The sequence below is a fragment of the Flavobacterium xylosi genome (assembly GCF_042787345.1).
In the GTDB taxonomy this organism is placed as follows: Bacteria; Bacteroidota; Bacteroidia; order Flavobacteriales; family Flavobacteriaceae; genus Flavobacterium; species Flavobacterium xylosi.
Genome location: NZ_JBHZPZ010000008.1, coordinates 1 through 115,343, shown reverse-complemented (window position 1 = coordinate 115,343; position 115,343 = coordinate 1). Strand labels below are relative to the sequence as shown.

Annotated in this window: 100 protein-coding genes, 1 rRNA gene, 1 pseudogene and 2 riboswitches (1 of these 104 running past the window's edge); of the genes and pseudogenes, 63 read left to right on the top strand and 39 right to left on the bottom strand. The window is 34.6% G+C overall.

Annotation, left to right across the window (positions count from 1 at the left end):
• The 3 genes in view from ACFX5E_RS08550 to ACFX5E_RS08540 are tightly spaced (at most 43 nt apart) and all read left to right on the top strand, a layout consistent with a single transcriptional unit that may run on beyond the window.
• Positions 1-534, top strand: partial view of a peptide MFS transporter gene (locus tag ACFX5E_RS08550; protein ID WP_379854782.1) — the final stretch only. 1,011 nt of this gene lie to the left of the window's left edge; only the last 534 of its 1,545 coding nucleotides appear in the window; its start codon lies off the left edge, out of view; the stop codon is at positions 532-534.
• Between the two features lie 4 nt (positions 535-538).
• Entirely contained in the window at positions 539-2,344 is a 1,806-nt protein-coding gene (locus tag ACFX5E_RS08545; RefSeq protein WP_379854781.1) for a peptide MFS transporter, read from the top strand.
• Between the two features lie 43 nt (positions 2,345-2,387).
• Entirely contained in the window at positions 2,388-2,849 is a 462-nt protein-coding gene (locus tag ACFX5E_RS08540; RefSeq protein WP_379854780.1) for a thioredoxin family protein, read from the top strand.
• 3 nt (positions 2,850-2,852) lie between these two features.
• On the opposite strand, the gene ACFX5E_RS08535 is transcribed toward ACFX5E_RS08540, so the two are convergent.
• The 5 genes from ACFX5E_RS08535 to surE all read right to left on the bottom strand — a co-directional run bounded on the left by ACFX5E_RS08535 (position 2,853) and on the right by surE (position 7,785).
• A complete protein-coding gene (locus tag ACFX5E_RS08535) occupies positions 2,853-4,889 on the bottom strand; it encodes a ComEC/Rec2 family competence protein (RefSeq protein WP_379854778.1) in 2,037 nt (678 codons plus the stop codon).
• An 87-nt stretch (positions 4,890-4,976) separates the two neighbouring features.
• Positions 4,977-5,483 carry a C40 family peptidase gene (locus tag ACFX5E_RS08530; RefSeq protein WP_379854777.1) on the bottom strand — a complete coding sequence of 169 codons (507 nt, stop codon included), beginning with the start codon at positions 5,481-5,483 and terminating at the stop codon, positions 4,977-4,979.
• Between the two features lie 47 nt (positions 5,484-5,530).
• Positions 5,531-6,643 (bottom strand): lipid-A-disaccharide synthase, encoded by a 1,113-nt coding sequence (lpxB, locus tag ACFX5E_RS08525; protein ID WP_379854776.1) that lies wholly within the window; start codon positions 6,641-6,643, stop codon positions 5,531-5,533.
• 94 nt (positions 6,644-6,737) lie between these two features.
• Complete coding sequence (locus ACFX5E_RS08520) at positions 6,738-7,010, bottom strand: hypothetical protein (RefSeq protein ID WP_379854775.1); 273 nt, start codon at positions 7,008-7,010, stop codon at positions 6,738-6,740.
• Complete coding sequence (surE, locus tag ACFX5E_RS08515; RefSeq protein ID WP_379854774.1) at positions 7,003-7,785, bottom strand: 5'/3'-nucleotidase SurE; 783 nt, start codon at positions 7,783-7,785, stop codon at positions 7,003-7,005. Before surE ends, ACFX5E_RS08520 begins: the two co-directional genes overlap by 8 nt.
• Before the next feature lie 209 nt (positions 7,786-7,994).
• On the opposite strand from surE, the gene ACFX5E_RS08510 reads away from it, so the two are divergent.
• Positions 7,995-10,268 carry a carboxy terminal-processing peptidase gene (locus ACFX5E_RS08510; protein ID WP_379854773.1) on the top strand — a complete coding sequence of 758 codons (2,274 nt, stop codon included), beginning with the start codon at positions 7,995-7,997 and terminating at the stop codon, positions 10,266-10,268.
• Between the two features lie 393 nt (positions 10,269-10,661).
• On the opposite strand, the gene rodA is transcribed toward ACFX5E_RS08510, so the two are convergent.
• From rodA to purH, 6 genes are all read right to left on the bottom strand, one after another.
• Positions 10,662-11,897, bottom strand: coding sequence for a rod shape-determining protein RodA (gene rodA, locus ACFX5E_RS08505; protein ID WP_379854772.1), 1,236 nt, complete (start codon positions 11,895-11,897; stop codon positions 10,662-10,664).
• 15 nt (positions 11,898-11,912) lie between these two features.
• Positions 11,913-13,853 carry a penicillin-binding protein 2 gene (gene mrdA / locus ACFX5E_RS08500; RefSeq protein ID WP_379854771.1) on the bottom strand — a complete coding sequence of 647 codons (1,941 nt, stop codon included), beginning with the start codon at positions 13,851-13,853 and terminating at the stop codon, positions 11,913-11,915.
• Entirely contained in the window at positions 13,850-14,356 is a 507-nt protein-coding gene (locus tag ACFX5E_RS08495; RefSeq protein WP_379854770.1) for a rod shape-determining protein MreD, read from the bottom strand. The genes mrdA and ACFX5E_RS08495 overlap by 4 nt, the downstream gene beginning before the upstream one ends.
• A complete protein-coding gene (gene mreC, locus ACFX5E_RS08490) occupies positions 14,349-15,173 on the bottom strand; it encodes a rod shape-determining protein MreC (protein WP_379854769.1) in 825 nt (274 codons plus the stop codon). The genes ACFX5E_RS08495 and mreC overlap by 8 nt, the downstream gene beginning before the upstream one ends.
• An 85-nt stretch (positions 15,174-15,258) precedes the next feature.
• On the bottom strand, positions 15,259-16,287 hold the full coding sequence (locus ACFX5E_RS08485) for a rod shape-determining protein (protein WP_379854768.1): 1,029 nt from the start codon (positions 16,285-16,287) through the stop codon (positions 15,259-15,261).
• 54 nt (positions 16,288-16,341) lie between these two features.
• Positions 16,342-17,868, bottom strand: a complete 1,527-nt coding sequence (gene purH, locus ACFX5E_RS08480) for a bifunctional phosphoribosylaminoimidazolecarboxamide formyltransferase/IMP cyclohydrolase (protein ID WP_379854767.1) — start codon at positions 17,866-17,868, stop codon at positions 16,342-16,344.
• A gap of 164 nt (positions 17,869-18,032) precedes the next feature.
• Between purH and ACFX5E_RS08475 the strand changes: the two genes are divergently transcribed.
• Together ACFX5E_RS08475 and ACFX5E_RS08470 are read left to right on the top strand one after the other, a co-directional pair.
• Entirely contained in the window at positions 18,033-19,283 is a 1,251-nt protein-coding gene (locus tag ACFX5E_RS08475; protein WP_379854766.1) for an ABC transporter permease, read from the top strand.
• Positions 19,284-19,321: 38 nt separating this feature from the next.
• Positions 19,322-21,517 (top strand): TonB-dependent receptor plug domain-containing protein, encoded by a 2,196-nt coding sequence (locus tag ACFX5E_RS08470; RefSeq protein WP_379854765.1) that lies wholly within the window; start codon positions 19,322-19,324, stop codon positions 21,515-21,517.
• Positions 21,518-21,591: 74 nt separating this feature from the next.
• Here ACFX5E_RS08470 and accD read toward each other — a convergent pair whose 3' ends face one another.
• From accD to tamL, 3 genes are all read right to left on the bottom strand, one after another.
• Positions 21,592-22,446 carry an acetyl-CoA carboxylase, carboxyltransferase subunit beta gene (accD, locus tag ACFX5E_RS08465; RefSeq protein WP_379854764.1) on the bottom strand — a complete coding sequence of 285 codons (855 nt, stop codon included), beginning with the start codon at positions 22,444-22,446 and terminating at the stop codon, positions 21,592-21,594.
• A gap of 114 nt (positions 22,447-22,560) precedes the next feature.
• Entirely contained in the window at positions 22,561-23,628 is a 1,068-nt protein-coding gene (gene fbaA / locus ACFX5E_RS08460) for a class II fructose-bisphosphate aldolase (RefSeq protein WP_379854763.1), read from the bottom strand.
• A gap of 58 nt (positions 23,629-23,686) precedes the next feature.
• Positions 23,687-26,242 (bottom strand): translocation and assembly module lipoprotein TamL, encoded by a 2,556-nt coding sequence (tamL, locus tag ACFX5E_RS08455; protein ID WP_379854762.1) that lies wholly within the window; start codon positions 26,240-26,242, stop codon positions 23,687-23,689.
• Between the two features lie 36 nt (positions 26,243-26,278).
• Between tamL and ACFX5E_RS08450 the strand changes: the two genes are divergently transcribed.
• Entirely contained in the window at positions 26,279-27,004 is a 726-nt protein-coding gene (locus tag ACFX5E_RS08450; RefSeq protein ID WP_379854761.1) for a TrmH family RNA methyltransferase, read from the top strand.
• A gap of 67 nt (positions 27,005-27,071) precedes the next feature.
• Here the strand turns inward: ACFX5E_RS08450 and porT are convergent, their stop codons facing one another.
• Together porT and ubiE are read right to left on the bottom strand one after the other, a co-directional pair.
• Entirely contained in the window at positions 27,072-27,776 is a 705-nt protein-coding gene (porT, locus tag ACFX5E_RS08445; protein ID WP_379854760.1) for a type IX secretion/gliding motility protein PorT/SprT, read from the bottom strand.
• Positions 27,777-27,800: 24 nt separating this feature from the next.
• Positions 27,801-28,532, bottom strand: coding sequence for a bifunctional demethylmenaquinone methyltransferase/2-methoxy-6-polyprenyl-1,4-benzoquinol methylase UbiE (ubiE, locus tag ACFX5E_RS08440; protein ID WP_379854759.1), 732 nt, complete (start codon positions 28,530-28,532; stop codon positions 27,801-27,803).
• A 199-nt stretch (positions 28,533-28,731) separates the two neighbouring features.
• On the opposite strand from ubiE, the gene ACFX5E_RS08435 reads away from it, so the two are divergent.
• The gene (locus tag ACFX5E_RS08435; RefSeq protein ID WP_379854758.1) at positions 28,732-29,049 is read left to right on the top strand and encodes a hypothetical protein; all 318 of its coding nucleotides are present in this window, start codon (positions 28,732-28,734) and stop codon (positions 29,047-29,049) included.
• A gap of 49 nt (positions 29,050-29,098) precedes the next feature.
• On the opposite strand, the gene ACFX5E_RS08430 is transcribed toward ACFX5E_RS08435, so the two are convergent.
• Together ACFX5E_RS08430 and ACFX5E_RS08425 are read right to left on the bottom strand one after the other, a co-directional pair.
• A complete protein-coding gene (locus tag ACFX5E_RS08430; RefSeq protein WP_379854757.1) occupies positions 29,099-29,581 on the bottom strand; it encodes a dihydrofolate reductase in 483 nt (160 codons plus the stop codon).
• A 12-nt stretch (positions 29,582-29,593) separates the two neighbouring features.
• Entirely contained in the window at positions 29,594-29,926 is a 333-nt protein-coding gene (locus tag ACFX5E_RS08425; protein ID WP_379854756.1) for a 2TM domain-containing protein, read from the bottom strand.
• A gap of 236 nt (positions 29,927-30,162) precedes the next feature.
• Between ACFX5E_RS08425 and ACFX5E_RS08420 the strand changes: the two genes are divergently transcribed.
• Positions 30,163-30,459 (top strand): isoamylase early set domain-containing protein, encoded by a 297-nt coding sequence (locus ACFX5E_RS08420; RefSeq protein ID WP_379854755.1) that lies wholly within the window; start codon positions 30,163-30,165, stop codon positions 30,457-30,459.
• Between the two features lie 72 nt (positions 30,460-30,531).
• On the opposite strand, the gene ACFX5E_RS08415 is transcribed toward ACFX5E_RS08420, so the two are convergent.
• The 7 genes from ACFX5E_RS08415 to ACFX5E_RS08385 form a co-directional block, all read right to left on the bottom strand.
• Positions 30,532-31,356, bottom strand: coding sequence for a thymidylate synthase (locus ACFX5E_RS08415; protein ID WP_379854754.1), 825 nt, complete (start codon positions 31,354-31,356; stop codon positions 30,532-30,534).
• A gap of 63 nt (positions 31,357-31,419) precedes the next feature.
• On the bottom strand, positions 31,420-32,049 hold the full coding sequence (locus ACFX5E_RS08410; RefSeq protein ID WP_131480155.1) for a bifunctional nuclease domain-containing protein: 630 nt from the start codon (positions 32,047-32,049) through the stop codon (positions 31,420-31,422).
• Positions 32,050-32,178: 129 nt separating this feature from the next.
• Positions 32,179-33,144 (bottom strand): electron transfer flavoprotein subunit alpha/FixB family protein, encoded by a 966-nt coding sequence (locus tag ACFX5E_RS08405; protein ID WP_379854753.1) that lies wholly within the window; start codon positions 33,142-33,144, stop codon positions 32,179-32,181.
• A 100-nt stretch (positions 33,145-33,244) separates the two neighbouring features.
• Entirely contained in the window at positions 33,245-33,991 is a 747-nt protein-coding gene (locus ACFX5E_RS08400; RefSeq protein WP_379854752.1) for an electron transfer flavoprotein subunit beta/FixA family protein, read from the bottom strand.
• 111 nt (positions 33,992-34,102) lie between these two features.
• The gene (locus tag ACFX5E_RS08395) at positions 34,103-36,751 is read right to left on the bottom strand and encodes a carboxypeptidase-like regulatory domain-containing protein (RefSeq protein WP_379854751.1); all 2,649 of its coding nucleotides are present in this window, start codon (positions 36,749-36,751) and stop codon (positions 34,103-34,105) included.
• Positions 36,751-37,437 (bottom strand): GLPGLI family protein, encoded by a 687-nt coding sequence (locus tag ACFX5E_RS08390; RefSeq protein ID WP_379854750.1) that lies wholly within the window; start codon positions 37,435-37,437, stop codon positions 36,751-36,753. The genes ACFX5E_RS08395 and ACFX5E_RS08390 overlap by 1 nt, the downstream gene beginning before the upstream one ends.
• A 68-nt stretch (positions 37,438-37,505) precedes the next feature.
• Positions 37,506-37,766: a hypothetical protein gene (locus ACFX5E_RS08385; protein WP_379854749.1), complete on the bottom strand. Its 261-nt coding sequence runs from the start codon at positions 37,764-37,766 to the stop codon at positions 37,506-37,508.
• 362 nt (positions 37,767-38,128) lie between these two features.
• On the opposite strand from ACFX5E_RS08385, the gene ACFX5E_RS08380 reads away from it, so the two are divergent.
• The 5 genes from ACFX5E_RS08380 (at position 38,129) to ACFX5E_RS08360 (ending at position 45,599) form a co-directional block, all read left to right on the top strand.
• Positions 38,129-39,106, top strand: coding sequence for a pyruvate dehydrogenase complex E1 component subunit beta (locus ACFX5E_RS08380; RefSeq protein ID WP_379854748.1), 978 nt, complete (start codon positions 38,129-38,131; stop codon positions 39,104-39,106).
• 63 nt (positions 39,107-39,169) lie between these two features.
• Positions 39,170-41,656, top strand: coding sequence for a DUF5686 and carboxypeptidase-like regulatory domain-containing protein (locus ACFX5E_RS08375; RefSeq protein WP_379854747.1), 2,487 nt, complete (start codon positions 39,170-39,172; stop codon positions 41,654-41,656).
• Positions 41,657-41,789: 133 nt separating this feature from the next.
• Positions 41,790-42,398 carry a DNA-3-methyladenine glycosylase family protein gene (locus ACFX5E_RS08370; protein ID WP_379854746.1) on the top strand — a complete coding sequence of 203 codons (609 nt, stop codon included), beginning with the start codon at positions 41,790-41,792 and terminating at the stop codon, positions 42,396-42,398.
• Positions 42,399-42,499: 101 nt separating this feature from the next.
• Complete coding sequence (locus ACFX5E_RS08365; protein ID WP_379854745.1) at positions 42,500-43,030, top strand: inorganic diphosphatase; 531 nt, start codon at positions 42,500-42,502, stop codon at positions 43,028-43,030.
• A 112-nt stretch (positions 43,031-43,142) separates the two neighbouring features.
• Entirely contained in the window at positions 43,143-45,599 is a 2,457-nt protein-coding gene (locus ACFX5E_RS08360) for a sodium-translocating pyrophosphatase (protein WP_379854744.1), read from the top strand.
• Between the two features lie 65 nt (positions 45,600-45,664).
• On the opposite strand, the gene ACFX5E_RS08355 is transcribed toward ACFX5E_RS08360, so the two are convergent.
• The 4 genes from ACFX5E_RS08355 to ACFX5E_RS08340 all read right to left on the bottom strand — a co-directional run bounded on the left by ACFX5E_RS08355 (position 45,665) and on the right by ACFX5E_RS08340 (position 48,031).
• Positions 45,665-46,033, bottom strand: coding sequence for a helix-turn-helix domain-containing protein (locus ACFX5E_RS08355; protein ID WP_379854743.1), 369 nt, complete (start codon positions 46,031-46,033; stop codon positions 45,665-45,667).
• 2 nt (positions 46,034-46,035) lie between these two features.
• Positions 46,036-46,332, bottom strand: a complete 297-nt coding sequence (locus ACFX5E_RS08350; RefSeq protein ID WP_379854742.1) for a type II toxin-antitoxin system HigB family toxin — start codon at positions 46,330-46,332, stop codon at positions 46,036-46,038.
• A 293-nt stretch (positions 46,333-46,625) separates the two neighbouring features.
• On the bottom strand, positions 46,626-47,240 hold the full coding sequence (locus tag ACFX5E_RS08345) for a deoxynucleoside kinase (protein ID WP_379854741.1): 615 nt from the start codon (positions 47,238-47,240) through the stop codon (positions 46,626-46,628).
• On the bottom strand, positions 47,240-48,031 hold the full coding sequence (locus tag ACFX5E_RS08340; RefSeq protein WP_379854740.1) for a hypothetical protein: 792 nt from the start codon (positions 48,029-48,031) through the stop codon (positions 47,240-47,242). Before ACFX5E_RS08340 ends, ACFX5E_RS08345 begins: the two co-directional genes overlap by 1 nt.
• Before the next feature lie 116 nt (positions 48,032-48,147).
• Between ACFX5E_RS08340 and ACFX5E_RS08335 the strand changes: the two genes are divergently transcribed.
• Complete coding sequence (locus tag ACFX5E_RS08335; protein ID WP_379854739.1) at positions 48,148-49,038, top strand: GLPGLI family protein; 891 nt, start codon at positions 48,148-48,150, stop codon at positions 49,036-49,038.
• A gap of 388 nt (positions 49,039-49,426) precedes the next feature.
• Positions 49,427-52,129 (top strand): TonB-dependent receptor, encoded by a 2,703-nt coding sequence (locus ACFX5E_RS08330; protein ID WP_379854738.1) that lies wholly within the window; start codon positions 49,427-49,429, stop codon positions 52,127-52,129.
• Between the two features lie 223 nt (positions 52,130-52,352).
• Here ACFX5E_RS08330 and metK read toward each other — a convergent pair whose 3' ends face one another.
• The gene (gene metK, locus ACFX5E_RS08325; RefSeq protein ID WP_379854737.1) at positions 52,353-53,603 is read right to left on the bottom strand and encodes a methionine adenosyltransferase; all 1,251 of its coding nucleotides are present in this window, start codon (positions 53,601-53,603) and stop codon (positions 52,353-52,355) included.
• 751 nt (positions 53,604-54,354) lie between these two features.
• On the opposite strand from metK, the gene ACFX5E_RS08320 reads away from it, so the two are divergent.
• The 21 genes and pseudogenes from ACFX5E_RS08320 to metF all read left to right on the top strand — a co-directional run bounded on the left by ACFX5E_RS08320 (position 54,355) and on the right by metF (position 78,896).
• A complete protein-coding gene (locus ACFX5E_RS08320; RefSeq protein ID WP_379854736.1) occupies positions 54,355-55,647 on the top strand; it encodes an O-acetylhomoserine aminocarboxypropyltransferase/cysteine synthase family protein in 1,293 nt (430 codons plus the stop codon).
• 505 nt (positions 55,648-56,152) lie between these two features.
• Positions 56,153-56,455: a hypothetical protein gene (locus ACFX5E_RS08315; protein ID WP_379854735.1), complete on the top strand. Its 303-nt coding sequence runs from the start codon at positions 56,153-56,155 to the stop codon at positions 56,453-56,455.
• A 215-nt stretch (positions 56,456-56,670) separates the two neighbouring features.
• Positions 56,671-56,865 (top strand): hypothetical protein, encoded by a 195-nt coding sequence (locus ACFX5E_RS08310; RefSeq protein WP_379854734.1) that lies wholly within the window; start codon positions 56,671-56,673, stop codon positions 56,863-56,865.
• A 256-nt stretch (positions 56,866-57,121) separates the two neighbouring features.
• Positions 57,122-57,229: riboswitch (SAM riboswitch) on the top strand.
• A 79-nt stretch (positions 57,230-57,308) separates the two neighbouring features.
• Positions 57,309-58,277 carry an alpha/beta fold hydrolase gene (locus ACFX5E_RS08305; RefSeq protein ID WP_379854732.1) on the top strand — a complete coding sequence of 323 codons (969 nt, stop codon included), beginning with the start codon at positions 57,309-57,311 and terminating at the stop codon, positions 58,275-58,277.
• A 15-nt stretch (positions 58,278-58,292) separates the two neighbouring features.
• The gene (gene thrA / locus ACFX5E_RS08300; RefSeq protein ID WP_379854731.1) at positions 58,293-60,707 is read left to right on the top strand and encodes a bifunctional aspartate kinase/homoserine dehydrogenase I; all 2,415 of its coding nucleotides are present in this window, start codon (positions 58,293-58,295) and stop codon (positions 60,705-60,707) included.
• A gap of 174 nt (positions 60,708-60,881) precedes the next feature.
• Positions 60,882-61,307 carry an OsmC family protein gene (locus ACFX5E_RS08295; RefSeq protein WP_379854730.1) on the top strand — a complete coding sequence of 142 codons (426 nt, stop codon included), beginning with the start codon at positions 60,882-60,884 and terminating at the stop codon, positions 61,305-61,307.
• A 71-nt stretch (positions 61,308-61,378) separates the two neighbouring features.
• Complete coding sequence (locus ACFX5E_RS08290; RefSeq protein ID WP_379854729.1) at positions 61,379-62,551, top strand: trans-sulfuration enzyme family protein; 1,173 nt, start codon at positions 61,379-61,381, stop codon at positions 62,549-62,551.
• Between the two features lie 169 nt (positions 62,552-62,720).
• Positions 62,721-62,798 (top strand): annotated as a pseudogene (locus ACFX5E_RS08285) (PLP-dependent transferase); the annotation flags it as partial.
• A gap of 253 nt (positions 62,799-63,051) precedes the next feature.
• A complete protein-coding gene (locus tag ACFX5E_RS08280) occupies positions 63,052-63,177 on the top strand; it encodes a PLP-dependent transferase (protein ID WP_379854826.1) in 126 nt (41 codons plus the stop codon).
• 315 nt (positions 63,178-63,492) lie between these two features.
• Positions 63,493-63,903 carry an RrF2 family transcriptional regulator gene (locus tag ACFX5E_RS08275; RefSeq protein ID WP_379854728.1) on the top strand — a complete coding sequence of 137 codons (411 nt, stop codon included), beginning with the start codon at positions 63,493-63,495 and terminating at the stop codon, positions 63,901-63,903.
• Positions 63,904-64,012: 109 nt separating this feature from the next.
• Positions 64,013-64,915, top strand: a complete 903-nt coding sequence (locus tag ACFX5E_RS08270; protein ID WP_379854727.1) for a sulfite exporter TauE/SafE family protein — start codon at positions 64,013-64,015, stop codon at positions 64,913-64,915.
• Entirely contained in the window at positions 64,915-65,616 is a 702-nt protein-coding gene (locus ACFX5E_RS08265) for a phosphoadenylyl-sulfate reductase (protein WP_379854725.1), read from the top strand. Before ACFX5E_RS08270 ends, ACFX5E_RS08265 begins: the two co-directional genes overlap by 1 nt.
• Positions 65,617-65,678: 62 nt before the next feature.
• Positions 65,679-66,578, top strand: a complete 900-nt coding sequence (cysD, locus tag ACFX5E_RS08260) for a sulfate adenylyltransferase subunit CysD (RefSeq protein ID WP_269686738.1) — start codon at positions 65,679-65,681, stop codon at positions 66,576-66,578.
• Between the two features lie 172 nt (positions 66,579-66,750).
• Positions 66,751-67,995 carry a sulfate adenylyltransferase subunit 1 gene (locus ACFX5E_RS08255; protein WP_379854825.1) on the top strand — a complete coding sequence of 415 codons (1,245 nt, stop codon included), beginning with the start codon at positions 66,751-66,753 and terminating at the stop codon, positions 67,993-67,995.
• A gap of 133 nt (positions 67,996-68,128) precedes the next feature.
• A complete protein-coding gene (locus ACFX5E_RS08250; protein WP_379854724.1) occupies positions 68,129-70,222 on the top strand; it encodes a nitrite reductase in 2,094 nt (697 codons plus the stop codon).
• On the top strand, positions 70,212-71,006 hold the full coding sequence (gene cobA / locus ACFX5E_RS08245) for a uroporphyrinogen-III C-methyltransferase (protein ID WP_379854723.1): 795 nt from the start codon (positions 70,212-70,214) through the stop codon (positions 71,004-71,006). Before ACFX5E_RS08250 ends, cobA begins: the two co-directional genes overlap by 11 nt.
• A complete protein-coding gene (locus tag ACFX5E_RS08240; RefSeq protein ID WP_379854722.1) occupies positions 70,993-71,574 on the top strand; it encodes a precorrin-2 dehydrogenase/sirohydrochlorin ferrochelatase family protein in 582 nt (193 codons plus the stop codon). Before cobA ends, ACFX5E_RS08240 begins: the two co-directional genes overlap by 14 nt.
• Positions 71,575-71,738: 164 nt before the next feature.
• Positions 71,739-72,791, top strand: coding sequence for an NAD(P)/FAD-dependent oxidoreductase (locus tag ACFX5E_RS08235; protein ID WP_379854721.1), 1,053 nt, complete (start codon positions 71,739-71,741; stop codon positions 72,789-72,791).
• A 92-nt stretch (positions 72,792-72,883) separates the two neighbouring features.
• Positions 72,884-73,006: riboswitch (SAM riboswitch) on the top strand.
• 247 nt (positions 73,007-73,253) lie between these two features.
• A complete protein-coding gene (locus ACFX5E_RS08230; RefSeq protein ID WP_379854720.1) occupies positions 73,254-74,255 on the top strand; it encodes a homocysteine S-methyltransferase family protein in 1,002 nt (333 codons plus the stop codon).
• A 397-nt stretch (positions 74,256-74,652) separates the two neighbouring features.
• Complete coding sequence (locus tag ACFX5E_RS08225; RefSeq protein ID WP_379854719.1) at positions 74,653-77,739, top strand: vitamin B12 dependent-methionine synthase activation domain-containing protein; 3,087 nt, start codon at positions 74,653-74,655, stop codon at positions 77,737-77,739.
• Positions 77,740-77,939: 200 nt separating this feature from the next.
• Entirely contained in the window at positions 77,940-78,896 is a 957-nt protein-coding gene (gene metF, locus ACFX5E_RS08220) for a methylenetetrahydrofolate reductase [NAD(P)H] (protein WP_379854718.1), read from the top strand.
• Between the two features lie 164 nt (positions 78,897-79,060).
• Here the strand turns inward: metF and gldA are convergent, their stop codons facing one another.
• On the bottom strand, positions 79,061-79,960 hold the full coding sequence (gene gldA / locus ACFX5E_RS08215; protein WP_379854716.1) for a gliding motility-associated ABC transporter ATP-binding subunit GldA: 900 nt from the start codon (positions 79,958-79,960) through the stop codon (positions 79,061-79,063).
• Between the two features lie 178 nt (positions 79,961-80,138).
• Between gldA and ACFX5E_RS08210 the strand changes: the two genes are divergently transcribed.
• The 11 genes from ACFX5E_RS08210 (at position 80,139) to queA (ending at position 91,375) form a co-directional block, all read left to right on the top strand.
• Positions 80,139-80,738: an outer membrane beta-barrel protein gene (locus ACFX5E_RS08210; protein ID WP_379854715.1), complete on the top strand. Its 600-nt coding sequence runs from the start codon at positions 80,139-80,141 to the stop codon at positions 80,736-80,738.
• 103 nt (positions 80,739-80,841) lie between these two features.
• On the top strand, positions 80,842-82,095 hold the full coding sequence (locus ACFX5E_RS08205; RefSeq protein ID WP_379854714.1) for a dicarboxylate/amino acid:cation symporter: 1,254 nt from the start codon (positions 80,842-80,844) through the stop codon (positions 82,093-82,095).
• A 386-nt stretch (positions 82,096-82,481) separates the two neighbouring features.
• Complete coding sequence (locus ACFX5E_RS08200) at positions 82,482-83,309, top strand: prephenate dehydratase (RefSeq protein ID WP_379854713.1); 828 nt, start codon at positions 82,482-82,484, stop codon at positions 83,307-83,309.
• Positions 83,306-84,454, top strand: coding sequence for a pyridoxal phosphate-dependent aminotransferase (locus ACFX5E_RS08195; protein WP_379854712.1), 1,149 nt, complete (start codon positions 83,306-83,308; stop codon positions 84,452-84,454). Before ACFX5E_RS08200 ends, ACFX5E_RS08195 begins: the two co-directional genes overlap by 4 nt.
• A 164-nt stretch (positions 84,455-84,618) precedes the next feature.
• Complete coding sequence (locus ACFX5E_RS08190; RefSeq protein WP_379854711.1) at positions 84,619-85,473, top strand: prephenate dehydrogenase; 855 nt, start codon at positions 84,619-84,621, stop codon at positions 85,471-85,473.
• A gap of 109 nt (positions 85,474-85,582) precedes the next feature.
• A complete protein-coding gene (locus tag ACFX5E_RS08185; protein ID WP_379854710.1) occupies positions 85,583-86,665 on the top strand; it encodes a chorismate mutase in 1,083 nt (360 codons plus the stop codon).
• A 287-nt stretch (positions 86,666-86,952) separates the two neighbouring features.
• A complete protein-coding gene (gene rsgA, locus ACFX5E_RS08180; RefSeq protein WP_379854709.1) occupies positions 86,953-87,930 on the top strand; it encodes a ribosome small subunit-dependent GTPase A in 978 nt (325 codons plus the stop codon).
• A gap of 133 nt (positions 87,931-88,063) precedes the next feature.
• Positions 88,064-88,516 (top strand): D-aminoacyl-tRNA deacylase, encoded by a 453-nt coding sequence (gene dtd / locus ACFX5E_RS08175; RefSeq protein ID WP_379854708.1) that lies wholly within the window; start codon positions 88,064-88,066, stop codon positions 88,514-88,516.
• A gap of 1 nt (position 88,517) precedes the next feature.
• On the top strand, positions 88,518-88,844 hold the full coding sequence (locus ACFX5E_RS08170) for a nucleotide pyrophosphohydrolase (RefSeq protein WP_379854707.1): 327 nt from the start codon (positions 88,518-88,520) through the stop codon (positions 88,842-88,844).
• Positions 88,845-88,922: 78 nt separating this feature from the next.
• Positions 88,923-90,149 carry a 3-phosphoshikimate 1-carboxyvinyltransferase gene (aroA, locus tag ACFX5E_RS08165; protein ID WP_379854706.1) on the top strand — a complete coding sequence of 409 codons (1,227 nt, stop codon included), beginning with the start codon at positions 88,923-88,925 and terminating at the stop codon, positions 90,147-90,149.
• Between the two features lie 176 nt (positions 90,150-90,325).
• A complete protein-coding gene (queA, locus tag ACFX5E_RS08160) occupies positions 90,326-91,375 on the top strand; it encodes a tRNA preQ1(34) S-adenosylmethionine ribosyltransferase-isomerase QueA (protein ID WP_379854705.1) in 1,050 nt (349 codons plus the stop codon).
• 254 nt (positions 91,376-91,629) lie between these two features.
• On the opposite strand, the gene ACFX5E_RS08155 is transcribed toward queA, so the two are convergent.
• The gene (locus ACFX5E_RS08155) at positions 91,630-92,364 is read right to left on the bottom strand and encodes an SIMPL domain-containing protein (protein WP_379854704.1); all 735 of its coding nucleotides are present in this window, start codon (positions 92,362-92,364) and stop codon (positions 91,630-91,632) included.
• A gap of 182 nt (positions 92,365-92,546) precedes the next feature.
• Here ACFX5E_RS08155 and kynU point away from each other — a divergent pair, with 182 nt between their 5' ends.
• Together kynU and ACFX5E_RS08145 are read left to right on the top strand one after the other, a co-directional pair.
• Positions 92,547-93,821, top strand: coding sequence for a kynureninase (gene kynU / locus ACFX5E_RS08150; protein ID WP_379854703.1), 1,275 nt, complete (start codon positions 92,547-92,549; stop codon positions 93,819-93,821).
• 100 nt (positions 93,822-93,921) lie between these two features.
• On the top strand, positions 93,922-94,365 hold the full coding sequence (locus ACFX5E_RS08145; protein ID WP_379854702.1) for a glycine zipper family protein: 444 nt from the start codon (positions 93,922-93,924) through the stop codon (positions 94,363-94,365).
• Between the two features lie 76 nt (positions 94,366-94,441).
• On the opposite strand, the gene ACFX5E_RS08140 is transcribed toward ACFX5E_RS08145, so the two are convergent.
• Together ACFX5E_RS08140 and ACFX5E_RS08135 are read right to left on the bottom strand one after the other, a co-directional pair.
• Complete coding sequence (locus ACFX5E_RS08140; RefSeq protein ID WP_379854701.1) at positions 94,442-95,974, bottom strand: cryptochrome/photolyase family protein; 1,533 nt, start codon at positions 95,972-95,974, stop codon at positions 94,442-94,444.
• A gap of 2 nt (positions 95,975-95,976) precedes the next feature.
• Entirely contained in the window at positions 95,977-96,618 is a 642-nt protein-coding gene (locus ACFX5E_RS08135; protein WP_379854700.1) for a flavin reductase family protein, read from the bottom strand.
• A gap of 171 nt (positions 96,619-96,789) precedes the next feature.
• On the opposite strand from ACFX5E_RS08135, the gene ACFX5E_RS08130 reads away from it, so the two are divergent.
• On the top strand, positions 96,790-99,174 hold the full coding sequence (locus ACFX5E_RS08130; protein WP_379854699.1) for a penicillin acylase family protein: 2,385 nt from the start codon (positions 96,790-96,792) through the stop codon (positions 99,172-99,174).
• Between the two features lie 240 nt (positions 99,175-99,414).
• Positions 99,415-100,752, top strand: coding sequence for an FAD-dependent oxidoreductase (locus tag ACFX5E_RS08125; RefSeq protein WP_379854698.1), 1,338 nt, complete (start codon positions 99,415-99,417; stop codon positions 100,750-100,752).
• A 52-nt stretch (positions 100,753-100,804) separates the two neighbouring features.
• Here the strand turns inward: ACFX5E_RS08125 and ACFX5E_RS08120 are convergent, their stop codons facing one another.
• Both ACFX5E_RS08120 and ACFX5E_RS08115 read right to left on the bottom strand, forming a co-directional pair.
• A complete protein-coding gene (locus ACFX5E_RS08120) occupies positions 100,805-101,170 on the bottom strand; it encodes a cupin domain-containing protein (protein WP_379854697.1) in 366 nt (121 codons plus the stop codon).
• Positions 101,171-101,177: 7 nt separating this feature from the next.
• Positions 101,178-102,686, bottom strand: coding sequence for a helicase HerA-like domain-containing protein (locus ACFX5E_RS08115; RefSeq protein ID WP_379854696.1), 1,509 nt, complete (start codon positions 102,684-102,686; stop codon positions 101,178-101,180).
• Between the two features lie 374 nt (positions 102,687-103,060).
• Between ACFX5E_RS08115 and ACFX5E_RS08110 the strand changes: the two genes are divergently transcribed.
• From ACFX5E_RS08110 to ACFX5E_RS08075, 8 genes are all read left to right on the top strand, one after another.
• Entirely contained in the window at positions 103,061-103,882 is an 822-nt protein-coding gene (locus ACFX5E_RS08110; RefSeq protein WP_379854695.1) for a MotA/TolQ/ExbB proton channel family protein, read from the top strand.
• 87 nt (positions 103,883-103,969) lie between these two features.
• Complete coding sequence (locus ACFX5E_RS08105) at positions 103,970-104,569, top strand: ExbD/TolR family protein (RefSeq protein WP_379854694.1); 600 nt, start codon at positions 103,970-103,972, stop codon at positions 104,567-104,569.
• An 18-nt stretch (positions 104,570-104,587) separates the two neighbouring features.
• Positions 104,588-105,133, top strand: a complete 546-nt coding sequence (locus tag ACFX5E_RS08100) for an ExbD/TolR family protein (protein ID WP_379854693.1) — start codon at positions 104,588-104,590, stop codon at positions 105,131-105,133.
• A 38-nt stretch (positions 105,134-105,171) separates the two neighbouring features.
• Positions 105,172-105,963 carry an energy transducer TonB gene (locus ACFX5E_RS08095; protein WP_379854692.1) on the top strand — a complete coding sequence of 264 codons (792 nt, stop codon included), beginning with the start codon at positions 105,172-105,174 and terminating at the stop codon, positions 105,961-105,963.
• Positions 105,963-106,193 (top strand): hypothetical protein, encoded by a 231-nt coding sequence (locus tag ACFX5E_RS08090; RefSeq protein ID WP_379854691.1) that lies wholly within the window; start codon positions 105,963-105,965, stop codon positions 106,191-106,193. Before ACFX5E_RS08095 ends, ACFX5E_RS08090 begins: the two co-directional genes overlap by 1 nt.
• Positions 106,194-106,196: 3 nt before the next feature.
• Entirely contained in the window at positions 106,197-107,111 is a 915-nt protein-coding gene (locus ACFX5E_RS08085; protein ID WP_379854690.1) for a PstS family phosphate ABC transporter substrate-binding protein, read from the top strand.
• A 12-nt stretch (positions 107,112-107,123) separates the two neighbouring features.
• Positions 107,124-108,791 carry a tetratricopeptide repeat protein gene (locus ACFX5E_RS08080; protein ID WP_379854688.1) on the top strand — a complete coding sequence of 556 codons (1,668 nt, stop codon included), beginning with the start codon at positions 107,124-107,126 and terminating at the stop codon, positions 108,789-108,791.
• 261 nt (positions 108,792-109,052) lie between these two features.
• A complete protein-coding gene (locus ACFX5E_RS08075; protein ID WP_379854687.1) occupies positions 109,053-109,685 on the top strand; it encodes a 7-carboxy-7-deazaguanine synthase QueE in 633 nt (210 codons plus the stop codon).
• Between the two features lie 73 nt (positions 109,686-109,758).
• Here the strand turns inward: ACFX5E_RS08075 and ACFX5E_RS08070 are convergent, their stop codons facing one another.
• Complete coding sequence (locus ACFX5E_RS08070; protein ID WP_379854686.1) at positions 109,759-110,301, bottom strand: YfiT family bacillithiol transferase; 543 nt, start codon at positions 110,299-110,301, stop codon at positions 109,759-109,761.
• A gap of 39 nt (positions 110,302-110,340) precedes the next feature.
• Entirely contained in the window at positions 110,341-111,048 is a 708-nt protein-coding gene (locus tag ACFX5E_RS08065; RefSeq protein WP_379854685.1) for a class I SAM-dependent methyltransferase, read from the bottom strand.
• A 92-nt stretch (positions 111,049-111,140) separates the two neighbouring features.
• On the opposite strand from ACFX5E_RS08065, the gene ACFX5E_RS08060 reads away from it, so the two are divergent.
• Positions 111,141-111,635: a YkgJ family cysteine cluster protein gene (locus tag ACFX5E_RS08060; RefSeq protein ID WP_073205777.1), complete on the top strand. Its 495-nt coding sequence runs from the start codon at positions 111,141-111,143 to the stop codon at positions 111,633-111,635.
• Between the two features lie 87 nt (positions 111,636-111,722).
• Here ACFX5E_RS08060 and ACFX5E_RS08055 read toward each other — a convergent pair whose 3' ends face one another.
• A complete protein-coding gene (locus ACFX5E_RS08055; protein WP_379854684.1) occupies positions 111,723-112,940 on the bottom strand; it encodes an exo-beta-N-acetylmuramidase NamZ family protein in 1,218 nt (405 codons plus the stop codon).
• 113 nt (positions 112,941-113,053) lie between these two features.
• On the opposite strand from ACFX5E_RS08055, the gene ACFX5E_RS08050 reads away from it, so the two are divergent.
• Together ACFX5E_RS08050 and ACFX5E_RS08045 are read left to right on the top strand one after the other, a co-directional pair.
• The gene (locus tag ACFX5E_RS08050) at positions 113,054-114,289 is read left to right on the top strand and encodes an ABC transporter permease (protein WP_379854683.1); all 1,236 of its coding nucleotides are present in this window, start codon (positions 113,054-113,056) and stop codon (positions 114,287-114,289) included.
• 951 nt (positions 114,290-115,240) lie between these two features.
• Positions 115,241-115,343 (top strand): 16S ribosomal RNA (locus tag ACFX5E_RS08045); the annotation flags it as partial.

Below are 115,343 nucleotides of genomic sequence, written 5' to 3'. Positions count from 1 at the left end.
TTAAGTTTTAATGCCTTATTTATAATTTTGCTAGCTCCAGTTTTTGCTTGGATATGGCCAAAATTAGGAAAATACAACCCGAATACAGCGGTAAAATTTGCTTTAGCATTAGCTTTAGTTGGTTTAGGTTTTGGAGCTTTAGTTATGGGAATAAATCTTTCTGGCGCAGGAAAAGTAGCGGCAATATGGCTAATATTAGCTTATTTTTTGCATACCTGTGGAGAATTGAGTTTGTCACCAGTAGGACTTTCTGCAGTGACTAAATTATCCCCGGCAAAAATCGTTGGGTTCATGATGGGCGTTTGGTTTTTGGCAACAGCCAGTTCCGAATTTATTGCTTCCATTTTAGCTAATATTGCTTCTGTTGATACTTCAAATGGTACAGCACCAGATTTGAACTTAGCAAAACAGAGTTACTTAGTGCTTTTTGAATATTTATTTTATACAGGACTTGGTTTCGGATTACTACTATTAGTACTTTCTCCAATAATCAAAAAATTAATGCACGGAGTAGATAAAGAATTAAATAATTAATAATATGAGTGAAAATACTACAGATCAATTTTTTAAAAGTACCGTTTTAGGGCATCCAGCGGGATTATTCGTTTTATTCTTCACAGAGATGTGGGAGCGATTCTCATTCTACGGAATGCGTTCATTATTAATATTATTCTTAACGACGTCCCTTACGGACGGCGGTTGGGAATGGAGTCGAGAAAATGCTTCGGCTTTATTTGGTTCTTATGTTGGTCTGGTTTATTTATCAACGATGCTAGGGGGATATTTTGCTGATAAAGTGATTGGTTTTCGATGGGCAGTTGTTGTAGGTGCAATTTTAATGACGCTGGGACACGCTTCTATGGCAGTTGAAACGGAATTCTCCATTTATTTGGGATTGATTTTATTAGTTTTTGGAAATGGTTTTTTCAAACCAAACATGACTTCGATCGTATCTGAAATGTATAAAGACCGTCCGGAGAAAAAGGATGGAGCTTATACTTTATTTTATATGGGAGTAAATGCAGGAGCTTTCTTCGGAATATTACTTTGTGGCTACTTAGGAGAAAAAGTGGGATGGAGTTATGGTTTTGGTCTTGCTGGAATTTTTATGTTCTTTGGAATGTTACAGTTTTGGTTGTCTCAAAATATTTTTGGCGACATTGGTTTAAAACCAAACAAAGAAAGCAAAGCAAAAGCAGAGGCTTTAGATACGGATAAAAGAAATCCTTTTTCGCCAATACAGTTAGCAGCAATTGCATTTTCATCATTAATAGCTTTATTGTGGCTTATAAATGACCCAGCTTCCAAAATATCTGGAGGGAAAGTAAATATTTTTTCATTTCTTGGAGAAAAGGGTAATTCTATTGCTATAGTTTCAGCGCTGGTTGTATTTATTATATTGTTAATTTATAGATTCACCCAATATTCTAAAATTACTAAAGAAAAATTAATAGCAGTTACATTCTTCGCGTTTCTGACTATTTTCTTTTGGGCCATTTTCGAACAATCGCCAAACAGTTTAACCATTTTTGCGAATGATTATACGGATCGAGTTTTAACAGGTAATTGGAGTGTGGTGTTTTTAGTGATGAATTCATTGATTACTATTTTGCCATTAGTGATTATCACTTGGGTATTGATTTTATTATTCAAACAAACTTTTAAATTTTATGCTATTGCAAATATGATATTAAGTGTAAGTTTTATCATTATCTGGGCAATAGCAATATGGATGTTGGCCAAAGATTATTACACCGCGGGATATTTATCATTGTCAGATGATACATTGCAGGCTTTAAAAATTGATAAAGTAACCACTGCATTGACCGAAGTTCCGGCAACTTGGTTCTCTACCTTAAATTCATTGTTTATTATTTCATTAGCACCATTGTTTTCTAAATGGTGGGAAAGTAAATACAATCCTTCTGCCAATTTAAAATACGGAATTGGTATGGGATTATTGGCCCTTGGTATGGCTTGTGTTGCTTTTGGTGCAAGTGGTATTGAGGCTGGAGCAAAAACAGCTTCGGTTAGCATGATTTGGTTGATTCTAGTGTATCTTTTCCATACCATGGCCGAACTGTGTATCTCGCCGGTAGGTTTGTCTTATGTGAGTAAATTAGTTCCTGCAAGAATGATTGCATTTATGTTTGGAGTTTGGTATCTTGCAGTGGCAATTGGGATGAAAGGAGCAGGTATGTTTGGGGAAAATATTGATAAAATCGCCAACGAGCATGGATTGAGTTATTTCTTCTGGATGTTAGCAATAATATCAATTGTAGTTGCGTTGTTCTCTATTTTGATGGGGCCTGTAATTAAGAAATTAATGCATGGTGTTCGATAAATTTTAGGCATTGTTTTTGATTTTAAATTTTAAATTAAAATATATGAAAAAGATACTACTACTTACGATGTTGGTTTTTGGATGTTTCGCCATGCAAGCACAAGAGCTAAAATGGCACACCGATGTTAAGGAAGCAATTGCCATAGGTAATAAAGAGAAAAAACCTTTGTTGATGTTTTTCACAGGAAGCGATTGGTGTGGATGGTGCATAAGACTACAAAAAGAAGTTTTAAAAACCCCTGAGTTTGAAAAATGGGCAAAGGCAAATGTGATTCTGGTAGAGTTAGATTATCCAAGGAGAACGCCTCAAACGCCTGAAATTAAAGCACAAAACAGTGAGTTGCAGCAAGCTTTTTCAATCCAAGGTTTTCCAACAATTTGTTTCGCCAATGGAACCAATAAAGACGGAAAAGTCAATTTTGAAGGTTTAGGAACTACAGGATATGTTGCTGGAGGTCCTGCGGCTTGGCTCGAAGTGGCAAATGGAATTCTGAAAAAGAAATAGTTTTTAATCCAATTTATAGAATCCCTTTTCACCAGTTGCGTGAAAAGGGATTTTTTGTTTCATACAAGTCGCCTTCCATAATTTCTGAATTGTTTTATAGTTCGATGCATCAGCGAGAACTATTCTGGGTTTTACAGTCTGAAATAGTCGCTCCAGATTTATTTTTGGAGATTGTGTCAGTAGCAAAATATCTGGCTTTGTATTTTTTGGGTACATCCCCAAACTATCCAAAATCAGAATTTTTCTTCCGTTGAAAAAGGCAATGTTTTGAATTCTTTTTTTTGTTTTTAACTTACTGAAATTACCAACCAGATAAGAGTTTAGTATGGTGTTTTTTCTGGAAATTTTTAAAATGCTGTCATTTGCGTATAAACTGACATCATTGCCATTCCGCTCCGTAATCAGCGTATTTCTTTTCAAATTGAATATAACCAATTCTTGTTGGTTTTGAACGCTGTATCGAGTATGCAAAAATGATATTTGCATTATGATAATGGTAATTAAGACTAGGGTCAATTTATTAAAATTTGGTTTTTTAAACCAAATTATTAATGCAATGAGGAACAAGTAACTACTAGTTAAAAGTGAATAATTAAAGGAGATGTTATGGATTATAAATTGTTCCAGGGACGCAATCGAATTTATTATTTTATTTAAATAATAGATGCTCCATTCCAAAGGTTTGGCAAGAAAACTAGGTACATAACCGAATGCTGCCAAAACCATAACCAAAACGCCCAAAACCATGATAATACTAAGTAGCGGTATAATTACTAAATTAGTCACGAAGAACAATCCGGGGAATTGATGGAAGTAATAAATGCTTAAAGGTAAAGTGCCAATTTGTGCCGCAAAGGAAACCGTCAGAATATCCCAAATGTATTTTGCAATCTTATTTTTTGGTAACCAAAGGGATGCTAAAAGAGGTTGCAGCCAAATAATAAAAAATAAAGCAATATAGCTTAATTGAAATCCAACATCAAATAGAAAGGAAGGTTCGAAAAGTAATATGATCAAAACGGAAACCAGCAAAGTATGATAAATGTTATCACCTCTTCGCAAATGATTTCCAATGGCAACAAACGAAAACATAGTGACAGAACGCACGACGGATGGCGCCAGACCGGCAATTACTCCGAAAATAAACAATGAGGCGAGAATAATTAATAGCTTGATAAAGGAGCCTCTTTTTGTGTTGGGTAAAGGTTTTAGAATAAACGTTACAAAAAGCAATATAAATCCAATATGCAATCCTGAAACCGACAATATATGTACAGCGCCAGCGTACTGATAATCCCGAATAATTTCAGGAGAAATATCTTGTTGCTGACCCAAAATTAGAGCAATAGCGACATTTAATTCTGTTTTATTAAATTTGCTTTTCTCTAAGTTGTCAATGATTTTAGATCTTAATTTGGACGTATAATACCAAATATTCTTCTCCATTTTAGTGCTTATTCGAATTTCGTCGGCGTCAGCATACAGTTGTGCAAAGATTTGTTTGTTTTCGAGATATTTACTGTAGTCAAATTGGTTAGGATTATTTGGAGGATTGTTTTCCTGCAAAGTACTTCTGATTTGTAAAATAGTGCCTATCTCAAATTTATGGTTTAAGCTGTCTTTATGAACATTCAGGATTACTCTGCCTGAACTTTTCGAATGGTCCACACGGTTTACAGTAGCTATATAACGGTCATTAAAATTAGAACTTTTTAATTTTTCTCGAAGCGTTATGGTAAGTAGGTGGGGTTTTTCAAAAATGGAGTTGTAATGGATGTAATTATTTTTTTGGTAATAATCATTATGTGTAATTTGTGTGGTAATGCCAATAAAAAAGGAAAGTAAACCAGTGGCGAAACCAAAATATAAAGGGCGAATGAGATTTTTTCCTGATAAGAAATAGGTAATTGCCAAGGCTAAAAAAGAAATTGCTAGTAAAGAAAATACGGTTTGTGGATTGGGCTTTAAGTAAAAAGCCGCAATTATGCCTAGAACAAAACCGAATGTTATTCTCGCTAAAGGGAATTGTAGCACTTTCATGTTTCTAAAGTACAATATTTTTAGTAAGAAATAACCTTGTATTTTTTAAAAATAATTTGGGGGCTTTAATTTATGATTAGTTATTTGTTATAAAATTCTATTTAGCTGAGCAAATGTTCTCTGATAATAAGGCTCTTTTGTTGAGGAAATAATCACTCCTTTTGAGGTCGAGGCATGTATGAATTTTATTTCGTCATCATTGACTTCAATCACCATTCCTACATGATTGATTTTAGATTTACTATTCGTTTTAAAAAAGATTAAATCACCTTTTTTAGCTTCTTCTCGATATCGATTTACAATTGTTCCTAATTTTGATTGTTCGTAAGAGGAGCGGGGAAGAGTTATGTTGTAGGAGCTAAAGATAGAGCATATTAAACCAGAACAGTCAAAACCAGCATTTGTAGTGCCTGCATATTTATATTGAACTCCGATATGTTCTGTGGCGGTATCGATTAATTCTTCAATCAATCGGCTTGTTTTTCTTTTTTCTGATTTAGTGAGATTTTCTTTTTTCGAAGTAATAATTGCAGATGTTGGTTTGCAGGCAGTAAAAAAGAGAAGTATTAAAAAAATATATAGTAAATATTTCAAAAGATTTAATTTTTTGTAAAATTCAAAGAGTTAATAAACTGCCGAAATTACTGTAAATCAGCAACAATCAATTTTGCTGTTTTTTCACTCGCACCAATTCCGCCAAGTTTCTCTTCTAATAACTCATATTCTTTTAAAATAGTACTTCGATGATGGGATTCCAGTATTTTTTTTAATTCCTCTCGAATGCGTTTCGTAGAACAGTCTTCCTGAATTAATTCCGTTACCACTTCTTTATCCATGATCAAATTGACTAAAGAAATATATTTAAGTGTTACAATACGTTTAGCAATTTGGTAAGAGGCCCAGCTGCCTTTATAGCACACAACTTCCGGAACTTTGAAAAGTGCTGTTTCTAATGTCGCCGTACCTGAAGTAACTAACGCGGCAGTCGAATTTTGCAACAAATCATAGGTTTTATTCGATATAAACTTTATGTTTTCATTTGAAATGAAATTTTCATAAAATGAATATTCTTGACTTGGCGCGCCAGCAATCACAAATTGATAATCCGGAAAATCATTCACCACGCTAAGCATCACCGATAACATTTTTGTAATTTCTTGTTGTCGGCTACCCGGCAAAAGAGCGATGATGGGTTTTTCGTTTAATTGATTTTCTTTTCTAAAAACTGTAGCGTCTATTGGCGTTTGGTTATGAATGGCGTCAATCAACGGATGGCCAACAAATTCAACAGGAAAATGATGTTTATCTTCGTAAAAACTTTTTTCGAAAGGCAAAATCACATACATTTTATCGATGTCACGTTTGATTTCGGTGATTCGGCTTTCTTTCCAGGCCCAGATTTGCGGAGAAATATAGTAGTGGTTTTTGAAGCCACATTCTTTTGACCATTTTGCAATTCGTAAATTGAAACCAGGATAATCTATAAAAATAATTACATCAGGTTGAAAGCTTGTGATGTCATTTTTACATATTTTGATGTTATTCAAAATAGTTTTCAAATTAAAAATCACTTCCACAAAGCCCATAAAAGCCAATGCGCGGTAATGTTTTACCAACGTTCCACCAACATTTTGCATTAGATCGCCACCCCAAAACCGAATGTCAGCATGAGGATCTTCTTGGTAAAGTGCTTTCATCAAATTGGAACCATGTAAATCGCCTGAAGCCTCTCCTGCTATGATGTAGTATTTCATGTTTTATGTTGTGTTTGGAGTCCTTAATTTTACAATAGTGGATCTCAAATCAGAATTATTTTTAACTAAATAAAGGTATAAATTATCACTTTTCCTAAACAAACAAAGAGACAAGTGTCAGAATTATAACTGCTAAAACGACACCACGTGCCATTAGTTCTTTATTTAATTTTAGTAAAATTGCAAAAGCTACCAAATCAAGTATGGATCCGAGTGTGATTAATTTACCCAGTTTTCCCTCAAATTTCATAACCTGTACGCCACCCAAAAAGGTGTAATCAGTAAAAAAAGTGATAAAAATGAAGCTTCCAAGTATTGAAGCTAAAATACCTATTATGAATCCAGTTAACAAATCTATTTTATTCATTCCAATTCCAGGTATTAAGTTGTTGAGTGGCATGATGCGCTGTTAAATCAAACTGCACAGGAACAACAGAAATATATCCGTTTTTCAATGCCCATTCATCAGTGTCTTCTCCATGGTCTTGGTTTACAAATTCTCCGGTAAGCCAATAATAATCTCTGCCTTGCGGGGTTTTACGTTTGTCGAATTTTTCCATCCAAATGGCTTTAGCCTGACGGCAAATTTTGATTCCCTGGATGTCTTTTTCTTTCAATTTTGGAAAATTTACATTCAAAACGACTCCTTCAGGCAGTTTGTTTTCAAGAACTTCCAATGTGATTTTTCGGATAAAAGGCTTTATGTCTTCAAAATTTGCATTCCAGTCAAAATCTAATAATGAAAATCCAATGGCTTGAATTCCTTCTATGCCAGCTTCAATAGCAGCGCTCATGGTTCCGGAGTAGATGACATTTATAGAAGAGTTAGAACCGTGATTAACACCAGATACGCACAAATCAGGTTTTCTTTTCAGAATTTCACTGACAGCAAATTTCACGCAATCCACAGGAGTGCCAGAGCAACTGTATTCTGTAATTAGTTCGCCTTCTTTTGAAATTTTATTTAAATATAATGTGTCGTTTATGGTAATTCCGTGACCAGTAGCGCTTTGTGGCGAGTCAGGCGCGACAACGATTACTTCTCCTATTTCTGCCATAACGGCTATTAATGCCCTAAGTCCCGGAGCAGAAATGCCATCGTCATTTGTAACTAATATTAAAGGTTTGGAGTGTTTTGTCATTTTATGTTTTCAAGAAAGGATTTCTAATTAAATATTTAAAGAACAAATGTAGTCACACAAAACCGTATTTTATAAACAAAGAATATAAAATTTAGTAACTTGATTTCTTAAACCCAAAACAAAAAAACAAATTTTATATCTTTAACAAAAAATTATGCAGCGCTTGTTAACGTTGGCATGGTTTTTACCGTAATTTAGGCTAAAAATTGATGAATACTATTATTGACTATATGAAAAGAAATTATAAACTACTTCTTATTGTTGCGTGTGTTTCGATATCGCTATTTGCGTTCAAAATTAATGCATCAAAAGATACAGATCCCGAAAAAGATAAATTGCTTTTAGAGCTTTTAACCTTTGTAATCCAAAGAGAACATTACAATCCTGCAACTATAGATGACACCTTTTCTAAAGGTATTTATAAAGATTATATAGAGGCTTTAGATCCTTCTAAACGATTTTTCTTGCAATCGGATATTGATGAGTTTTCAAAATATGAAACTCAGCTAGATGATCAAATATTAAATAAAGATTTAACTTTTTTCGATATTACCTATGATCGTTTAATGAATAGAATGGAGGAAAGTAAAGGAATCTATAAAGACATTTTGAGTCATCCTTTTGACTATAATGTTGATGAGAGTTTTAATACGGACTATGAAAAAGCACCTTACGCAAAGGATAGTAAGGAACTTACAGATAAATGGCGTAAGCAAATTAAATTGTCGACGCTTTCTTCAATAACGGATCGTTTAAAAATCCAAGAAAACAAAAAGAATGGGATTGTTGTAGCTAAAGATTCTTCGAATGTTTTAGGACAAGAAGAGAAGCTTAAACTTGACGTAGTTAATCCGCAAAAAGATAAAACTGCTTTAGCTTCAGACAATGATAAACCAAAAACAATTGAACAACTAGAAAAAGAAACTAGAGAAAGTGCCGTAAAATCATTAGATGAATATTTTGGTTTTATGAATGATTTAGATAGAAATGATTGGTTCTCTGTGTATATTAATTCTATTACAGCTCGTTTTGATCCACATACTAATTACTTTGCTCCTGAAGAAAAAGAGCGTTTTGACGTAAGTATCAGTGGAAAATTAGAAGGGATTGGAGCGCGTCTTCAAAAGAAAAATGATTTTACTGAAATTTCAGAACTTATTTCTGGCGGACCGGCTTGGAGAGGAAAACAACTTGAGGCGGGAGATTTAGTAATGAAAGTGGCCCAAGGAAATGAAGAAGCGGTAGATGTTGTTGGGATGCGTCTTGATGATGTTGTTAAAAAAATTAAAGGACCTAAAGGGACTGAAGTACGTCTTACCGTGAAAAAAGTAGATGGGACAATTAAAATTATTTCTATAACCAGAGATATTGTAGAAATTGAAGAGACCTACGCTAAATCAAGCGTTGTTAATAAAAACGGATTGAAATACGGAGTTATTTACCTTCCAAAGTTTTATATTGATTTTGAAAATAAAGATGGTAGAGATGCCGGAAAAGATATTGCTAAGGAAGTGGAACGTTTAAAAGCAGCCGGAGTAAACGGTATTGTATTAGATGTTCGTGATGACGGTGGCGGATCATTATCTACTGTTGTTGATATTGCTGGATTATTTATTGAACAAGGTCCAATAGTGCAAATTAAATCAGCAGGAAAGAAAAAAGAAGTCTTATATGATAGAGACAAAAAAATTGAATGGGACGGTCCACTAGTAATCATGGTAAACAGTTTTTCAGCTTCAGCCTCTGAGATTTTGGCAGCTGCAATTCAAGATTATAAAAGAGGGATTATCATTGGAAGTAAGCAAACGTATGGTAAAGGAACGGTGCAAAATGTAAGAGATTTAAATCAATTTGTCCGTAATAGTGCCGTTGGAGATTTAGGTGCAATAAAAACAACCACTCAAAAATTCTACAGAATAAATGGGGGTTCAACACAACTTGAAGGAGTAAGCAGTGATATTGTTATGCCGGATAGATATGCTTATTTGAAAATGGGTGAGCGTGATGTTGACAATGCTATGCCTTGGGACAAAATTGACCCCGCTGCCTATACTGTTTGGAACAAAAACGCTAATTTTAATCAGGCAATTGCGAACAGTAAAAAAAGAATTGCACAAAGTTCCCAATTTCAATTGATTGAGGAAAATGCAAAATGGATAGACAGCAGAAGTGCCGATAATATCTATAGTTTGAATTTGGATAAATTTAAAATTGCTCAAAATGCAATTGAAGAAAAAGCGAAAAAGTACAAACCGCTTTCCACTTATAAAAACACCCTTAAGTTCACTTCATTGCCTTATGAAATTGACGAGGTTAATAAGGATCTAACTTTAAAAGAGAAAAGAGACAGATGGCATGAAGCTCTAGCAAAGGATATTTATGTGGAAGAAGCATTAAATGTTTTAGATGATTTGCAATCAAAAAGTATTGTAAAGAAAGTTATTCCCGCTAAATTAAAAAAAGGGAAACTAGCTAAATCATAATCCGATATGTTTTAATTAACATGTAAATCTTAAATACTAAAAAGCGCCTCAGAAAAAGTAAAATTTTTTTGAAGCGCTTTTTTAGTATGGAGTATAGTATTCTTTTTTAGATTGTAAATCTTTAATTATATGTTTGTGATTCCTCTGATAAGCCAATAATATGATTTCGTGGTTTATCTTGATCACAGGGATAGATTTTTCCCAAATAGTGAATTAAAAGCTGGGGTCGTAATTAGCCCTGATAGCAATGGAAAGCTTTTGAGGGCACGTTTATTAGTTTTTATATTTTTTCAAAGCGACCAAAGGAAGCTCTTGAAAAAATAAATAAAAACTATAACGAGGCGAAAAACTTGAAATGAATAGCAGGATTTAGCTCCTGATACTTAATTCGGTTTACCATTCATTGACTTTATTGGCGTCCATTTTTATAAAAATAAACAATAAGATAGTGAATCCCCAAAGTCCGGAACCTCCATAAGAAAAGAAAGGAAGAGGGACACCTATGGTTGGGAAAATGCCCACGACCATAGCAATATTCACAAAGAAATGAATGAATAGAATTCCAGCTACACAATAGCCATAGACTCTGCTGAATTTGGTTTTTTGCCTTTCAGCAAGGTATATTATTCTTAGAAATAAGCCGGCAAAAAGTCCAATAACTGCCAGTGAACCTATAAATCCCCATTCTTCGCCTACTGTTGTAAATATATAGTCGGTGTGTTGTTCCGGGACAAAACCTCCTTTAGTTTGAGTGCCTTCAAGAAATCCTTTTCCAAACCATCCGCCTGATCCAATTGCAATTTCAGATTGATTTGTATTATAGCCAATCCCTTTCAAGTCTACACTTTTACCTAATAAAATATTAAAACGATCTCTATGGTGTTGTTTAAAAACATTTTCAAAAACATAATTTACTGATAAAACAAAGCCTGACATCAGAACAAAAAGAATGCTGCTCAATAGTATATTTCGATCCCCTAATCTAGATTTGAAATGGACAATAATTAGTACTAATAGCGCAATTAAGATTACATATTGTGGTTGCAATATTAATGTTAATACAAATAATAAAATGGTAATGAAACCGGTCCAGACATACCAAGATGGAAGGCCTTCTCGATATAATACGATAATAAAGATGCTGTATATTAAGGCGCTTCCGGGGTCAGGTTGAGGTAAAATAAGCATGACCGGCAATAAAACGATGGCTAATGCCTGGATTTGCCGATTAACATCCTTTAAATTAATTTGACTGTCACTTAAATATTTGGCTAATGCCAATGCCGTAGCTGCCTTTGCAAATTCAGAAGGTTGAAGTGTAAAACTTCCAATGCCATACCAACAGCGTTGTCCCGCAATTGTCTTACCAAAAACAAATAAACCGGCTAACGATAATAGAGAGATTCCAAAAATGATACTGGCATACTTTTCATAAAATTTCCCGTCTACTGACAGAACTATAAATATTAAAGGAATTGTCAATACAATAAAGATAAGCTGCTTCTCAGAAGTTCCTTCCATAGAGGACAAGGATGAAGAGTAAATGTTTAACCATCCCATTATTACTAAAGCAATATAGATGATTACACAGATCCAATCAAGATTGTTCTTTACACTTTGGTTTTTCATTTGAGATATTGGATATTAATTTTCTTGAGTGGTATCTACTTTTATAATTGGAACAACTACCTTTTTTTTATTTTTAATTGAATCTTGAATCCTCAACTGTAATTTGACTGCTTCCGAAAGCCCGCCTAACTTGGCATATCGACCTTGTAAACTTGTTTCAAGTACACGTGTCTCTAAATCGGTTCTTGTGATTTTTTTTCTAAGGTATTTTTCTATCATTAAACTGGCAATTGGACCTGCTATCGCAGCTCCATAACCTCCGTTTTCAACTAATATGGCTATGGCAATTTTTGGGTTGTCTTTTGGTGCAAATGCCACAAATATAGAATGGTCTTCCATTTTTGTTCTTACTCCGTTGATTTTAGCAAAATTTTCTGCTGTCCCCGTTTTACCGCAAATATCGATCCCGTCAACTCGTAGAGCAAACGCAGTTCCTTGGTTGTACACATCAAATAAACCGCTGATCATGGGTTGGTAATACTTTTTATCGATTGTGGTAACGTGTTTTGTTGTAAATTTTTTGTCGATTTTATGACCTTCAATTTTTTTGATGATGTGAGGCGTGTAATAATAACCTTCATTAGCAACCGTTGCCATCATATTGGCCAATTGAATTGGCGTCATCAAAACTTCTCCTTGCCCGATGGCATTCGATATAATTGTTGTCCCTCGCCAGCCACCGTTGGGATAAACTTTTTTGTATGTTTTTGAATTTGGAATGTTACCTTTTTTTCCGGTAGGTAAATCATATCCCATAAATTGTCCCAATCCAAAGCTTTTGATGTGATTGCTCCAAACATCCACTGCATACGCTGGTTTTGCGTATTTACCAATGGTTCGCAAGTAGACATTCGAAAAATATGCATTGCAAGATCTAAAAATACCATTATGTAATTGTACAGATCCAAAAATTTTACAATGACATTTCTGGAATCGACCACGACCGTAACTAAAACCACCATAACAGGAGTAAGTAGTTTTCTCATTTACAACACCTTCCTGTAGTCCAACAAGTCCGGTCAGTATCTTAAACGGGGATCCTGGAGGGTATTCGGCCAGTAAGCCTCTGTCATATAGTGGTTTTGCGATGGAGTCGCGATATAAAACGGTATAGTTTTTTGATCGTTGTCTCCCTACTAATATTGACGGGTCATAGGATGGCGCTGTTACGAGGGCAAGTATTTCTCCGGTTTTAGGTTCGATAGCAACAATTCCACCTCTTTTATTAATCATTAATTGTTCCCCGAACTTTTGAAGCTCAGCATCAATAGTAAGATTTATATCTTCTCCCTGAACAGCGACAGTGTCATATCTTCCTTCTTTATAGGAGCCAATTTCTCTGTTGTATTTGTCTTTTTGAAAATATTTGACCCCTTTTATTCCGCGTAAAATGTCTTCGTAACTTTCTTCAACACCTTGTCTTCCAATTAAATCACCGCTGTTGTAATAAGGGTTTTTCGCAACTAATTTTTCATTTACTTGTGTTATAAATCCAAAGACATTGGCGCCAAAATCGACTTCATAGTCCCGTAAAGAACGTTTTTGAAAGTAGAAACCTTCAAATTTTCTAATTTTTTCTTGAAATGCTGCAAATTCGCTTTTGTTTAATTGGGGTAAAAAAACGGAAGGTAATCTTGGACTATATATTTTGGCTTTTGCCATTCTTTTTAAGAAATCCTCTTTGGTAATAGCAAGTAATTGACAAAATTCTGTTGTATCAATTTTTTTTACATCTCTTGGGATAACCATGATGTCATAAGAAGCCTGATTGGCAACTAATAATTTGCCATTTCTATCGTAAATATAACCTCTTTCGGGATAGTCATATTTTATTTTGATTGCATTATTGTCTGACTTTAATTTGAAGGAATCATCAATAAATTGCAAATAAAATATCCGAATCACCAGCAATAACGCTGCAACAATGATTAAAGAAGGCAGCAATACTTTTCTCATCTTTTGTTTGGCTTAATAAGATAAATTATTATAATACAAATTAGTAATGTAAACACGGTACTTAATAGTGTTCTCAGTAATATGTCTAAAATAAAGCTAAACTGAAAAGCTTCTAAAATAAATAAGGTAAAATGATGGATTACAACAGAAAGTAATGTAAAGGAGAATCGTTCTGGCGTTAAAACATCATTTAATTTAATAGTTTGGTATTCATAACTCAAACCGAAAGAAAATTTAAAAATAAAGGGTCTAAAATAAGCGAGAACTAAACATGCAGTTGTGTGTATACCACCCGAATTAGAAAACATATCCATGATAATTCCAAGCAGGAAACTGGCTATTAATAAACCAGATTTATTTCCATTTACGGGATATAATATTATGAAAAGTATGTACGGAAATGGACTTATATAGCCCAAAAAATTCATATTATTGAAAATAATAATTTGGACTGCCAATAACAGAACGAAGCGAAAAATATTGACTAACAAAGTGCTATTCATTTTTTTCTTTTTTTTCTAAATTAATAAGTTCTTCACGATTCTTACTTTTTATGATATATACATGACCTAAATTTGTCATGTCATTGAATAATCTGATATTTATGGTGTAATAATGAGTTTTATTATCGGTAAATATATTAGCTATTGTACCTATTCCTATATTTTCAGGAAAAATAACTGATTGTCCACCAGTTACAATGGTATCTCCTTTTCTAATAGCTGCTAATCTTGGAACATCTATTAATTGCACAAAACCGGTGTTTTTTCCATCCCAAATCAAAGAGCCAAAATGATTTGATTTCTTTATTTTCGCATTTATTTGAGATTTTGTGTTTAGAATACTCACCACAGTAGAATATCTTGGGGAGGTATTGTCAATAATACCTACTATACCTAAGTCATTGATTACGCCCATGTCTGATTTTACACCTTGGAGCTCACCTGAATTTAAAGTCAAATAGTTTTCATGTGAATTATAAGAATTATGAATCACTTTAGAAACTATTATATCGGATGGTTTAACTCCTTTTAAGCTGTCTAGTCTTTTTGTTGCAGTAGTATCTTTTTTGTTAAATAAAATACTTTTTAATTTTGCGTTTTCAAGAGCAAGCGCATCATTTTGATTTTTTAAATTTAAGTACTCATTGATGTTATTCACTTTTTCATAAACACCTCCGCTCAAAAAGTTAGCAGAACTGATTATTTTACTTCTGTGAAAAGAATGAGATTGAATAGTTAGCGTTAACGAAATACCCAAAAGCAGCAAAAACAGTATACGATTACTGTTTTTAAAAATAAAATTAAATATTTGCTGCATTTTTTTAAGTTAAAAATTTTTAAAAATCAAATCCCAAATTCCAAAAATATAGGTTTATAAATTGGAATCTGGAAATTGGAATTTGTTATTTTATAAGGATACTTTTGAATTTTGTAATGTTTTTAAGTGCCATACCAGTTCCTCTAACTACAGCTCTCAATGGATCTTCGGCAATATAAACAGGTAAATCTGTTTTTTGCGAAATTCTTTTGTCAAGACCTCTTAACATTGATCCTCCACCTGCAAGATAGATTCCAGTGTTGTAGATATCAGCTGCTAATTCTGGTGGGGTTTGAGATAAAGTTTCCATTACGGCATCCTCAATCCTTTGAATTGATTTGTCTAATGCTTTAGCTATTTCTCTGTATGACACCTCTACTTGTTTAGGCTTACCGGTAAGTAGATCCCTTCCTTGAACGGACATGTCTTCCGGAGGAGTTTCTAAATCTTCGATAGCGGCACCAATTTGGATTTTTATTTTTTCAGCGGTAGTCTCTCCAACAAAAAGATTGTGTTGGGTACGCATATAATATACAATATCATTTGTAAATACATCACCAGCAATTTTCACTGATTTGTCACATACAATACCACCTAATGCGATTACTGCAATTTCAGTAGTTCCGCCACCTATGTCAACGATCATGTTTCCTTTTGGTTGCATTATATCGATTCCAATACCTATTGCTGCTGCCATAGGTTCGTGTATCAAATAAACTTCCTTACCATTAACTCTTTCGCACGATTCTTTTACCGCTCTCATTTCAACTTCAGTGATGCCGGAAGGAATACAAACAACCATTCTTAATGCGGGAGTAAACATTCTTTTCTTCAATGCTGGTATGCTTTTTATAAATAAGCTTATCATTTTTTCGGAAGCATCAAAATCAGCAATTACACCGTCTTTTAAAGGTCTAATCGTCTTAATGTTTTCATGTGTTTTTCCCTGCATCATACTTGCTTCTTTACCTACAGCAATGATTTTGCCCGATACTCTATCACGGGCAACTATTGAAGGGCAGTCAATTACTACTTTATCATTATGTATGATTAAAGTATTAGCGGTACCAAGATCTATCGCGATATCCTCGGTCATGAAATCAAAAAATCCCATAAGTTTTTTAGGGGTTAAATAGTTATAAATTTGAGACGGGCAAAGTTAAACAAATTAATGTTTAAAATGACGCGTTCCAGTAAATACCATTGCAAGTTTATTTTCATTGCAATAATTGATGCTCAATTCGTCTTTTATTGATCCACCGGGCTGAATCACTGCAGTAATACCTGCTTTTTTTGCAATTTCCACACAATCGGGGAAAGGAAAGAAAGCGTCACTTGCCATGACCGCTCCGTGTAAATCAAAATGGAAATTATTTGCTTTTTCTATGGCTTGTAATAAAGCATCAACTCTTGATGTTTGTCCAGTACCAGAAGCTATAAGCGTACCGTTTTTTGCAAAAACAATTGTATTTGATTTTGTGTTTTTACAAATTTTAGAGGCAAAAATTAAATCTAGAACTTCTTGTTCTGAAGGCGCTGTTATAGTAACGGTTCTTAAGTCTTCTTTATTGTCTGTAATATTGTTTCTCTCTTGAACCAAAATTCCGTTTAAGCAAGAGCGAACTTGCTTTTGTGGTAAAACTACCTCGTTTTGAACTAATATAATTCTGTTTTTCTTTTCCTGTAAAATTGTAATAGCCTCAGTATCATATTCAGGGGCAATAACTACTTCGCAAAATAATTTATTTATTTCGGTTGCTGTTTTAACATCTATTTTTGTGTTAGAAATCAAAACGCCTCCAAATGCTGAAGTCGGATCGCAAGCCAATGCTACTTCATACGCGTCGCTGATGGTACTTCTTGTAGCAAGTCCACAAGCATTATTATGTTTTAATATGGCAAGTGTAGGTCCGTCATTTTTGAATTCATTAATCAAATTAACGGCTGCATCTACATCTAATAAGTTGTTGTAAGAAAGTTCTTTTCCGTGAAGTTTTTTGAACATGGCATCAAAATCACCAAAGAAAAATCCTTTTTGATGTGGATTTTCTCCGTATCTCAATACTTGTCCATTAGCAATACTTTGCTTGTATATCGTTTCATCCGTATTGAAGTAATTGAATATGGCAGTGTCGTAATGAGAAGAAACATGAAATGCTTTTGTAGCCAATAATTTTCTGTCCTCAAGTGTAGTTGCTCCATCTTGGTCAGTAATCAAATCCAAAAGCAAGCCGTATTGATCAACAGAAGCCACAATTACAGTGTCTTTGAAGTTTTTTGCGGCAGCACGAATCAACGAAATACCACCAATATCTATTTTTTCAATAATATCAGCTTCGCTGGCTCCTGATGCAACTGTTTTTTCAAAAGGATATAAATCAACAATAACTAAATCAATTTGCGGAATATTAAATTCTTCCATCTGCTGTACATCACTCTCGTTGTCCTGACGATTTAAAATACCTCCAAAAACTTTTGGGTGTAATGTTTTTACTCTGCCGCCAAGAATAGAAGGGTAAGAAGTTACGTCTTCAACCGGTATCACAGGAATATCCAAGTTTTTAATGAAATCCTCAGTTCCACCTGTAGAATATAGTATGACATTTTGAGAATGCAGTTTTCTTACAATAGGCTCAAGACCTTCTTTTGAAAATACCGAAATTAATGCAGATTGAATTTTTTTAGTAGTGTTCATTGTGTAGTTATAATTATAAAGTGCAAAAATAGTTTTTTTTTGATTATAAATTTCATCGAAGATTCGTAACATTATCTTAAATAATCATACTAACCTGTTGGTAGGGTTTTATTAGGTTTTTGAATAAAATTTATTGAATTTTACCTTAACGCAAAAAAATTTTTATGTTTGTCTATCTTCGGTTATTAAAAGAGAGTTTCAGTTTTGCAATGAATGCTTTGCGCAACAACAAATTAAGGACTTTGCTTTCTTTGTTGGGTGTTACCATTGGTATTTTTTCTATTATAGCTGTACTTGCAGCCGTAGATTCTTTAGACAGAAAGATTACAAAAGATTTAAGCAGCTTAGATAAGAACACTATTTATTTAATGAAATTTTCTTTTGGACCTTCTGATATTCCGCAATGGAAAAGGGAGCAGTTCCCCAATGTTGAGTATGATGAATATACCTACATGAAAGGCGCAATGACTAATACTGCTCAAATGGGATATCAAATATTCACAAGAAAAGAATCTATAAAATATGATTCTAAAACAGTAAGTGACGTTAATGTTGTTCCTGTTTCGCATGAATTTATAGATATTCAAGGACTTGAGTTTGAAAAAGGAAGGTTTTACAACGAATCAGAAGCTAACTCAGGTGCTACGGTAATCGTCTTAGGGGATGAAATTGCAAAACAATTATTTGAGAATTTTGACCCGATCGGTAAAAATGTACGTTTGTACGGCAAAAGGTTTACGGTAATTGGCGTTTTGAAAAAAGAAGGTGCCGGGTTATTTGGAGACAGTAATGACACTACTGTTTTTATTCCGGTTAATTTTGTCCGTCAATTGTACGGGGACAGCAATACTACATCAACCAATGTCATTATTTTAAAACCTGAAAAAGGAGTGGATATGGAAGCTTATAAAAGTGAAATATCTCAAAAATTAAGAAGTTACAGAGGTTTGAAATCAGGGGAAATTGATAATTTTTTCATTAATGTATTTTCAGGATTCACCGACTTTATAGATAATATTTTAGGTCAAATGAATGTTGTAGGATGGATTATCAGCGGATTTTCGCTACTTGTGGGAGGATTTGGTATCGCTAATATTATGTTTGTTTCCGTGAAAGAGCGTACTAATTTGATAGGAATCCAGAAATCATTAGGGGCGAAAAATAGATTTATCCTTTTTCAATTTTTATTCGAAGCGATTATACTTTCCGTCATTGGCGGGATTATCGGTCTTTTGTTGGTTTGGATCATCTCGGTAGTTTTAACAAAAGTGGTGGATTTTGAATTCGTCTTAGGAATAGGGAATATTCTTTTAGGAACCGGTCTTGCCGCATTAATTGGATTGATTTCGGGGATTCTTCCTGCTATTGCAGCGTCTAAACTCGATCCGGTTGAGGCAATTAGAACCGGGATGTAAAAACAGTTGATCTTTCATATTTAACACCTTTTTCTAGTTTGATAAAAGAATCCGTCTTTTTTTGCATGTTATTGCTCTCCCTTTCTGGATACACACAAAATCAGAGGGATACTACCCAGCTTGCTGATGTTGTCTTGACGTACAAAGTTCCTATAGCAATAGTTTCATTGCCGTTTCAAGTAGCGGTAATCTCTGCCGCGCAAATGGATTTTCAGAATTTTCAAAGTACCGCAGATGTTTTATCTAATTCAGGCTCATTATTTGTTCAGAAATCGCAACAAGGTGGTGGGAGTCCATCCATTCGAGGCTTTGAGGCCAGTAGGGTTTTGTTGCTAGTGGATGGTGTTCGTATGAATAATTTGATGTTTAGAGCTGGACATCTTCAAAACGTTATTTCAGTTGATGAGAGCATGCTTGATAATGTAGGTATTTTTTTTGGTCCTGCTTCTACATTATTTGGTAGTGATGCACTTGGCGGTGCGGTTACAATGACAACCAAAAAAGCAAAGTTTTTGAATGAAGTCCAAAAAAAATGGACGGGAGAGGTTAATATGCGTTACAGTACGATTAACCAAGAGCAATCAATTGCTTTAAATTTGAATTATGCTTCCAAAAAATTTGCCGCTTTGACTCTAGTTTCGTTTAATGATTTTGGAGATTTAAAAATGGGAAAAAATAAAAATCACAATGAAGATTTTTTTGGAGAGCGCCCATTTTATGTTGCGACAATAAACAATGTGGATCAATTGGTGGCGAATGAAGATAAATACGTTCAAAAAAATACAGCATTCAAGCAATACAATCTCATGCAAAAATTAAGCTATAAAACAAATTTAGGTTTTGAGCATGGTCTGAATTTGCAATTTTCTACATCAACGGATATTCCTCGCTACGATCGATTGACAGAAATGGATCCTTCAACAGGTTTAAGGCATGCGCAATGGTATTATGGTCCACAAGAGCGAGTAATGGGAATTTATTCTTTGAATAAGAAAAAAGCTTTTATTTCCAGCGACTTGAAAGTAACTATTGCTTTTCAAAACGTAAAGGAAAGCAGGCACAACAGAAGGTTTGGAAACTATAATTTACAAAGTAGAAAAGAAGAAGTGAAAATGTATTCTGTTGCGGTAGACTTGGCTAGGAAATTTAAAAGTGGGGAATTATTTTACGGATTAGAATCATATTATGAAAACTTAAATTCTTCGGCATACTCTACTAAGATAAACACTGGCTCAAAAAATCCAATCAGCACAAGATATCCCAATGGAGACAACTTAATGTTGCGAGACGAAATCTATATTTCCTATAACGATAAAATAGCCGAAAATACATTCTGGAATTTAGGCGCTCGTGCTGGATATACCTCTCTGAAAAGTACTATTGTTGATAATTCTTTTTTTTTATTACCATTTTCGAAAATAGAACAGAATAATTTCACATATAGTGGTCTTGTAGGAATTGTTAAAAATACATCAAAGCATGTAGCTTTAAAGGCGAATTTATCTAGTGGATTTAGAGTTCCAAACATTGACGACTTAGCCAAAGTTTTCGAAACAGTACAAGGAACGCTTATTGTTCCTAATTCAAAATTAAAACCAGAAAAAACAGTCACAGCTGACATCGGGATTGTTATGCAATCCAATTCTAAAAAGATAAAATTTGAAAACACCTATTTCTATACCAGAATGTATGATGCTATCGCAACTACCCAATTTCAATACGAGGGGCAAAGCGTGATTTTATATGATGGAACATTAAGTAAAGTTTTTGCAAATCAAAATAAGGGAAAGGCTTTTATTACGGGATTGTCAACTAATTTTAGTGCGATGGTGTTATCAAAAGTAAAAATCGATGTTAATTTCAATTATAATTTGGGTAGAATTGTACAAGATGGTACACAACAAGCTCCATTAGATCATATTGCGCCTTATTTTGGGAAAATTGGTTTTATGTATGCGAATTCTGGGATAAACATAGAAGCCTACTTGCTGTACAATGGTAAGAAAAAAAGACGCGATTATTCTTCAAGTGGTGAAGACAATTTGCAATATGCACCAGTTAACGGAATGCCAGCTTGGGAAACGTATAATGTAAAATCTAGTGTTGAAGTGTATCATAATGCTACACTATTTGCAGGTGTCGAAAATATTTTAGACACCCAATACCGTACATTTTCCTCTGGAATTAATGCGCCAGGAAGAAATGTATATGGTGGATTACGATACAGCTTCTAAAAAAAGCATTCCTAAAAATAAAAATTCCTGTTCACATTAGCAAACAGGAATTTTTATTTTAAGAAGATCAGGATCTATCTAATGGTATTGTTTTGAATTAAGTCGATATACAAGTTGATCTTATCTTTCAATTCTTTTCTAGGCGTTATGAAGTCTAAGAAACCATGTTCAAGTAAGAACTCGGCAGTCTGAAAACCTTCCGGTAAATCTTTACCTGTTGTGTCACGCACAACTCTAGGTCCGGCAAATCCGATTAAAGCACCAGGCTCAGAAATATTTATATCGCCTAGCATGGCGTAAGAAGCAGTTGTTCCGCCAGTGGTTGGATCCGTACACAAAGAAATATAAGGTAATTTTGCTTCGGCAAGTTGAGCTAGTTTCACAGATGTTTTTACAAGTTGCATCAACGAGTAAGCCGCTTCCATCATTCTTGCTCCACCTGATTTTGAAATCATCACAAATGGCAATTGGTTCTTTATCGCATGATCAATTCCCCTTGCGATTTTTTCTCCCACTACAGCTCCCATAGAACCACCAATAAAGGCGAAATCCATACAGCAAATTACTAATTCTTTCCCTTTCGATTTTCCAACTCCGGTACGCACTGCATCCTTAAGTTTGGTTTTTTCCATCACGTCTTTCAATCGATCTGCATATTTTTTTGTGTCCACAAAATGCAAAGGATCTTTAGAAGTCATGTTTTTATCCAATTCGACAAACTCATTGTTGTCAAATAAAATTTGAAAATAGGCTGAACTTCCAATTCTAACATGAAAACCATCTTCTGGACTTACAAATAAGTTGCGAGCCAGTTCATCAGCATCAATAATTTTACCAGTCGGAGATTTGTACCAAAGACCTTTTGGGATATCCATTTTGTCTTCAGTAGGAGTGGTAATTCCTTTTTCTTTTCTTTTAAACCAAGCCATTTGTTTAGTATTCAGTGTTCAGTAATCAAGTATTCAGTGTTTTGTAATCAGTTTTAGTGTTCCATTATCAGTATTTGAGAACTGAACACTAAAAACTGAAAACTGACCATTATGTTATAATGTATTCACGTTGTTCAAGTCAGCAAATGCTTGCTCAAGTCTTGTATTGAAAGTGATTTCGCTTTCACGTAACCATTTTCTTGGGTCGTAATATTTTTTGTTTGGTACATCAGCACCTTCTGGGTTTCCAATTTGAGATTTCAAATAGTCTATATTTTTTACCATATAATCACGAATACCTTCCGTAAATGCAAATTGCAAATCAGTATCGATATTCATTTTTATTACACCGTAGCTAATACCTTCTCTGATTTCTTCAAGCGTAGAACCGGAACCACCATGGAAAACAAAATCTACAGGGTTTGGACCGGTATTGAATTTATTTTGAACGAAATCTTGAGAATTTTTTAAGATTTTTGGCGTCAATTTTACATTTCCCGGTTTGTAAACACCGTGTACGTTACCAAAAGCGGCAGCAATTGTAAATCTTGGGCTTACTTTTGAAAGTTCTTCGTATGCGTAAGCAACTTCTTCTGGTTGTGTGTATAGCTTTGAGCTGTCAACGTCAGAATTGTCAACACCATCTTCTTCGCCACCTGTGATTCCAAGTTCGATTTCCAATGTCATTCCCATTTTGCTCATTCGGGCTAAATATCCTTTGCAAATCTCGATATTTTCTTCGATTGGCTCCTCAGATAAGTCAATCATGTGAGAAGAGTATAATGGTTTTCCAGTTTCAGCAAAATGTTTTTCTGAAGCATCCAATAAACCGTCAATCCAAGGCAATAATTTTTTCGCACAATGGTCTGTGTGAAGTATAACAGTTGCTCCGTAGGCTTCCGCCAAAGTATGAATGTGTAATGCACCAGCTATTCCACCAGCGATTGCCGCTTTTTCATTAACATTAGAAAGTCCTTTTCCTGCATTAAATTGAGCACCGCCATTAGAAAATTGAATAATAACAGGAGCATTTAATTTTGCAGCAGTTTCAAGAACACTATTTATAGTATTCGATCCCGTAACATTTACTGCCGGAAGCGCAAATCCTTTTTCTTTTGCGTAATTGAAGATTTCTTGTACTTGATCTCCCGTGGCTACGCCTGGTTTTATGTTGTGTGCCATTGTAATTTTTTTAGTTATTTTTTTAGTTTTTAGTTTGCAAAAATAAGAATTAATAGAATTAGAATGGGTAATTTATTCCGAAATTTAAAACAGAGTGTCCAAAATTGTATTCTTGAAACCATTTTTTGCCGCTTTCATTCGCAGGATTATAGGTTTTAAATCCTAAATCGAACCGAATTACAAAAAAACTAAAATCATATCTTACACCAAAACCGGTGCCTAACGCAATATCTTTTAAATCACCAAAGCCGGTGAAAGTTGATTTTTCGTCAGCCACATTATCCAATACATTCCAAATGTTTCCGGCATCGGCAAAAAGAGCACCTTTTAAACTGCCTAAAAGTTTGAACCTAAATTCGCCGCTAATTGCAATTTTCATATTTGCCTCGTTGAAATCATCAGTAGCACCGCTGCTTCCCGGTCCTAAGGCGTAAGGTTGCCACGCTCTGTTGTCATTAGATCCTCCAGAAAAATAACTTCTTGAAAAGGGAACGTTGTCTGAATTCCCAAAAGGAATTGCGATACCAAAAAAAGTTCTGACTGCAAAGACTTTTTCTTTGGTTAAATCCCAGTGTTTAATATAATCGAACTCTGTTTTTATGTATTCTGAATATTCTAAATTGAATATTTCGTAATTGCCATTTAAATTCTCTGGTCGATTTAATCCTTTAGCAACTAATGATAAAAGAGTTCCTGCAGACTCAATTTTAGTTCTAAAAAGATAAAAATCGTTATCCAATAAATCTTTTTTAGTTGTTTTTGAGAAGGTGAAACTGGTGGCAAGAATAAAATCATTTTCTGTAAGTCTCACTCTGCGTTCTTCAATACTTTTTACGCTTTCAAAATCTGACTGCGCTACTGGTTTTATAAAGCTGCCGCTTCCTGTCAGGACATCATTGGTGAAACCGCTGGTTCCGTCTTCAATTATTAAATTTCCTTTTTTAAAATAAGAATTGTTGTTGCTGTATGTTTGTCCAATTTCGTTTAATGCTTTATAGGAGGATCCATATACATTGAAGTAATTTTGTGGATTTAGATTTCTTACAAATTGTACGTTGAATAAATCAAAACGAGCCGTGTTGTTTTTTTTAGGTGTCCAATTATAGGATAAGGCGCCGGTAAAATTCTCCTTATCCAAACCAATATTCCTTTGTTTTGCAAAACCCGCATTGGCAAGCGTCGAAGGAATCATACTTTTGGGAATGATTTTTTCGGTATTAAAAGGCATGAAAATTCTTGGAATATTCAGTTTTAAATCAAGTCCGTATTCTGAAACATTAAAGAAATTATTCTTTGGGTTCGCTAAGTCTTTTGAGGAACCAATATTTCCTCTTGCGCCAATTTCTAAAGTTTCCGCGCCATTAAAGACATTTCTAATCGTTTCCGAAACACTTAATCCAATACCTACGTCTTGAATGTTAGAATGTGTTATGTCTGTTGTCCATCCAAAACTGTATTTTTTCCTTGGTGACAAATAGATTTTGGCAATCAAAGAGTGTGCGGTTGTATCTCTTGGATCAACTTCATATTGAATACTTGGATAATTAAAAATTTTAAGGTTATTCAGGTAACGTGTGGTTAAAACCGTTTTGTTATCTGCAAATAAGCTTCCTTTAGTAATAAAGATTGCATTTGTGATCGCGCGCGGTTTGTATTTTAATTTGTCCTGGCTGTATAGATTAAAATTATTGTATGTAGTGCTGTCAGTTATGTTTAACTTCTTAATGGGTGAATAATCAGTATAAATATTTACATCACTTATTTTATACATTTTAAAAGGTTCCGTTTTACTTGAATCCTGTTCTTGATACGAATAATTATTGATGATAAGATTCACATCCGCCTTGTTCACTTTTTTTATCGTGTCAATATCAAAAGTCACATAATTAGGTTGAAAGAAATAAACGCCGTTATTTCTAAAGTGCGTCGTGATTCGGTTTTTTTCATTCTCAAAATCTAGTGTTTTGTATTGATTGCCCGATTTTATTAAAGTGTTGGGTTTTATCGATTCATACAACGAGTCTAAGACAGGAGTTAAAATAGTTGATTTTATGGTGTCCAAAGAATACGGTTCACCTGTAATTATAGTGTATTTTGTTTTGGCTTTTTTACCGCTCAAAGTGTCTATAATGTAATTAGCTTTTACATTAAAATAGCCCGTATTGAAATAATAATATTTTAAACGGATAATCGATTTATCAATTTTCGTTTTCTCAATAATTACTGGGGGTTCGCCTGTTTTTTTTAAAAAATCATGGATTCCGTGATACCAAAAAGACTGACCAAGTCTATCAACCTGTTTTGCTGACAGCCATTTGGATTTTCTTTCGTATTTTCTGGGATTATTGGTGAATTTAGCTTGATAAGTGGAATCAGGATTCAGGTTTGCCAAGTTGTATAAATTCAATCGCAATCGATAGCCTAAAAAGGTGCTATTGGGTTTTTGATAGAGTTGATTAAGAACAATTTCTTCCTTTGTGGACTTATTATTTACCTTAATTTCGTTTTTAGTAAGCAGTAATTTTCCCTCGGGAACTCGTTTTACAGCATTACAGGCGCAAATAAATATTGCTATTAGAATAAATGCTGTTATTTTTGTGGAAATCTTCTTCAATTGGTATAAATATTTAATTCAAAAGTACATTATTTTATGGTTAGTAAAAACCAAATAAAACTTATAACGAGTTTACAACAAAAAAAATATCGAAACACTAATAAATTATTTTTTGCCGAAGGTGTAAAAGTAATTCAAGAATTGCTGCAGTCCAATTTTGAGCTGGAGCATTTGTATTCGACTCAAGACGATTTTGCAGAAGTTTCGAATTCAAAAAAAACGATTGTCGACGACAATGATTTAAAGAAAATTAGCGCTTTGTCAACTCCAAACTCCTGTTTGGCAGTCTTTAAGATACCCGTCGAAAAAAACAGGATTGAATCCGGATTGATTCTTGCTCTTGATTCCGTTCGCGATCCTGGGAATTTAGGAACTATATTGCGTTTATGTGACTGGTTTGGGATTAATCAGTTGTTGTGTTCTAAGGAAACCGTCGATATTTATAATCCAAAAGTGGTGCAGGCCACAATGGGTTCCATAGCCAGAGTAAATGTGAATTATGTAGATTTGAGTGCTTTTATAGGGCAAACAAAGTTGCCGGTTTTTGGAACATTTATGGATGGGGTAAATATCTATAAAACCAGTTTGCCACAGGAGGGAATCATTGTCATGGGAAATGAAGCTAACGGAATTTCGGCTGAATTAGAAAAGTTAATTCAAAACAGATTAACGATTCCTCGTTTTGGAGACATCCAAAAAACAGAAAGTTTGAATGTAGCAACTGCCACAGCCATTGTTTTGAGTGAGTTTCGTCGGGGCTAGTATTCGGTTTTCACCCCGAAGCTTCGGGAGCAGTTTACAGTGAGAACGGAAACCTGTAAACTATTTTTTAGTGGAAAGTAAAGTTGATAAAAACGGCTCTGGATTTTATGGATTCAATATTGCTGGTCCATGGACTGTTAGGATCGTTGTCACGAATCAATTCATCTCTAAGTCCAAAAACACCTCGAATAGAAGGAGAAAATATAAAATAAGGGGAGAATAAATCAATTCCAAAACCCAATTCGTAATTTGTAGTCCAGGGTTTTACTCTAAAACGTTGCCCTGAATTATCGTCAACGGATTTTGAATTGCTAGATAAATTTAAAGTAGTCGATAATCCTCCTACTATATAAGGACGAATATTGGCTGTTCTTAGAGAAGAGAATTTCAACAACAACGGCAAATGAATGTAGGTGCTGTTTACCTGTCTTAAAGCATCGTATTCCGTCGTGAAATTGGGATACATTAACTCTCTTGTTGTGTAATACAATCCTGGTTCAAACCGTAAGTTGATGTATTCATGAAGTTTCAAATCACCCACAATTCCAACATTAAATCCAGTGGATTTTTTTACCTGAATATCGGGACCGACAGTTTTATAATCTATTTTGAAATCATAAGAATTGAACCCTAAAAAATATCCAAAATAAAGTCTTTTATTCTGGAAATTTTCCAAGTTAATAATAGGGTCCTTACTGAACATATTTTTAGTGAACTGAGCAGATCCAGTCAGTGTGAAAGTAAACAAAATTAAGCAAACTATTTTTTTCATGTTTATTCTAAATGATCTTCAGTATTATTTTTTTGAAGCGGAATAAATGGTAGCCACACCAAATGTTTGCGGCATTGCTATCACATCTATAAACCCAGTTTTTCTCAAAATATTGTTTAACGCTTCTCCATAAGGGAAGGCAGCTGAAGATTCTGATAAATAGCCATAAGCTACATTATCTTTTGAAAATAATTTACCGATGAGCGGAAGTATATTTTTACTGTAAAAATTATATCCTTGTTTGTATGGTGTTTTTTCTGGCACTGAAGTTTCTAAAATTACAAATACACCATTTGGTTTTAAGACTCTTAATATTTCAGCTAATCCTTTTTCTAAAGTTTCAAAATTTCTAACGCCAAAAGCAACGGTTATGGCATCAAAATAGTTGTCTTCAAAAGGCATATTTTCTGAATCTGCTAAAATCATTTCTATAGTGTTAGAAAGTTTTTTAGTTTCAATCTTTTTTTTGCCTACTTCAAGCATTCCGGCAGAAATATCTAAGCCGATAATTTTTTCCGCATTGGTCTGAGCCATTAATATTGCCAGATCTCCAGTTCCTGTAGCAATATCCAAAATGGTTTTAGGATTTGATTTGGCTACTATTTGCAAAACTTTTTTACGCCACTTTATATCGATTCCAAAAGAAATGACGCGATTAAGATTGTCATAATTCCCTGATATGGTATCAAACATTTGTGCAACTTGTTCTTTTTTACCTAAGGTCGAATTTTTATAGGGTGTAATGTTTTTTGACATTTTATTTTTATTTCCACAAATATAATACAAACGACACGAACTAAAAATGGGTTTCTAAATTTGAATCTAATTTTGTTTGAATTGATAGAATATATGATTTGCAATTATTTAAAAAAAAATGAAATATCACTAAAAGTGGGTATTGCAAGGATGGTTTTTAATATAGAATTTTACTTTCTAGTTTTAAATACTTGAATCAATGATTAAGAGAGATTTAATGACCCAAACAAAGTGGTTTTTTCTTGCGCTAACAATCTCATTTGTTCTTGTAAGCTGTGTTGAAAGTGCGATTTTACAAAATGGTACTTTATTTAAAGCGCAAAATACGTTCTTAGGATTAAATTTGTTTTTGGAAATTTTAGTTTTCTTTGTCTTTAGTACCTTCGTGGTATTTGGTATTAAAGGCTTTTTTGAGATGTATTCTCAAAAAACATCAAATGTTATTATCTTCACTTCTGGAGTATTTTTAATATTTGTAATTTTTATTTTATGTTATCAAATACTGTTTCAAGAGTAGGTCATTTCTCTTATCATTGTAAAAAAAACATCCCGTAATGGGATGTTTTTTATTTTCGTAAGTAGGTGTCGTAACTGTAATCAAAAAGATGTTTTTCGTCTTTGGTATTAAATTCTGAAATTGTCTTTTCCCATTCTTCAAGATTTATCTCAGGGAAAAACGCATCTGCATCAAAAGAATCATGCACTCGTGTAATTTCAATTTTATCTGTAAACGGGAGTCCCAAATAATAGATTTCTCCTCCGCCAATAATATAAGAGGTTTCGTTTTCAGGACACATTTCTATTGCTTTTTCCATGCTGTCAACCACCACACAACCTTCGGGTTGGTAATCTTCCTGTCTGGATATAACTACATGCGTTCTGTTAGGTAAAGGTTTTGGAAAGCTTTCGAATGTTTTCCTTCCCATTATTATATAGTGTCCAGAAGTAAGTGTTTTGAACCTTTTGAAATCATTTGGAAGATGCCAAACCAACTCGTTATTTTTTCCAAGTGCATTATTTTCGGCTACAGCCGCAATCATTACTATCATTTTTTTTAAATTTTATGTAGCGGATTCTTCATTTATATGCGATTCTAACTGGGTAATTTTCTTTTGCTGTAAAGCAACCAATCGGTCTATTTGTTCTCTCTCCCAATCTTTATTCATAAAACGATCCGTTATATATACTTTTATGAAATGTAGAATAAAAAGGAAAAACCATATTGTAATTACCCAAATGCACCAATTTGTTTCTACACCGATATTGAGAAATTTATGGGCAATAAACAAAAATAAACTTCCTAAAAGGAATAAAACAGAATGAAAATAGAGCCCTTTTTTTTGTTTTATTCTTCTTCGAGCGTATTCATATTGTTCATGTATTTCTTTTTGCATAGTTCATTTTTATGTTATAAAGATAAAATTTATTTCGGAAAGGTAATATTTTGGTTGTGTATAATTTAGTTAGAAAACGTTTTCTTATTTTGGATTTACAAATTTAAGCTAAATAAATTGGCAAATCATTTAAAAAATTAACAGTGTTTAACGCATTTTATTAAAACTTCAGAAGTTTTTTGAAAATCCAACTGAATTCATTTACTTTGTCTTATAAATCTAAAAATGAAATAGTTATGTCGATAAAGAAACAATTTGTAAAAACAAAACCGGTTTGTAAAGTTACATTTTCGGTACAAGCAAAGCAAGCAGCATCAGCATCAGTAATTGGTGATTTTAATGATTGGAATTTAGCGGAAGGGGTTTTAAGTAAATTAAAAAATGGCACCTTCAAAGCTACTTTCGACTTGAATAAAGATGCTTCTTATGAGTTTAAATATGTTATAGATGGTCAATTCGTAAATGAACCGGATGCAGATTCTTTCAAATGGAATGATTTTGCTGGGGCAGAAAATAGTGTTTTGTCTATCTAATCAAATATGAAAATCCGCCTATGAAGCGGATTTTTTTATGTTCTTAATTTAACGAGAAGGATTCAGTCTAATTTAAACAGCAACGCTACCTTTTATAATTGGATGAGGCTCATATCCTTCTAGAGTAAAATCTTCGAAATCAAATTCGAATATGTTTTTTATGGCTGGATTCAAAATCATTTTTGGCAATGGTTTTGGTTCTCGAGACAATTGTAATTCGAGTTGTTCAAAATGATTGTTATAAATATGTGCATCACCAAAAGTGTGGATAAATTCACCAACTTCAAGATCACAAACTTGCGCAATCATCATGGTCAGTAATGCATAAGAAGCGATATTAAAGGGAACTCCCAAGAAAATATCGGCACTTCGTTGGTATAATTGACAGGATAATTTTCCGTCCGAAACATAAAACTGAAAGAAAGCATGACAAGGAGGCAAAGCTGCTTTATTGTTAGCTACATTTTCGTCAAAAGATTTCGTAGTGTCAGGAAGTACTGAAGGGTTCCATGCCGAAACAAGCATACGACGACTGTTTGGGTTGGTTTTTAGTTCGGTAATTAGTTCCGTGATTTGGTCTATTTCCTCGTTGTTCCAGTTGCGCCATTGATGACCATAAACAGGTCCTAGGTCGCCATTGGCATCAGCCCAGGCGTCCCATATTTTCACTCCATTTTCTTGAAGATAGGCGATATTTGTATCTCCTTTCAAGAACCAAAGCAATTCATATATTATGGATTTCAGATGCAATTTTTTAGTGGTGACCATTGGAAAACCTTCACTTAAATCAAAACGCATTTGGTATCCAAAAACACTTTTTGTTCCTGTTCCTGTTCGGTCTCCTTTTTGACAACCGTTTTCCATAACGTGTTGCACTAAATCTAAATATTGCTTCATTTTACTGGGGGTTAATCGGTTTTTGTTTTAATCAGGAAATTAATGAGAATTAATTTAAATAAATCACGATTCTCTTTTTGAGATTTCATCTCTTATTTTTGCTGCTTTTTCGTAATCTTCATGGGTTACCGCTTGGTCGAGTAATTCATTCAATTCCTGTAAACTATGCTTGGAATAAGTATTGCCGGATTGATTGCTTTCTTCTTCTCTTCCAAAAGTGTCCGGATTAGAAAGAACATCATCTATTTCTTGGGAATCTTTATTAGCGTCAGAAGGGTTTGCTTTTAAATAAATACCGGCTTTGTCCAGAATGTTCTTGTACGTAAAAATAGGAGCGTTGAATCGCAGCGCCAATGCAATGGCATCAGAAGTGCGTGCGTCTATGATTTCCTCAATTTTATCTCTTTCGCAAATGATGCTGGAGTAAAAAACACCATCTACTAGTTTATGGATTATGACTTGTTTTACAGTAATATCAAAACGTTCTGCAAAATTTTTGAATAAATCGTGCGTCAAAGGACGTGGCGGTTTTATTTCTTTTTCCAGAGCTATAGCAATAGATTGCGCTTCAAAAGCACCAATGACAATGGGCAACTTTCTTTCGCCATCAACTTCATTCAAAATTAGAGCGTATGCGCCGTTTTGAGTTTGACTATATGAAATTCCTTTTATGGATAATTTAACTAAGCTCATAATTGTTGTAATGGGAAAGTACCGTGTACTTTTTTAGTAATAAAAAGTGTAAAAAAAAATTGCTATCTAAAAGCAAAGATACAAATATCTTATTTTTTAGATAGCAATTTAGATTATTTATTAAAGAGACTAGTTTTGTGCTTTGAAAGCTTTAAATTTCTCTATCAATTTTGGAACAATTTCAAATGCGTCTCCAACAATTCCGTAATCAGCCACTTTGAAGAAAGGTGCTTCCGGGTCACTGTTGATGACTACTTTTACTTTAGAAGAGTTGATTCCTGCAATGTGTTGGATTGCTCCTGATATTCCAATGGCGATATATAAATTTGTGGCAACCGGTTTTCCAGTTTGTCCTACGTGTTCTCCATGAGGTCTCCAGCCTAAATCCGAAACTGGTTTTGAACAGGCAGTTGCAGCACCAAGTACCGAAGCTAATTCTTCAATCATTGCCCAGTTTTCAGGTCCTTTTAATCCACGACCAGCCGAAACAACTATGTCAGCATCAGCGATAGAAACTTTTCCGGAAATTTTTTCTACTGATTCTACTTTTACCCCAAAATCATTGTCTCCAATAGTTGGGTTGAAATCTTCTTCGGTTAAGGTAGAGGCAGTTTCAACAATTCCGTACGAGTTTTTGGCAAGTCCAAGTACTTTTACGTCAGTGTCAATTTCAGTGATGTTGAACGCTTTGTTTGAAAAGGCATTTCTCTTTACTTGAAAAGGAGATGTTGAAACGGGTAAACCAACAACATTTGAAGCATAACCAGCTTCTAGAGCTACTGCAACAAGTGATGAAAGGTAAATACTGTCCGTCGTTGACGAAAGTAAAATTAATTTAATATTTTCTTTTTGAGCAGCTTGTTTGATTACATCAGCATACGCTTTTGCTGTAAAACCTGATAATTTATCGTTGTTTACTTTTAATACTTTGTCTACTCCGTATTTTGATAATTCCGAAACATCTCCTGCGTTAACAGTCACTGCCGTTACAGTTGTTCCTAATGATTCCGCTACTTTTTTAGCATAAGAAGCCAATTCGAAAGCTACTTTCTTGAATTTTCCTTCTGAGTATTCTGCATATATTAATATTGACATAATTTTTGTTTTAGTCCTAAAGGTTTAAAGTCTAAAGTCATAAAGGGTAATTAGTGTAAACTACTGTCCTTTTGACTTTCGACATTCGACTTTATGACAGTTAGATTACTTTCGCTTCGTTGTGTAATAAATTGATTAATTCGTCTAAATTATCTGCAGAAATTAATTTCACCGCAGATCTTGGAGCTGGTTTTTCAAATTTTACTGCTTTAGTCTCTATTGGTGCAGCAACAGGCTCAAGAATAGTTAATGCTTTAGTTCGAGCAGTCATAATTCCTCTCATGTTTGGAATACGCAAGTCTTTTTCTTCAACCAATCCTTTTTGTCCACCAATAATTAAGGGTAGAGTAGTAGCAACGGTTTCTTTTCCGCCATCAATTTCACGAACTGCTTTTACATTTGTGCCGTCAACCGTTAGGGAAGTACAAGAATTCAAGAAGTTGTATCCTAAGATTCCGGCAATCATTCCAGGAACCATTCCCCCATTATAATCCAAAGATTCTTTTCCAGCGATAATAACATCGTATCCGCCGTTTTTGATTACTTCAGCAAGTTGCTTAGCAACAAAAAATCCGTCTGTTGGATTAGCATTTACACGAATAGCTTCGTTTGCACCTATTGCTAATGCTTTTCTTAAAGTTGGTTCTGTTTCCGGTCCTCCAACATTGACAACTGTAACCGTTGCGCCTTGTTGCTCTTGAAACCAGATGGCACGTGTTAAACCAAATTCATCATTTGGGTTAATCACAAATTGTACGCCATTAGTGTCAAATTCAGAGTCACCATTGATAAAGTTGATTTTTGAAGTAGTATCAGGAACGTGACTGATGCAAACTAATATTTTCATAAATATATTTTTAATTATTCTTAATTTCTTTTACAAATTTAAAATATTAATTCCAATAAAATACTATGCATGCATAATATTTTTTTGTTAAACTATTACGATTTCGTTACTTTACAGTTTAAATTTAATATTTAACAAATAATAACCTGTTAGCGATTGAGAAATTCTTTCTTCTGTAAAATTATCGAATCGCGTTAATGTAATTTGTTCGTAATTTTTAATGTTCAGAATATCGTGCGCTATTACGCTTATTTCAACTTTCGACTTTGGGAAATTTACACGAAGTCTTGGACTAAGCTGATAAATTTCGTTGGATGAAGTGGAAGCGCTTATTTTTTTGTACGAGAATTTATTTATGAATGAGATAGTATTGGAAATTTTAAAACTAGTTTCGATAAAAGGATTTACTATTGAAATACGATTACTAAAAAAAACATCTTTATATATGTCTTCTGAGATTGCTACTCCGGTTTCAAATTGTAAACTGGTTTGTCTTAATCTTGATACAAAGGAAATATATCCAGAAGTCGATTCTGTTTTTAAATTTTGCTTAAGGTTATTTGAAAATAAGATTTTAGAGCTGGAGGAATAAGAAGCACTTGCTCTAATTGAAAAGGGAACGAAAGAAAGTGTTTTCTCTGAATAAAGCATCGAATTAAAACGGTTTTCAAAGGGAGCCAACTGATATTGAATCAAATTTACCGCTGCATCGGCACTGGAGTTATTGGAAATGATATTTGCTGCCTTATAATATGAAACATTAGAAATAATGGATAATTTTCTTTTATTGTTAAAATAGAAATAATCAATTCCTACTTGATTGTTTGGTGACACACTGTTTAATCGAAGGTTCACATTTGAGTAAATGGTTCTGTAGTCACTAATAATACTGTTGGGTATTAAATTTTCTGCTTGTGTGAGGCTGTTGTTTCTGGAAAAAGATAATTTGAGATAGTGATTGGAGTTGAAATCTGTTTTCAAGCTTAATTTGGGAGTAAATAACCACTTTATGTCGGTTGAATTGTCCATTTTAAATTGAATTCTGGAGTAGGATAAAGCAGATGAGAATGTAGTTTTTGTAGAAAATTTAAATTTAGTTTGCAATCCTAAACTTTGAACGCTGTTCTCAGTGATTATGTCATTTTCAAATTGCGGAAATTGCTCTTCAGTGCTTTTATAATTATCCTTTCGAGACGATGACTCCATAAAAAATGCGTTGGCTGTCTTTTTTACGTTGAAAGTATAATTGGCATTCACATCTATATTATTCTTGTTTAAGTCGCTATTTTGAATAATTTTGTAGGTATCATTTTCAAAGTTTAAAGCTAAAAAAGGAAGATTTGATTCGATATTTAAAAGGTTTGATTTTTTTAGAATTTGCTGTTTTAAAGAAAAATTAAAGCCTTTGTCATTTTCGAGTAGGGTAGTTAAATTCAATTGATGATTGAATGCATAATCTATTTTTTCGTTTGAGTTATTTAATTGGTTTCCATTGTTATCGATTGCAACTGAATTCGATTTGTTCACGCCTGAAAAGAACCCTTTATAGCTGATTAGTGTTTTTTCATTTGGTTTGTGGGCAATATCTAAAGAGGAGTTGGTGAAAATTGTTTCTTCATTGATGTCTCTTCTATCTTTATTGGAGAAAATACCAGAGTTGGACGAGTAGAATTGCGTATTTGACTGTTGTTCTATTTGATCTACACCATTGAAAATCGCGTAAAAGTTTAACTGTGTTTTTTTATTGGGGGAATATTTTAGATTTAAACCTGTAAAATAGGATGATCGTTCTTTTACATTATTTCCAATGGTTAAAAACCGGGGTAAATCATCATTTTTCGAAAATGTAGTTTCACCAATAGTACCCTCTTCTTTTTGATTTGTAAATTTGGTGTAATCGTCAATGTTCATCGAAAGTTCTCCCGTATTATTGGAATCGCTAATCAGACTAAATAACGTTTTTTTGCTAAAATTAAATAGTGTGGCGTGTAATTTATATTTGTTATCGCCAGCACCCGCGGATACGTTTCCTGTAAGTCTGTTTTTGAATTGTTCTTTGATGTTGATATTTAATGCAGTAATCTCAGATTTATTGTTTTTTTTAATAGTCTTAAATTCAGTATAGTTTTTTATTAACTCAATATTTTTAACCATTTCAGCAGTGATGTTTTCGGTAGCTGTTTTTTGTTGGTTAATAAAAAATTCCTCTCCATCAATTAAAAGTTTGTCTACTTCTTTTCCATTTGCTTTGATTTTGCCTTGAGAGTCTATGTCTAAGCCGGGTAACTTTTTGATGACATCTTTCAAAGTTTCTTCGGTACCATTTAGAAATTTTTCGATCCGGTATCTTAGTGTGTCGCCAATTTCAGTCATTCCCGCAGCCTCGTTCTTAATGATTACATTGTCTAGATCAATTTTGTTTTCTTCTAATGTAATTTTGCCTACGTCTAACAAATTATTTGTTATTTCAATCTCTTTTGTGAACGACTTTATACCTAGACAACTTATTTTTAGGATATACAAACCTTTCTTGTCTACCACTAAGCGAAAATTTCCTGAAGTGTTAGAAAAGGAAAAAGCGATAATTTCATCATTTTCAATATCTTTTAATTGTACTGTAGCCTGACTTATTGGTTTACTGGAGATGTCCACGACTGAACCGGTCACGTTATTTTGAGAAAATATAGGTACAGCAAACAATAAAAAAAAGCAGAGAAACTGCTTTTTTAGTGAAGAAATATCCTGAAAAAAATGAATCATTATTTGTTACTTTGTTTCGAATAGTCACTGAAACTCATTTCTGTAGCCCTGTTGTTAGGTTCCTCAATTGCTGTGTTTTCTTTGCTAAAAACCAATTTGTCAAAAGTTAAAACTGTAATATTGCTAATCTCCACTTGTATTATTAATCCGGGTAAGCCGCTGTAGTGCATGGGTCCATCGTTAATAGGTATATCTTCAGTGTACCAAGCAACGATGGATTGATTGGAGTTGAATGTCGTATTGATTGTAGTTGCTTTTTTACACGCGTAGCCGTTAATAGCCTTGGATTCATTGATTAATTTCCAGTTAAATACGGGTAATGATTCTTTTATGTTTATGTCCTTGTTATCTTGAGTAAAAACAACTTTTAATTTTTTTAAATTGAAATCTTTATATCTAATGAAAGACGAAGGTCGACTTATGGACGATGTTGTTGCGTGTTTTATTCCATATTTTTCGATATAGGTTGTGTCAATTGAGGATTTTTCGTTCGAAATCAAATTTTGTATTGATTTATTTTCTGAATATAGATAGGAAAAAATCATTGGTTTAAGTGATTTGTCAGAAAGTGCTGTCTCGTCTCCAATTCCTTTAATTGGTTTTTCCATAAGAATAGCCTTTAGAGTTTGTGCAGTTGCAAAATTAAAAAACAATATAAGTACGATTGAAAATAAATTATAATTCATATGTGGTTTGATTAAAAAAATGAAAGGGGGTTTCACCCTTTCGTATTTATGTATTTAATATGTTCGGTTTATTCAGCCGCTAAGGAATACCAAGTGCAATTATAAGTAGTTGTAACGGTTGTTACGCCATTTAAACCATTATAACTTGATGATTCAGAGCTTTTATAGCAAAACCAAGCATCTTTTTTTTCTAAAGTGTTCGTTTTTGTATTTTTTTCTCTTGTTAATTGTAACTTTTCAGTGTTGCTAACAGTTTTTGACTCGTTATTGGCCACCGCTAAGCCAGAAAAAGCAATTAATGCAACTGCTGTAAATAATAATTTTTTCATAGTATAATGTTTTAAGGTTATACTTGCTAAATAAAAAAAAAAAAATGACTCTTGCAAGAAAAAACTTAATTTTTTAATAATTATTAAATTGAAGAAAATTATATTTTAGAAATCTTTGGTATAGAGGTGTAAATTCTACTAAAACAATCAATCAAAATATAAATAAGGTGTATTACATCGATTTCGTAGCCCGGATAAAAGCGGCATCCTTCTTGCGGTCTAGTTTTTTAGAACTAGACTGCAAGAAGATATAGCGGTTAGCGGGAAATAGCTCCTGATTATTTTAAAGTAATTTATGCATTTAAGTGGTTTTAAATATTTATTTTTGCTTTTCGAAAATTACACACATACAATATACAACTATGAGAACTATACAATTTAGAGAGGCTATTTGCGAAGCGATGAGTGAAGAAATGCGTCTGGATGAGTCCATATACTTAATGGGTGAAGAAGTTGCAGAATATAATGGTGCCTATAAAGCATCGAAAGGTATGCTTGCTGAATTTGGAGAAAAAAGAGTAATTGATACTCCAATTGCTGAACTAGGTTTCACTGGAATCGCAGTAGGATCAGCGATGAACGGGTGTAGACCAATTGTAGAATATATGACATTCAATTTCTGTTTAGTGGGAATTGATCAAATTATAAATAATGCCGCTAAAATGCGTCAAATGACTGGTGGGCAATTTAATGTGCCAATCGTTTTTCGTGGACCAACCGCTTCAGCAGGGCAATTAGGAGCAACACACTCACAAGCTTTAGAAAACTGGTTTGCAAATACTCCAGGACTTAAAGTTGTGGTTCCTTCTAACGTTTATGATGCAAAAGGACTATTGAAATCGGCTATTCGTGATAATGATCCTGTAATTTTTATGGAATCAGAGCAAATGTACGGTGATAAAGGAGAAGTTCCAGATGGTGAATATACGATTCCAATTGGTGTTGCTGACGTAAAACGTGTAGGAACGGATGTTACGATTGTATCCTTCGGAAAAATAATCAAAGAAGCGTACATCGCTGCTGATGAATTAGCAAAAGAAGGAATCTCCTGTGAAATTATCGATTTAAGAACAGTTCGTCCTTTGGATTTCGAAACAATCTTGACTTCAGTAAGAAAAACAAACCGATTGGTAATTCTTGAGGAAGCGTGGCCTTTTGCAAGTGTTTCTTCGGAGATTACATACTTAGTTCAAGAACGTGCTTTTGATTTTCTTGATGCGCCTATTCAGCGAATCACCACAGCGGATACACCAGCGCCTTATTCTCCAGTTTTACTGAAAGAATGGTTGCCTAATGCCGGTGATGTTGTAAAAGCGGTAAAAAAAGTACTTTACAAATAATCAAATAACAATGCAAAAGAAACTTCATCATACGAACATTTGATGAAGTTTTTTTTTATAATTATGAAAAAAATCCTATTATTCAGTCTGCTTTTTTTATTCGCATTTGCGAATAACATTTTTGCTCAAACAAAAGTGAGTGGCATTGTTGTCGATAAAGCAGGTCAGCCTATTCCCTTTGCAAATGTAGTTTTCAAAGACTCGAATGAAGGAATAGTTACCAATGAAGATGGTCGTTTTTACATAGAATCCCAAAAGACCTATCCCGCAATTGTAGTGTCCTCGGTAGGATTTTCAGAAAAAGAGATTTCGTTAGATAAACCGGTAAATTATAATTTCAAAATTCAGTTGAGTGAAGCCGAAAGCCTAAAAGAAGTAGTGATTTTTGCGGGAAAAACTTCAAAGAAAAACAATCCAGCACTTGATATTCTTAGAAAAATTTGGGAACACAAGCGCAAAAACGGGTTGAATCTATTTGCTCAATACCAAATGGAAAAGTATGAGAAAGTAGAGTTTGACATGAATACGATTGACAGTGCGTTTATGAAAAGTAAACTTTTCAAAGGCATGGAATTTATTTTTGATCAGGTAGATACTTCCAGAATTACCGGAAAAACGTATTTACCTATTTTTATCAATGAAGCTTTGTATGATGTATATGGAGATACTAAATTGAAGAAGGTAAAAGAGATAATGAAAGCCAACAAAACTTCGGGTTTTGAGGGGAATCAGCAAATTTTGACTTTCGTGAAAGATTTGTATTCGGATTATAATATCTACGACAATCACCTTACTTTTTTTGATAAAAGTTTCACCAGCCCGCTGTCAACTGCCGGAATTGATGTTTATAATTATGTGTTGCGGGACAGTGCGTTTGTAGATAAAAAATGGTGTTACAATATTGTGTTTTATCCCCGACGCAAGAACGAATTGACTTTTAAGGGTGATTTTTGGGTAAATGATTCCACATTTGCGATCAAAAAAATAAATATGGCGGTTACAAAAAGCGCTAACATCAACTGGGTAAAAGATATTTATTTAGAGCAGGAATTTGATGTGGTCAATGATTCGGTTTTTTTATTGACCCGTGATTATTTAATGTCGGATTTCGCTTTAAACAAAAAAGAAAAATCAAAAGGATTGTATGGAAAGAGAACCTCCTTCTACAGAAACCATGAATTCAATAAAGAGAAACCAGCTTCATTCTATAAAGAGGAGGTCAATTATATGGATAAAGCGGTTTACGATAAACCAGATGAATTTTGGCAAGAAAACCGTTTCGAAAATTTGAGCAAAGATGAGTTAGGTGTATATAAAATGCTGGACACCTTGAAGACCGTTAAAAAATTCAAACAAATATCAAGTTCAGTAATGGTGCTTGCCAGTGGGTATATCCAGTTTGGGCATATCGATTATGGTCCTGTTTTTTCAACATTTGGATACAATGAAGTGGAAGGTCTTCGACTGCGTACCGGAGCAAGAACTTATTTTGGCACAGCGGATACATGGAGATTGCAAGGATATGCTGCGTATGGATTTAAAGATGATAAATTTAAATACGGATTTTCAGGAAAATGGATGGTCGATAAGAAAAACCGACTTATTTTATCTGGAGGAAATAGGCGTGATGTTGAACAAATAGGCTCGAGTTTAACCGCTTCCACAGATGTCTTGGGTCGAAGTAATGCTTCTTCAACGATTTTTGCTTCGGGTAATAATGGTAAGCTGACGAATATCAATTTAAGTACATTTGGTTTAGAAATTGAACCGGTTAAAAACTTAACTTTTCAAACGGGGTTTTCCTATCGAACCTTAGAGTCTGCTTCGCCGACATTTAGCTTAGACTACTATACAGATGCAGCGAAGACAATTACTAAAAGCGATGTGAAACAATCGGAATTCAATTTTCGGGTAGGTTTCACACCTAAAAGAAAAACCATTGGGTTTGCCGTAGAAAGAGATATTGTAGACAGTCCTTATAGTGAGATTTCTGTCAATTACAGTCACGGATTTAAAGGGTTCCTGGATAGTGATTTTAAGTACGAAAAAATTCAATTGTATTATAAACAACCTATAATAATAGGGCCTTTAGGACGCTCCAATATAATTCTTGAAGTGGGGAAAACCTTTGGGACAATTCCTTTGGGATTGATGAGTGTTATCCCCGGGAATCAAACCTTCTTTTCTAACGAAAGCACCTTTAACAACCTCAATTTTTATGAGTTTCTATCGGATCAATACACCACCTTGCAGTGGAATCATAATTTTCAAGGAAGATTCTTTTCGAGAATCCCTTTTATGAGAAAACTCAATTGGAGAGAAATCATCGGGGTAAAAGGAGTTTATGGAACGATATCAGATGCTAATAGAGCGATAAATGCTTCGGGGTTAGCCTATAATGCGCCGGAGAATGTGTATTGGGAATACCAAGCAGGAATTGGGAATATTTTCAAATTTTTGCGCATTGATTTCGCTTGGAGAGGCAGTTATTTGAATACTCCCGATACCAATCGTTTTTCTGTAAAAGGATCGTTTGGATTCTATTTTTAATGGGAATTTGTTTCAGATTTAAACCTGTTATTTTTATTTGAAGCTAATCCAGCTATACACTGTATCTTTTTATCTCGTTTGGAAAACGAGATAAAAAGGATGCCGTTTCTATCTGGGCTAAAAAAATTAGATTATGCAACAAGCTATTGAATATCTTTCTGAAAAAGACACCATTTTTAAACTAATTATTGAAAAATATGGGCTTCCGACTATTCCAAAAAGACCACAAGGTTTTGAGACTTTAGTGTTGTTAATATTGGAACAACAAGTTTCGATAGATTCAGCCAAAGCCACTTTTTTAAAACTAAGAGAAAAGATAAAAATATTTGAACCGGGTATTCTCCTGAAGTTGCCTGATGAAGAATTTAGAACCCTTGGCGTAAGCCGTCAAAAAACCTCTTATATCAAAGCGTTGTCAATTGCAATATTAAATAAGGATATCGATTTAGAAAGCTTGCCAACCAAAACAGCGGATCAAGTACGACAAGAACTCATTAAAATAAAAGGAATTGGAAACTGGACCATAGATATTTATTTGATGTTTTGTCTGCAGGCCCCGGATTTGCTCCCGCTAGGAGATATTGCTGTTGTAAATACAATAAAAGAATTACTAGATATTCACGAAAAAGAAGCCATGGAAATTCATGCGGTACAGTGGAGTCCGTATCGATCTTATGCCACATTTCTATTATGGCATTATTATTTGAACAAAAGAAACAGAACTATAGTGTATCAATATTAATTTTGTGAAAGTTTAATATAGAGATAACATGGATTTTTCATTGTAAAAACGTATGGTTTGCTTATTTTTGCACCCATAATTATAGAAAAGAAAAAATTAAAATGACTGCAGACAAATTAACGACTTTCGATGTTCTAATCGAAATACCAAGAGGAAGTAGAAATAAATACGAATATGATTTCGAAATAAAAAGAATGCGTTTTGACAGAATGCTTTTTTCATCCATGATGTATCCTGCTGATTACGGATTTATCCCTGAAACATTAGCTTTAGACGGAGATCCACTGGATGTTCTAGTATTAGTAAATGAACCTACTTTTCCTGGATGTGTAATGGAAGTAAAACCAATCGGTGTTTTTCACATGGCAGACGATAAAGGGCCAGACGAAAAAGTAATCTGTGTACCGGTTTCTGATCCAATCTGGAATTCATTAAATGATTTGTCTGATATGAATCCGCATTTACTAAAAGAAATCGAGCATTTCTTCCAAGTATATAAAGATCTTGAAAACAAAACTGTAGATGTTGGTGGTTGGGGAGATGTAAATGAAGCTTATGCCATTATCAAGGAATGTACAAAGCGTTTTGAAGATATTGAAAATAAACCAGAAGGATTATTTAGCATTAAATAATTCCCGCACATATAATTTAAACAAAAAAGCAATACTCCGTTAAGAGTATTGCTTTTTTGTTTAAATTCGTTTCGTTACATTATTAAAAATAACCAAAAACCAAACCAAAATTATGAATACAATAATGATTTATTTGCCAATAGTCATGGCATTTATTGGACTGGCATTTATGCTGGGAAAAAGAAAATGGGTTTTAAAACAAGATGCCGGAGACGGTAAAATGAAAGAGATTTCAGATTATATTTATGAAGGGGCGCTGGCATTCCTTAATGCTGAGTACAGGTTATTGGCTTTCTTTGTAGTGGGTGCAAGTGTAGTTCTTGCAGGAATGTCTTATTTATTTCACACCACCAATATATTAATAGTTGTTGCTTTTATTTTTGGAGCATTTTTCTCTGCTTTCGCCGGAAATATGGGAATGAAAATAGCAACAAAAACTAACGTAAGAACCACACAAGCAGCCCGTACCAGTTTGCCGCAGGCGCTGAAAGTTTCTTTTGGTGGCGGAACAGTAATGGGATTGGGAGTTGCCGGTTTAGCGGTGTTGGGTTTGACAAGTTTCTTTATTTTCTTCTATAATTATTTTATGGGTGGCGTTTGGACTTCATCAGAAGATATGACCAAAGTGCTGGAAACATTAGCTGGGTTTTCACTTGGAGCGGAATCAATTGCTTTGTTTGCCCGTGTTGGAGGTGGTATTTATACAAAAGCAGCCGATGTTGGTGCTGATTTAGTGGGTAAAGTAGAAGCAGGAATTCCAGAAGATGACCCTCGTAATCCAGCCACTATTGCAGATAATGTAGGAGATAACGTAGGAGATGTTGCCGGAATGGGTGCTGATTTATTCGGTTCTTATGTAGCGACAGTTTTAGCCGCGATGGTTCTTGGGAATTACGTGATTAAAGATATGGGCGGGAATATTAAAGATGTTTTCGGCGGAATTGGTCCTATCTTATTACCAATGGCAATTGCTGGTTTTGGAATTTTAGTTTCTATCATCGGAATGATGTTAGTGAAAATTACGGATGAAAATGCAAAAGAAGCGCAAGTTCAAAAAGCATTGAATATTGGAAACTGGGTTTCTATCTTATTAACTGGTGTAGCTTGTTACTTTTTAGTACAATATATGCTACCTGAAACGATGAAAATGAATTTCTTCGGAGAAGGGATTCAAGATATTTCGTCTATGAGAGTTTTTTATGCAACCCTTGTTGGATTAACGGTTGGAGCAGTCATTTCATCAGTTACGGAGTATTACACGGGATTAGGAACAAAACCTGTTATGGCGATTGTTCAAAAATCAAGTACTGGTGCAGGAACTAACGTAATTGCTGGTCTAGCAACTGGAATGATTTCTACCTTTCCAACGGTATTATTATTTGCTGCGGCAATTTGGGGTTCTTATGCTTTAGCAGGATTTTATGGAGTGGCATTAGCGGCTTCAGCAATGATGGCGACAACTGCAATGCAATTAGCAATCGATGCTTTTGGACCAATATCTGATAATGCTGGAGGAATTGCAGAGATGAGTGAATTACCAAAAGAAGTGCGTACCAGAACGGATATTTTAGATTCTGTTGGGAATACCACCGCTGCAACGGGAAAAGGTTTTGCTATTGCTTCAGCGGCATTAACTTCATTGGCTTTATTTGCTGCGTATGTGACTTTTACAGGAATTGACGGAATCAATATTTTTAAAGCACCCGTTCTAGCAATGCTTTTCGTTGGTGGAATGATACCGGTAGTTTTCTCGGCATTAGCGATGAATTCCGTTGGGAAAGCAGCAATGGATATGGTTTATGAAGTGCGTCGTCAGTTCAAAGAAATTCCAGGAATTATGGAAGGAACTGGGAAACCGGAATATGCAAAATGCGTTGATATTTCTACCAAAGCAGCTTTGCGTGAAATGATGTTGCCGGGAATTATGACTATTGGTTTTCCAATTGCAATTGTTCTACTTGGGAAATTAGTTTACAGAGACAACAACCAATTAATTGCCGAAATGTTAGGTGGTTATATGGCCGGTGTTACCGTTTCTGGTGTGCTTTGGGCAGTTTTCCAAAATAATGCGGGTGGTGCTTGGGATAATGCCAAGAAATCATTTGAAGCCGGAGTTCTAATCAACGGAGAAATGACATACAAAGGTTCTGATGCGCACAAAGCTGCAGTAACTGGAGATACTGTTGGAGATCCATTCAAAGATACTTCTGGACCATCGATGAACATTTTGATTAAATTGACTTGTTTGATTGGATTGGTAATTGCACCAATTTTAGGTGAAGGAAGCCATACATTGGCTAATAAAGCTTCTTGTTGCGCTGTTTCTGAAATGTGTACTTCAATGTCTGCAGCCGAATGTTTGGCAAAGGGATGCACAAGTAAAACGTGTAAATATATGAATGCGGCAATGCCTGACCATATTGTTTCTAAAGAAGTTTCAATTCAAAAAACAAGTGTTGACGGAAAAGTAAAGGCTACAATTAAAACAAGCATAAACGGGAAAGTTACCACCCAAAATTTTGAAGGAACGGATGCAGAAGTTCAAGCTAAAATTGATGCGTTGAAATAATAGATTTTGCTGTTAAATAATAAATGCCTCGCAATTGCGGGGCATTTTCGTTTGAAATTATAAAATTATTGTTCTAAGGCATATTCTTTGATTAAAGTTGAAGCTGGAATATGGAGTGTTTCTGTTAAAACTCTAATTTGTTTAATAGTTAATGCTCTTCTACGTTTAAAAATTTCAGTTACTCTCGAGCGACTGTTTAAAATGACTCCTAAATCAGCATCTGTAAGTCCGTTTTGTTCCATCATAAACTTAATCGCTTCAATTGGATCTGGCTCAGGAATAGGATAATGTGTTTGTTCATATTTTTCTACTAGAGTGACTAGGATATCTAATTCATCCCCTTCTTTTGTATTTGGTTTAGCATCAAAAAGAATGTTTATTCTTTCTAAAGCTAAATCATAATCTTTTTCTGTTTTTATAGGATTTATTTCCATTTTTATAAGTTTTTAATGTCTTTCAAATCGTCATATTCGGGATGAGTTCCAATAAATAAAATATAGACTATTTGTGTTTCATAATTAATTTTTACGATTAATCGATAATGGTTGCCACAAATATTAAATACGACTTTATTATTTCCAATAAAATCCGCTGAACCAAAAATAGATTTTATAGCATTCGAATTCTCAAATTCTTTTTTATCAAACACCCGATACCATGCCAATAATTGCTGTTTTGAGTTTGGATATTGCTCCCAAAAATTTTGCAAGGTTCTTTTAGCGATTATTCTCATACATTATTTTCTATGTCAAAGATAGTTAAAAATTCCCTATTTGGGAAAAAACAATTTTTATGTTTTAATTTATTACTGATTGAATTGTGAAAATGTCTATCCTTTCATTTTGTTGTGTTGGGATAAATTTTAATTATAAAAATGATGATTTTTGACAATAATGCTATTGATGGCTCTTATAATTTAGAGAACGCAATAAGCTTAATAAAACAAATGTAGAGTCGTGGAAATCTTTGTAAACAAAAATGCCTCACGAAAGTGAGGCATCTTTAAAATATAGGTCTAAATTTATTCTAAAACAAGCCATGTAACTCGGCGTCAATTCTATTAATAATGGTTCCCAAATCTTCGGGGTTGTCGACAAAATTGATGTTGTCGACATCAATAATTAATAACTTTCCTTTGCTGTAAGTGTGAATCCAAGCTTCATAACGCTCGTTTAGACGGCTTAAATAATCAATAGAAATAGAGTTTTCATATTCACGTCCTCGTTTGTGAATCTGCCCCACTAAATTTGGGATAGAACTTCTTAAATAAATCAATAAATCAGGTGCCTTAACCGTAGATTCCATTAATTCAAAAAGAGAAGTGTAATTTTGAAAATCACGATTCGTCATCAAACCCATCGAATAAAGATTTGGTGCAAAAATATGTGCATCTTCATAAATAGTTCTGTCCTGAATAATTTTTTTACCGCTTTCGCGAATTTGCATCACTTGACGAAAACGACTGTTTAAGAAATAAATCTGTAAATTAAATGACCAACGTTCCATTTGATGGTAGAAATCATCCAGGTAAGGGTTGTCTACTACGTCTTCAAAATGAGGTTCCCACTTGAAATGTTTTGCTAATAAACGCGTCAAAGTTGTTTTTCCTGAGCCAATGTTTCCTGCTACTGCTATGTGCATTACGGTATTGTGATTTTATAATTTGTAATTCCCTCTGCTGTAAAAATAGATAAAATTTGGTCTTTGTAATAGAATTTTTTAAACGTTTTTTCTGAAATTTCAATTTCAAATTTTAAATCATTTTCGGTATTCTCATAAATTAGAATATTGTCCTTTCTAAAGAGGTATTTATTTTCGTTTATTATTTCAATGGAATCAAAAGGTGGTATTTTTTCTTTGAAGATTATTTTTCCAAACAGGTCACAACTGTACCAATTATTCTCTTCGTCAATCCAATAAAAGTTATTGAAATCAGTTTGATATTTTTTTATATTCTTCACGAACGGGATGGAGACCGTATTGTATTCTTTTTTTAAAAAATCAAAAAGACCTATTTGTTGGGTTAAATTGTTATAAATCCATAACTGATTTTGTGAAGCTAACCCAATTGCACCAACCATTATTGGAATTTGATTCTCAGAAAAGTTAATCTTTTGGGTTTCATTCAATTGATTGTCGAGCAAAATAGTTGTATTGAAATTTTCATAGAACAAAACAACAGTAAGCGGATTCAGCAAATCTACTTTTGTAATTTTACCTAAAGAAATATTCTTATACTCAAAGTACTCTTTTTCGTTAGTTTTAAATAAAACATTGTTTTTAACGTAGTAATAAAAACCAAATTGATCATATTCCAAAAATTGATCACAATCCAAAGGGACGAAGCCAATTTTCGTAGCCGTCAGTTTTTGGTTTTGTCCAAAAACAATAGAGGTGAGAGTGATAAAGAACAGAATTATACCTTTTTTCATAGAATGCTAAATTACGATTAAACCTTATACAATTATAAAAGTCTAACTGTTAATTTAACAGCATAATTGTAACAGAAACAGGAACTCACAGTCTTATCAATAAAAATTTAATAATCATGTATAAAATAATCTTCGTTTTAGTATTTGCAGTAGCTTCCTCTTTGGGGCTTCATGCACAAGAATTTCAAGGGATGGCGATTTATGAATCAAAAACAAGTACCTCTGATTTTAAAACCCGAATGCAAGGAAATAAGGATATGACTCCGGATATGCAGAAAATGATCGAGGAAAGAATGAAAAAAATGTTCGAAAAAACATTCATTCTTAATTTTGATAAATCAGCTTCCATATATAAAGAAGAAGAAAAATTAGACGCTCCAGGTCAAGGTGGTGGTGGCATGCGAATGATGGCTTCCATGACAGGTGGCGGAGGAACTTTTTACAAAAATGTAAAAGACAAATCCTATACGGTTGATAAAGATTTCATGGGAAAAGAATTTTTAGTAAAAGATTCTTTGCCTAATTTGAAATGGAAGATGGAATCCGAAACCAGAGTTATCGGTGGGTATAATTGTTTCAAAGCGACTGCAGTTCGTCCAGCAAGTAAAACAGATTTTAGAAATTTCAGACCTAAAAAAGAAGAAGCTGCAACTGCAAAACCTGCTGATGCTACTAAGAAAACGAGCTTCATGGATGAGATGGACATGCCTAAAGAAGTTACAATTACAGCTTGGTATACTCCGGAAATCCCAGTGAATCAAGGTCCGGAAAACTATTGGGGTTTACCTGGTTTGATATTAGAAGTTAATGATGGTAAAACGGTTATCTTGTGTTCAAAAGTAGTTTTGAACTCAAAAGTAAAAGCTGATATAAAGGCGCCAACAAAAGGGAAAGTGATTTCTCAAAAAGACTTTGATGAAACGGTAATTAAAAAAATGGAAGAATTAAGAGAAATGAACCAAGGAAGAGGTGGAAATGGCGGAATGCAAATAAGAATAGGGGGATAAAGGTATATATGACTGTCCCTTATTATTACCAAAAAAACATTTCAATATCTTTATTAAAATTAAAAATCACAAAAAAAAATTTGTAAACCCCTCAAAATATTAAATCTAATAGAGGAAACAGTATAATTTTTAAACATTGAGATCAAGAGGTTATAAGATGCTGTCTTTGTTCTGTTTTAACTAAAACAAAGAAATAGAGATATCAATCGGCATTCACGAAAAGCAATAATTTTTTTTGATATTTTTTAGACAATATTGTCTCTTATTCTCTTAATCTCATTGTTGATGATAGTAAAAAATAATCATGTTCCGTTTAGTGGGTAGTCATAAAGATATATCATAATGAACCTTTAAAAGTAATTACTAAGATTTTACCCTTTATCCCTAAATGAAAAAATCAATAATACTGGCTTTATTTTTTATTACCTCAATTTCCTTTTCTCAATCCATAAAACTAGAAGGTATCATCACTGATTCAAAATCGGTTGGTCTGGAGATGGCCAATGTAATGGCGGTGAATCAAGTTACAAAAGCAATGGACTCGTACGCCATAACAAATGACAAAGGAAAATATATTCTTAATTTAAAACCTAATACTTCCTATGTTCTTAAGGTTAGTTATTTGGGAATGCAAAATAAAGAGCTTGCAATTGTAACAACTACTGAAAACAGCAGTAATAATATTGCTCTTGAAGAGGGCGGAATAGAACTGGATGGTGTAGAAATTGTACGTGAAATGCCAGTTTCAATAAAAGGGGATACCATCGTTTATAATGGAGATTCTTTCAAGACTGGAACAGAACGCAAACTGGAAGATTTATTGAAAAAACTACCGGGCGTTGAGGTAAATGCTGATGGTGAAATTGAGGTTGAAGGGAAGAAAGTCACCAAACTAATGGTGGAAGGAAAAGATTTTTTTGACGGAGACACAAAGTTGGGCGTCAAAAACATTCCTGCGGATGCCATCGATAAAATCCAAGTGTTACGCAACTACAACGAGAATTCTATTTTAAAGGGAGTGGAGAACAATCAGGACAATGTAGCCATGAATATCAAACTGAAATCAGGAAAGAAAAATTTCTGGTTTGGAGATATGACCGCGGGAATTGGAGTAGCGCATAAAGAAAGCCGTTATTTGATTAATCCAAAATTGTTTTATTACAGTCCAAAATATAGCATAAATCTTATTTCAAACTTTAATAATATTGGGGAACTTCCATTGACGGTTCAGGATTATTTTAAATTTACGGGAGGTTTTAGAGGCATGATGCAAAAAGGTGGGTCAAGTTTTACTGTTTCTTCTAATGATTTAGGAATTTCACTGTTAAGGAATAATCGCGCTAAAGATATTGAAACCCAATTTGGAGCTACAAATTTCTCTTATAATGTGAATAAAGCTTGGAGTTTAAGTGGTTTTGGAATTATTTCTTCTTCTTTAACGGATTTAGAAACCAAGTCGCAAACGAATATTTTACAGCCCAATTCTTCCGAAATACTGTCAACAGAAAACCGCCAGGAAGTAGCGCTTCAAAAAAGTAATTTAGGATTGTTCAAATTGAGCTCCAGTTATAAACCTAGCACAAAGTTTCAATTTGATTATGATATATTGACGAAATTGTCTCAGCAAGATGAAAATAATTCGTTGCTCAGAGAATCTATTGTAAACAATAATTCTCAAACGGAAATCATCAGTACTTTGAAAAAACAGGATCCAATTTCGGCAAATCAAAACCTGAGTTTGTATTATACCCAAAGTGATAAAAATATTTTTGCTTTCGAAATGCAACATTTGTACCAAGAAGAAGATCCCTTCTATAACGCTAATTTACAATCGCAACCCTTTAGTTTGGCGGGTTATACTTCTGGTCAAAACAGAAATGATATTAATCAAAACCGTTTTGTAAAAACCAATAAACTCGATGCCAAGTTGGATTATTATTACATGCTTACCCCAAAAAGTAATATCAACGTAACATTGGGGAATACCTATTCAAATCAAAACTTCAACTCCGGTATTTTTCAAGTTTTAGACAATGAAACAGTTAATAATTTAGATGATGTAACGAATACGAATGATGTGAATTATAATTTTAACGATACGTTTTTGGGTCTGCATTATAAAATATTAAGCGGGAAGTTTACTTTTACTCCGGGAGTAAGTCTGCATTCCTATAACATGACAAATGAGCAATTAGGAACTAGTAATAGTCAAGATTTCTTCAGAGCATTGCCTGATTTCTTGGCGATTTATCAAATTAAAAAAGCAGAAAGTTTAACTTATAATTTTTCGTACACGAATAATTTTACCGATATCAATCAATTGGCCGAAGGTTATGTTTTCTCCAATTACAACAGCTTGACAAAAGGAAACAGAACATTGGAAAATGCAACGGCGCAAGTTCATTCTTTGCGTTATTTCAAGTACAACATGTTTAATTTCGAAAACATTAATGCTTTTGCCACCTATTCTAAAAGAGTTGATGCAATAAAAACAAGGGCAGTATTCAACGGAGTAAATCAAACTTCATCGCCTTTCAATTCTGATTTTGCCGATGAAACCCTGTCAGGAAATGGTTCCTATGGGCGTTCTTTCTTGAAGAATTACAAAGCCTCTTTGGGAGCCAATTTGAATTGGTCGAAATTCAACAACATTCAAAACAACGTTTTGTCAACAAACGAAAGTTTTACACAAAGCTATACAGTGAAAGCCTCAACGAATTATAAAAACATGCCCAATCTGGAACTTGGTTATAATGTGGTCAAAAATGATTATAACAATTCTACTTTTTACACGGAAAAACCCTTTGCCAGATTGGATTATTTCTTCTTGAAAAGTTTTTCATTCGTTTCTGAATTTGAATTTTACCACTATTACAACAACGCTAAAACAGTCAATAATGAGTATGATTTCTTGAGTGCGAGCTTAATTTATCAAAAGAAAGGAAGCAAGTTAGAATACAAAGTCAGTGGAACCAATTTGTTGAATACAACATCATTAAATGATGATAGTTTCTCTCAATTCTCCACCAGAACATCCCAATATACCGTGCAGCCGCGCTATGTAATTTTTTCTTTAAAGTATAATTTATAAGGAGCTAATCCTGCTGTACATTTCAATCTTTCCTGTAAAGATTATTTTTCTAAATAAAAAAAGGAGCTTCTCCCGAATGGTCGGGAGTCGCTCTTTTTTTATAAGAAAAAATGAATCGTTATCAGGAAAGGATTTCCATTTCCTCCCGAGACTTCGGAATGGGCTAAAAAAAACCGTCTCGTTTATAAAACAAGACGGTTTCCTATATAAATGCTTTGACTTATTACAATCCAAAAGCCGTTTTAACTTGGTCAACAAAATCTAATTTTTCCCAAGTAAACAATTCAACAGTAACTGTTTTTTCGTTTCCACCAGGAGCAGAGAAAGTTTTAGTAACTGTTTCTGGCGTACGTCCCATGTGACCGTAAGCGGCAGTTTCGCTGTAAATAGGATTTCTTAGTTTCAAACGTTGCTCAATAAAGTAAGGACGCATATCAAAGATAGCTTCTACTTTTTTAGCGATTTCACCATTAGTCAAGTTTACTTTCGATGTCCCGTAAGTATCAATAAAAATACCCATTGGTTTTGCAACACCAATTGCATAAGAAACTTGTACTAAAATTTCTTCAGCAACACCCGCTGCAACTAAATTTTTAGCGATATGACGTGTAGCATAAGCTGCGCTTCTGTCTACCTTACTTGGATCTTTTCCAGAAAATGCACCACCACCGTGAGCCCCTTTTCCACCGTAAGTATCCACAATGATTTTTCTTCCCGTAAGTCCGGTATCACCATGAGGTCCACCAATTACGAATTTCCCGGTAGGATTGATATGGTACTGAATTGCATCATTGAATAAATGCGCTTGTTTTGGGTTTTTTGCAATAATCCTTGGAATCAAAATTTCAACGATATCTTTTTTGATTTTAGCAAGCATAACAGCTTCTTCGTCAAAATCATCATGTTGTGTCGAAATTACTATAGCTTCTATACGTGTTGGCTTGTTGTCATCGCTATATTCTAAGGTAACTTGAGATTTAGCATCAGGGCGTAAATAAGTGACTTCATTATTTTCGCGTCTTAAAATGGCTAATTCCTGCAATAATTTGTGAGATAAATCAAGTGCCAATGGCATGTAATTTTCTGTTTCATTAGTTGCATAACCAAACATCATTCCTTGATCTCCGGCACCTTGTTCTTCAGGATTTTTTCTGTCAACACCTTGATTGATATCAGCAGATTGTTCGTGAATTGCTGAAAGTATTCCACAAGAATTGGCTTCAAACATATATTCACTTTTCGTGTAACCAATTTTCTTGATTACATCACGAGCGATTTGTTGTACATCTAAATAGGTATTAGATTTTACTTCACCAGCCAAAATCACTTGTCCGGTTGTAACTAAAGTTTCACAAGCTACTTTTGATTCTGAATCAAATGCTAAAAAATTATCAATTAATGCGTCTGAAATTTGATCTGCAATTTTGTCTGGATGTCCTTCACTCACAGATTCTGACGTAAATAAATATGCCATAATAAATATAAATTTAAAATTAAAGGGAGGAAAATAATTGCTGGAAATAGTACTAAAGGAGAGTTTCTGCTTTAGCATTTTTTCTACTGAAAATTTTTCAGCATCCATAATGAATTCGTTTCATTATGAAGAGGTTGCAATCAGTTCAAATTTTTCCTCTTGTATACGGGTGCAAATGTATGAAACCATTTTGAATTGCAAATTAATCTTTTGTTTTTTTTAATTTAAATAAAGTTAATTTAACATGTCCTAGTTGCCCCATAGAGTTTGTGAAATATATTGATTTTTATTTGGTGGATTCACAAATAGTTTGCAAATTTGCTATAATAAATAAACAAAAAATGAATTTAGTTAGTGTCAATATGTATTGTATGATGCCGGAAACTTCCGCAGAGCGCACTATTGTATAGTTTTAAATTTTAAAAACATATAATTAAGACCTCTGCTAACCGCAGGGGTTTTTTTATTTTATGTTGATTTCTCTTTACCATTTGAAGAAAAAAAGAGTTATAAATTCAATTTTGTCAAATCTATAAATGCAAGCATGATTATTGAAGCAGTAACAAAAAAAATGATGGTAAGTTTATGTTGCGTATGTGCTTCCCAATCTGCTATTCTTTTGGTAAGCCATCCAAAACGACTTTTTTTTGACCAACAATCTAAAAATACTGCATAAATGAAAAAAATAATAAGAATCACAATCTAAAATTAATAACAAAATAAATAATTCTAATATTAAAATCTAAAAATCATGAGCACACAAAAATTTGCAACAAACGCACTACACGCGGGACACGACGTAACAAAAAACGCAGGAACCAGAGCTGTTCCTATTTATCAAACCAGTTCTTATGTTTTCAATAACTCGGAACATGCCGCAAACCTTTTTGATCTTGCTGAACCTGGATTTATTTACACCAGATTAAACAATCCAACAAATGATATTCTAGAACAACGTTTAGCGACTTTAGAAGGAGGCATTGGAGCGGTAGTTACTGCATCAGGAACCGCCGCAATTGCCACAACATTATTGGTATTGCTAAAAGCGGGAGATCATATTGTGGCTTCCAACAGTTTGTATGGCGGAACGTATAATTTATTAAAAGTAACATTGCCAAGGTTAGGAATTACCACCACATTTGTAGATCCATCCAATCCGGTTAATTTCAAAAATGCTGTCCAAGAAAATACCAGAGCATTTTTTGTCGAATCTTTGGGGAACCCAAAATTAGACGTATTGGATTTGAAAGCTATTTCGGCTGAGGCCAAAGCATCTAAAGTGCCTTTTATTGTGGATAATACGGTTGCGTCTCCTTATTTATTAAATCCTATTCAATACGGAGCCGATATTGTCATTCACTCCTTGACGAAATACATAACGGGTAACGGAACTTCTTTGGGAGGTGTTATTATTGATGCAGGAAATTTCGATTGGACCAATGGAAAATTCCCGGAATTCACAGAACCTTCCGCCGGTTATCACGGATTAGTGTATCACGAAGCGCTCGGAAATGCAGCTTTCATTGCTAAAGCTCGTATTGAAGGTTTGCGAGATTATGGCGCTGCTTTGAGCCCGTTCAATGCGTTCCAGATTATTCAAGGATTAGAAACATTACCTATCCGAATTCAAAGACACAGCGATAATGCATTGGCTCTTGCGCAATGGTTAGAAAGTCAGGAAGAGGTGGCATGGGTAAATTATCCGGGATTGAAATCGAGTAAATATTATCTTTTAGGTCAGGAATATTTGCCAAAGGGGCAAAGTGGAGTAGTGACTTTTGGGCTAAAAGGAGGATTTGAAGCTGCCAAAAAGGTGGCAGATGAAACCAAAATATTCTCTCTTCTGGCGAATATTGGTGACACCAAATCATTGATTATCCATCCTGCAAGCACCACACACCAACAATTATCTGACGAGGAACAAATTGCGACAGGAGTTTCCAAAGATTTAATCCGACTCTCGGTTGGTTTAGAAGATATTGAAGATTTGAAAGGAGATTTGAAAACCGTTTTTGAAAGTATAAAAAAATCACAAGTGGCATAAAAGTTTGTTTTTTGGCGGTTACACTGTCTTTGGTTTATTGGTTAGACCAAAGGCAGTTTTCTTAAAATAGAAAAGAAAAATGTGAAGCAGAATTTGGTACCGTGTAAATCAAATTTTTAAATCCTTTTGTTATGGATGATTTAAATGAATCACGGTGATTTTGTAAACCAATTGCTTTTGTATTATTTTTTAGACTTAATGACTATTTTTCTTTTTATGACTTTTTTCTGAAATATAATCTTAAAAAAATGCTTTATATCTGATATAGTGTTAGTTGGTCGGATATGTTTTATTTTAATTCCTTTATTGTATTAAATTTGTTTAACACTAAAATTAACAATCTAAAGAATAATTATTTTTCAAATTGTTAATTTTTAAAGGCTGCAAGTAAGAAATTACAACCTACACAAATAAACCACATTTTCGGATTATCAAAGCATATTAGAAAAGCGGTATAGCCAACTGTTTAGTATTAGAATAATTTTTTAATTAAAATAATTTAATCATGAAAGCAAACGAAAACGTTTCTGTATTGGAAAATACTATGAAAAGAAGGGGCAAAATCCATACTAATAAATGGGATAAATATCTGGATGATTATGATAATTATGTCAAGGAATACAAAAGGCATTATGAGAATTCACAAAATGGAGACGAGATATCGTTGTCATTATATCCTTATATGAGAGCAAAATGGGAAAATTTAAAAGAGCTTATCATTAAAGGGTATGACAGGAAATGCTTAACCAAAAAGCAAGTCAAAAGGGTAATTAAAATTAATATGAAAATAGTTAAAGCTTGCTTTTGATGAATGTATATTAAAAGTTAAAATATCAAAACCATAAATGAGTGTAGTTAAAGAAATTTCTTTCGCAAATTAACAATACAAACAGAAGGGATATTTATTTTTTAGTTTAATTTATTATTGGCAATAAAATTGATTGTTAGCAATGTCAGTTCTTTCAAACTGGGATTTTGGGAGTTTAATTAATACGAAAAACAAACAACTAAAAAATAATTATCATGAAAACACTAAAGACAATTTCGTCAATGCCAAATTTGAAATTCAAGGCAAGAAAAACAAAAGAACTTCAACCGGAAAATGAATTAATTCATCCTAGGTTTGAAGTGAAAACCACTGGTAGTTTTGGAGAAAAAGGATCTAATTCATTATTGGCTTTAATGTATTCCCAAGAAAACGAGATTCTTTTCATATGATTTAAAACAAACTTTTATTGATTAGTAATATTCAAAATTTTTTTTTAAAATTCATTGTTTTATATGGTAAAAAAAGACTTTCTTAAGTTTAGAATTCCATCCAAAATCTTAAAAGCACCATTCAATTAAATGGATGCTTTTTTGTGCTTATATTCAATCTCAAGTTGCTAATTAATAATAATCAATTCTTTAAAAAATTTGTTTCTTTAAAAAATTTGTAGTTAATTTGTTCCTTTAAGTTCACAAACGTATTGAAATGTTATAAAGAAAGGACGAGGGATTAGACCCAATGAAGCCTTAGCAACCCTTCGATTTATCGAAGAAGGTGCTGCATTCTACCGCGCCAAACGTGGAAAGATAACAACAAGAATTTAACTGGTTTACCCTAGTTTTTTCTTTATAATATTTCCAGACACAAATCAAAAATCATAAAAGATTTGAAATTGGAAAATAAACCAACCCATATTACATTACAAAATTTCACTACCGAAAGTGGCGCGCTTTATCCTGACCTTAACTTGAGTTTTCAAGTTTTTGGACCGGAATTAAATACTGCACCAATCGTTTTAGTAAATCACGCTTTAACCGGAAATTCCCAAGTTATTGGAAAAAACGGTTGGTGGAATGATTTAATTGGTGAAAATAAAACAATTGACACTAATAAATATACCGTACTAGCATTTAATGTACCCGGCAATGGCAATGATGAAACTATAATAGAAAACTATTTGGATTTCAATGCCAGAGATATTGCAAAATCGTTTATTGAAGGGATAAAATTTCTTGAAATCAAACAGTTATATGCGATTATCGGAGGTTCAGTAGGAGGAGGAATCGCATGGGAAATAGCCGCTTTAGAACCTACACTTACAAAGCATTTGATTCCTATCGCTACGGATTGGAAATCGACGGATTGGTTGATAGCTAATTGTTTTTTGCAAGAGCAAATTCTAAATAACTCTCGAAAACCGATTGAGGATGCCAGGATTCATGCCATGTTGTGCTACCGTACTCCAAAATCTTTCAAAGAAAAATTCCAACGGACTACAAACGAAGAATTGGCCATTTTTAATGTGGAAAGTTGGTTGAGTCATCATGGAACGAAATTGCAAAAACGGTTTCAGCTTTCGTCTTATAAAATGATGAACCAATTACTGAAAACGATAGATGTCACCAGAAATACAGGTTCATTTGAAGAAATAGTTTCAAGAATTGAAGCCGATATTCATATCATCGGAATCAATTCTGATTTATTTTTTACTGCAGATGAAAATAAAGCGACTTATCAAGAAATAAAAAAATATAAAAATAATGTTTCCTATCAGGAAATCGTTTCCATTAATGGTCATGATGCTTTTTTGATAGAATACAATCAATTAGACAAATTGCTTGCAGGTATTTTTCAAGCATAAATACAATATAGAAAGATGAAAATATTAAAATTTGGAGGTAAATCTTTATCGAATGGAGAGGGATTAAACAAGGTGGTTGCTATTATTACCGATAAAGTAAATCAAGGAGAGGAAATTGCTGTCGTAGTATCGGCACGTGGAAATGCTACTGATGAGTTAGAAAATATTTTAGGGATCGCATCACAAAACACAAATTACAAACCGCTTTTTGAAGATTTTAAAAAATACCAACAAGCTGAATATGAGAATGTCGATTTGTCCGAGGAATTCGAAGTCTTGGAAAAACTTTTTGAAGGGGTAAGTTTAATTGGGGATTATAGCAATAAAATTAAAGATTTAGTACTGTCTAAAGGAGAATTGCTTTCGGCTAAGTTGCTTACTGCGATTTTACTTAAAAATGGAATAAATGCTCGTTTTACCGATTCCAGAGAATTGATAAAAACCGATTCTAAGTTTGGAGATGCCCAACCTTTGGAACAAATTTCGAAGAAAAACGTAATAAGTTATTTCAAGCAAAATGATGGGAACACAGTCAATATTGTAACCGGTTTTATTGGATCAAATAGTAAAAATGACACCACTACTTTAGGAAGAAACGGCAGTAATTATACGGCTTCTTTGATCGCTAATTATCTAAATGCAGAGGAACTTCAGAATTATACGCATGTTGACGGAATATACACGGCAAACCCGGATTTAGTTTTGGATGCCAAAAAAATTGACCATTTGACATTTAATGAAGCGAATGAGCTGGCTAATTTTGGAACAACGATACTTCATGCAAAAACGATAATTCCTTTATTGGAAAAAAATATCCCCCTTCGAATTTTAAACACATTCAATCACGAAAATGAAGGAACTTTAATCACTTCAAATTCAAATAAGGAAGGAATTAAAACGCTTTCCGTACTGGAGAATGTGTCATTAGTAAACTTAGAAGGAAGAGGTTTGTTAGGGAAAACAGGTGTAGATGCGCGTATTTTTCGAGTAATGGGAGATAATGACATTAGTGTTAGTATCATTTCACAAGGATCTTCAGAAAGAGGTATCGGCCTTGTAGTTGCTGCTGATCAGGCTACAAAAGCAATGATAGAACTAGAAAAAGAATTCGAAAATGATTTCTATTCTAAAGACGTCAATAAGATTTCAGTTACTGATAATGTTTCGGTGATTTCTATCATCGGGCAGGATTTAAGCACTTTTCACAAGCCATATACCGCTCTTATCAAAAACAAGATAGTTCCTATTCTTTTTAATAATACGGTAACGGGGAAAAACGTAAGTTTAGTTGTCAAAAAGTCACAACTTAATAAAGCGTTGAACGTTATTCACGGAGAGATTTTTGGAGTCTCAAAGAAAATTAATATTGCCATTTTTGGACATGGCTTGGTGGGTGGAACTTTGATTAATCAAATTCTGGAATCAGCCGCAGCGATCGAAAAAAGAAAGGATATTAAATTGAATGTTTTTGCTATTGCCAATTCAAAAAATGTGCTGTTAAACAAAAACGGCGTGACTCCAAACTGGAAAAATGAAATACAAAACAACGGTTTTTCTTATACGATTGATGATGTTATTGCCTTTGCTAATGAGCATCATCTAGAAAATTTAATTGCAATCGATAACACGGCAAGTGCTACCTTTGTAGAAAATTATGTGAAATTAGCCGAAAATAGTTTTGATTTGATTTCTTCGAATAAAGTAGCCAATACGTTAAGTTATAGTTTTTATAAAGAATTGCGAAAAGTATTAGCTGACAATCAAAAGAGTTATCTTTATGAAACGAATGTTGGAGCAGGATTGCCACTAATAGATACTATCAAATTATTGCATCTTTCGGGTGAAAATATTACCAAAATAAAAGGAGTGTTTTCCGGAACATTGAGTTATTTATTTAATAACTTTTCAGCTAAGGATTTTCCTTTTAGTCAGGTTTTGCAAGAAGCAATTGATAACGGATATACGGAACCGGATCCACGTGAAGATTTATGCGGAAATGATGTAGGACGAAAATTATTGATTTTGGCAAGAGAATTGGATCTGCAGAATGAATTTGAAGAAATCGGAATTCAGAATTTAATTCCTGAGCATTTAAGTGAAGGAAGTGCTTCGGAATTTTTAACCAAATTGAAAGAATTTGATCCAATATACGCAGCCATAAAAGAGAATCAAAAACCAAATCACGTTTTAAGATACATAGGTGAATTATGTGGCGATTTACAAAATGACAAAGGAAATCTTGAAGTAAAATTAGTTTCGGTTCCATCTGATACGGCACTGGGAGGATTGAAAGGTTCAGATTCATTCTTCGAAATTTACACCGAATCGTATGGAGACCGACCAATCGTGATTCAAGGCGCAGGCGCAGGATCTGCAGTTACAGCAAGAGGAGTTTTTGGGGATATTTTGAGATTGTCTGATAAAGGATAACGATTTGAGATTGCAGATTTTTGAATTTTGATTTCAGATATAAAAAACAAAAATCCGTGTTTTTGCGATAGCAAATCCGTTTCATCCGTGCCCGAACAAATATAATTAATAAAAAAGGGACTGCCTCCAGTCTTGGCTCCCTTCCCTTCGGGGAGGGTTGGGGAGGGGAATAATATGAAAATAACATTAAACAGAGTAAACGAAAACTTTCACTTTGAATTAAAAAATGAAAGAGGACATATAGTAAATGTTGATAGCCGTCCTGAATTTGGAGGGAATGATATGGGCGCAAGTCCAATGGAGTTAGTCTTAATGGGCGTTGCGGGTTGCAGTGCGATTGATATGATTTCTATTTTGAAAAAACAGCGTCAGGAAATCACTTCTTTCAAAGCGGAGGTCGAAGGCGAGCGTGTGCAAGTAGGAGAAGCAAAACCATTCAAAGATATTCATGTTGTGTTTTATTTGGAAGGAGACATTAATGAAGAAAAAGCAGCCAGAGCCGCGCAACTTTCTTTCGAAAAGTACTGCTCGGTTTCTAAAACATTAGAACCAACAGCAACAATACATTACAAAGTAGTCTTGAATAATAAATCATTATAGTTTAAATACAAGAGCTTGGAGTTTCGCGATTCCAACAGCTGTAAACCTTAATCTTTAAACTAAAAAATAAAATGAACGAACAGGAATTTGGGTTTGAGACCCAAGCCATACGCACCCAATTAGAAAGATCACAATATCAGGAGCATTCCGTGCCTTTGTATTTATCATCGAGTTTTGTTTTTGAAGATGCCGAAGATATGCGTGCTTCCTTTACAGAAGAAAAAGAAAGAAACATTTACAGTCGTTTCAGTAATCCCAATACAACTGAATTTGTAGAAAAAATATGCAAAATGGAGGGAGCTCAAGCCGGTTATGCTTTTGCAACAGGAATGGCGGCAGTGTTTTCTACTTTTGCAGCTTTGTTAGATTCAGGCGACCATGTAGTTTCTGCAAGTAGCGTTTTTGGTTCTACGCACGCTTTATTTATGACTTATTTTCCAAAATGGAATATCGAAACTTCGTATTTTGATATTAATAAGCCAGAAACTATTGAGAGTTTCATTAAGCCAAATACCAAAATATTGTATGCGGAGTCACCTACGAATCCTGCGGTAGATATTATTGACTTGGAATTATTAGGAGCTATCGCTAAAAAACACAATCTAATATTGATTATCGACAACTGTTTTGCAACGCCATACATTCAGCAACCCATAAAATGGGGAGCGGATTTAGTTATTCATTCCGCGACAAAATTGATTGACGGGCAAGGACGTGTTTTGGGCGGTGTGACTGTAGGAAGCGAAGATTTAATCAGACAAATATATTTATTCTCCAGAAATACAGGGCCAGCATTATCGCCATTCAATGCTTGGGTTTTATCCAAAAGTTTAGAAACGTTGGCGGTTCGTGTGGAGAAACATTGTGAAAATGCATTGAAAGTTGCTGAATTTCTAGAAAATAATCCAAATGTGAATAGTGTGAGATATCCGTTTTTGAAATCGCATCCTAAATATGAAGTTGCCAAAAAACAGATGCTTTTGGGAGGTAACATTATTGCTTTTGAAATTAAAGGTGGGATCGAAGCTGGTAGAAAATTTCTAGATAAAATACAATTGTGTTCGCTTTCGGCAAATATTGGTGATACAAGAACAATTGTTACGCATCCAGCTTCTACAACGCATAGTAAATTATCTGTTGATGAACGTTTGGCTGTAAGTATTACAGATGGTTTAGTGCGTGTTTCAATAGGATTAGAAACGGTAAAAGATGTAATTGCCGATTTGGAGCAAGCACTTTCATAAAAATTCATAATCTTAGAAGTTCATAATCATAGCCCACGGTTTAAACCGTGGGCTGATGGTTTGGTTGGTGTTTCTCAAGGATTTAATTGCTGATTTGGAGCAGGTGTTGTCTTAAAAATTCATAATCTTAGAAATTCTTAATCATAGCCCACGGTTTAAACTGTGGGCTGATGGTTTGGTTCGTGTCTCAATAGGATTAGAAACGGTAAAAGATGTAATTGCCGATTTGGAGCAAGCACTTTCATAAAAATTCATAATCTTAGAAGTACATAATCATAGCCCACGGTTTAAACTGTGGGCTGATGGTTTGGTTGGTGTTTCTCAAGGATTTAATTGCTGATTTGGAGCAGGTGTTGTCTTAAAAATTCATAATCTTAGAAATTCATAATTATAGCCCACGGTTTAAACCGTGGGCTGATGGTTTGGTTCGATTTTCATTAGGATTGGAAACCGTAAAAGATGTAATTGCCGATTTGGAGCAAGCACTTTCATAAAAATTCATAATCTTAGAAGTTCATAATCATAGCCCACGGTTTAAAGCGTGGGCTGATGGTTTTGTGCGTGTTTCAGTAGGATTAGAAACGTTAAAAGATGTAATTGCTGATTTAGAGCAAGCGCTTTCATAAAAATCCATAATCTTAGAAATTCATAATCATAGCCCACGGTTTAAACCGTGGGCTAATGGTTTTGTGCGTGTTTCAATAGGATTAGAAACGGTAGAAGATGTAATTGCCAATTTAGAACAAGCGCTTTCGTAAAGATATGAGCCCCGAAGTTTCGGGAGCAGATTTCGAGTCCAACAACAATCTTCAATTGTCATTCACTATTTTTCATTCAAAAAGTATATTTTTGTTGTTGGAATATTAAAAGCGTGTAGCTTTCAGGTAGGTTTGAAATCTGAAATCAACAATCTGAAATCAACAATCTTATATCTATTTTAAATGCTGTCTAAAAAAACAAAATACGGAATAAAAGCTTTGACTTTTTTGGCTCGCCAGAAAGATCATACGCCGGTTCAAATTGCTGAAATCGCAAAGAGTGAAAATATTTCGTTGAAATTTTTAGAAAGCATATTATTGCTTTTACGTCACTCAGGTTTTTTGGGTGCCAAAAAAGGAAAAGGCGGCGGTTATTATTTAATTAAAGAGCCAAAAGATATAAATATGGCTCATGTCTACCGCATTCTTGAAGGACCTATTGCATTATTACCTTGTGCAAGTCATAATTTTTACGAAAAATGTGAGGATTGTACTGATGAAGCAACTTGCGCGGTTAGAAAACTAATGATCGAAGTCCGCGATAACACCCTGAAAATCTTAGAGAGTAACACACTAGCTGATATAGCATTTTAACAAATAAATTTTCCGAATAAGTTTTGTAGTTAAACTAAAAGTGTTATTTTTGCCTTTTAATCTACTATTCCGATGGGGTAATAGATAATTTAAGTGAATCGAAGAAAGCATGAATAAAGATTTAAAAGAAAACAGTGTAGCACTAAAAAAGGAAATGACTTTTAAGGAACGTTTGTGGGTTCGGATTCCTGTTAGTTTGTTAATTGGTTTGATATCCGTATTGGTGTACAATCATCACGCAGAGTTTTCTTGGGATGGCTTTGTAGCTGGTTTTAATCAAGAGTTTTTAATCTTTTTCTGTATCGGTGTTTTTGCGCAGTTAGTTGATGGTACTCTGGGAATGGGTTATGGAGCAACCTCTACTTCTTTTTTATTGGCGTACGGAGTTCCTCCTGTAATTAGTAGTACTGGAGTTCACGTTGCTGAAATGTTTACAACAGGAGCATCTGCCATTTCTCATCATAAATTTGGGAATATCAATAAAAAATTAGTGAGACACTTGCTAATACCGGGTGTTTTAGGTTCTATAACAGGCGCTTATTTGTTGGCTGATGTGATTGACGGAGATGTGATTAAACCATTTATTGCGGTTTATATGATTGCATTGGCTTGTATCATTATTAGAAAAGCAATGCAAAAGAATATTATAAAAAAGAAAACCAAGCGTTTAGGTATTCTGGCTTCTTTTGGAGGTTTTATGGATGCTGTTGGTGGTGGTGGATGGGGACCAATTGTTACTTCTACATTACTTGGGCGAGGCAGAAATCCCAGATATACTATTGGATCCGTTAATGCCGCTGAGTTTGCCGTTTCTTTTGCAAGTGGAATAACATTTATGATTTTTGGGGGAATTCAAGGCTGGGAAGTAATTATAGGATTAATTCTCGGAGGAGTAATTGCAGCGCCGATTGCAGCCCTATTAGTTAACAAAATTAAAAGACAACCGATGATGATTTTGGTTGGGATTTTAATTATCATTTTGAGTTTAAGAACATTATCTAAATTATTATAATGAGTACAGCAATAATAAATACTTTACTAGAAAAAACGAAAGATTTCTCAATCGAGGAAACGCTTGCTTTTTTAGCTAATGAATACAAAGATAAAGTGGTTTTCTCTACTTCTTTTGGTCAGGAAGATCAAGTAATTACGGCTTTAATTGCAAAATATGATTTACCGATTACCATTTTTACGTTGGATACGGGAAGATTGTTTGAAGAAACCTATGATGTTTTTCATAAGACATTGAAAAAGTATAAAATTGACATAAAAACCTATTTTCCACAAACAAGTGCAGTGGAGGAATTGTTAAATAATAAAGGTCCAAACAGCTTTTACGAATCTGTGGAGAATAGAAAAGAATGTTGTTTTATTCGAAAAATAGCACCGTTAACAAAAGCGTTAAAGGGTAATTCAGTTTGGATTACTGGTTTAAGGTCAGAACAATCAGAAAACAGAAAAGATTTACATCTTTTTGAGTACGATGGAAAGTTTGACATCATTAAATTTAATCCGTTGCTAAAATGGACTTTGAAGGAGGTTGAGGATTATATCGAAAAAAACAATGTTCCGCAAAACTTACTTCATAAACAAGGTTTTGTGAGTATTGGTTGTGCCCCTTGTACCAGAGCCATTACTCCTGGCGAAGATATAAGGGCTGGAAGATGGTGGTGGGAATCCAGTCATAAAGAATGCGGGTTGCACCAAAAGTAATTATAAATTATAAACGATTGTTGCAATCTTTAAATGTTTCAATCATTTAAATCTTTAAAAAAATGAGTTCAATATTAAAAACAAACGCTTTAGAAAGCGAAGCGATATACATTTTTAGAGAAGTGATTTCTCAATTTGACAAACCAGTTTTGCTTTTCTCCGGTGGGAAAGATTCTATAACACTAGTGCGTTTGGCTCAAAAAGCGTTCTTTCCAGCTAAGATTCCTTTTCCATTATTGCACGTAGATACAGGACATAACTTTCCTGAAACTATAGAATTTAGAGATAAATTGGTTGCTGAATTAGGTTTAGAATTAATCGTTCGTAACGTACAAGACGCCATTGACGAAGGTAAAGTTGTAGAAGAATCAGGGAAATACTCCAGTAGAAACAGTTTGCAAACAACTACACTTTTGGATGCAATTGAAGAATTCAAATTTGATGCTTGTATTGGTGGTGCGCGTAGAGATGAAGAAAAAGCAAGAGCTAAAGAACGTATTTTCTCTGTTCGTGATGATTTTGGTCAATGGGATGAGAAAAACCAACGCCCGGAATTGTTTGATATTTTGAATGGGAAAATTGAAAATGGTCAAAACGTGCGTGTTTTCCCAATTTCGAACTGGACAGAGCTTGATGTTTGGAGTTATATTGAACAAGAGCAAATAGAAATTCCATCCATTTACTTTTCACACAAACGTAAAGTATTCTTGAGAGACGGTATGATTTGGTCGCATTCTCCATTTGTATACCAAGAAGAAGATGAAGAAATCGAAGAAAGAATTGTTCGTTTTAGAACCGTTGGCGATATGAGTTGTACCGCAGCTGTTGATTCTTACGCAGCAACCATTCAGGAAGTTGTGGGCGAAATCAGATCTTCGACTATTTCAGAAAGAGGAGCCAGAATTGATGACAAACGTTCTGAAGCCGCAATGGAAAAAAGAAAACAACAAGGGTACTTTTAGAATCCCCACCCCAGCCCTCCCCGAAGGGGAGGGAGCCTTAAACGGATAAAAAGTGTCCATCGGTTGAGGGTTTATAGGGTAGTACAATAGAAAAAAAAACTGATTTTTAATTAAATAAATGCCAGACTCGGCTCCCTTCCCTTTGGGGAGGGTCGGGGAGGTGAAAGTGAATATGGAAGTTTTAAAAATAGCAACAGCAGGAAGTGTAGATGACGGAAAGAGCACCTTAATCGGAAGATTATTGTACGATACAAAATCGTTGACTACTGATAAAATTGAAGCAATAGAAAAAAGCAGTAAGCAAAAAGGATATGATTACTTAGATTTTTCATTGGCTACCGATGGTTTAGTTGCCGAAAGAGAACAAGGAATCACAATTGATGTGGCACATATTTATTTTTCGACTGCAAAGAAAAGTTACATTATTGCGGATACTCCAGGTCACGTAGAATATACACGTAACATGGTTACAGGAGCTTCAACTTCCCAGGTTTCAATTATATTGATTGATGCTCGTAAAGGAGTAATTGAGCAAACCTACCGTCACTTTTTTATCAATAATTTATTGCGCGTAAAAGAAGTGATTGTTGCGGTAAACAAAATGGATTTAGTTGATTATTCGGAAGAAATATACAATAAAATCAAAGCTGATTTTCATGCATTAAATGAAAAAAGTGCTTTCAAAGAGCAAAATGTAAGTTACATTCCTTTGAGTGCTATCAATGGAGGAAATGTGGCTGATAAATCAGAAAATATGCCGTGGTACACCGGACAGACTGTTTTGGAACATTTAGAAGCTTTAGAGCCAAAAGATGTATATGAAAAAGGAAAAGCACGTTTCCCCGTTCAAACGGTTATCAGACCAAAAACGGAGGAATACCATGACTTTAGAGGATATGCCGGAAAATTATACGGAGACAATATAAAAGTGGGTGATTCGGTGACTGTACTTCCATCTTTAACTGAATCTAAAGTGACTAACATTCATTTTTTCGATGAAAAATATGACGAAGCTTCAGCAGGTTCTTCAATCACAATCGAATTAGAGAATGATATCAACGTAACTAGAGGTGATATGATTGTAAAATCGAATGAACTTCCTAGAATGGAAAAAGACATCAATACCACGATCTGTTGGATGGACAGCAAAAAGTTAGTTGCCGGAACTAAATATTTAATACAGCACAATACCAATAGAGTTTTGGCAAAAATTGAAAGCGTGAAAAATGTAATTGCTACAGATTATACAGGGTCAACTCCAGCAACTCAATTGGCCATTAACGAAATAGGAGAAGTAAATATTAAATTGAGCAAAGCCATTTATTTTGATGCCTACAATGACAACAAATCAAATGGAGCTTTTATTTTGATAGATACGGCGACCAATACAACCGCGGGAGTTGGGTTTATAAACTAAATCCCCACCCCGGCCCTCCTCGAAGGGGAGGGAGCCAGATTAGAAAATAGAAGTGATTAAATTATAATATAACATTGCCAGTTTCTACTCCCTCCCCTTCGGGGAGGGTTGGGGTGGGGAAAACCAATAAAGTATGGAAAGTTTTAGAACCGAAATAGAAGATCCGATTGTCCAAAAAGACATCATCGATTTAGAAAGAAAAATTGCCTTGTTCCGTGACGGAAAAATTGATGACGAGCGTTTTCGTAGCCTTCGCTTGGCGCGAGGAGTTTATGGTCAGCGTCAGGAAGGCGTACAAATGATTCGGATCAAATTGCCTTTTGGAAAAGTGACCAGCGAGCAATTGTTACGTATTGCTAAAGTTTCTGACGAATATTCAACGGGACGTTTGCATATTACAACACGTCAGGATATCCAAATTCACTATGTAAGTTTGGACAGAACTCCAGAGCTTTGGGCGGAATTAGAGAAAGATGATGTTACGTTGAGAGAAGCTTGTGGAAACACCGTGAGAAATATTACGGCGAGTGAAACAGCGGGGATAGATGTAGATGAACCTTTTGATGTGTCCCCATACGCGCATGCTATGTTTCAATTTTTCTTGAGAAATCCGGTATGTCAGGAAATGGGACGTAAATTCAAAATATCGTTTTCTTCTTCAGATAAAGACACGGCGCTGAGTTACATGCATGATTTAGGTTTTATTCCAAAAATTGTAAACGGAGAACGAGGATTTAAAGTAATGCTTGGTGGGGGATTAGGTTCTCAACCACACCACGCCGAACTGTTGTCGGGTTTTATTCCCGTAAACCAAATTATTCCAACAACAGAAGGTGTTTTAAGAATATTTGACCGTTTTGGAGAAAGAGCCAAAAGGTTGAAAGCACGTATGAAATTCTTAATCAAAGATATTGGTAGAGATGAGTTCCTGCATTTGGTTGATGAAGAGAAAAAAGCGTTGTCTCATCAAATTGTTGAAATCGATACGACAGCTTTTGATAGTCCAATTCCAGAACCTTTATTGGAAGCACCAAATGTAACAATAGAAGACAATGATGCATTTGAAGCTTGGAAAAAAACAAATGTGATTCCGCAGAAACAAAATGGATATGTTGCGATTGGAATCAAAGTATTATTGGGAGATTTCTATACTGATAAAGCGAGACTATTAGCTGATTTAATTAAAAATTATGCTGCTAATGAATTGCGTTTTTCATTACGACAAGATATTCTGATCCGCAATGTGAAAGAAGAGAATTTAGCCTTTTTCTACCAAGAATTAGCTAAACTTGATTATGTAGCAATTGGATATGATAGTACAGCAGACATCACCGCTTGTCCGGGAACAGATACTTGTAATCTTGGTATTGCAAGCAGCACCGGAATTGCAGTAGAACTGGAAAGAGTTTTAGAAACTGAATATCCTGAATACAAGAACAATAAAGGAATCATTATAAAAATTAGTGGTTGTATGAATGCTTGCGGGCAACACAATATGGCACAAATTGGTTTTCAGGGAATGTCTATCAATTCCGGAAAATTAGTAGCGCCGGCGCTTCAAGTGTTATTGGGTGGAGGGAATTTAGGAAACGGTTCTGGGAGATTTTCTGATAAAGTAATTAAAATTCCAAGCCGGAGAGGACCAGATGCGTTGCGTTTCATCTTAAATGATTTTGCAGCTAATGCAAATGGAATGTCGTTTCTAGATTATTACGATGCCAAAGGAGAGAAATATTTCTACGAATTTTTGAAACCTTTAGCTGATTTGACGAATCTTACTGAAGCTGATTTTATCGATTGGGGTAATGCTGATAATTACGTGAAAGCAGTTGGAGTAGGAGAATGTGCAGGAGTAGTAATTGATTTGGTCGCTACCTTGCTACTGGAAGCCAAAGATAAATTGACTTTCGCGCAAGAAGCTTTCGAAGATAAAAAATGGTCGGATGCTGTTTATCACGGGTATGCAGGTTTTGTAAATGGCGCCAAAGCCTTATTGCTTTCAGAGGACCAAAAAACAAATCATCAAGCTGGAATAATAAACTTATTTGATACGGTTTTTGTCGAAACTAATAAAATTCCATTGCAATCCACATTAAAGGATTTAGTATTTCAGATCAATCAGAACGAACCGTCTGAAGAATTCGCTAAAAAGTACATTCAAGAAGCAATTGCTTTTTTTGATACCATAGAAGCCTTCAGAGCCAAAGACCTAAAAGATGAAAAATAAAATAAAACCCCAAGTTACTTTAGTAGGTGCCGGTCCGGGAGATCCGGATTTGCTTACCATCAAAGGTGCAAAGGCATTAGCTGAAGCGAATGTGGTTTTGTATGATGCCTTGGCTAATGAAGAACTATTGTCCTATGCTCCTAAAAAAGCATTGAAAATATTTGTTGGAAAGAGAAAGGGATGTCATGCGTATACTCAAGATGAAATCAACCAGTTAATTGTAGATAATGCACTTACTTATGGCAATGTGGTACGATTAAAAGGAGGAGATCCATTTATTTTTGGAAGAGGAAGTGAAGAAATAGAATTCGTAGAAAGCTTTGGAATTCCTACATTTGTAGTTCCGGGAATTTCATCTTCTATTGCAGTCCCAGCTTCTCAAGGGATTTCATTGACAAAAAGAGGCGTTTCTGAAAGTTTTTGGGTGATTACCGGTACTACTTCAGCACGAAAATTATCTGCTGATGTAGCTTTGGCAGCCCAATCGACAGCGACAGTGGTTGTTTTGATGGGGATGAGTAAATTGGAAGAAATCGTGGCGCTGTTTCAAAAGGAATCCAAAGGAGAAATGCCCGTAGCGATTATTCAAAACGGAACGACTCCAGAGGAAAAAGCAGGAATTGGAACTATAAACACAATCCAAAGAGTGGTGGCAGAGAACAATTTAAGTTCTCCGGCGATAATCGTTATTGGAGAAGTAGTAGGCGATAATAAGAAAAGGGTAGGTTTTTATAAAGAATTAAAATCAAACCATAATAAAGTACTGGTGTATGGAAAGGAATGAGTTATATCCGATATTTTTAAAATTACAGCAACTCAATGTACTTATTGTAGGAGGAGGGAATGTGGGTTTAGAAAAATTATCGTTTATGCTAAAATCCAGTCCAAATGCCAATGTTGAAGTGGTTGCGCCAAAGTTTTTGCCAGAACTGGAAGCGTTGGTCGAAAGACATCCTTCGGTGAAATTGACTTACAGGAAGTTCAATCGCTGGATGCTTCGCAAACGGCACATGGTTATTGCCTGTACGGATGATTTAGCTGTAAATAAAAAGATTTATGATCTGTCAAGAAAAAGGTATTTGATTTGCAATATTGCTGATACACCGCCATTATGTGATTATTATTTGGGTGGAATTGTAACCAAAGGAAATGTAAAAATTGCGATTTCCACAAACGGAAAATCACCAACAACAGCCAAAAGATTACGGGAGTTTTTTGAAGAAATAATTCCGGACGATATCAATAAAATGGTCGAAAACCTAAATGAATATCGCAAAACGCTGAAAGGAAATTTCGAAGAGAAAGTACAGAAAATGAACGAAATCACCGAAGCATTAAAAAATAAAGAATAAAAGCATCACAAAATAACGAATGATATTTATCATTTAAAGTAGTAAAAATCATTTGTTAATTTGTGAAAATAATAATAAGTAACAACAAGTATAACAAAAGAAACTCTACCCAGTCTCCCCATCCCTCGGAGGGGGTTTGGGGGGAGGAATAAAAGAATAAAAAAATGGTTAAAACAGACATATTAATTATCGGAGCCGGTCCAACAGGATTATTTGCAGTATTTGAAGCAGGATTATTAAAATTAAAATGCCATATTTTAGATGCATTGCCACAAGCTGGTGGACAATTATCTGAGTTATATCCTAAAAAACCAATCTATGATATTCCTGGATTTCCGGAAGTATTAGCGGGGGATTTGGTAGATAACTTAATGGAGCAAATCAAGCAATTTGAACCTGGTTTTACGCTGGGCGAACGTGCTGAAACTATAGAGAAACAAGAAGATGGAAGTTTTATTGTGACTTCAAATAAAGGGAAGAAGTTTCATGCCTCTGTTGTAGCAATTGCAGGTGGATTAGGAAGTTTTGAACCTAGAAAACCACTTATAGAAGATATTGGATTTTATGAAGATAAAGGAATAAAATACTTTATTAAAAACCCGGAAAAATTTCGAGATAAAAGAGTTGTAATTTCCGGAGGAGGAGATTCTGCACTAGATTGGAGTATTTTCCTTTCTAATGTAGCTTCAGAGGTAACTTTGATTCACCGTAGAAATGAATTTAGAGGAGCTTTAGATTCTGTAGAGAAAGTGCAAGAACTAAAAAATTCAGGAAAAATCAAAATGATAACTCCAGGAGAAGTGATTGGTTTGAATGGAGCTGAACACTTAGAATCTGTTGTTGTAGATGAAGATGGCGCTCACAGAACTATTCCTACGGATTATTTTATTCCACTTTTTGGATTAACGCCAAAATTAGGACCTATTGGACATTGGGGACTGGAAATAGAAAAAAATGCGATCAAAGTAAACAACGCTTTGGATTATCAAACGAACATTCCTGGAATTTTCGCTATTGGTGACGTAAATACGTATCCAGGGAAACTGAAATTAATTCTTTGTGGATTCCACGAAGCGACATTAATGTGTCAGGCAGCCTACCAAATTATCAATCCCGGTAAAAAATATGTGTTGAAATATACTACAGTTTCTGGTGTTGACGGATTTGACGGAACTCGTAAAGAAGCTCCAAAAGCCGTGGTAAAAGCCATAGTTTAACAACTTAATACAAACTAGTTAAAAAATATAGCGTTAATACTTGCAAGTATTAACGCTATGTCTTTACTTTGCACTGTTCCTATATTTATTGATCGTTATCACGAAAGGCGGAGGGAAAGACCCAATGAAACCTTAGCAACCCTTTATCTTTAAAGAAGGTGCTACATTCTACTTTGATGCTGTATTAATTTCAGTACTTCAAGGATAGATAACACACGAATACTCACTTAGTATTTCTCAAACCTTTTCTTGACAACATTTTTAATATTTTTTAGAGCGAATGATTGGCGTTTTTTTGCCATCAATCTTCCCGCTTTCCGCTATATCTTTTTTTCTGTCCCGAACAGTCGGGACCAGAAAAAAAGGATACCGCTGCAATCGGGGCTAAAGAGCTAAAATAGTGAACTTTTGTAATTAATAATAAGCGCTTAATACTTAGTATTGGCGAGAATAAAACAAAAGATGTCAACAATTCAAGAAGCCATTAAAAAAAACATACTCGTACTCGATGGAGCTATGGGAACCATGTTGCAACGCTACAATTTTTCCGAAGAAGACTTTCGTGGAAAACGTTTCAAAGATTTTCCATATTCCTTAAAAGGAAACAACGATTTATTGTCACTGACTCAGCCACAAGCGATTCGTGCGGTTCACGCAGCTTATTTTGAAGCTGGAGCGGATATCGTTGAAACCAATACTTTTTCTGGAACCACTATTGGAATGGCAGATTACCATCTTGAAGATTTGGTGTATGAACTCAACTACGAATCGGCAAAAATCGCCCGTGAAATAGCCGATGAATTTACAGCCAAAAATCCAGATAAACCTCGTTTTGTAGCCGGTTCAATAGGACCAACAAACAGAACAGCGAGCATGTCACCAGATGTAAATGATCCGGGTTACAGAGCTGTAACTTTTGATGATTTGCGAATTGCTTACAAACAACAAGTAGAAGCCTTAATAGACGGAGGAAGTGATTTGCTTTTAGTAGAAACCATTTTCGACACGTTAAATGCAAAGGCCGCACTTTTCGCCATCGAAGAAGTCAAAGACGAACGCAATATCGATATTCCAATCATGGTTTCAGGAACCATTACAGATGCATCAGGAAGAACACTTTCAGGTCAAACCGTTGAAGCCTTTTTGGTTTCGGTTTCGCATATTCCGTTATTGAGCGTAGGTTTCAATTGCGCTTTAGGAGCTGATTTGTTGAAGCCGTATCTTCAAACGTTATCACAAAATACTTCATTCAATGTGTCGGCGCATCCTAATGCAGGATTGCCAAACGCTTTTGGAGAGTACGATGAAACACCAGAACAAATGCAAGCATTTATCAAAGAATATTTAGACGATAATTTAGTCAATATCATAGGCGGTTGTTGCGGAACAACGCCAGAACATATCAAGTTGATTGCTGATATCGCAAAGGAATATAAACCCAGAGTGTCAACAGCAACAATGTAGTAGAGACGCGATTTGTCGAGTCTGAATTATAACTAGATAGCGCGGATTTGTAATCCGTGCCCAGAAAGAGAATAAAAAACATAAAGTGTGATTTTGTCATTCCGACGAAGGAGGAATCACATAATGAGATTCCTCCTTCGTCGGAATGACAAAAATGTGGACGATGTTTAAGAACTTACTGGATGAGATTGCTTCGTTCCTCGCAATGACATAGAAGGTACAAAACCCGCGTGAGGGATAGCAGTGAAAAGCCCACAGACAAATGAAGCGATAGCGGAATTAGACGAGGACTTGTAACGAATAGCCCGACCCTTTTGGGTCACGCCCACAATAATTAAAAAATAAGATAAATCTTCTTGGTTGTTAAAAACCGTGCAGGATTAAACAAAAATAAAAAATGGCACAAGCAGAAACTAGAAGAAACCTTGTATTATCAGGATTAGAGCCTTTAATCATTACGCCGGAAAGCGTATTTGTTAATATTGGTGAACGAACTAATGTTACAGGTTCTAGAAAATTCCTTCGATTAATCAAGGGAGAAAAATACGAAGAAGCACTTAGCATTGCCAAAGAACAAGTGGAAGGTGGCGCACAAATCATCGATATTAATATGGATGAAGGAATGCTCGATGGCGAATATGCTATGACAAAATTCCTGAATCTAATCGCTGCCGAACCAGATATTTCCAGAGTGCCAATCATGATTGACAGCTCAAAATGGGATATCATCGAAGCGGGACTAAAAGTGGTCCAAGGAAAAAGTATTGTGAATTCGATTTCTTTGAAAGAAGGGGAAGAACAATTTATCCATCACGCTAAATTGATTAAACGCTATGGAGCAGCGGTTATTATCATGGCTTTTGATGAAACTGGACAAGCGGATAATTACGAGCGCCGAATAGAAATTTGCCAGCGTTCGTATGATATTTTGGTAAACAAAGTTGGTTTTCCTCCGCAAGACATCATTTTCGATTTAAATATATTCCCAGTAGCAACTGGTATGGAAGAACACCGCCTAAACGCATTGGATTTTTTTAAAGGAACCAAATGGGTTAGAGAAAATCTTCCTCATGCACACATTAGTGGTGGTGTAAGTAATGTTTCCTTTTCATTTAGGGGAAATGACACCGTTCGGGAAGCGATGCACTCGGTATTTTTGTACCATGCCATTCAGCACGGTATGACAATGGGTATCGTGAATCCGGAAATGCTTTCTATTTACGACGAAATTCCAAAAGATCTTTTAGAACGCGTCGAAGATGTAATTCTAAATCGAAGAGACGATGCTACCGAAAGATTGCTTGATTTTGCCGAAAATGTAAAAGGAGATGTAAAGAGTAATGAAAAAGCAGTCCAAGAATGGCGTTCGGGAACGATTCAGGAACGATTGACGCATTCGCTGGTAAAAGGAGTCGATGAATTTATAGAAATTGATGTCGAAGAAGCCAGACAGGCAGCAACAAAACCTATCGAAGTAATCGAAATCAACCTAATGGCAGGAATGAATGTGGTGGGTGATTTATTTGGTTCAGGTAAAATGTTTTTGCCGCAAGTGGTAAAATCGGCTCGTGTAATGAAGAAAGCGGTAGCTTATTTATTGCCATTTATAGATGCAGAGAAACGCCCCCCAGCCCCCGAAGGGGGAGTTAAGACTTCTCAACATTGGGAAACTGCAAACCCACTTAATTATGGTTTGTTGAAAAAGTATTCATTAGAGATGCGAAACAAACCAACCGATGCAGAAAGGGTTTTGTGGGAGCAGTTGAGTGGGAAAAAACTAGAAGGATATAAGTTTAGAAGACAACATATTATTGGGGATTATATAGCCGATTTTATTTGTTTAAAAGAAAATATAATTATAGAAATTGACGGTTTAATTCATCAATTACCAGAGAATACAGCAAGTGATTTAGAGCGAACAAATTGGTTAAATAGTCAAGGTTATCAGGTAATTCGTTTTACAAATAATCAAGTTCTGTTTGAATTAAATAAAGTTTTAACTTCAATATGTGCAGCGTTGGAGGCACCCCCTTCGGGGGCGGGGGGGGCTGGCCGTATCTTAATGGCAACTGTAAAAGGCGACGTACACGATATTGGAAAAAATATTGTTTCGGTTGTTTTGGCTTGTAATAATTATGAAATAATTGATTTAGGAGTGATGGTTGCACCTGAAAAAATTATCGCGGCAGCCATAGAACACAACGTTGATATTATTGGTTTAAGCGGATTAATAACACCTTCGCTTGACGAAATGGTTTATTTGGCTAAAGAATTAGACAAAAGAAACATAAAGATCCCTGTGATGATTGGTGGAGCAACGACTTCACGAGCGCATACTGCCGTGAAAATTGCACCGCAATACAAATCAACGGTTATTCACGTAAATGATGCTTCAAGAGCCGTAACGGTTGCTGGAAATTTATTGAATATTGAAAAGAAAATATATGCAAGTGACATTCGAGCAGAATATGATGCTTTTAGAGAAACATTTTTGAACCGTTCACGGGACAAAAATTTCTTAACCATTGAGCAAGCTCGTGTCAATAAACTGAAATTAGATTGGGAAAATTACAACCCGATTAAACCTAATTTTATTGGAACAAAAACAATCGAAGTCGATTTGGATGTTTTGGTTCCGTATATTGACTGGACACCTTTTTTTAGAACATGGGAATTGTTCGGGAAATATCCTGCTATTTTAACGGATAACGTTGTTGGCGAACAAGCTACTTCTGTTTTTGCGGATGCGCAGGAAATGTTGGAAGTTATTTTGAGAGAAAAGAAACTGACAGCAAAAGGAATATACGGAATTTTCCCTGCGAATCAAGTCAATGATGATGATATTGAATTGAGTGATGAAAACGGAAAAGTGTTAGAGAAATTCTTGACGTTGCGTCAGCAATCACAAAAAACGAAAGGTGCTCCAAATATTGCTTTATCGGATTTTATCGCCCCGAAAGACAGCGGTAAAACGGATTACATGGGAGCGTTTTGTGTAACGACCGGTTTTGGTGTGGATGAATGGGCAGCAGAATTCGAAAGAGATTTAGACGATTACAATTCGATTATGGTGAAAGCATTGGCGGATCGTTTTGCAGAAGCTTTTGCGGAATATTTGCACGAAAAAATCCGTAAGGAAATTTGGGGTTATTCGTCCGATGAAACCTTAACTACTGAAGGAATGATTGCCGAAGATTACAAGGGAATTCGTCCGGCACCAGGTTATCCGGCTTGTCCAGACCATTTAGAGAAACCTACCATTTGGAAATTACTAAATGTAGAACAAGAAATAGGAGTGACATTGACTGAAAGTATGGCCATGTGGCCGGCATCATCGGTTTCAGGTTATTATTTTGGAAATCCAGAAAGCAAGTATTTTGGACTTGGAAAAATAAAAGAAGACCAAGTCATTGATTACGCGAAACGAAGAAGCGTTTCAACTGAAATTGCAACGAAATGGTTGAGTCCAAATATTGCGGACTAGCCCCCTGACCCCCAAAGGGGGAACTCCAATCTTCGTGAATAAAATTAGGGTTGGGAGAAATTATTCACTTAACATTCAATAAATTCTATTGTTTTGTCAACATAACATAAAAAAATTTTGAAAAATTATATAATTATTAATCAAGTTGCGCTGTGTTTTATAGGCACGACTGTAATTCCCTCTTTGGGGGCTAGGTGGCTATGAAAGTAACACAACATATAGAAGACGCAAAAGGAGAAACTTTATTTTCCTTCGAAATTATTCCGCCTCAAAAGGGGAAAAGCATTCAGGAATTATACGATAATATTGATCCGTTGATCGAGTTCAAACCGCCATTTATAGACGTGACAACTTCTCGCGAGGAATATATTTACGTGGATAAAGGCCAAGGTTTATTAGATAAAAGACTAACCAGAATGCGTCCCGGAACCTTGGGCATTTGTGCTTCCATAAAACATAAATACAATGTAGATACTATCCCGCATGTGCTTTGCGGAGGTTTTACCAAGGAAGAAACTGAGTATTTATTGGTCGATTGTCACTATTTGGGTTTAGACAACGTAATGGCTTTGCGTGGTGATGCCATGAAGGATGAACAATATTTCATCCCAAAACACGGTGGGAATGATTTTGCTGTCGATTTGGTCAAACAAATCTATCAGTTGAATCAAGGAAAATACCTGCACGATGTGATGGAAGTCGATAACAAAGCCAATTTTTGTATTGGAGTTGCGGGATACCCGGAAAAACATTTGGAATCTCCATCTTTAATTTCAGATTTAAAAAGACTGAAAGAAAAAGTAGATGCCGGAGCAGATTATGTGGTAACACAAATGTTCTTTGATAATGCTAAATACTTTGAATTTGTTGACAAAGCCAGAGAAATGGGGATTACCGTTCCTATTATTCCGGGAATTAAACCAATCGCGGTGCAAAGACACTTGCAAGTATTACCACAAATTTTCCGAATTGATTTACCGGAAGATTTAATACAGGCTGTGGATCAGTGTAAAAATAACAATGACATCAAACAAGTAGGAATCGAATGGGCGATTCAACAATCTTTAGAATTGAAAGCTGCCGGAGTTCCTGTGTTGCACTATTATTCAATGGGTAAATCAGAGAATATTCGTCAAATCGCAAGTAAGGTTTTTTAGAAAATTTATACTACTATATCCAAAGCTTCCAGCCTTTAAAAGGCTGGAAGCTTTTTTTATTGTTTTGTCACTCGGACGAAGGAGGAATCCCACTTGATGAGATTCCCCCTTCGTCGGAATGATAAAACCGAGCTTATTTTTCTGAAAACTATGATGAAAACAGTTTACTCCTTGGTTATTTCTCTAAAAACAGCCTCCAAGTTTTTATTCTTCTGATTGAGTTGTAGTGTTTTTAAACCATTATCATGAGCAAAATCAAAAACCGCAGGACGCATATCTTTATCGGATACAAAAGTCAGTTCCCATGAGAAATCATGAGTGTTTTTGAAAGATTTCAAATTAGGGATTTTAGCAATGGCTTGTTCTTCTATTTTATAATCAAATTCTACTTCGATAATCTGTTCTTTGTCGGCAGATATTAAGTTGTCGAGTTTTTTATCGGCTACTATTTTTCCGTTATTGATGATGATAACGCGGTCGCAAATGGCTTCGACTTCCTGCATAATGTGTGTAGAAAGGAAAACGGTTTTGTCTTTACCTGCATTTTTAATCACGTTGCGTATTTCAATCAATTGGTTAGGATCTAAACCTGTAGTTGGTTCATCCAGAATCAAAACATCGGGATTGTGTAATAAAGCGTTGGCAAGACCTACGCGTTGACGGTATCCTTTGGATAATTGTCCTATTTTTTTATGACTTTCGGTGGTTAAACCAGTAAGCTGAATCACTTCTTCGATGCGGGATTTAGCTACTTTATAGACATCAGCATTAAAAGCTAAATATTCCCTCACATATAAATCCAAATACAATGGATTGTGTTCCGGTAAGTAGCCAATAGAAAGTTGCACTGCCTTTTGGTTGCTGTTTACATCATGTCCGTTCACCATTGCCGAACCTTCATCTGCATTGATATAGGTAGTCAATATTTTCATTAAAGTCGATTTCCCAGCTCCATTTGGACCCAAAAAACCAACGATTTCTCCTTTATTTACAGAAAATGAGATGTTATCCAATGCTTTTTGGGCACCATAACTTTTGGATATATTATTTACTTCTATTGACATGGAATTTTATTTGTTGCAAAAGTAAACAGAAAATGAATAGTACTCAATTAAACCAAATTTTTTTATATTATATTTTATAACTTATTAATATTCATATTAAATAGGTTAAATCAATGTTCCGATAAAATGGCATTATTCTTGTTAATGAAATATTAATTTTAAACAAATCAAACAAACTATGAAGAAAACATTAGTGATTCTTGCATTGACTATTTTTAGCTTTGCAAATGCTCAAAAAGGTACGTACTTGGTATCAGGAAGTGTCGGATTTTATTCCCAGAAAGTAAATTCTTCTGGAAATCATGCGACTCAAAATAATTTTGGTATTACGCCGAAAATCGGCTACCAATTTACCGAATATTTGACAGTTGGTGTTCAAACTAGTGCTTCATTTACTAAAAATGAAACAGATTCAGGCAATGGTAAATCTAACTATTACGGTATCGGCGCATTTGTTCGCTACTCAAAACCATTAAGTGAAATGTTTGAAGTATATGCAGATTTAGGTTCAGGTTATAATTTTGGTAGTGGAAACTATACGAATACTAATAATACAACAGTAAATACAAATAAATCAAATGGATTTGGTTTAAGTGTCACACCAGCATTATTACTTAAAATCAAAAATGGGTTTGCATTAAATTTTGGTTTTGGAGGATTAGGATATAACTTTAACAAAGTCACTTTTGAAAATGATTCTAATAATTTTCAAAAAACAAAAAATTTTGAGTTCACTTTTGGCCAAACATTTTCTGCAGGAATTTCAAAAAATTTTTAATCCCTATTCTTTTTAATTTAAAGAAAGCATTCGTTTTACGGATGCTTTTTATTTTTAGAATAATCTCATTAAGATTTATATATTTACCCTAAACTATATAGATATGATTTTAAAAAATACACAATCGGGCAGTTTCTTGAAAAACTACAAAAGTATTTTATTGCTACTCTGCGGAATTGTAGCCGGAAGTATATTGGGATTGGTTTTTGGAAAAGGGGTAGAAATCATCAAACCATTAGGTGATATATTTTTAAATTTACTGTTTACAGCAATAATACCGTTGATTTTTTTTACCATTGCATCTTCGATTGCCAGTTTAGAGAAATCAGAAAAATTAGGAAAACTATTTGTGGTTGTGATCGGTGTGTTTTTAAGTACCGTACTAATTTCGGCAATATTAATGATTATTGGAGTGTTGCTTTTTCCGATTCATCAAGATATCATCATTTCAAAAATACCACTGGAAAGTATCCAAAGTAGCAATACAGGATCGCAAATTACCCAATTGCTGACAGCAGGCGATTTTTATGAATTGCTTTCTCGAAAAAGTATGTTGGCTTTAATTATATTCTCTTTTTTAATAGGTTTTGCCAGTTTACGTTCAGGTGAGAAAGGAGCCAGTTTTAGAGATTTTTTAAATTCTGGAAACGAAGTAATGAAACATTTGCTGCATCTGATAATGAAAACCGCTCCAATAGGATTAGGGGCTTATTTTGCTTATCAAGTTGGTATATTCGGACCACAATTATTTGGAGCTTACGCAAAACCATTGGGACTTTATTATGGGGTTTGTGCTTTCTATTTTGTTGTGTTTTTCAGTTTATATGCATTTATGGCTGGTGGGAAAAAGGGACTAAAAGTCTTTTGGGGTAATAATATCACGCCTGCATTGACGGCTTTGGGAACGTGCAGCAGTATAGCGACAATTCCAGCCAATTTAGAAGCAGCGGAGAAAATGCATATACCGGAACACATTCGTAATATTGCTATACCATTAGGTGCGCCTTTGCATAAAGACGGATCCAGTATGTCGTCAATTATAAAGATTGCAGTTATTTTTGCCATGTTTGGGAAAGATTTTACGGATCCGCACACTTTGTTACTGGCTTTAGGTATTACAGTAATCGTTTCGGTGGTTGAAGGTGGAATCCCAAATGGTGGTTATATAGGAGAGATTTTGGCTATTACTATTTATGGTTTTCCCATGGAGCAAGCATTACCTGCTGCTATGATTGTTGGGACTTTAGTGGATCCAATGGCCACTTTATTGAATGCCAATGGCGATGTGGTTTCGTCAATGCTGATTACCCGAATTGCGGATGGTAAAAAATGGCTTTCGGCAAGCTTAACTTCATAAATTGTTTCTGTAATTACAGTTTAAAGAAAAACAGGTCGTTTTGTTTCGAAAATCATTTATGTGGAGTTACTTAAACACAATTTTATCCTGCCTTTTTTAGTTATTATGTAATTAAAAACCAGTTTTATAGAGAATTCTTTTTTTGTTTAATAAAATCAGAATTTTTCTTTGGCGCACTAAAAATAATTTATACATTCGCATAGAATTAATACACAAAAAATAACATCATGTTGAATAGCCGATTTTATTTTAGCAATACTTATTATTTCTTCTGGAAAGAGGATAGGGATTGTCGTATGGTTATTTAATTATAAAATTAAATTGATAATTATAAATATACAATCCCGATGTGAATCGGGATTTTTTTTTGCCTAAAAATTTAGAATATGAATGCTAAAATTGCAATACAAGGTATAAAAGGCTCATTTCATCATCAGGTGGCACAGGAGTATTACGATCAAAATATTGAGGTAGATGAATGTTTGTCTTTTGAAGAATTGATTGATAGTCTAATGTCAGGCAAATCAGATCAGGCGGTTATGGCGATAGAAAATTCTATTGCGGGACCAATAATTCCTAATTATGCTTTGATTGACAAAAATAATCTACATATAATTGGAGAACATTACTTAGATATTCATCAAAATTTTATGGCTTTAAAAGGTCAAAAAATAGAAGATATTCTGGAAGTGCATTCACATCCGATGGCATTATTACAATGTATGGAATTTCTGAAAAAGTATCCGGATATAAAATTAGTCGAAGATAAAGATACCGCTGAAACAGCAAGAAGAATACATCAGCATCAGCTGAAAGGAATTGCGGCAATTGCGAGCAAAACGGCTGCTGAAATGTATGATTTAGAGATTTTGGCACCGGAGATTCAGACGATAAATAATAACATGACACGATTTGTTATCATTAATAAAGCCGATAATTTTGTTTCTAAAAATGAAATAAACAGAGCTTCCATCAAATTTGAATTGGATCACAAACGAGGAAGTTTAGCGGCAGTTTTGAATGTAATGAGTGATTGCAAATTGAATTTAACCAAGATACAATCCTTGCCAAAAATAGAAACACCCTGGAAATATTCCTTTTTTGTGGATGTTACTTTCGAAAAATACGAAGATTATGCTAAAGCAAAAGCATTGCTGACCATTATGGCAGAATACTTTAAAGTTTTAGGCGAATATAAAAATACAAAGCCATGACTACTATAGCGAAACGCCTCGATATAATCGAAGAATACTATTTCTCTTCAAAATTGAGAGAGGTAAGACAATTGGCTTCTGAAGGGAAACCAATTATCAATATGGGAATTGGAAGTCCGGATTTACAGCCTTCACAAGCTGTGATTGACGCAGTGATTGCAGCAATGAAAGATGAAAATGCGCATCAATACCAGAGTTATCAGGGATTGCCGGAGTTGCGACAAGCTATGGCTGATTTTTATCAGAACAACTTTCAAGTGGCATTGAATCCTGCTAACGAAATTTTGCCTTTGATGGGTTCCAAAGAAGGAATTATGCACATTTCATTGGCTTTCTTGAATGAAGGAGATCATGTTCTGATTCCAAATCCAGGATATCCAACCTATACTTCGGTGACGAATTTAGTAGGAGCAGTTCCGGTTTATTATGACTTAAAAGAAAATAATAACTGGGAACCTGATTTTGAAGCTTTGGAAAAATTGGATTTATCGAAAGTGAAAATCATGTGGATTGGTTATCCGCATATGCCGACAGGAGCAAGAGGAAGTTTGGAGTTATTTGAAAAATTGGTGGCTTTCGCCAAAAAATATAATATTTTGTTAGTCAATGACAATCCATATAGTTTTGTTTTGAATGACAATCCGATGAGTTTATTGCAAGTGGAAGGTGCTAAAGAAGTAGCTTTAGAATTGAATTCGCTGAGCAAAACTTTTAACATGGCCGGCTGGAGAGTTGGAATGGTTTTAGGAAATGCAGCGTGTATTGATGCAGTTCTAAAAGTAAAAAGCAACATGGATAGCGGAATGTTTTACGGGATTCAAAAAGGAGCAATTGAAGCTTTGAAAAGTGACAAAACTTGGTTCGAATCGATGAACGCTATTTATAAAAAACGTAGAATTCTTACCGAGCAATTGGCTGAAAAATTAGGCTGTAAAGTGAATAAGGAAGGCGTTGGATTATTTGTTTGGGCAAAATTGCCCGAGGGAATTACATCAGCAGAGAAATTCATTGATGAAATTTTATATGACAAATCTATCTTTATTGCGCCGGGAACCATTTTTGGTTCTAATGGAGAAGGATACATTCGATTTGCATTATGTGTAAAAGAGGAAAAAGTACAGGAAGCAATTGACAGATTTGCATAAAACAAATATCCGTTTAAGAAAAATAAAAGTTCTAAAAAACGAGATACACTAGCCCTGATAGAAGCGGTATCCTTTCTAGTCCTGAACTTGTTTCACGATCCTGAAACAAGTTCAGGACTAGAAAGATATAGCGAATAGCAGGATTAGCTACAAAAAAATAAGAAATGAAAGTATTTGTAATTGGAATAGGGTTGATAGGCGGTTCGATGGCATTGGACATTAAAACCTTTCATCCGGAAGTCAAAATTTATGGAATTGATAACAACGAAAGTCATTTGGCGGAAGCCTTAGCTTTAGGAGTTGTGGATTCTGGCGCAAGTTTTGATGATTTAATTAACGCCGATTTTGTGATTGTTTCTGTTCCGGTTGATGTAGCGTTGACTGTATTGCCAAGAGTTTTGGATGTTATTGGGGATAATACGATTGTTTTTGAAGTGGGTTCAACTAAAATGCCCATTTGCGAAGCGGTATCCAATCATCCTAAAAGGAGGAATTTTATAGCAACACATCCTATTGCAGGAACGGAATTTTCAGGTCCATCGGCAGCGATAAAAGGATTGTTTCAAGGGAAGACGAATATTATTTGTGAGGTGGAGAAAACAACTTTCAAATTACAGGAAAGAGCTTTGCGACTTTTCACCGCGATGGGAATGAGGATTCGGTATATGGACCCAAAATCGCATGACAAACATATTGCTTACGTTTCGCATTTGTCACATATTAGTGCTTTTATGCTTGGGAAAACGGTAATCAATAAAGAGAAGGATGAGCAGGATATTTTTGATATGGCGGGCTCGGGTTTTGAAAGCACGGTTCGTTTGGCCAAAAGTTCCCCAGCAATGTGGACGCCTATTTTTAAACAAAACAGGAAACAGGTTATGAAAACATTGGAAGAGTACATTTCGAATTTATCAAAATTTAAAGAATTATTAGAAAAGGAAGATTACGATGCGATTTACAATGAAATGCATAGTGTCAATAAAATAAAGGAAATATTAAACGGAATGAAAGCCCCCTAACCCCCAAAGGGGGAATTAGTAAAACAACTAAAAAATAATTAACAACAATCATCCATTTTCGGCTCCCTTCCCTTTGGGGATGGCTGGGGTGGGGAAAAAATTAGAAAAGATGGAAAACAAGAAAGAAATGAGAAATTGGTTGAATGAATTCAATTTGACCCATCCATTAGTGATAGCAGGACCTTGCAGTGCTGAAACAGAAGAACAAGTATTGAAAATTGCACATGAATTGAAAGATTCAGATGTAAGTATTTTTAGAGCAGGAATCTGGAAACCAAGAACGCGTCCGGGAGGATTTGAAGGTGTTGGAGAAATAGGTTTGAAATGGTTGAAAAAAGCGAAAGAAGAAACTGGATTGTTAATGGGAACGGAAGTGGCAAATGCAGCTCACGTAAAATTAGCTTTGGAATATGATATCGATGTATTGTGGATTGGTGCCAGAACGACCGTAAATCCTTTTGCGGTGCAGGAAATTGCAGATGCTTTGGCTGGAACTAAGAAAATTGTATTGGTAAAGAACCCAGTAAATCCAGATTTATCATTGTGGTTGGGTGGTGTAGAGCGCTTGTACAATGCAGGAATTGAAAAATTGGGTGTTATTCACAGAGGTTTTTCTACTTACGAGAAAACAAAATACAGAAACATTCCAGAATGGCAAATTGCTATCGAATTACAAAATAAGTTTCCTGATTTACCATTAATCATCGATCCGTCTCATATTACTGGAGACCGCAAAATGATTCTTGAAGTAACGCAACAAGCGCTGGATTTGAATTATGACGGAATGATTGTCGAAACACATACTGATCCTGATAATGCTTGGAGTGATGCTGCACAACAAGTGACTCCTGATGCTTTGAAACAAATTTTCATTGATTTAAAAGTTAGAAAGTTAGATGATGTTTCGGATGAGTTTACGCTTAAGATGAAAAAATTAAGAGCTAATATTGATGTTTTAGATGCAACTTTGTTAGAGCTTTTGGGCAAAAGAATGAAAGTAGCGGACGAAATAGGTCAGGTGAAAAAAAACGCGAACGTCGCTGTATTGCAAAATAATCGTTGGAATGAAATCCTTGGAAAAATGATTTTGGATGGTGAGAAAAAAGGATTGACAGAAGAATTTGTGCTAAAAATGTTCAAAGCGATTCACCAAGAAAGTATTGGTCACCAGGAAAAAGTGTTGAACAAATAATCAATATTTTTTCAAATAAAAAATCCCTATAGCTTTTGTCAAAAGTTGTGGGGATTTTCCATTCTTAAGTGTTTGTAAAGTTGTTCAAAGTGAAAAACTTTAAACTTTAAACCTAAAACAAATGTCAAAAGTTGTGGGGATTTTCCATTCTTAAGTGTTTGTAAAGTTGTTCAAAGTGAAAAACTTTAAACTTTAAACTTTAAACCTAAAACAAAAAATTATCTTTGCAAAGTCTTAGGTTTTAAATCAGAAATCTAAAATCGTTAATCTTCAATCAAAAATCCTCAATGACAGGACTAGTTTACAAATCTACAGGAAGTTGGTACACCGTAAAATCAGAACAAGGGGATTTTATCGAATGCCGTATGAAAGGGAAATTCCGAATCAAAGGAATCAAAAGCACCAATCCTATTGCTGTGGGTGACATTGTGGATTATGAACTCGAAGAATCATCCGATACCGTTACAGGAACCATCCATAAAATTCACGACAGAAAGAATTATATTGTTCGGAAATCAGTGAATTTATCACATCAGATGCATATTATTGCTTCTAATATTGATCGGGTTTTCTTGTTGGTAACCATCAATAATCCTCCAACAACTTTTAATTTTATTGACCGTTTTCTGGTTACTGCCGAAGCGTATGGAATAGAAACGATTTTAGTTTTTAATAAAATTGACACCTTTGACGATGATACGCTTGATGAGCAATTGTATATGCAGCATGTGTACCAAGAAATTGGATACAAATGTTTGCGCGTTTCTTCTACGGAAATGAAGGGGATTGAGGAGTTGAAAGCAATGATGATTGGCAAAGTGAGTATGTTTTCAGGACATTCTGGTGTTGGGAAATCAACTTTAGTGAATGCCATGGAACCTGCTTTACATCTAAAAACAAAAACAATTTCTGAAGCAAGCAAGCAAGGACAACACACGACGACTTTTGCCGAGATGTATGATTTATCTTTTGATGCCAGAATTATTGATACCCCAGGTATCAAAGGTTTTGGGATTGTCGATATGGAAAAAGAAGAGATCAGTGGTTATTTTCCTGAATTTTTCAAATTGAAAGAGCAATGTAAATTCAATAATTGTTTGCATAAAGACGAACCGCATTGTGCCATCAAAGCAGCTTTAGAAAAAGATGAAATCGCTTGGTCCCGTTATAGAAGTTACCTTAAAATACTGGAAGGGGATGATGAAAATTACCGTACTGATATCCATAACGAAGACCGTATAATAAGCGATAAAACGAGGGAGTAAGCCCCCTAACCCCCGAAGGGGGAACTCCAATAGTGGTGTTTAAATTAGTTGTGATTTATGGTTTTCTTAATTTTTGAAATATGATTGAATATTTTTATTTACGTTGTAATTCCCCCTTTGGGGTTAGGGGGCTATGAAAGTTGTAATTCAAAGAGTTTCCTCGGCCTCAGTAACCATAGACGATAAAACCGTAGCCGATATCCAAAAAGGATTGTTGGTTTTAGTTGGTATTGAAGATGCCGATGTACAAGAAGATATAGCTTGGTTAGCTGCAAAAATAGCCAACATCCGTATTTTTGGGGATGAAAATGAAGTTATGAACTTATCTGTTAAGGATATCGACGGCGATATAATTGTGGTAAGTCAGTTTACATTGCATGCTTCCACCAAAAAAGGAAATCGTCCTTCGTATTTAAAAGCTTCAAAACCAGAAGTTGCCATTCCAATGTATGTGAATTTTGTTAAACGCCTAGAAATTGAGTTGGGTAAGAAAGTTCAAACAGGAGTTTTTGGTGCGGATATGAAGGTGCTTTTGTTAAATGATGGTCCGGTAACTATAATTATTGACAGTAAAAATAGAGAATAAAATGAACCTAAAAAACTCCCAAGAAGACGTTGACACTTGGATCAAAGAACACGGCGTTCGTTACTTTAACGAACTAACTAATATGGCACAGCTTACAGAAGAAGTAGGTGAAGTGGCCCGAATCATTGCCCGTCGGTACGGAGAGCAATCCGAGAAAGAAAGCGACAAAAACAAAGATCTTGGCGAAGAATTAGCCGATGTGGTTTTTGTGGTTTTATGTCTTGCGAATCAAACCGGAATCGATTTACAAGCGGCTTTCGATAAAAAAATGGATATGAAATCCATTCGTGACAAAGACCGCCACAAAAATAACGAGAAACTAAAATAATGTTATAAGTAAGGGCAAAGTTTTGGTGTATGATTTTTTTAAAATAAATTTACCAAAACCGACCAAACAACCAATAAAATGAATTTACTGTTACACACTTCCTATTCCAATTTACAAGCTCAGATTACAGTTACCGGATCAAAAAGCGAAACCAACCGACTATTGTTATTAAAAGTATTGTTTCCCAATATTACTTTAGCGAATACTTCAAACTCTGATGACAGTGAAGTAATGCAAAAAGCATTGAAAGGGAACGAAGAAATAGTAGACATTCATCATGCGGGAACGGCGATGCGTTTTTTAACGGCTTATTTTGCGGTAAATGAAGGCCGTGAAGTGGTTTTGACTGGTTCGCCAAGAATGCAGGAACGTCCAATAAAAGTTTTGGTGAATGGCTTGGAACAGTTGGGAGCGCAAATCTCTTATGAAAAAGAAGTAGGTTATCCGCCTATCCGAATCAAAGGACAAAAAATCACAGCTTCTAAGGTGAACATTCCGGCAAATGTAAGCAGTCAATACATATCCGCATTGTTATTAGTTGCACCAAAATTAGAAAACGGTATCGAAATCACTTTGGTAGGGGAAATCACTTCGGTTCCCTATATCAAAATGACTTTGGCATTGTTGAATGATTTAGATATTAAAACCAGTTTTGAAGGAAATGTTATTACGGTTTATCCAAAACAAGAAGTAGCATCAAAAGTAATGACCGTAGAATCCGATTGGAGTTCTGCTTCGTATTTTTTTAGTTTGGTTGCTTTGTCCGAAAGTGCTTCTATTTCATTGACCAGTTATAAAGAAACCAGCTTACAAGGAGATTCGGCTTTGGTTGAAATTTACAAGCAAATGGGTGTGGAAACGCATTTTGAAGGTAACAAAATGACTTTGGTAAAACAGTCTGACTTCAAACCGGAAACTTTAAACTTAGAATTAAATAACACACCTGATATTGCCCAAACGATTGTAGTTACTTGCCTTGGATTAGGTATTGGTTGCCATCTTACCGGACTTCATACCTTAAAAATTAAAGAAACGGACAGGCTGGAAGCACTACGAATTGAACTGACAAAATTGGGAGCGGATATAGCCGTTACCATTGATAGTTTGACGCTTGTGGCTTCATCCAAAATCAATCACAATATTAAAATTGCTACGTACAAAGATCATAGAATGGCGATGGCATTTGCACCTTTGGCCTTGAAAGTGCCAATAATCATCGAAAATGCCGAAGTAGTTTCTAAATCATACCCTGATTTTTGGGAAGACATGAAAAAATTACATTTTAATGTATCTGAAATTTTGTAAATGAAATTTTGCTTAGTGCCTTTGCGCCTTTGTGGCAAAGGACTTTTGAAAATAAACAGCAAAACACTTGACAACGCCTATCTCACAATCGTATATTTGCAAACGATTTAGAATTTTGCTGTCCAGAGAGAAGTTGAAGGACATAATTTATAAGTCATAACTCATAACTTTATCAAATGAAATTATCACATTTTCAATTCGATTTACCAAAAGAACTTCTTGCCGAATATCCAGCTGAAAACAGAGACGAATCACGTCTAATGGTTATTGATCGTAAGAAGGGAACTATAGAGCATAAAATGTTTAAAGACGTTATCGATTATTTTGATGACGGAGATGTTTTAATTCTGAATAATACTAAAGTTTTCCCAGCACGTTTGTATGGAAACAAAGAAAAAACAGGAGCAAGAATCGAAGTTTTTTTACTTAGAGAATTAAACTCTGAGCAAAGACTTTGGGATGTTTTAGTTGATCCGGCACGTAAAATCAGAATTGGTAACAAATTATATTTTGGGGATGATGATTCATTAGTTGCTGAGGTAATTGACAATACTACTTCTCGTGGTAGAACATTGCGTTTTCTTTACGACGGTTCTTACGAAGAATTCAGAAATAAATTAACAGAACTTGGAGAAACTCCAATCCCAAAATACATTTCTAGAGATGTAACCCCGGAAGATGCGGAACGGTACCAAACTATTTATGCTAAAGAAGAAGGTTCTGTTGCAGCACCAACAGCAGGTTTGCACTTTTCTAAAAATCTATTGAAAAAATTAGAGATCAAAGGAATTAAATTTGCCGAAGTTACACTTCACGTAGGTTTAGGAACTTTCAATCCAGTTGAGGTAGAAGATTTATCGAAACACAAAATGGACTCTGAGGAATTAAAAATCACTCAAGAAGCGTGTGATATTGTGAATGAAGCCAAAGCTAAAAAGAAACGTATTTGTACCGTAGGAACTACTTCTATGCGCGCCGTTGAAAGTTCAGTGTCCTCACATAACACCTTGAATCCTTTTGATGGATGGACAAATAAATTCGTTTTTCCTCCACATGATTTTGCTATTCCAACATGCATGATTACTAATTTTCATACTCCAAAATCAACTTTATTAATGATGGTTTCAGCGTTTTGCGGACATGATTTAATGAAAAAAGCGTACGCAGAAGCAATTGAAGAAGGATACAAATTCTATTCTTACGGAGATGCTATGTTGATTATCTAATAGTCAATTTATATAAGGTTAAAAAAAATCTCGTCAGTAATAGCGAGATTTTTTTATGCAATCTTATAAAATAAAATGATAATGGCGTTTTCCGGGCTGTACATTGCAAGTTTTTCACAAAAACAAAGCAATACTAGCACTGCGGGAGCTTCCTCCAGTCGCTTCCTCGTTGCTGTATTACTATTTGTTTTTGTAAAAAAAGCTTTCCATTTCCATCCCTAACGCAATGTTCCTGGTCTCGATTACTTATAATTTTAATTTACTTGATAAACCAGTTTTACAGTAATATTTGCTGTTTTATTTTTGGATTGCGTATTAAAAGAACCGCCATAAGAAAAATCTTCCGATGAATTTTGTCCTGTAATTTGAAAAACACCCATGTCTGATTTTTTTAGATTTCCAAGATTTGCATCTGCATTTTTAGCAATGCTTTTGGCTCTTATACTTGCGTCTTTCGTAGCTTCAGCAATCATTTTTATTTTTAGTTCGGCTAATTTAGTGTAGTAATATTCAGGAGGATTCAAATAAAATTCTACTCCTGAATTTATCAGTTCGCTGGATTGTCTCGAAATTTCTTCAATTTTATTTACTTCCTTAGATTGGATAATCACACTTTGAGTCAACGTAAATCCTGTGAAAAATTGTTGTTTTGTAGTCCCGTTTTCATTGAAAATAGTTTGAAAATCTTTATTGAAATTCACTGCCGAAAATACCATCTCATTCGGAGCAATTCCTTTGCTTGACAAATAGCTTTTTATTTTTTCGCGGTCAGCATCTAATGCAGCATAGGCTTCCTTTAGAGTCGCACTTTTTTTAGAGAAAGAGCCACTCCAAACTATCAAATCAGAAACAAAATCTTTTTTTCCTAAACCAGTTACACTTATGTTATCATTATTTTTATTTCGATTCTGAAAAGCATTCGAAAATAAATAAGCAGAAATCACCACGGCCACCGAAATAATAATAACGTTAAAATTGTTTTTAAGCATGGCTTTGAGGTTTTTTAATTCAATCAAATATAAACAAATAACGAGTAGTTTCTTAATTCCCTATAATAATGGGCTACTATTTTTTCATTCAGAATTTTAACTTTTGTATCTGTCGTCAATCCTCTAAAAGTCTTTTCTCTATCTGTCTTTTTTTACTACTTTTACCAAACAAAATACAAAAGATGACTTTCGAAAATACACTTGAATTTGCACAACAACTTGATGCACAAGATCAATTAAATAAATACCAAGATGAATTTATTTTTCCAAAGGTAAACGGGAAAAAGGTGATTTATTTCACTGGAAATTCATTGGGATTGCAGCCTAAACGTACTAAAGGGTATGTGGATGAGATTATGAATGACTGGGCGAACCTTGCCGTTGAAGGTCATTTCTATAGCGAAAAACCATGGTGGGATTACCATGAACGATTTGCGAATCCGTTGAGTATAATAGTTGGGGCGCTTCCAAGTGAAGTTACCGTGATGAACACGTTAACAGTAAATCTGCATTTACTGATGGTTTCCTTTTACCGACCTACAGCAACCCGATATAAAATCATTTGTGAAGAAAAGGCATTTCCTTCGGATCAATATATGTTCCAAAGTCAGGTTCATTTTCATGGATATAAACCAGAAGATGCAATTGTTGAAATCAAGCGTCGCGATGGGGAACACAACATTCGTTTGGAGGATGTTTTGGCCAAAATTGAAGAAGTAGGTGATGAGTTGGCTTTGGTTTTAATTGGCGGTGTTAATTATTACACAGGACAGGTTTTTGATATGAAAACCATAACAACAGCAGGTCATAAAACTGGCGCAAAAGTAGGCTGGGATTTGGCTCACGCAGCTGGAAATATTAAATTAGAACTTCATGATTGGAATGTAGATTTTGCGGCTTGGTGCAGTTATAAATACATGAACTCAGGACCGGGAAACGCTTCGGGATGTTTTATTCATGAAAAACACCATAATAATTCGGAGTTGCCGAGATTCGCCGGTTGGTGGGGACACAATAAAGAACGTCGTTTCAAAATGGAACCGATTTTTGATCCGGTTCATGGTGCTGATGGTTGGCAAATTAGTAATCTTCCGGTACTTTCGTTAGCACCATATTTAGCATCCGTAGAAATGTTTGATGAAATAGGAATGGACGCGTTAATCGCCAAAAGAGATAAAATCACATCCTATTTGGAATTTATCCTTCACGAAATAGACAAAGAAGTCGATAGTAGCTTTGAAATTATTACACCGTCAAATCCATCAGAAAGAGCTTCGCAATTATCAGTATTGCTGCATGGAGAAGGGCGTAGTTTGTTTGATTACTTAATGAAAAACGGTGTAATCACGGATTGGCGTGAACCTAATGTGATCAGATTGGCTCCCGTTCCATTATATTGTTCATTTGAAGACATGTACCGTTTTGGACAAATATTGAAAGCGGGAATAACAGGTTAAGTTTATCATCAGACTACTTAAAAAATAGTTTAAATTCTATAATTTTTATGGGATCGTTTGAACGTTCTTTGTCGAGTTATAAATTCTAAAATTTAAAATCATGAAAAATATATATTTTATAGTAGTAGCTTTAATTATCGTTTCTTGTAAAGACCAAGGGAAAACGGAAATGCAAGCCAAACAAGCTAGTGTCGATTCCATTAAAGAAGCAACAGCGGATTCAATGAATGTCGAATTTGAAAAGCAAAAAGTTATCGATTCGATGCAAATTGAAATGGACAGAGTTCAAAATGCTAAGATTGAAACCCAAAAAGAAGTAGTAATTGTCAATCGTCAAGAAGCACCTAACACAACTACCACAACCACCACAAAAAAGAAAGGTTGGAGCGGAGCTGCAAAAGGGGCTGTAATTGGCGCTGGCGTTGGGGCCGCGACTGGAGCAATAATAAGTAAGAAAAAAGTTCAGGGAGCTATAATTGGTGGTATTGCGGGTGCTGGAGTTGGTGCCGGAACTGGTGCTATTATAGATGGAAAAAAGGAATAAGTTTATTCTTTATAATAAGAAAGAGTGTTTGAGTTCTAATCGAATTTAAACACTCTTTTTTTTGGTTAATTTTCGTTTAATACGAATCCAAGTTTTGAATAATTTCGGTAGCCTTTACTTTGATTTTATACAGTTCTTCAGGATTCATTTTATTCAATAAATTTAGCATCATTCCCATACGTTGATTTCCTTTAAAATACTCTTTTTTCTCATCAAGGAAATTCCAGTACAGCGTATTGAAAGGACACGCTTTGTCTCCAAATTTGTCTTTGACATTATAATGACATTTGCTACAATTATTACTCATTTTATTGATATAACTTCCGGAGGAAACATAGGGTTTTGTGGCAATAATTCCGCCATCAGCATATTGTGACATTCCGCGGGTATTTGGCATTTCGACCCATTCTATCGCATCTATGTATACGCCAAGGTACCACGCATCTACTTCATCAGGATGAATTTGTGTCAGTAGCGTAAAATTCCCTATCACCATGAGGCGTTGAATATGATGTGCATAAGCATCGTCTAAACTTTGATTGATAGCGTGACTCATGCAATTCATCTTGGTTTTACCCGTCCAGAAAAAATCAGGCAACTTGTTATAGTTTTTTAGGGCATTCATGTTTGCATAATCGGGCATTTCTTTCCAGTAAATTCCCCGAATGTATTCCCGCCAACCCAGAATTTGGCGTACAAATCCTTCTACTTGTGAGAGGGATACTTCGGCTTCATTCGCATCATAAAAAGCAATAACCGTCTCGATAACTTCTTTTGGCGAAAGCATTTTACTATTCATAGCAAAAGACAAACGGGAATGGAAGAGGAATTTTTCATCGGTGTGCATCGCATCTTCATAATCACCAAAATGTTTCAGCAGATTAGTACAGAAATGAGCTAAAACTTCCAGAGATTGTTCACGTGAAGTAGGCCAGCTGAAATTATGGGAATCAATGTTCCCAATAGTTACTATACCTGCTTCTTTTATTTGAGCAATAACTTCAGAAACGTTTGTGTGAAAATTTTTTTCTGACGGAACAGGAACTTCGCCTTTGTATTTTTTGCGATTATCGGCATCAAAATTCCATTGGTTGCCCAAAGGATTTGATCCATCCATCAAGATGTGATGTTTTTTACGCATGTTGCGATAAAAGTTCTCCATTAGCAACAATTTCTTGCCTTCAAAAAAATCTGAAAGTTCATGACGTGTAGTATAAAAATGTTCTGACTCAAAAGCTTCTGACTTTATTTTTAGATTGCGACAAATCGTTTTTAATTGTTCGTTCAGTCGGTATTCATCTGGTAATTGGTATTCGAATTTTTCGATTTTGTATTTTTCGATACAAGCTCCAATGATATTTTCTAAATCTTGTGGATTGTCTTCCTCGGTTATTTGAAAATAGACGGCTTGGTGTCCATGTGTCTGTATCGCTGTATAAAAATTCCGCATCGACAGAAAAAAGGCGACAACTTTTTGGATATGATGTTTGACATAATCCGTTTCCTGACGCATTTCTGCAAGGACATAAATTGTGTTGTTATCACTTTCCTGAAACCAAGAGTGCTGCAGGTTTAGCTGATCACCAAGTATTAACCGTAGTTTTTTCATTCTTATTTTTTGAAAAATGAAGTAGTAGGAAGTTCTTTTCGTGCATATTCAAAACGATCCACTAATTTGGGTAAACAATACCCATCAAGTCCATTTAGCGCTATAACATTTCCTTTATCAATTTGTAACCAACCATCTTTGTGCTCTAATTCTGCTTCAAAAAACAAGTTTTCGATAGACGCAATTACATGAATTGTATCATTTTCCTTGATGTAATACTCATTTACATATTTGCAATACAATTGAACCGGGCTTCCTTTTACAAATGGGATTTGAATATCATTTTTATACTCTTCTTCCAGATTTGTTTTGTCAAATTCGGAAATTCCCAACTCATAATTAGCTGATGTATGGTGTGCATCTTCAATCATGTCAACAGTAATATGATTTACGGTAAAAAAGCCAGTTTCTCTGATATTTTTGTACGTGTCTCTGGGTACTGTTGTAGGACGCATAATAAATCCAATCAAGGCAGGATTGCTTCCTAAATGGGTGACACTGCTGAAAATAGCTACATTGGATTTTCCATCAAGTGATTTTGTAGCCAGAAGATTAGCCGATTTATAGCCAGTACAGGAATTGATTAAATTCAATCTTTCTACTTTCTCCATTTGAGAAATATCGTCTTTAGAAATGTGTTTCATGTCTTTTTAATTTAAAAACAAAGGTACTTTTTGTTTAAGTAAATATAAAATAAAGCAAACAAAAATAAATATATTTATGCAAAATTGTTTTTGAACCCAAAAAAGGTCTAAAAAGTAATTGTTTAAAATAACTTACAAATCATATATATTTGTCTACCAATTTATTCAAAGATGAAAATACTCAAAAAAGTTCTTCTGGTTTTACTTTCGTTACTAGTGATTATAGCAATTGCTTTAGTTGTTTATGGTTTTTATCTAAAACCAAAATACGAAGGGGAAGTGCAATTAAAAAATATCCAGAAAGAAACGACAGTTTATTTTGATGAATTTGGAGTGCCGCATATTTATGCCAATAATTCAAAAGACGCGATGGAAGCGTTGGGTTATGTGCATGCGCAGGACCGATTATGGCAAATGGAATTGATGCGTCGCATCGCTCCAGGACGTTTATCAGAAATATTTGGTTCGGTAGCATTAAAAAATGATAAATTTTTTGCTGGGCTTGGCATCGAACAAGCTTCTGCAAAAGCAATTGCAGCTTTGGATAAAAATAGTCCAAGTTATCAATTGACGATGGCTTATTTGGATGGAATCAATCAATATATCGATGAGGGAAAAACTCCGATTGAATTCATTTTAGTTGGTGTTAATAAAGAGAAGTTTACTATAAAAGACGTTTATAATATCTTTGGTTATATGTCCTTTAGTTTTGCAATGGCTCAAAAATCGGATCCGTTGATGACTGACATTCGAAACAAATACGGAATGAATTATCTCAAAGATTTTGGTATTGATGGCTCTTTTAATACCACTCGAATTAAAAATGCAAAAGAACAACCCCAGGAATATGCCGCAATCGCTAATTCTATAGCTTCACTTTTAGACCAGTCTCCAATTCCTCCTTTCGTGGGAAGTAACAGTTGGGTAATTGCGCCACAGAAAACGAAAAACGGCAAGGTGATTTTTGCCAATGATCCCCATATTGGATTTTCACAACCGGGGACTTGGTATGAAGCACATATCCTAACGCCGGATTTTGAGTTATACGGTTGTTATTTAGCTGGAACGCCTTTTCCTTTGTTAGGCCATAACAGAGAATATGCGTATGGTTTGACGATGTTTGAAAACGATGATGTCGATTTTTATCAAGAAGAAAATAATCCCTATAATGCCAATAAATATAGAACGCCAATTGGTTTCAGTAATTATGAAACCAGAAAAAAAATCATAAAAGTAAAAGATGCTTCGGATGTAGTTTTGAAACTAAAAATCAGTCGTCATGGACCAATTATGAATGATATGATTGACGGTTTAAATAAAGACAAACCCGTTGCGATGTCTTGGATTTATACCCAACAGCCCATTCAGATTCTCGATGCGGTTTATATGCTTTCGCACGCTAAAAGCAAGGCTGATTTTCAAAAAGGAGTGGCTTTAATCGCTGCGCCGGGATTGAATGTAATGTATGGCGATGCCAAAGGAAACGTGGCTTGGTGGGCAACCGGGAAGTTATACAAACACAATGAAGGTGTGAATACTAATTTTATTTTGGATGGTGCGAGCGGCAAAGATGATATTACCGAATATCTGGATTTCTCCAAAAACCCTTCGGCGGAGAATCCGGAATGGAATTATGTATATTCTGCCAATAATCAACCGGAACCGATTGATGGATTTTTATATCCTGGATACTATCTTCCAGAAGACAGAGCCAAAAGAATCACTCAATTGCTAGATCCAAAATCCAATTGGGATAAAGAAGCCGTAAGTAAAATGATGTTTGATAATACCTCAGTAGTTACGCCAGAAGTTGTGGCGACTTTAATTTCGAATGTGAATTATAATGGACTTTCTAAAAATGAAAAAGAAGCAATTACTATTTTGAAATCCTGGAAAGGATCTACTAATCTGAGTGATGTGGCTCCGACAATTTACAACAAATGGATTTATTTTTATTTAAAAAATACCTTTGAAGATGAACTTGGCGCGACTAATTTCAAGCAGTTTCTAGGAACACACATCATGAAGCAAATTGTTGCGAAACAATTGGTGAATGAAAATTCACTTTGGTGGGATAACATTGTGACTAAAAATTTGAAAGAAAACAGAAGCCAGATTCTTTCGAAATCTTTCAAAGAAGCAATTGCGTCCTTAGAAAAACAACTGGGAAATTCAGTTCCTTCGTGGACTTGGAATCGAGTTCATGTTTTGGAACATCAGCATCCTTTGGGAAAGGTGGCGGCCTTGAGAAGAATTTTCAATGTGGGACCATTTGAAGTTCCGGGCTCTAATGAGGTAATCAACAATCAGTTTTTTGATTATACCGATGAAGCAGAATACGTCGTAAAAGGAGGTCCGTCAACAAGAAGAATTATTGATTTTTCGGATGTAGAAAATAGTTGGAGTATTTTGCCAACAGGACAATCCGGAAATCTGCTGAGTTCTCATTATAACGATCAGGCTGAGCTTTACAATGACGGAAAGTTCAGGAAAATGAAAATGAATAAAGCAGAGATTGTTAAGACTTCGACGAAATTAGTTTTCAGACCCCAATAAAATACAGGTTTAAAAAGCTGTGATTATACGGATTTTTCACTTTTCTGGTTAAAACTGATTTAGTTGATAGCAGGATTTGCGTGAGGGATTTAAGTGAAAATCCCACGCTTTTTAGCGTGGATTGCAACAAAAAGCCCGACCCGACTTTTTTGGGAGGGTCACGCCCAAATAAATCTGCTAAATTGCCTGATTCTGTTGATTATTACTTAATTTTGCCAACTTACACTTACTTTTTTCTTGATGCAAACATCTAAAAAAATAGCAATTGTTGGTTCCGGTTTAGTCGGTTCCTTATTAGCTATTTACCTCCGTAAAGCGGGTCATATTGTTCATGTTTATGATCGTAGTCCAGATATCCGACAAATTCAATTTTCGGGTCGTTCCATAAATTTGGCAATGTCAAACCGGGGTTGGAAAGCGTTAGATGCAGTTGGAGTAGGGGATGACGTTCGAACTATAGCGATACCCATGGACAAACGTGCCATACATTTGGTTGACAAACTAAATTTTCAGAATTACGGTCAGGAAGGCGAATCAATTTATTCGATTTCGAGAGGTAGTTTGAACAGGAAAATGATAGACTTGGCAGAAAATGCGGGTGCTGAATTCTTCTTTGAACATAAAATTTGGGATGTAACTTTAGAGGATGCAACTTTACATATTGGTGAAACTGAAAGAGGGGCTTGGGAAGACAAAAAGTACGATATGGTTTTTGGAGCGGATGGTGCTTTTTCCAGAATTCGCCATCGTATGCAACGCCAAAGCATGTTCGATTATTCACAAGAGTTTTTACCCATTGGATATAAGGAATTGAATATACCTGCAAATCCGGATGGCACACATAAATTAGACAAGAATTCTTTTCATATATGGCCTCGAGGGGAATACATGTTGATTGCATTACCTAATTTAGAAGGTAGTTTTACCTGTACTTTGTTTATGCCTTTCGAAGGAGAGAATTCCTTTGATTCATTGAAAGATCAAAAAGAGGTAGAAACTTTCTTCGAAAAAAACTTACCCGATACGATTGATGTAATCCCAAAATTGACTGAAGATTTCTTCAAAAATCCAACTAGTACATTGGTAACCATGAAATGCTATCCATGGACTTATGATGATAAAGTGGCGCTAATTGGCGATGCTTGTCATGCTATTGTCCCTTTTTACGGACAAGGTATGAATGCCGGTTTTGAAGATATTTCGGTACTTTATGAAATGATTGAAAAGTATGGCGACGATTGGAAAATGATTTTCTCAGAATATGAAAAATCCCGTAAACCCAATGCTGATGCGATTGCGGAACTTTCGTATCGCAATTTTTTGGAAATGAGTTCTAAAACCGCCGACGAGAAATTCCTGTTGCAAAAGAAAATAGAAAAACATTTTTCTGACAAACATCCTGATAAATGGATTCCGCTTTACAGTCGGGTTACATTTAGTGATCGTCCGTATGCTGAGGCTTTGGCAATTGGCGATTATCAAAATGCCATTATGGAAGAAGTTTTGAGAATGGAAAACATAGAAAATATCTGGGAGAGTAAAGAAGTAGAAAATAGGATTTTATCTCTTTTGGAATAAAAAATAACAATCCAAATTCAATCATCAAAGTAATAAAATTGAATTGCTGCTGTTAATCCTCCTCGCGGTGAACTTTTGTAAAATCGAAAGCCGGTTTGCAAATGGCAATATATTCACAGGGTTCGTCAAAAGGATTGGAATATTGAACTTTGGTATTTTTCTCGATTTTTATGGACTGGCCCGTTTCAAGAATGACGATTTCCCCTTCAATGTTAAATTGTTTCTTGCCTTTTATTATATAAGTGTATTCTTCAAATTCAGGCGTTTGAAAGGGTTCGCTCCATTTTGGCGGAGCAATCATGTGTGCAATTGATATTTCGGGATTATTTGTGGTTGCAATTCCGTGATGCTCTTCTATTAATTTACCATCAGTTGTTGGAACTACAAAAGGGGTTTTTTGGATAAAATATTTTTTCATTATACGATTACTTTTTAAACATTTTGGACAAAACACCAAAAGCGCCTCTTATAAAAGTAGCACTTGTCAATACTTTAAGAACTGATTTCCCTACAACATCAGCAGTAGTAGGTCCTTTGTCTTCTGCTTTTTCTTCTTCTTGCTCTGAGACTTCTTGCTGAGCTACTGCTATTTTTTTGTTAAGCATTTCGTAGGCACTTTCTCGGTCAATAAGTTCGCTGTATTTTTTTACCAGTTTTGATTTGTTGTTGATTTCCTGAATTTCGCTTTCAGTTAAAACATCCATCCGGCTCATTGGGGCTCTCATCATCGTAGCTACAAGTGGTGTTGGAATTCCTTTTTCATTCAATGCCGTAACTAATGCTTCCCCAATTCCCAAACTGGTCAGGACTTCATCGGTTTTGTAATATTCTGAAGTAGGGTAATTATCGGCTGTTTTTTTGATTGCGTCTCTGTCATTTGCGGTAAAAGCCCTCAAAGCATGTTGTATTTTTAAACCTAATTGTGCTAAAATGCCGCTGGGAATATCCATAGGATTTTGAGTTATAAAATAGACTCCAATTCCTTTAGAACGAATTAGTTTAACAATGGTTTCTATCTGATCCAATAATGTTTTACTGGCTTCATTGAAAATCAAATGGGCTTCGTCAATAAAAATAACTAATTCAGGCTGGTCCATGTCCCCTTTTTCAGGCATTTGCTGGTAGATTTCAGCCAATAAACTCAACATGAATGTGGAGAATAATTTGGGCTTGTCTTGAATGTCCGTCAAGCGGATAATATTGACATATCCTTTTCCGTTTTCATCAATGCGCATTAAATCTTCAATGTCAAAAGACATTTCCCCAAAAAATAGTTCTGCTCCTTGTTGTTCGAGTTCAATTATTTTTCTAAGAATAGTGCCAGTAGTAGAAGTGGATATTTTGCCATAGTTTTCCTCAATTTCGTCCTTTCCTTCTTCGGTGATATAATTGATTACTTTTTTGATGTCTTTTAAATCCAGTAAGGCCATTTTATGGTCGTCACAATATTTGAAAATTACAGAAACTACCCCTGCTTGTGTATCATTTAAATTTAATATCCGGGAAAATAAAACAGGTCCAAATTCTGAAACAGTGGCACGAAGACGAACACCATTTTGTTCTGAGATTGTTAATAGTTCAACAGGAAAGCTGGATACAGTATAAGGGATATTTATTTTGGCATGACGTTCGGTTATAAAAGGTTTTTCTTCTCCTTCTTTTGCAATGCCACTAAAATCTCCTTTTATGTCCATCATTAACACTGGAATTCCCAAAAATGATAATTGTTCCGAAAGGACTTGAATGGTTTTAGTTTTTCCGGTCCCGGTGGCGCCCGCAATCAATCCATGACGATTTAATGTCTTTAAAGGTATTTTGACAGGAGCATCAGCCAAAGCCTCGCCATCGAGTATAGCTCCACCCAGAATGATGCTTTCTCCTTTATAATCGTGACCTTCATTAATGTTTTTTATAAAAGCCTCTTTCCTGTTCATGATATTTTTAAATTAAAATTAAATGCAAGTTATTGTTTTTTTTTAAATTGATGTTGTTTTTAGTATTTTCAACTATTTTATTGCTTTTTTGTTAAGAATTGTTAAAAAAAACATTTTATTTGTCTTCGGATGGTATATTGACATATTGTTATTATATTTCTTAATATAGCGTGTATATTTAAGTTAAATGTTTAAAATTACTAGATATTTTGATATAAATGTAAACTAATGCAAAGCAGGGTGTTTATTGAAATAAAATTAATTACAATTAAATAAAAAAAAGTTTTTTTATTTAAACTAAAAATATAAATTTGCTCCACTACAAGTTTATTATAACTAAAGATTATTATTTAAAACTATTAAAATTAAAAAAAATGGCAAACGTTAAAAAAGAAAGCAGTGCAAAAGGAGGAGGAATGATTTCAGGAATCATTATTGTTGCATGTATTTTTGTTGGATGGTTAATTTGGAATTTCATAATGGGTAATGGCGCAAATTTTGAAGGTGGAGTTAATACTGGTCATCCATTACCAGGGAATATGTTAGCAATGGTTTACAAAGGAGGACCTATTGTGCCAATTTTGTTAGGATGTCTTTTAATGGTTGTTGTATTCTCATTTGAAAGATATGCTGTAATCTCAAAAGCGGCTGGTAAAGGAAACTTAGATGCGTTTATGAAAAATGTACAAAGAGATATTAAAGAAGGCAACATTGAAGGAGCGATTGCTGCATGTGATAAACAACAAGGTTCTGTTGCAAATCCAATAAAATCAGCTTTATTAAAATACCAAGAAGTTAAAAATGAAGGTTTAGATAGCGAAACTGCTGCAGAAACTATTCATAAAGAAATAGAAGAGGTTACTTCACTTGAAATGCCAATGTTAGAGAAGCATATGACAATTCTTTCAACTATGGTTTCATTAGGAACACTTGCAGGTTTGTTAGGAACGGTTACTGGTATGATTAAAGCGTTTAGTGCTTTATCTGCTGCTGGAACTCCAGATCAAGCTGCGCTTGCAAATGGTATTTCTGAAGCATTGATTAACACGGCAACAGGTATTGCTACTTCAGCTTTAGCAATTATTGCTTACAACTTTTTTACTTCTAAAATTGATACTTTGACTTATTCTATCGATGAGGCTGGTAATACAATTGTAAATACTTACAGACACTACAGAAGTTCAAGAAATAATTAATAATTTTATTTATACGGAAAATAAGGATCTTTTAAGTAGATCCTGTTTTCTTATAAATATTAAAAAAATATATTAATGGCTATAAAAATGCAAAAAAAAGCAGGGTCTACTGATATGACCGCCATGTGTGATGTAGCTTTTCTTTTGTTGTCTTTCTTTGTAATGACAGCAACAGCTAAGATACCGGAAGCATTGCCAGTAGATACGCCTGCATCAACAGTTCAATCAAAGTTGCCCGAAGATAATTTGGCTACTATAACTGTTGGAAAAGGAAAAGTATTTTTTGACTTAAAAGGAAGAGAAGTTAGAAAAAAGGCACTTGAGTTAATGGGTCAAAAATACGGTGTTGCATTTACGGAAGAAGAATCTGCGAAATTTGCTTTAATGGAAGGTATTGGAGTTCCAATTACAAATCTAAAGCAATTGATTGCTATGAAGACTGCGGATAGAAGTAAGCCAGGTTTACAGCCAGGTGTGCCTAAAGATTCATTGGATAATCAATTGAAAGAATGGATATACAATTCTCGTATTGCAAATATTGAGGTTAATGACAAAGAATTGCAGCTTGCCATAAAAGGGGACGCAAAAGAAGAGTATCCTGCAATCAAGCAAGTAATGGATATATTACAAGACCAAAAAATCAATAGCTTCAATCTGGTTACTGGTTTGAGAGCAAAAGATAAATAACTAAAAAAACACACTAAAATGGCTGAATTAAATACCGGCGACGGTGGAGGCAAAAAAGGTGGAAAAGTAAGAAGTAAAAAATCCAACTCAAAAGTTGATTTAACTGCGATGGTGGATTTAGCGTTCTTATTAATCACGTTCTTTATGCTTACTACCACGTTGTCTAAACCTCAATCGATGCCTTTGGGGTTGCCAGATAAACAAGATGATCCTAATGAAAAGCCTATCAAAGTTGATGAAAACCGTACATTGACAGTTTTATTAGGGGATAATAACAAAATGGTATACTATATGGGTTTATTAGCAACACCGATTGCTGGCCCTAAAGATATTTCATATGGAAAAGAAGGTATTCGTAAAGAATTATTGAAAAGAAAAAAATCAGTAGTAGAATACACTGGAAATAAAGACAAAGGTTTAATAGTAATTATCAAACCAAGTAAAAAATCAAATTATCGTAATCTAGTAGACATACTTGATGAGATGGCGATTGTTGGAGTACCTTCTAATGCAATTGTAAATGATTTTTCTCCAGAGGAACTAAAATTGTTAGAAGGTAAATAAGATTTTCTTATTGCTCTATAACCTAATAATTAAGAAAAATGAAATTAGATATATTCACAAACCAATGGCTTGATATTGTATTCGAGGGACGTAACAAAGCTTATGGTGCTTATGAGCTAAGAAAGTCAAATACTAAGACTACTATAAAAGCTCTTTTCATTGGTGCAATTGTTTTTGCTTTTGCAGTAGGTGCGCCACTTATTTTAAGTTTATTGCCGGATTCTTCGGAAGCTGATGAAACTTTAGATACTAAAATTGTTAGTATAAAGTTACCACCTAAAGAAGAAATTAAAAAAGATATTCCACCACCACCACCACCACCGCCAAAAGTAGACCAAGTTAAATTTGTGAAACCAGTGGTTGCAAAGGCTGAAGAAGTTACAGAAGAACCGCCTAAAACTGTCGAGATAAAAGATAAGAAATTAGGTGCTGAAACTATAAAAGGTGATCCAGATGCAGTATTAACTGTTGAACCAGTTGGTACAGGTCCTGCAGCAGTTGTAGAAGAGGATAATCAAATTTATAATACAGCGGGTATCGAGGTAAAACCGGAATTTCCAGGTGGTATGGACAAATTTTACTCTTATGTAGGTAAAAATTATCAAACTCCTGAAGAAGAGGGTCTTAAGGGTAAAGTGTATGTTACATTTGTAGTAGAAAAAGATGGTTCATTAACAGATATCAAAGTAATTAGAGATATTGGTTACGGAACAGGAAAAGAAGCGATACGCGTTTTGAAAAAATCTCCTAGATGGACTCCTGGAGTGCAAAATGGTAAACCAGTTAGAGTACTTTATTCTCTTCCTATTACTATTCAATCTGCAGAATAATGTTAAATAACATAGTAAATAATATTAAGAAGAAATCGCTTAGAGAGCGATTTCTTCTTGTTTTAGGAATTTTGTTTTTTCTAGTTTATCTTGTTTTAGGTTTATTCATTATCTTTATGAAGAATTTCCCTTTAGCAATGGAACCGACTTACAGATTTGCTTTTGGGGTTTTACTTATCGTGTATGCTTCATTTAGATTCCTTCGGATTATTAATGATAATAATGACTAGATTATGAAAAACTTCGCTAAACTTCTGTATTTTATTTTTTTCTCAGTAGGTATATTGTTTATCGGTTGTAATCAAACGAATAGTTCAAAGAAAGAAGAAACCATTTTGAAAGGTTCAACCTCTATTTTTGTTGATGAAACCTTAGCGCCTATTATTGAAGATCAGGTAGCCGTTTTTGAAAATAACTATGAAGCAAAAATACAGCTGATCTCAAAATCAGAATCTGAAACTGTTAATTCTTTGTTTAAAGAAAAAGGGGCTATTGCGGTTTTATCCAGAAATCTGACACCTGATGAACTGAAGATTTTTGAACAAAGAAAAATTAATCCTAAAATTACTCCTTTTGCTACAGACGCAGTGGCTTTTATTTCTAATAAAAATAGTAAAGACACTCTTATAGCTTTGGAAGACGTTATTAGTTTTATGCAAGGAAAACCAGTTAGATACATTAAAGGATTAGTCTTTGACAACCCAAATTCAAGTACAGTGCGTTATATGAATTCTCTGGCGAATTTAAAAACCATTCCTGAAAAGGGTGTTTTTTCGTTCAAAACCAATGTTGAAGTTATAAAACATGTATCAGAAAATGATGGCATGATTGGGGTTGTTGGTGTCAATTGGCTTTCGCAACCTATGCCGGAAATGCAAAAGTATGTTGATAATGTAAATACTTTAAGTGTAAAAGGACTAACGGGGAATGATTACTTTTTACCTTCACAAAACAATATAGCAGAAAGAAAATACCCTTTGGCACGTGATTTGTATATAATAAATTGTCAGGGATATTCTGGCTTAGGAATGGGGTTTGCTTCATTCGTTGGTGGAGATGTCGGACAAAGAATAATTTTAAAATCTGGATTGTTACCTGTACGTATTCCTACTAGGAAATTTACAATAACAAAAAATAACAAAAAATAAAACACAATAAAAATGAATAAATTAACAACTTTTAGTGTTGCATTGTTGGCTTCAGCTTTTGCGAGTCAAGCACAAGATATTAATCAAGCAAAAAAAGCTATCGATGCAGAGCAATTTGAAAGCGCAAAATCGATGTTGAAATCGATTATTCAGGCAAAACCAAGTAATGGAAGAGCGTCATTTCTTCTAGGAAATATCTATCTTAATCAAAGCGTTACTGATTCTGCAAAAATCTATTTTCAAAAAGGATTAATAGGAAGTGATAATGGAAAACTAAATTATATTGGTTTAGGGCAAATTGATTTAGATAATAATAATGCTGCTGCTGCTCAAGCTAATTTTGGTTTAGGGACAAAAGGAATTAACAAAAAAGATGTTGAGGAATTAGTATATGTAGGTAGAGCTTATATGAATGCTGCAAAGCCAGATTTTAAAAGCGCCATTGCAATTTTGAATCGTGCTAAAATAAATAACCCATCAGATGCGCAAGTTCAACTTGCACTTGGAGATGCTTATTTTGGTGACAAGAACCAAAATGAAGCTTATGCTTCGTACCGTAATGCTTTTCAGTCAGATCCTACTTTGACAAGAGCTAAAATGCAATTGGGTGTTTTGCTTAAAGGAGCTAAATCGTATGATGAAGCAATCAAAGCATTTAACGAAGTAATTGCTATAAATCCAAGTTATGGACCTGTTTACAGAGAGCTTGCTGAAACCTATTATAATATTGCCAGAAACAAACCTTCAAGATCTGTGGAGAGTATGAAATCTGCCATTAGTTTTTATGATAAATACATGAGTTTAACAGATTATTCTATTGCTTCTCGTATGCGTCATGCTGATTTTCTTGTTCTTGTGGGCGATTACAAAGCACTTGAGATAGAAGCTAATAAAATGAAAGAATTGGATAATGTTAACCCAAGGATTTTAAGATATTTAGGATATGCAGCATACGAAAATGGGAATCTTGATGTAGCAAAGACATCGTTAGAAAGTTTTATCTCAAATCCAGCAAACAAAATTATTGCTAAAGATTATACTACTTTAGGTTTGGTAAAAATTAAAAAAGGAACTAGCGCTGATGGTTTATCTGTAGATCCAACTGCTTTTAAGGAAGGAATGGCTATCATCAAAAAAGGAATTGAACTTTTGCCTATAGCAGTAGAAGAATTAGGGGAATCAGGTAAAAAATTCTTTGCTCAAAAATTATTCAAGGAAGCCGCTGCGATTTTCGAACTTAGCTCTTCTAATAAAGATTCTAGAAATTATTTAGATGATAATGTTTATTATGGCTTATCGTTATATTATGATAACAACAGAAAAGACGTAAAAGCAGATCCTATTTCCTTACAAAAAGCCGATGCTGCTTTTGCTAACGTAATAGCTGCATCTCCTGACTATCAAGAAGCGTATTTATATAGAGCAAGAACAAATAGATTGCTTGAAAATGATGTAGTAATGGTTAAAGCATACCAGGATTATATAGATAAAACAACACAAAAAGGAGCTGAAGAAGTAGCTAAACCAGCAGTGAAAACTAAATTTATAGAAGCCTATAATAATATTGCCGTAATCTATTCTAAAACGGATAAAGTAAAAGCAAAAGAATATTTAAATAAAACTCTTGCTATTGATCCTGCTAATCAATATGCTTTAGACGCATTGAAAACTTTGAAATAATTTTAAATATTTCAACATTTATAAAACCGATAGTTTCAAAAGAACTGTCGGTTTTTTTTTGAGCATAAACTCTAGGATTAACTCGCTGGGATTGGGCCCGCTATTCGCTCTATCTTTTTTAAGGTCAAAAAAATGCCCTTAAAAAAGGATGCCGCTTCTATCGGGGCTAGAAGTTATTATTAGTGATTTTCAGCAAGCATTTTCTAAATATCAAATTAACTCCCTCTCAAATTAACTATCTTTGCACTTTAAAATAAAATAATGTTATCAAAAGAAATACAATTAGAAGTTAATAAAGGCGCAATGCTTCCGTTGATGGAAGAATTTTATACCATTCAGGGGGAAGGATTTCATACCGGTACTGCAGCGTACTTTATTAGAATTGGTGGATGTGATGTGGGTTGTCATTGGTGTGATGTTAAGGAAAGCTGGAATGCTGAATTGCACCCCCCAACAAGTATTGATTTAATAGTTGCCAATGCGAATAAATATGCAGATACTGTTGTCGTTACTGGAGGGGAACCTTTAATGTGGGACATGACTTTGCTTACTCAAAGATTAAAAGATGAAAACTTAAAAGTACATATTGAAACCTCAGGAGCATATCCGCTTTCAGGAAGCTGGGATTGGATTTGTCTTTCGCCAAAGAAAAATAAATTGCCTACGGAAACGGTTTATAATAATGCACACGAGCTGAAAGTAATTATTTACAATAAGCATGATTTTATTTTTGCCGAAGAACAAGCAGAAAAAGTGAATCCAAATGCTATTTTATTCCTTCAGCCCGAATGGAGCAAAAAAGAAGAGATGACTCCTTTAATAGTGGATTATGTAATGAACAATCCTAAATGGCGCGTATCCTTACAAACACATAAATATTTAAATATTCCTTAATAAGCAAATACCCCAAACTGTAATAATAATTTGGGGTATTTTTATAAACGAGAAAATTAATAGTCTTACTCAACTACCAACCTTTTTTCTTTTTCAATTCAGTAATGTGAGCTAAGTGGTGGTTTCCATGCCAAGCATAATTCCCAATTATTTCCTTAATTTTAAATTCGTTGTTATGTTCCGGATGAATAAAGGTTTTTTCTAAATCTGCTACATTTAAGCTTTTCATTAAATAGGCTAATCTATAATGTAATCCTTCTAGAAAAGATAATGTGGGTTGAATACGCATCGTTATATTATCATGCATTTCTGCCCATCGGTCTTCATGATAGAATTTTATTACGGGTTTATCTTCTGTTAAAGTCCATTTGATTCTAATGAAACAATTCATGTGACTATCGGCGCAATGATGAATCACTTGACGAATCGTCCAGCCATCTTGCCGATACGGAGTGTCGAGTTGATAATCGGTTAAATAAATTACTTCTTTTTTTAGTCGTTCTGGAAAAGAAGAAATCTCAGCTATTTTTTCAGACAGATAGTTATTTGAGTATAATTCGGGTGCAATAAACTTCCCAATAGGATAGCGTAATTTCTCTAGTACGGAATCTTCCATAATTTTATTTGTCTTTATTGGCAGTTCTTTTATCTTTATTTAAATCGAAAGTTTCGCCAAATAATCGTAATGCTCACCTTCCAGAATCAATTCACATTGAAATCCATTATCTAAAGCTGCATTTTGCAACGTATTATAATCAATGAACATCCAGTCGAATGGTTTTTCTTTCTCGCCTTTGTAGGAGATATTAAAAACAATTTCGCCATAATAGTCTTTCTTTGAAGGAATCCATTTTCCACCGTCTTCATCATCATCAAACATATATATGATATCAGAACTGTCCAACAGAACTTGCCCGCCTGGATTAAGTAATGATTTTAATTTTAAAAGAAAATTTGGAATATTTTTTAATTTTCCACACATACCGGCCCCGTTCATTAAAAGTAATATGGTGTCGTATTTCTCGTTTTCTAATGCCATTACATCCTGAACTTTTGCATTCTTCAATCCACGAAGTGTGCATGCTTGGATTGCATTTGCAGAAATATCAATTGAAGTAACGTTTAAATTCCGTTCGTTTTGTAAAGACAAACTATGACTACCTGCACCACAACCTACATCTAGGATTTTACCTTTGGCGAGTTGTAACGCTTTTTGTTCCATTTGGGGCATTTCATCGTACAATCGAAATAAATAGGCAACCGACATTTCGTCTTCTTCAGAAATGGTAGTCTCCGTAATTAAATCTTCGGGAGCATTATTAGTTTGATAATCAAGTATGGCTTTGCCGAAAAGGTCTTTCATTAGAGTTGGTATGTTAATTTAGTTATTTGTTGATTTGTTTTAAGTAATTTCGCAAAATGTTTTATCGAATAACCGAATAGACAAATCTACGAATGAATACTATTTTAAACAATCTTCCAAAAGAAGCCAAAGATAAGCATATCGAAAACAAAAAGTATTTCGATAAGCTGAAAAAGAAGACGCCAAAGAATTTAGATTATGTAATGCAGGATTTACATGATGCTGAATTCAAAAAAACGGATTGTTTAAAATGTGCCAATTGTTGCAAAACAACTGGACCTTTATTTACTGATGCCGATATTGAACGTGTTTCAAAATATCTCAGACAGAAACCCCAACAATTTATCGAGCAATATCTACAAATTGATGAAGATAGGGATTATGTTTTGCAAAGTGTGCCTTGTACTTTTCTTGATAATGAAAATGCTTGTATGATTTATGATGTTCGTCCAAAAGCGTGCAGAGAATTCCCGCATACTGATAGAAAGAAATTTCAACAAATTACAGATCTAACGTTGAAGAACGTTGCCATTTGCCCTGCAGCTTTTAATATTGTGGAGGAAATGAAAAAGAAGTTACCTCTTTAAAAAAGATTTTCATCAAAATAAACAAAAGAAATTCGATCTCGTCTCCCTCTCCTTTGAGGACTCCCCAGGCTTCGGGAGGGTAGCGGACTAATATATCAAATACTTAATTCGTATTTTTTTAAACTGTCTCAATCCCTCTTTCCAGCTTTCTCTGATTTCCTTTTCTGAGATCCCACTTTCTATTTGCTGCTGCAATTTTTTAGTTCCGGCTAATTTTGTAAAAAAGGAATTAAAAAATTTCGATTTGTCATTTGTACTCTGATAAGCTTTGATGAGCCATTTCAATTCCAGTTGATGTACTCTTGGATATGTTGACAAATCTTCCCCATAACATTTAATGCCATTATAAACTGGATTTTGGGCTCCTAAGTTTGGTTTCGGAGTAAAACTGAAATCGCTTTTTGGTAAATAAGGAGAGCCATAAATTTGAAATTGCTTCTCAGTACCGCGACCCACACTTACATTCGTGCCTTCAAAAAGGCATAAACTTGCATATAAATTCACGGCTTGATCATTCGGAAGATTTGGGGAAGGTTTAATTGGCAAACTGTAATCCATTTTTCTGTTGTAATTTAGACACGGAATAACGGTTAATTTACATTGAATTCCATTCTTGAGCCATTTTTCTCCATTAATCATTTGCGCATATTCACCAATTGTCATTCCGTGAAGTAAAGGAATTGGGTGCATACCCACAAAACTGGTAAACTCTTTTTCAAGGACTGGTCCGTCAATAATAGTTATATTGGGATTAGGTCTGTCAAGAATCAATAGCATAATGTTATTTTCGGCACAAGCCTCCATAATATAATGTAAGGAGGAAATATAGGTATAAAATCGAGCGCCTACATCTTGTAAGTCAAAAACCAGAATGTCAATTCCGGCTAGTTCTTCTGGTTTAGGTTTTTTATTATCACCATAAAGCGAAATAATTGGCAATCCTGTTTTAGGATCTTTTCCGTCAACAATATGTTCACCGGCATCCGCAGTTCCACGAAAACCATGTTCGGGAGCAAAAATGGTTTTGATTGCAATATTTTTTCCTAATAGAAAATCGACCAAATGAGTTTTGTCAGATAGGATTCCGGTTTGATTCGTTACAATTCCAATTTTTTTATTTTTTAATAAAGGAAGATAAGCCGTATAATTATCGGCACCAGTTTTAATATCATTCTTGGAAACAGTTGTTGTTTTTATTAAACTTTCGTTTTCTATTTCCTCCGCTTGCGTTTTTTTGACCGTGCAAGACATTAGGGCGGTAAATAAAAGTAAAAGAGAAAATGTATTTTTTATAAATGGAGTCATGTGATAAATCATAATAAAATTAATGTCTATTAGTGTAATTCGTGTTTTAGCTGTATTTTTGGCGCAAGCGACGCAAACTGGCTTAGCAAATCCAAAATAGAAATTGAATCAACTTGAATTTAGAATATTTCATAGCCAAAAGGCTCATCACCGCTAAAGATTATAAAAGTAGCATATCTGCGCCAATTATAAAAATTGCAATTTCGGCAATTGCTATTGGTATGATCATGATGATTGTTTCTGTAGCAACGGGAATTGGCTTGCAACAAAAAATCAGGGAAAAGGTTTCTGCTTTCAATGGGCATATTATTATCTCGAATTACGATAACAATCAGTCCGAAGTTACGCTGGTGCCTATTTCCAAGAAACAGGACTTTTACCCAAAGTTCACTTCCGTTCCAGGAATAAGTCACATTCAGGCTATCGCGACAAAAGCCGGAATTATAAGAACCGAAACAGCTTTTGAAGGAATCATTCTAAAAGGAGTTGGAAAAGATTACCAATGGAATAACATTAAAGAATATCTGGTTTCGGGTAAACTGCCAGATTTTTCTAAAAGCTTAAATGAAGAGGTGCTGATTTCTCAATTTTTGGCGAATAGACTCAATTTGAAAGTTGGCGATTCCTTTAATACATTCTTCATAAAAGAAACCCAAAATAAATCACCCAACATCCGCAGATTCAAAATCACGGGAATTTTTAACTCTGGTTTCCAGGAATTCGATGCTAATTATGTAATAGGGGATATTAGACACCTGCAACGCATTAATAAATGGAGTCCAAATGAAGTAGGAGCATTCGAAGTTTTCGTAAATAATTTTAACAATATAAAAACAACTGGCGAGCAGGTCTATGAGCAAACGGCATCAACGCTTGATACAAAAACCATAATCGATAAATACAGCTACATATTTGAGTGGCTTCAATTATTCGATTTCAATATTATAATCATATTAGGCGTTATGATATTGGTGGCAACAATCAATATGGTAGTTGCGTTATTAGTTCTTATTCTCGAGCGAACCCAGATGATAGGAATATTAAAAGCATTAGGAGCTAATAATTGGTCGGTTAGAAAAATATTTCTCTACAATGCCTTTTACCTTATAGTAAGAGGATTGTTTTGGGGGAATTTAATTGGGATATCTTTGTTGTTGATCCAGCAACATTTTGGAATAATCAAACTCAATCCCGAAAATTACTATGTCAACCAAGCTCCAGTATACCTTAATTGGGGTTACATACTGTTATTGAATTTGCTCACGGTCACCGTTTGTTTTGTAGTGTTGTTAATTCCTTCCTATATAATAACCAAAATATCTCCGGTAAAAGCCATTCGTTTCGACTAGATTTTTATTTGGGCGTTTCCCTTTATAAAAAAGAGGCTATTATCGATTAAGGTGATAGCCTCTTTTGTATAAAGGGTCGGGCTATTCGCTGCAAGTCCTCGTCAAGTTGCGTTTCACTCCACTTTACTGTGGGCTTTCCGCTGCTATCCCTAACGCGGGAAACGTTTCATCGACTTTGTGATTTAGCCAAAGATAAAATTTCCTTCAATAGTATTTATTTCTTACCTTATATATAGGTAAGAAGCATCTGCTTAAGAATGCTATTTCTTTCCGATTATATAATGATATGCAGAATTTATGCCCGTTGAGTCACCCTCTCCTTCGGAGAGTCCCGAAACGTCGGGAGGGGAGAGGAAAAAACTTTACTTTCAAAATTCACGTTTCCAGCGAGTTAAAGTTTAAGTTAAGAAAAGATCAAAAAAAAGGGATTAAAAAGCTTGAATAACGGTATAAAGGGTGTAGTTTTGCACCCGCAATGGCGCAGACGTTCTTACTTATTTTACTGGAAATCGAATCAAAATTAAAGCGAAAGTTTTAGAAAAAAGATTTGCGAGAAATAAAAGAAGTAATTATCTTTGCCGACCCGAAAGGAAGCAAGTTCATAGAAAGATTGAGTGGGTGTAAAGGTTGAGAAATCGGCTTTTTAAGTAAAGAAAAAGGAAACGAAAATTTTCAAAAAAACTTTTAAAAACACTTGCGAGATAAGAAAAGAAGTTGCACTTTTGCACCCGCTTTGAGAAACACTTTAAGTAGTGTAAATCAAAGTAAGAAACTGAAATAAATTCAGTATAAAACAAGAAGAACACGTTCCTAGACATATTGAATTGACAGCCGTTCCGATGAAAATCGGAACAAAAGAATAAGAGTAATAGAATTGAAAGATTTGAAAAAACCACTAGAGACTTCAGTCAAATAAACAAAGAGACCAGATTTATCTGGACTCAACAATATACGATGAAGAGTTTGATCCTGGCTCAGGATGAACGCTAGCGGCAGGCTTAACACATGCAAGTCGAGGGGTATAGTTCTTCGGAATTAGAGACCGGCGCACGGG

Bases quoted from the DNA above. Each gene is read 5' to 3' on its own strand.
- ACFX5E_RS08545 (WP_379854781.1), top strand. From the start codon at position 539: ATGAGTGAAAATACTACAGATCAATTTTTTAAAAGTACCGTTTTAGGG.
- ACFX5E_RS08540 (WP_379854780.1), top strand. From the start codon at position 2,388: ATGAAAAAGATACTACTACTTACGATGTTGGTTTTTGGATGTTTCGCC.
- ACFX5E_RS08535 (WP_379854778.1), bottom strand. From the start codon at position 4,889: ATGAAAGTGCTACAATTCCCTTTAGCGAGAATAACATTCGGTTTTGTT.
- lpxB (WP_379854776.1), bottom strand. From the start codon at position 6,643: ATGAAATACTACATCATAGCAGGAGAGGCTTCAGGCGATTTACATGGT.
- ACFX5E_RS08520 (WP_379854775.1), bottom strand. From the start codon at position 7,010: ATGAATAAAATAGATTTGTTAACTGGATTCATAATAGGTATTTTAGCT.
- surE (WP_379854774.1), bottom strand. From the start codon at position 7,785: ATGACAAAACACTCCAAACCTTTAATATTAGTTACAAATGACGATGGC.
- ACFX5E_RS08510 (WP_379854773.1), top strand. From the start codon at position 7,995: ATGAATACTATTATTGACTATATGAAAAGAAATTATAAACTACTTCTT.
- rodA (WP_379854772.1), bottom strand. From the start codon at position 11,897: ATGAAAAACCAAAGTGTAAAGAACAATCTTGATTGGATCTGTGTAATC.
- mrdA (WP_379854771.1), bottom strand. From the start codon at position 13,853: ATGAGAAAAGTATTGCTGCCTTCTTTAATCATTGTTGCAGCGTTATTG.
- ACFX5E_RS08495 (WP_379854770.1), bottom strand. From the start codon at position 14,356: ATGAATAGCACTTTGTTAGTCAATATTTTTCGCTTCGTTCTGTTATTG.
- mreC (WP_379854769.1), bottom strand. From the start codon at position 15,173: ATGCAGCAAATATTTAATTTTATTTTTAAAAACAGTAATCGTATACTG.
- ACFX5E_RS08485 (WP_379854768.1), bottom strand. From the start codon at position 16,287: ATGGGATTTTTTGATTTCATGACCGAGGATATCGCGATAGATCTTGGT.
- purH (WP_379854767.1), bottom strand. From the start codon at position 17,868: ATGAACACTACTAAAAAAATTCAATCTGCATTAATTTCGGTATTTTCA.
- ACFX5E_RS08475 (WP_379854766.1), top strand. From the start codon at position 18,033: ATGTTTGTCTATCTTCGGTTATTAAAAGAGAGTTTCAGTTTTGCAATG.
- accD (WP_379854764.1), bottom strand. From the start codon at position 22,446: ATGGCTTGGTTTAAAAGAAAAGAAAAAGGAATTACCACTCCTACTGAA.
- fbaA (WP_379854763.1), bottom strand. From the start codon at position 23,628: ATGGCACACAACATAAAACCAGGCGTAGCCACGGGAGATCAAGTACAA.
- ACFX5E_RS08450 (WP_379854761.1), top strand. From the start codon at position 26,279: ATGGTTAGTAAAAACCAAATAAAACTTATAACGAGTTTACAACAAAAA.
- porT (WP_379854760.1), bottom strand. From the start codon at position 27,776: ATGAAAAAAATAGTTTGCTTAATTTTGTTTACTTTCACACTGACTGGA.
- ubiE (WP_379854759.1), bottom strand. From the start codon at position 28,532: ATGTCAAAAAACATTACACCCTATAAAAATTCGACCTTAGGTAAAAAA.
- ACFX5E_RS08435 (WP_379854758.1), top strand. From the start codon at position 28,732: ATGATTAAGAGAGATTTAATGACCCAAACAAAGTGGTTTTTTCTTGCG.
- ACFX5E_RS08430 (WP_379854757.1), bottom strand. From the start codon at position 29,581: ATGATAGTAATGATTGCGGCTGTAGCCGAAAATAATGCACTTGGAAAA.
- ACFX5E_RS08425 (WP_379854756.1), bottom strand. From the start codon at position 29,926: ATGCAAAAAGAAATACATGAACAATATGAATACGCTCGAAGAAGAATA.
- ACFX5E_RS08420 (WP_379854755.1), top strand. From the start codon at position 30,163: ATGTCGATAAAGAAACAATTTGTAAAAACAAAACCGGTTTGTAAAGTT.
- ACFX5E_RS08415 (WP_379854754.1), bottom strand. From the start codon at position 31,356: ATGAAGCAATATTTAGATTTAGTGCAACACGTTATGGAAAACGGTTGT.
- ACFX5E_RS08410 (WP_131480155.1), bottom strand. From the start codon at position 32,049: ATGAGCTTAGTTAAATTATCCATAAAAGGAATTTCATATAGTCAAACT.
- ACFX5E_RS08405 (WP_379854753.1), bottom strand. From the start codon at position 33,144: ATGTCAATATTAATATATGCAGAATACTCAGAAGGAAAATTCAAGAAA.
- ACFX5E_RS08400 (WP_379854752.1), bottom strand. From the start codon at position 33,991: ATGAAAATATTAGTTTGCATCAGTCACGTTCCTGATACTACTTCAAAA.
- ACFX5E_RS08395 (WP_379854751.1), bottom strand. From the start codon at position 36,751: ATGATTCATTTTTTTCAGGATATTTCTTCACTAAAAAAGCAGTTTCTC.
- ACFX5E_RS08390 (WP_379854750.1), bottom strand. From the start codon at position 37,437: ATGAATTATAATTTATTTTCAATCGTACTTATATTGTTTTTTAATTTT.
- ACFX5E_RS08385 (WP_379854749.1), bottom strand. From the start codon at position 37,766: ATGAAAAAATTATTATTTACAGCAGTTGCATTAATTGCTTTTTCTGGC.
- ACFX5E_RS08380 (WP_379854748.1), top strand. From the start codon at position 38,129: ATGAGAACTATACAATTTAGAGAGGCTATTTGCGAAGCGATGAGTGAA.
- ACFX5E_RS08375 (WP_379854747.1), top strand. From the start codon at position 39,170: ATGAAAAAAATCCTATTATTCAGTCTGCTTTTTTTATTCGCATTTGCG.
- ACFX5E_RS08370 (WP_379854746.1), top strand. From the start codon at position 41,790: ATGCAACAAGCTATTGAATATCTTTCTGAAAAAGACACCATTTTTAAA.
- ACFX5E_RS08365 (WP_379854745.1), top strand. From the start codon at position 42,500: ATGACTGCAGACAAATTAACGACTTTCGATGTTCTAATCGAAATACCA.
- ACFX5E_RS08360 (WP_379854744.1), top strand. From the start codon at position 43,143: ATGAATACAATAATGATTTATTTGCCAATAGTCATGGCATTTATTGGA.
- ACFX5E_RS08355 (WP_379854743.1), bottom strand. From the start codon at position 46,033: ATGGAAATAAATCCTATAAAAACAGAAAAAGATTATGATTTAGCTTTA.
- ACFX5E_RS08350 (WP_379854742.1), bottom strand. From the start codon at position 46,332: ATGAGAATAATCGCTAAAAGAACCTTGCAAAATTTTTGGGAGCAATAT.
- ACFX5E_RS08345 (WP_379854741.1), bottom strand. From the start codon at position 47,240: ATGCACATAGCAGTAGCAGGAAACATTGGCTCAGGAAAAACAACTTTG.
- ACFX5E_RS08340 (WP_379854740.1), bottom strand. From the start codon at position 48,031: ATGAAAAAAGGTATAATTCTGTTCTTTATCACTCTCACCTCTATTGTT.
- ACFX5E_RS08335 (WP_379854739.1), top strand. From the start codon at position 48,148: ATGTATAAAATAATCTTCGTTTTAGTATTTGCAGTAGCTTCCTCTTTG.
- ACFX5E_RS08330 (WP_379854738.1), top strand. From the start codon at position 49,427: ATGAAAAAATCAATAATACTGGCTTTATTTTTTATTACCTCAATTTCC.
- metK (WP_379854737.1), bottom strand. From the start codon at position 53,603: ATGGCATATTTATTTACGTCAGAATCTGTGAGTGAAGGACATCCAGAC.
- ACFX5E_RS08320 (WP_379854736.1), top strand. From the start codon at position 54,355: ATGAGCACACAAAAATTTGCAACAAACGCACTACACGCGGGACACGAC.
- ACFX5E_RS08315 (WP_379854735.1), top strand. From the start codon at position 56,153: ATGAAAGCAAACGAAAACGTTTCTGTATTGGAAAATACTATGAAAAGA.
- ACFX5E_RS08310 (WP_379854734.1), top strand. From the start codon at position 56,671: ATGAAAACACTAAAGACAATTTCGTCAATGCCAAATTTGAAATTCAAG.
- thrA (WP_379854731.1), top strand. From the start codon at position 58,293: ATGAAAATATTAAAATTTGGAGGTAAATCTTTATCGAATGGAGAGGGA.
- ACFX5E_RS08295 (WP_379854730.1), top strand. From the start codon at position 60,882: ATGAAAATAACATTAAACAGAGTAAACGAAAACTTTCACTTTGAATTA.
- ACFX5E_RS08290 (WP_379854729.1), top strand. From the start codon at position 61,379: ATGAACGAACAGGAATTTGGGTTTGAGACCCAAGCCATACGCACCCAA.
- ACFX5E_RS08275 (WP_379854728.1), top strand. From the start codon at position 63,493: ATGCTGTCTAAAAAAACAAAATACGGAATAAAAGCTTTGACTTTTTTG.
- ACFX5E_RS08270 (WP_379854727.1), top strand. From the start codon at position 64,013: ATGAATAAAGATTTAAAAGAAAACAGTGTAGCACTAAAAAAGGAAATG.
- ACFX5E_RS08265 (WP_379854725.1), top strand. From the start codon at position 64,915: ATGAGTACAGCAATAATAAATACTTTACTAGAAAAAACGAAAGATTTC.
- cysD (WP_269686738.1), top strand. From the start codon at position 65,679: ATGAGTTCAATATTAAAAACAAACGCTTTAGAAAGCGAAGCGATATAC.
- ACFX5E_RS08255 (WP_379854825.1), top strand. From the start codon at position 66,751: ATGGAAGTTTTAAAAATAGCAACAGCAGGAAGTGTAGATGACGGAAAG.
- ACFX5E_RS08250 (WP_379854724.1), top strand. From the start codon at position 68,129: ATGGAAAGTTTTAGAACCGAAATAGAAGATCCGATTGTCCAAAAAGAC.
- cobA (WP_379854723.1), top strand. From the start codon at position 70,212: ATGAAAAATAAAATAAAACCCCAAGTTACTTTAGTAGGTGCCGGTCCG.
- ACFX5E_RS08240 (WP_379854722.1), top strand. From the start codon at position 70,993: ATGGAAAGGAATGAGTTATATCCGATATTTTTAAAATTACAGCAACTC.
- ACFX5E_RS08235 (WP_379854721.1), top strand. From the start codon at position 71,739: ATGGTTAAAACAGACATATTAATTATCGGAGCCGGTCCAACAGGATTA.
- ACFX5E_RS08230 (WP_379854720.1), top strand. From the start codon at position 73,254: ATGTCAACAATTCAAGAAGCCATTAAAAAAAACATACTCGTACTCGAT.
- ACFX5E_RS08225 (WP_379854719.1), top strand. From the start codon at position 74,653: ATGGCACAAGCAGAAACTAGAAGAAACCTTGTATTATCAGGATTAGAG.
- metF (WP_379854718.1), top strand. From the start codon at position 77,940: ATGAAAGTAACACAACATATAGAAGACGCAAAAGGAGAAACTTTATTT.
- gldA (WP_379854716.1), bottom strand. From the start codon at position 79,960: ATGTCAATAGAAGTAAATAATATATCCAAAAGTTATGGTGCCCAAAAA.
- ACFX5E_RS08210 (WP_379854715.1), top strand. From the start codon at position 80,139: ATGAAGAAAACATTAGTGATTCTTGCATTGACTATTTTTAGCTTTGCA.
- ACFX5E_RS08205 (WP_379854714.1), top strand. From the start codon at position 80,842: ATGATTTTAAAAAATACACAATCGGGCAGTTTCTTGAAAAACTACAAA.
- ACFX5E_RS08200 (WP_379854713.1), top strand. From the start codon at position 82,482: ATGAATGCTAAAATTGCAATACAAGGTATAAAAGGCTCATTTCATCAT.
- ACFX5E_RS08195 (WP_379854712.1), top strand. From the start codon at position 83,306: ATGACTACTATAGCGAAACGCCTCGATATAATCGAAGAATACTATTTC.
- ACFX5E_RS08190 (WP_379854711.1), top strand. From the start codon at position 84,619: ATGAAAGTATTTGTAATTGGAATAGGGTTGATAGGCGGTTCGATGGCA.
- ACFX5E_RS08185 (WP_379854710.1), top strand. From the start codon at position 85,583: ATGGAAAACAAGAAAGAAATGAGAAATTGGTTGAATGAATTCAATTTG.
- rsgA (WP_379854709.1), top strand. From the start codon at position 86,953: ATGACAGGACTAGTTTACAAATCTACAGGAAGTTGGTACACCGTAAAA.
- dtd (WP_379854708.1), top strand. From the start codon at position 88,064: ATGAAAGTTGTAATTCAAAGAGTTTCCTCGGCCTCAGTAACCATAGAC.
- ACFX5E_RS08170 (WP_379854707.1), top strand. From the start codon at position 88,518: ATGAACCTAAAAAACTCCCAAGAAGACGTTGACACTTGGATCAAAGAA.
- aroA (WP_379854706.1), top strand. From the start codon at position 88,923: ATGAATTTACTGTTACACACTTCCTATTCCAATTTACAAGCTCAGATT.
- queA (WP_379854705.1), top strand. From the start codon at position 90,326: ATGAAATTATCACATTTTCAATTCGATTTACCAAAAGAACTTCTTGCC.
- ACFX5E_RS08155 (WP_379854704.1), bottom strand. From the start codon at position 92,364: ATGCTTAAAAACAATTTTAACGTTATTATTATTTCGGTGGCCGTGGTG.
- kynU (WP_379854703.1), top strand. From the start codon at position 92,547: ATGACTTTCGAAAATACACTTGAATTTGCACAACAACTTGATGCACAA.
- ACFX5E_RS08145 (WP_379854702.1), top strand. From the start codon at position 93,922: ATGAAAAATATATATTTTATAGTAGTAGCTTTAATTATCGTTTCTTGT.
- ACFX5E_RS08140 (WP_379854701.1), bottom strand. From the start codon at position 95,974: ATGAAAAAACTACGGTTAATACTTGGTGATCAGCTAAACCTGCAGCAC.
- ACFX5E_RS08135 (WP_379854700.1), bottom strand. From the start codon at position 96,618: ATGAAACACATTTCTAAAGACGATATTTCTCAAATGGAGAAAGTAGAA.
- ACFX5E_RS08130 (WP_379854699.1), top strand. From the start codon at position 96,790: ATGAAAATACTCAAAAAAGTTCTTCTGGTTTTACTTTCGTTACTAGTG.
- ACFX5E_RS08125 (WP_379854698.1), top strand. From the start codon at position 99,415: ATGCAAACATCTAAAAAAATAGCAATTGTTGGTTCCGGTTTAGTCGGT.
- ACFX5E_RS08120 (WP_379854697.1), bottom strand. From the start codon at position 101,170: ATGAAAAAATATTTTATCCAAAAAACCCCTTTTGTAGTTCCAACAACT.
- ACFX5E_RS08115 (WP_379854696.1), bottom strand. From the start codon at position 102,686: ATGAACAGGAAAGAGGCTTTTATAAAAAACATTAATGAAGGTCACGAT.
- ACFX5E_RS08110 (WP_379854695.1), top strand. From the start codon at position 103,061: ATGGCAAACGTTAAAAAAGAAAGCAGTGCAAAAGGAGGAGGAATGATT.
- ACFX5E_RS08105 (WP_379854694.1), top strand. From the start codon at position 103,970: ATGCAAAAAAAAGCAGGGTCTACTGATATGACCGCCATGTGTGATGTA.
- ACFX5E_RS08100 (WP_379854693.1), top strand. From the start codon at position 104,588: ATGGCTGAATTAAATACCGGCGACGGTGGAGGCAAAAAAGGTGGAAAA.
- ACFX5E_RS08095 (WP_379854692.1), top strand. From the start codon at position 105,172: ATGAAATTAGATATATTCACAAACCAATGGCTTGATATTGTATTCGAG.
- ACFX5E_RS08090 (WP_379854691.1), top strand. From the start codon at position 105,963: ATGTTAAATAACATAGTAAATAATATTAAGAAGAAATCGCTTAGAGAG.
- ACFX5E_RS08085 (WP_379854690.1), top strand. From the start codon at position 106,197: ATGAAAAACTTCGCTAAACTTCTGTATTTTATTTTTTTCTCAGTAGGT.
- ACFX5E_RS08080 (WP_379854688.1), top strand. From the start codon at position 107,124: ATGAATAAATTAACAACTTTTAGTGTTGCATTGTTGGCTTCAGCTTTT.
- ACFX5E_RS08075 (WP_379854687.1), top strand. From the start codon at position 109,053: ATGTTATCAAAAGAAATACAATTAGAAGTTAATAAAGGCGCAATGCTT.
- ACFX5E_RS08070 (WP_379854686.1), bottom strand. From the start codon at position 110,301: ATGGAAGATTCCGTACTAGAGAAATTACGCTATCCTATTGGGAAGTTT.
- ACFX5E_RS08065 (WP_379854685.1), bottom strand. From the start codon at position 111,048: ATGAAAGACCTTTTCGGCAAAGCCATACTTGATTATCAAACTAATAAT.
- ACFX5E_RS08060 (WP_073205777.1), top strand. From the start codon at position 111,141: ATGAATACTATTTTAAACAATCTTCCAAAAGAAGCCAAAGATAAGCAT.
- ACFX5E_RS08055 (WP_379854684.1), bottom strand. From the start codon at position 112,940: ATGACTCCATTTATAAAAAATACATTTTCTCTTTTACTTTTATTTACC.